Below are 115,343 nucleotides of genomic sequence, written 5' to 3'. Positions count from 1 at the left end.
AACCAGGCTGTTGTAATATATACCCGTCTCGCTTCTCTCAAAGACCGGAACCACCAGTACACTATTAGCAGTTTTTGCCAACCGTGAAAAAAAATCTGTAGTATAGCCTGGAATCGGTTCAGCCAACTCGAAATAACGGGTATCCTCCTGCTGGCAAAAATAGATTGAACAAAAGAGTTCCGGGAGGCAAATCAAACGCGCTCCCTGCTCCGCCGCCTCAACGACTCGCTGCCTGGCACGCTGCATATTTTCTTCTCTTGATCCGCAACATAACATCTGTATAAGCGCTATTGTGTATGGTTCTTCCTTCTGCATCATTTCTAAAATTATACTTAATCTATCTAACAGTTTTGTTACAATATACTATAATATTTATTTTTGTTAAACTGTCAAATTTAAGTTCTTATCAGGCCCTGTCAATATAGTAAAATTAACTTATCTTAAGGAGGTTGATATGACAAATGCAAAATTCGACCTGAACTTACCCTCTAATGAACCAATTAATAGTTATGCCGCCGGAACACAGGAACGTAATGACATTAAGGCTAAACTGCAGGAACTAAAAAATCGGCATGTGGAAATACCTCTTATTATTGGTGGCAAGGAGGTAAATACAGGAAATCTGGGAAAATGTGTGCTTCCTCATGACCACAGCGTTGTTGTAGGCACATACCACAAAGCTGGCGAGAATGAAGTTCAAATGGCCATTGAAGCTGCCCTTAAAGCGCGTAGACAATGGGTGGAAATGGATTGGCAGGAGCGCGCATCGATCTTTCTCAAAGCGGCGAATATCCTTGCCGGACCATGGCGTTCATTGTTAAACGCTTCCACGATGTTATGCCAGAGCAAAAACGTCCTCCAGGCAGAAGGAGATGCCGCTTGTGAACTTATTGATTTTCTTCGTTTTAATGCTTTCTACGCGAAGAGTATCTATGAAAAACAACCACCGATCTCACCCATTGGTTCCTGGAACAGACTGGAATACCGTCCACTTGAAGGTTTTGTTTTTGCCGTAACTCCATTTAATTTTACATCAATTGCCGCAAACCTCGCATCTGCACCGGCAATAATGGGAAATGTAGCGTTGTGGAAACCATCATCAAACTCAATATATTCATCTTATTTCGTAATGAAGCTTTTCCAGGAAGCGGGTGTCCCGGATGGAGTAATCAATTTTATCCCGGGAACCGGCAGCGAGATTGGCCCGGTCATTATGAACTCTCCGGAGCTTACCGGAATTCACTTTACAGGAAGCTCCGCTACATTCAGGAATATGTGGCAGACGATAGGCAACAATATCAAGAATTACAAAAACTATCCACGCATTGTAGGCGAGACAGGAGGTAAGGATTTTGTTTTTGTTCACAAGGACACCGGAATTGAGGAAGTGGGTACCGCCCTGATACGTGGTGCATTTGAATACCAGGGACAGAAATGTTCTGCGGCATCCCGTGCTTATATTCCCCGCAGCCTTTGGAGAGATTTAAAGGAATACATACTTGAAGAGATGAAAACGGTGAATATGGGAGATGTAGAGAACTTCAGTAATTTTATTAATGCGGTGATTGATGAGCCCGCATTTACCAAAATCTCCAGATATATTGAATTCATTAAGGACAGCACTGAGGCAGATATCATATGTGGAGGAAATTGTTACAAAAGCAAAGGCTACTTTATCGAGCCAACGATTGCCGTCACCACAAACCCTCACTTTCGTACAATGGAAGAGGAAATTTTTGGGCCTGTTATAACACTATATGTATATGAAGACGATAAATATCAGGAAACTCTTCACTTGTGTGATGAGACTTCCCCTTACGGCTTGACAGGAGCAGTTTTCTCACGAGACAGGAACGCTATCATAATGGCAGAAAAAATTCTTGTAAATGCGGCAGGTAATTTCTATATTAACGACAAACCGACAGGTGCAGCCGTCGGTCAGCAGCCTTTTGGAGGTAGCCGAGCAAGTGGTACAAACGATAAAGCCGGAAGTTATCTTAATCTGCTTCGCTGGATATCCCCACGAACCATTAAAGAGACATTCTTACCCACAACAGACTACAGATATCCATTTATGTCTGAAGGATAAATTTAGATTGAAATTATAATTTAATTCTGTTAAATTTCTATTCTATATTCTTTTAATAAAACTAAAGTAATTTACGCCCCCATCGTCTAGCCTGGCCCAGGATACATGGTTCTCAGCCATGAGACAGGGGTTCAAATCCCCTTGGGGGTATATTTACTTTGTTAAACAAAGTAACGACACAGATACGCAATATTCATTTATCTGATCATCTTTCCTGCGATTATCATCATTTGGACGGTGAAGTTAGTTCGGTATGAACAGATCGGCAGGTGAAATGCGTCCTGGAATTAAACTAAGTAAGATGAAACGATAGGCAGGCTTGATTGTCAGTTCATCTTTTTTTGCTTTTGTCTTCGCCTTACTACCGCCCAGGCAAAGCCGATTCCCAGAAGCGCTATGGTTGTTGGCTCGGGCACAGGGCTAGAAGCGTCGCTTTCTTCATTCATATCCACATATACTTCAATTTCTCCACTGATTTGCGTATACACCTTGTTTTTTGCTATCTTGTTTGGTGAATTATGCACTACCGCAATTTCCACATCTCCGAAACCGTTTTCGCTGAACACTCTACCATCTACCCGGAGCTCATATACTGATGCAAACACCCAATCTGCCAAATCAGCGTCTTCAACATCATAAGTAGTGTCGCTGCCAGTTAACGGAGATGACGAACCGTCACCAAAGAGTTCAGTATTTGAAGAGCCATAAATATTATAATTATACTCCAGTGATGAAGCAGTCGCCATAACATCGGATGACAAACCCGTATTAACTTTACCATCACCCTCTGTAACACTAGACGCAACTGCACCGCCACTAAATTCATGCGCATAATCCAAAACGATATCAAGGACCGTATTGTCATTCCCATCAGTAAAAACAAACTGTGCTTTGTCACTCTCTGTCAGATCTTCGTAATTGTGATTTTTACCACTCGGAGCATCTGACCCCCAACCTATCGAATTATCACCGTAGCTGTTATCTACAAGAGAAAGTGGTTGAATGAAAGCGAGAGATATATCACCGGATGTGGTATCTTGATTTATCCACAAATCTCCCTCTCCTCCGCTAACAGTAGTTTTACTTTTTCCTTTTCCTCTTTTTTTTCCTTTCCCACTTTCAACATTCAACTTAAGCGTGTAACCGGTAGTATAGCCTTCTGATGTATCAAACTTACCATCAATTATCGGCAAAGCATATATCGATGAAACAATAATAAAATTGAGTAGACTAATCAATGTTATACACAATATTGTTAAATGTCTTTTCACAGCTCCACCTTCCCAATTATCAATTATTACAGAGTTTATATTCAAAAATAACACATATATATCACACTTTATTATTTATCGCATATTTTAAACATAACTTTAATTATTTGATATTATATAAACATTCAGTCCGGAATTACCCACTAACAATGCCTGGCATTACAGAAGAGTTATCGTAACCCAAATTAACCAGACTTTTGCATTTCACCAGTGATTTTGAGAAAACCGGTATACCTCTTATTTTAGAGGATATCACAACGTAAAGAGATTACAATTTGTAGTGGTAGTATGGACTTTCAGGGTATCTTTGTTGATTAATAAGGACTTAACTCGCCAAAACACCTCGAATTGAGAAAGTCGGGAAGATGTTCTAATTATTTAAATGCTCTTTTACAAACCTTCGCATATGATCTTTGTAGCTTGTAAATGAGACATGAAAGTGTTTATTCATCAAAGAAGACCTGACATTAATCTCACCGTTCTCTGTCACATTATCTGATAGAAGCAGTTTAAGGCCGTCAAGAACATCCTTATCATGCTCTGTATCCTCTAAGGTCTCTATTTGTTGTTCAATAAATTCAATAAAAAGTTTGAGAATATCTTGTTCCTTAATCATCTGCAGCCCCCTCTCTCCGGACGCCTTTCTATTGCATCCATTGTTTTAAACACCTGGATGCCATATCTCTGCACCATTACATAACTTTTCCCCTGCTTGCTGCTTATACAACCTGTATTTTTACTAAACACACTCACTCTCCATCAATTTAAATTAACCTTCTAATACTAACTATTAAGCTCGCACAAAGCATGCCAAAAACATCTGCCGCAAACAGTATCTTATTGAATAGTTTTTAAGTATTTAATTTAAAACATGTTATAGATTTAATTTATTTTTTGAAAAAAATATAACTGGATGAAATATGATCTGCTATAGGTGATAATCCCCAATTATGACCCAGGGATTAATAATGTGAATGATTTATGATTAATACATATGATTAAAATAAATGAGTGAAATGTTGACCTGACACAGAAAAGTCCGGTTAGGTTTTTGCAGATACCGCTTTTGTTATACCAGAATTCTTAATCTTGTACCCCATACTGGATTCCCACTTAAGCTTGTCCTGGCATACTTTAACCGGGGAGAATGTGGGAATGCCAGTTTTGGAGCATTATTTTGTAATATGAAAAAATCTAACCGGACTCTTCTGGATCTAACTATAAAAAAAGAGTGCCGCTAACGAACACTTAAACGTTTAGCCAGAGGTGTTTTCCATCTTACGTCAACATATTCCATATTTTCAAGACCTGCTCCTTCTTCCATTGCAACACTCAATAGATTCTGGAGTTTTTCATAATTTGAGAGTTCGTTAACCTGCCCACTTGATGCCGAAAAACCCCATTTTATTTTGGCCCCGTCTTTTGTCCACAACTCTACGCTAATTTTACCATCTTTACGTCTACCCCCTACCTTTGAAACATCTATAGCCGCAATCTTTAAAAGTTTGTCTATTTTGTTCTGTTTCAGATAGTTCAAAAGGTCTATACCATCCTCAATTGATCTATCTTTCCATTTTTCACCATAATCAGGTACCTTTACAGATTTTCTACATATTATATAAACTGGATCATTACCATCTTCAGGATATTTGTAATACTTTTCCGGTAGCCTGACACAATCTTTATCTAACAGATATTTTTTTCGTTTCCTTTTAACAATTGCTACGGGTCTACGCAGTTCGAATTTCACGTTAAGCCTGTCAGGCAGTTCTCTTTCCACATAGTTAACCCTGGAAATAAGCGGGCTACTTTCATACACCTTCGCAATTTCTTTTGTCAAACCTTTTTTAAAGATGTTATATTTACTTTTCAATCCTCTGACATGGCTTATCTCATAAACAAATTCTTCTGTCACCCAATCAGGAGTTTCAAATGAAAATGTTGATGGACTTACTAAGAAAATATCTTGATATGTCATACGCTTCCATACAAATTTACCTAACCATATAACTGAAAGAACCACGATAATAGCCAGAACAGATTTAAGTGAAAGTGATATGAATACCTTACGTATTCTTTCAAAACGTGGTTTTACCATTACAATATTTGCCCTGATCTTATCTATTACTTTATCGTATTGGGACTTGAATATTTTTTTCATTTTACTGTTATTACATTAAAAGCTGCCTGTATATTCCTAATAACATTCACTACAAGCGAAAAACACATGTACCCGGTTCTATATTTTAGCGTTAACTACGTTGTTGTCATGAATACATGCCTGAACAGACCGTTCATACTTACAATCCGCATTAACAATAGAGTTGCATAGTTCAGCAAAACTGATATTTGCCGCTGCTGCTGCTTTTGGCAACAAGCTTCTTTCAGTAAACCCGGGAATCGTATTTACTTCAAGAACGTATATATTGCCATTTTTATCTAATATCATATCTGCCCTGGAAAATGTGCGGCAACCAAGGTGTTTGTGTGCTCGAACTGCCAGATCCTGTACTCTGTCATAAATAGCGTGGGACAGCGTACATTCTGATGTTTTATCACCAGGTTCAAGAATTATGTACTGCGTGTTATCACTCTTGTACTTTGCATCATAGTCATAAACCCCGGTTGCAGTTTTTATTTCTATCACGGGGAGGGCTTTATCACCCAGAACACTAACAGCCAATTCTCTACCCTCGATACACTCTTCAACAAGGATTTCTTTACTATAACTACCCGTATGTTTGATTGCGTCTTTTATTCCGGCATATTCTTTAATTATAGATATCCCGATACTGGAGCCATTACTTACCGGTTTGGTTATCACGGGCAATTTCAGTTTTTTAACACTATCGGTAATTACCGACATGCTTTGTACCATAGAGGCGTTAAAATACTCGGGAGTGGGGATATTGTTTCTTCTGAAAACATTTTTAGACTCTGATTTGTTCATTGCAAGTCTGCTTGCGAAAACCCCGGAACCGGTATACGGTATACCCTTGGATTCCAGAATTCCCTGAATACCGCCATCTTCTCCGAAATATCCATGAAGCGCAATAAAAGCCACATCAATTTTATAATTATCAAGTTCATTCACCATATCATCATTAACAATTATCTTGATAACGTTGTTGTTATTATCCTTAGACAGGGCATTAGCAACCGCTTTACCTGACTGTAACGATATCTCCCTTTCCGGAGATATACCACCCATTAACACTACAATATATATTTCTTCAGACACGGCTAATTTTAATTAAGAGATAGAGAACTGATTTTATTTAAAATCCTGAGAACCTGCAGAAAGCACATATTCTCCAGTACAATCTGCACGGGTACATGAGGTTTGTTTTCTTATTTTTTTCTATGCACGAAAATTACAGAATATACACTGATAGTTTTTTCTGTATTACTGGTGCATTCATATGTTAGCAATCAGCCAAATTTTCCAGTTCTGATTTCATTTTAATTATTTCACTGGAAGCAAAAGCATCTACTACATTCGGGTCGAATTGCTTTCCTGACATTCTTTTGAGCTCTAACATTGCCTTATTTGTGTTCCATGGCTGCCGATAAGTCCTTTCTGATGTCATTGCATCAAAAGAGTCGGCCACCGTCATAATTTTAGTCAACAGAGGCAAATCTTCACCACCTAACCTGTCCGGGTAGCCACTACCATCAAAACTTTCATGATGGCCTCTTATATGGCGTATTGACTCTCCAAGAAAACTTAGTGGTTTTATTATTTTTTCACCTCTGGAAGGATGAGACTTTATTGTATCGTATTCAACGTCATTTAATTTATCAGGCTTGTTGAATATTAATTCTGAAATACCTATTTTACCAATGTCATGTAACAATGAAGCATGTAACAATGTGTTTTTTTCCTTAGCGGAAACCCCCATAACACTTGCAATAGAAGATGAATAATCCGAGACCCTTTGAGAATGACCGCATAAATAACGGTCTTTTGCCTCAAGGCTATCAGCCAGAAACTTGACCATATTGAAACAATTTTCTTCAAGAGCCTTATAAAGCCTTGAATTTTCTACGGCTACACTTACTTGACCAGCAATGGTACTAAGCAAATTAACATCTGTCTCGCAGAAGTTTTCACCTGATATCTTGTCTATAATATTTATTACCCCGAGAACTTTCTGCCCCAGAAAAAGAGGAGCCGAAACAAATGATTTAGTATTGTAGTCCAGCCTTTCGTATCTATTGAACCTGTTATCATTTTGGATATCTTTAACCAGGATTGGTTTCTTCTCCTGTACAACACGCCCAGCTACGCCCTCATCCATCTTTTGTATTTTACCTAAAACCTGCATTCTCCTGTAGCCTTGACTAGCCCTTACTACCAACTCACCCCTTTCCTCATCAACTAACATAATCGAACTATGCTTTACTTTTAATTTGCCGTTGATTTCATTCAAACATAAATTTAATAGTTCATCCATATCGAGAACAGATGTTATCACTTTACTAATCTCATTTATCGTGTCCAGTTCATTAACTCTTTGTACAAGTTTTTTATTAATTGCTTCGAATTGTTCGCTTGTATTATAAACTTTATCGGATAGCTTTTGCTTATGACTTTTTAAGTCAGTACTTGTCTTCTCTAAATCTTTTAAAAGCAGCATATTCTCATGTGCTACCTGATGAACATGCAAGACTTGTTTAACCGTCTCTTTCAACTCAGTAATATTAAATGGTTTTGTTATGTAGTCATCTACTCCATGCCTCAACGATTGGACAGCAGTGTCAACAGTTGTAAAACCGGTAACCATTATGGCCCTGATTTCCGGATTATGTTCTTTGGCCTTTTGTATTAACCCCAGACCGTCTATACCTGGCATTTTCAGATCGGTTATCAACATTTGATAATCGTTTTCTTTTATCTTCTCCAGAGCATCAGTTCCTGAAAAACTTACATCAATCTGATATCCTTCCAGCTTGAGTAACTCTTCAACCAGGTGACATATCCTCGGCTCATCATCTACCACTAATATTCTAATTTGTTTGTCCATATGCTATTTTCTCCCTGATACACCCTGACATTCAAGCTGTATCTATTGGAATGGTAATCTGAAATACGGTGAGCTCCTCCTTCTCACTTTTTACCGTCAAGGAGCCTCCATGTCTTTTAACAATGTCATAAGCGACGCAAAGCCCCAGACCCATTCCCCTTTCCTCCTCGTTAATAACGAAGAAGGGATCAAAAACCCTTTCAACTGAGCCGGATGGAATTCCTCTGCCCGAATCATAAAAAGTAATATTAATGTTATTATCAATTCCCATATTTGTAACAATTTTCAAATAACCTTTTCCATGAATTGCCTTCCTTGAATTACTAATTATGTTTTTGCAAGCCAAAGTCATTTGATCTTTATCTGCCTTAATCGCAGGCAAATTTTTGTCAAGTGATTCAACTATCCGGATATCCCTCTCCTGCCACGTATCCTTAATAGAACATATTATATCTTCAATTATATCGTTAATATTTAAAACTTCCTTATCAGGCTCTCCCAGTTGGGCAAAGGTTATTAAAGATTTTACCGTTTCAGCAATTCGCTGGGCTTCTTCTTCTAGGGTTTCAAAAATATGATAATCAGGATTACTATTTTCCATTTTTGATAAACGTAATTGCAGCTGACCACTGATAGTAGTTAGTGGGTTATTGATTTCCTGCGCAATTCTCAAAGCAAGATGCTCTATTGATTTGTCTGTTTCTGATGATTCCTGTAAACAGTTTCCGTTTTGACTAACCCTTTCTGAAAATTTATGTACAATGGCACATAATTCACTTATATAAAAAGGTTTCAGAATATAACAATCAGCACCTCGTTCTAGATATTTAAGAGCCTTTTCCCTATTAGAATTACAAAAAGAAATCAAAATATATAGATTTGGATTAATCTTTTTTACAACATCAAGAAACTCCAAATCTTTTAAACTTAAATCATCTATATCAAGGATAATGGCATCGACTTTCCTTTCTGTAACTGCCGCAATCGCTTGAAAGATGCATGTTTCCGAAGAAAAATCGTATCCTTGATTTTCAAAGAGTTTGATAGCTGCCCTTAAATTTTCATCATCTCTGAATACAGCTAAAATTTTATAATTGATCGACGTTTCAGTAATGTTCATTTTGTTTAGCAGAACAATTTGGCAACTTAATTGAAACAACCGTCCCTTCGCCTATTTTGCTTTCAAGATCGATTGCCCCACCAAATTCTTCAATAATAGTTTTACACACTGGAAGCCCTAATCCGGACCCATTACCATCGGCTTTAGACGTATAAGATGAACAAAATATCTCGTTTAATTGATCTTTGATTATACCACATCCTGTATCACTAAACTGTACCATGTATAAATCATCCTGAAAAATATTTGTATTTATACATATAGTTCCTCCATCAGGCATAGCGTCCCTTGCATTTTGTATTACATTTATAAAAACCTGTTTCAGTTTGTCACTTTCTCCATAGACTTCTATCTCAGAAGATGCCAAATTTTTTATTATCTCAACATTTTCATTTTTCATTGTGTATCCAACCATAGTAATTACATCTTCAATTACATCGTTTATATCAAAAATTTTCTTTGGCCTTGCTGTTTGCCTTGTAAAATCCAGTAAGCTATTCGCCAAGTTTGCAATACGTTCAAACTCACAGATAAGAGTCTCATAGGTTTTTTTTTGGGGATCAGTATCTTGTGCTTTATCAAGAAACATCTGTAACCATCCTGATACATACGACAGCGGATTATTAATCTCATGGGCAATCCCCGGAACAATCTTTCCCAAACACAATACTTTATTCAAAAACTGTGAGTAGCGCTCTCCTTCACAGTTTTTTTCTACTAAAATATGAAATCCAAAAAAACTTCCTTCTTTATCATAAGAAGGAAATACCGACAACTTTTTCCCGGATTCGCATAATCTGAAAACCTCAGGACTTCTTTTTTCTACAATATTGATTTCTTTATCCGGTATCGGAAAAGCATCATACCACTTCATACCAATCAAGCTGGAAGGTAAGTTTCCATTGCCAGGACTGACAGACTTTATAATTCCATACTTGTCTGCCACAACAATCCCCAATATATTTTCAGTCTCAAACATTATGTAAAAAACCTCCTTATTTTTTATGTGAAGAGAATGATAAATTACCGCCTAATAGTTTTTCCAAGTTTTTTCAGTTTTCTCTAATTTTTTTTATTCATCAGGAAAATCCAATAAACTTAAGTTCAATACTAAATTCGTAAGTATTCACTAATATGCCGCATATCCATACATTTCAGTGAAATTCCCATTAGAAAACAGTAAATGTAAGAGAACCAGCTTGTATATAAGAAATTATCGGTAGTTGTTCACAAAAATTCACTATTTTCAGGTTTTCGAACTAATTATTTTAAAATTTTCAGTCAACAAGGATGATATATCTTCCTTGTATCTTTAACTAAATTCTTAGATTTACTGCGTCTCTCAATTAATTATTATAACATTTAGATAATTACCAAATATGTATTTCTTCTTCCAGAGAAACCTTATATTTATTCTTGACGGTTTCTTTAATAATCCTTATAAGTTCAATCACATCACTACTGGTAGCATTCCCGGTGTTAACAATGAAATTTGCATGTTTTTCAGAAACAATAGCGTTTCCCACCTTCATACCTTTGAGATTTGCCATATCAATAAGTTCTGCCGCCTTATATTCCGATGTATTTTTAAATATACTTCCAGCATTAAACGTTCCCAAAGGTTGTGTTTCCTGTTTTTCATGATAAATCTCATCCATTCTCTCAAGAACTGCTTCTATCTTAGATTCATTTAACAGAAATTCCACTTCAACTACTATTTGTTTTTTTAGATTACACCTACGATATTCAAACCCTACATCTTTACGCTTATACTTTATTATATCGCCGTCAAGGGTCATTGTAGTCAATGCGCTAACAGTATCACTTATGTTACCGTGTTTCCCTCCCGCATTCATCATTACAGCGCCTCCAACAGTACCGGGGATTCCCGCCAGCACCTCCAGCCCTCCAAATCCACTTAAGGCCACCGTGCGAATAAGTTTAGGAAGGTTTACACCTGCCCCGGACAGCACATATCTACCGTCTCTTTCTACATTTTTAAAATTTATGCCTCCTAAATGTATCACTACACCTTTTACACCATTATCGTTAATAAGGAGGTTGGTACCTTTCCCAAAGATATATACCTTTTTCTGCTCATCTTTACAGAACTGGAGTACCTTCTTAAGCTCTGAAGTGCCTAACGGTTCTACAAATATCTCAGCCGTTCCCCCAGTCTTGAAGGAAGTATATTTTCGGAGAGGAACATCGTATCTGAATATTTCGTTAATAATGTCAGGGCTGCTAATCATATTTTACACTCAGGAGTATTTTTCAAACTATTGGTAACTTTCCAGATATCACCAGCACCAAGGACCATGATAATATCATCTCTTTTCACACTTAAACGTAAACTATCGATAATCTCAGAAATATTTTTTATACACACCACATCACCGCCCATTGCCTGCAATTCATGTTTAAGATCCTGTGAGCTGACGGTCTCTCTTGCTATACCCGAATCTCTTGCAGCATAAATATCAGCAATGATTACCTTGTCGGCGAGTGTGAGAGCGGTGGCAAAGTCTCTCAAAAGAAGTTTTGTACGATTATGTTGATGCGGCTGGAACACGCACCAAATACGTTGTAAAGGATAGATCTCCCTTGCAGTTGCCAACGTTGTTTTGATTGCTGTCGGGTGATGAGCAAAATCATCAATAATTGTAATGCCGTTTTTACTACTGCTGGTTTGAAAACGTCGATTTACACCATTAAATGATGCCAACGCTCTTTTTATGGTTTTTCCGTTTAAACCTAAGTAATTACATACCGAGATTGCAGCAAGCGCATTTGAAACATTGTGTAATCCTGGTGTTTTAAGGCAAAAGTCACCAAAATATTCCGATTTCTTAAAAACAATGAAATGATTTACTACCTTATCAGAATAAGTCACTACGGCAAGCCATGTTGCACCTGGCTCACAATTAATTCTTTCACCACTGGAATAAGTCTTTAAATCTCTCTTCCCGGCAATAGTAACCTTATTGAAAAAATCAGATACTGTAGTAATTGAGTAACTTTCAACCTTGCACCTCGCATCCTTTACAACTTTCCTTACATTTATATCATCATGGCTTATAACGAGCAACCCGTCTTCCGGAACCAGAGAGACAAACTCTGTAAAAGCGTCTGTAATCCCATCAATATCTTTATAATAATCCAGATGATCTTCTTCAATATTAGTGATTACACCTATCTGTGGTGTCAGATTTAGAAACGTCCTATCATATTCACATGCCTCAGCTACAAAATAACCTCCTTTGCCATTAGAAGAATTACCCCCGATATCTGTCACATTACCACCGATTACAAAAGAAGGTTCATGCCCGGTCTTTTTTAATATTGTGGAAATCATTGCAGTTGTTGTTGTTTTACCATGGGTACCGCTAATAGCAATCCCATATTTTCTCTTCATTAAAGAGCCCAGGAATTCAGAATATTTAACAACCCTCAAACCCAGCGATCTTGCTTTTTTAAGATCCGGATTGTTTTCGTGGATAGCTGCTGAAGTTATCACCAGATTTGTATCTTGACCAAGGCCTTCTCCATTCTGTTTTGTATTAATCCTGACACCTAATTCCCCAAGCTCATATGTTGCAGGAGAACACTCCATATCTGATCCAGAGACAATATAGCCCTCATTTATTAATATCTTTGCTATGGCGCTCATCCCCGCGCCACCAATACCAATGAAGTAAACAGATTTTCCATTATCACTACCATAATCAATAAGATCGAAATTATTATTATGGCTATCTGTTTCCTGAAAATATTCTTTTGAAATAAGTTTCACTCTTTTCTTTAAAAAACGTGCTTATTTTTTTCTAACCACTAAACATGATGGACAAAGCTAAACAATTTCTTCTTTGCCTTTTTCTCTTCAATCACATGATAAATCTGATCAACAACCCTTTCTGCAGCAAAAAGTTTCCTTAAACCTTTATTTATTTTCTTCATATTATTCAGCTTTTCATCGTTTATTAACAAATCAGACACTAGCTTGATTACTCTTTCAGAGGTTAATTCCTCCTGTTTAATAATTATAGCCCCTCCGGCACTGGACAATTCATAAGCATTCCAGTATTGATGATTGTCTGTAGCATACGGATAAGGTATCAGGATTACCGGAACGCCTACGGCTGTAATCTCTGCAATCGTATTTGCACCTGAACGGCTGATAACCAGGTCTGACAATCTATAGGCAGCACCTATATCATTATAAAACTCAGAAACAAAGGAACTTATCCCCATACCATTATAAGCTTCCTTTGTTTCCTGACACCCATATTTTCCGGTCAAATGTATAACTTGTAAACCCGGAACTAATTCCTGAAGTCTTGGAATACTTTGTAACATTACTTTGTTTATAGCCTGAGCACCCTGGCTGCCACCCATTATCAATAACGTCTTTTTTTGAAAACCAAGCCCAAACGGATTGTCTTCCCCCTGCATCTTGTGCTCTATAATATCGTTCCTTATTGGCACACCGGTAACTATGACGCGTCCCCTTTTAAACCGTTTTTTTGAACTTTCCCAGTGGCACAAAACTGCATCCGCCCACCTTGCCATTTTTATATTGGCCCTTCCCGGTATAACATTTTGTTCAATCAAAACAATTGGAACACCAGTGATATACGCTGCAACCACAGGTAATACGGAACCGTAACCACCCAAACCAATGATTATGTCAGGCCTGATTCTTAATAGATTAACTAACGAGTGTATTATCCCGATTAGAGAGACAAAGAAAAAGAGTGGCAAACGAATAAACGATGTTAGCTTACATGCCGTAATCTGCTTAAACTCATAGCCACTCTTTCCTATATATCCTGCCTCGGTTTTTTTATTTGTACCAAAGAAAATTATTTGCGCACCGGGAAGCCTGGATGAAATTTCCTGTGCTATACTGAGGCCTGCCATTAAATGCCCACCCGTACCTCCGCCAGCAAAGACAACATTCAAATATCAATACTCCTATTACTCCCACCGTTACTTGCCGAAGCATCAGATCTTCCTGATTGTTTGGCAATATTTAAAAGTATTCCTATACCTAACATAGACAATAGTATTGATGAGCCTCCCGTACTGATAAACGGTAATGGAAGTCCCTTTGTCGGTATTGATCCGGTAACAACCGCTATATTTATAGCTGCCTGTAAGGCAAGTGAAACAGTTATGCCTAATGAAAGGAAAAAGCCAAATGGGTCCAGTGTAGATTTACAAATCCTTATACCCTGCCACGTTAATACTGCAAACATAATAACAACACATGCTGTTCCTATAAATCCGAATTCCTCACCTATTATCGAAAAGACAAAATCATTATCACTCATCGGCAGGAAAAACAGTTTCTGCCGACTCTCTCCCAACCCCAGTCCAGCCACCCCCCCGGAACCAAGCGCAATCCAGGATTGAATAATTTGATAACCAATTCCTGCAGGGTCTTGCCAGGGATCAAGAAACGCCAACAGTCTGTTGTGTCGATACTTTGGGATGTTGTGCATAATCTGATAAAGATGAGGAATTGAAGCAATCATTGTAAAGATTACATAAATTATTCTAGTACCTCCCGCCATTATCAAAACGAATGAGATCATTGATATAAACATAGCCGTACCAAAATCCGGCTCTTTTAGAATAAGCAGGGAAACAACACCTATCAATACAATCGGGACCACAAAGCCTCTTGCAAAAGTAGACATTTTTTCCCGGTTTTTCGTAATATACCCAGACATAAAAATTATCATCGCAAGTTTAGCAAATTCTGATGGTTGATAACCAAAATAGCTTCCAAACCTGATCCACCTGCGGGCACCATAAGTTACTGTGCCGAATTTTGGAATAAGCACAACAATCAGCCCAATAAAGGCGATTGCAAAAATCACCATACCGTATTTTTGTAGATAATGATAATCAAGCCTCATCGTGATCAGCATACCTATTACTGCAATAGCTACCCACATAACATGCCTCAGAAAAGTGGTATTCATTGAATGAGCGCTATCAACAATTTTTGCAGAACTTGTACTGTATATCATAATTATTCCTATTACAAGTAAGGTCGTAACAAGGTACATTATGACATTTGCCGGATCTAAACGACGTATAGCATCAAAGCTGAAACCCGCAGCCTGCGCAGGTTGCATCTCTCTTCCGTATGCGTGTTGATTTCTAAATACATTCATAATTTTAATGTTATCAAACTAAACAGCGCCATTATTGCGGCAATTATAAAAAATCTCATTGTGACTTTGGTCTCCTCCCAACCTTTAAATTGAAAGTGGTGATGTATTGGCGCGCACAGAAACAGTCTCTTACCTGAGATTTTATAGACACATACCTGTAATAAGACTGAAACAGATTCGATGATAAATATACTTCCTATGAAAAAGATAAGAAGCTCCTGCTTCACAATAATAGCCACGACTCCAAGTATACCACCCAGCGGCAATGAACCTACATCGCCCATAAATGCCTGAGCCGGAAAGCAATTAAACCACATAAAGCCCAGTCCAGCACCCACCAATGCAGAGCAGAAAATACTTAATTCACCGGCGCCCGCAATATAAGGGACCTGTAAATAGCTACTAAAGTCAATCCTCCCTACAATGTAGGTAATTAAAGTTAAGGCAAGGCCAGCGATTACCGTACATCCAATTGCCAATCCGTCAAGGCCATCAGCAATATTGACAGCATTTGACATACCTACTACGAAAAACATTACCATCAAAACATAAAACGCTCCAAGATCAGGTCTGACTTCTTTGAAGAATGGTATTACAAGTTTTGTACCTTCATCAATATTCTTGAAATGAAAATATAATATTAAACCAATTATCAGCCCCAATCCACATTGAAAGAAGAGTTTGGATGCACTGGTTAAACCGGGAGCATGCTTTTGTGTCAGTTTTATATAATCATCAAAAAAACCAAGAATGCCAAGCCAGACAGCCGTAAACAGGACCAACAAAACATATATATTAAAAATATTACACCAGAGTAAGGTCGAAATAATTATTGCAATCAATATGATAATGCCGCCCATGGTGGGAACATCTTTTTTCTCACTATGAAGGTCTTTTAAGATTTCAGAATCTGTTTTAGAAGTATCCTCCGAAACTTTACCTCTTTTAAGCATTTTTATAACTTGTGATCCTACCAGCAAACTTACTAAAAACGCAGTTAAAGCAGCAAGACCAGCTCTAAATGATATAAATCTTATTATCTCAAGACCCTGAAAATAATCATGAAGAGGATAAATCAGATTATAGAACAATATTTTTCTCCAAAACACATGTTATACTAAGAAAACCTACTTGATAATTCTATGGTCTCAGACCAGGTTCAACAACGCTGAACTTTTTTCATTTTTCTTTGAGAAATAGCTCTCGATCTTACGCGCAACATTCTCAAGCTTCATTCCTCTTGAACCTTTTATCAGTACGGTATCATTTTTTCTTAATTGTGAAGTAACGTAAGAAGATGCATCTTCCGAGGTCTCATGACTTTGAATTCTCTCTTCCGGCATACCATTGGCAATTGCTTCTTCTGCTACAAAGCGGGAAAAAGAGCCGACTGTAAACAGGACATCAATATCAGCGCTGACAATCATCGCACCAATTTCTCTATGCAGACTTTCCGCAAAATCACCCAGCTCCAGCATATCCCCACAAACAAGTACCCTTCTTCCCGGTACAGTTAATTGAGAGAATTCTTCTAATGCCGCAGACATGGACGAAGGGTTTGAATTATATCCATCATTTATTACCACTATATTACCGTAAATCCTTTTCTCCATCCGCATAGGAGGAGGTTCGAAATCAATGAATTTGTCACATATATCTTCCAAACTAATACCAACGGCATTACACATAGCCATGACAGCCAGGGCATTATAGACATTGTGCCTGCCTAAAACAGGCAATTTGACAATATTAGCGCTGTTTACCTTAAAAACAAAACCTGAATTATTACGTTTAACGTTCGACGCTTTTATATCAGCGCTTTGATTAAAACCAAAGCTGATAACCTTTCCGTTAAAACGGTTTGCAATCTGTTTACACCTGTGATCATCTGCATTCGCAATTAAAATCCCATTTTCAGCCATATTTCCGATAAATTCTGCTTTCTCATTTGTAACTCCTTCAATACTGCCAAGACCTTCAAGATGCGAGTGTGATATATTGGTTAGGACAGTAAAATCAGGAAATATGATTTCAGATAACCTTCTAATTTCGCCAGGAGCATTTGTACCCATCTCGACAACACAAAATTCATGGGTAATATCCGTCTCAAAAATTGTTAACGGTACACCAATAAAATTATTGAAACTTTTCCTGGATCTGGTAACGCTGTTAAAATTTCTAAGAACATGATAAATCATATCTTTTGTAGTTGTTTTGCCATTACTGCCTGTCACAGCAATAAAATTTGTCCTCAATCTATTACGATATAACTTTGCAAAGTCGCCTAAGGCTTTTAATGTATCTTCAACTTCTATTAAAATACATTCATTACATTCTTGAAGTAATAAATAAATGGCTTCTTGGTTACTTGATATCACTGCACCGATAGCACCATTAGAAATAGCCTGCTTGATAAATTTGTGGCCATCATAATTATCACCCTTGAGGGCAAAAAATATTTCTCCATTTTTTGTACCCCTTGAGTCAGTTGATACTCCTGTTATGCGTGATTCCGGAATACCCAGTAATAACTTCCCACAGGTTGATTGTAAGATATCAGAAACTTCTATATTATTCACTTTTCTTATTGTCTACAATTTAGATTTTTTAAGCCGGTATTAATTAAACTTCTACCAGGTAGTTTGCAAGTTTGGGTCAAATTCTTCCTTTTGTTTTTGACATCTTAGAAAAAGCTCGTGAAGTTTTCTGAAAATGTTAGATATTTCTTTTTCTTTAGCGGGTGACACGTTGGGTCTGGTTGAATATCTATTGGAAATCGTATCTTTATATGACTTTATTTGTATATCCAGAAGGTATTCAATTAACCCATAATCCGGATTTAAGCACGAATCCATGACTTGCGAAATATTTAAATTTCTGGAATAAGATTCTATAAAATTAGCTGACGTACATAAATCTATTATAGATTGGTATGCCTGCCAACTATCAGGTTTGGAAACCAGACGGGACAATCTACAGAACTCTGAGTGTGTAATTGTAAATATTGTTTTTCTAAATTCGGTTTGTTCAACTATTTCCAACGGTATTATTCCATCCCAGCCTTTAGAGAAACCTTCTACAATATATTGCCGCCCCGCTTTACCAGTGAGTTCAGACCATACATGTGCCCTCCCAAACCTACTGCCTTTGTCGATTACCCACCCCCATTGAACTCTGGCGTTATTATGTATTGAGGAAAAATGTGATAAAAAAAGAAATACGGCATCCTCACAATCACCTTTTTTTGAGTTACCGGTTTCGCATGGAGTCTGCCAGATATCAGTCTTTACCTGTTCCGGAGTATATTTTATATTGAAAGCTATATCCTTGTATGCTTCATATATATCTTTTCCATTGTCAAACGTTTTTTCACACCAATCCTTATACATGAAGTTGTCAAGTAAGTTACCATTATTATCAGGATATGGATACTCATCAGGTACTGGTTTATACGCAGGTTTTGAAAATGTATCTGAACAGAAATATTCCGTTGTATCCGGTATTCCAGGCAAAATATTCCTACCTGCTCGTTCAGGCTCCTCAGAAAGAGTTGGCAGAGGTGATGATTGGCCTGGTCGGTCATTACCAAACGTCAATGATGGATAAAACAAACTCAGCATTATGTAGATGCAATTTAGAATAGTAATTATCTTCAGCCTTTTTGTCATCATTTACTTATCTCTCAAATAAGAACATTAAAAAAGGCACAGGAACCAGAGTACAACAATATTGTTATTTACAACTCTTTTTATCAGATTTCTCAGAAAGTATCTTCATCGCCACCACTCTGTCATCGAAAGGGATTATGGTATCTTTGATTATTTGATATTTTTCATGTCCCTTTCCGGCAATAAGCAGCAGATCATCATCTTTTGCCTCAGAAAGAGCTTCTTCTATTGCTTTATATCTATCTGTTTGAATATGTAACGCTCGGCCTGACTTTATTCCCACAGTGATATCATCTATAATATTTACAGGGTCCTCTGAACGAGGGTTATCATTTGTGATCCAGAAAATATCAGAGTTTTCATCAGCTATTCTTCCCATCTCCGGACGTTTTTCTTTATCCCTATCACCTCCACAACCAAAAACAAGAAGCACTCTACCTTTTACCAGATTCCTTAATGCGTGCAGTACTGTTTCCAGAGCATGAGGAGTATGGGCATAGTCAACAACAACCCTGAAACCAAGGTCACAAGGTACGTTCTCTAACCTCCCTGGGATAACAGGGGCGGTTTCGATACCGGATTTTATGGCATCAAGTTCAAATCCAAGAGAAACTGCACTTGCAGCCGAGGCAAGTACATTGTAAACATTGTGTAAACCCACAAAGGGTATTTTCACATCCATTTCTCTTCCCGCATAATTTAACATAATCATAATATTACTTGTAGATTCTTTACCTATATCCGCTTTAATGTCAGCATTATTCTTAATTCCATACCATAAGATTTTAGCTCTTGTTCTATCGGCAAAATATTCACTATACTTGTCATCTGCATTTAGTACAGCAAAAGAGTCTTTTTTTAAATTCTTAAACAACTCTACCTTGGCATTTAAATAATTTGAGATTGTTTTATGATAATCCATGTGTTCTGCACTTATATTGGTAAAAACAGCAGTTTTAAAATTAACATTCTCAATTCTATACTGCATAGCAGAGTGGGAAGATACTTCCATGACTGCAAATCTCATCTTTGCTGCTGCCATTTCCGCGATGAGCCTTTGTAGCTCAACTGATTCAGGAGTTGTCTCCTGCGCAGGTACTACATTTCTTCCTATTTGATAATTAATAGTACCGATTAATCCTGTCTCGTATCCTGCTTTTTCAATTATAGATTTTGTTAGAAATGTAGTAGTAGTTTTACCATTTGTTCCCGTTACACCAACAACATTAATTTTTTGAGATGGGTTGTTATAGAAACAACAACTCAAAGAGGAGAGCGCTTTTCTAGCGTTACGTACAATTATATGAGGAATCTTTGCATTAAGAGGAAAGACTTCCTCACTAACGATTGCCTGCGCGCCGCATTCAATAGATTCTTTAATGAAATTATGCCCGTCCGTCTTATATCCCTTAATTGCGACATAGAGATAACCAGGCCTTATTTTTCTGGAATCATTGGCAATGCCTGTAATATCTGTATTACAAAAGTTGTATGTTTCCACAGAGTTCAAATGGTGAACCAACGTACTTAATTTCATTAAAAAACCATAGTTACTATATTGAAATTTTTAAAGAGAGATCAAATTTCTGTATACCTAATTCATGTTGTGAGACGGATTCATACATCTGTTTTGTTCTGTTTATCACTTCTATTTCATTTGAACATTCACTATACAATCTTTCCCATACTTCATGGTTTTTCTCTTTTGAATTTCCCAACTCTTTTTTATCAGAATATTTATACCAAGTGAGAAAATTACGTTTCTCTAATTCTTTAGTTGTCATGGGATTCTCCTTTTAAAATAATAGTATAAAAATTAAAAACGATACCCTATACTGTCCCCAAAAAATTGGAGCAGCATAGGGTATCAATACATCACCCACTGATGTACCTACCTTCCAGCATTTTTGACCATATACCACCTCCCTTCGTAATAAGGTTACTCCCCACTAAAATTATTTTTGAGCTAACTGCACATATTGCGGACCAAATTCCATATAATTAAGAGTTTTTTCTATAATTTTACTTACTGCAGGCGCGGCTACAGAACCACCATAGTATATATATTTATCATCTTTCTTTTTGGGTTCATTTAATGACACCAAAACACAGATTTTTGGTTCCTCCGCAGGCGCAAACCCTACAAATGAACCAATGTGGTGTTTTTTAGAATATTCCATTTCATCACCAACCATTATTAATTTCTGAGCCGTTCCTGTCTTACCGGCGACCCTATACATAGAAAGATTTGCTTTTTTACCGGTACCTTCATTTACAACATCCTCAAGGATTGGAGACATTACTTTCCTCGCAATCTCCGGAGAGATTACTCTCCTGATTCGTCGAGGAGTATCATATTTTTTTTTCACCCTTTTACCTGAATAGTCAGTTATCTTACTGATTATTCGCGGTTTCAATAACGTTCCACCATTAGCAATGGAACAGAAGGCGGTCACCATCTGTATTGGAGTTACGGTTGTCTCATACCCGTAGGAAATAGACATTTCTGAATCAACTGACCATCGTTTAACCGGCCACACAATACCTTTGGCTTCACCTGGTAATGATATTCCTGTTTTTTTACCAAAAGCAAAATCATCCAAATATCTATGTAATTTATCCTTCTTTATTCTCTGCCCTAATTGTGCCATCCCTATATTGCTCGAATGAACTATGATCTCAGCTACACTTAAATTACCGTAAGAATGAGAGTCTCTAATTACTCTCCTTCCACCATTTACTGGATATGCACCGTTATAACAGAAAAGTATTTCATCCTCTTTCACCAGACCACTATCCAGTGCGGCACTTACAATTAAGGGTTTAATCAATGAGCCCGGTTCAAAGCAATCAGTTATTGCCCTGTTACGCCTCTCTTCCGCTTTTGAATCACAAACAAAATTTGGATCAAATGTAGGGTAATTAGCCATTGCTAACACCTCTCCTGTAGAAGGGTCCATTGCAATAGCAATAGCGGAGTTCGGGTTCCACTGTTGACATGCTTTCTCAAGCTCCTCCTCAACTATTTTCTGAACCTCACAATCAATAGTTAGATAGACACTATTTCCATATTTTGCGGAGACCGTTTTTTCCTTTAAAGTGGCAAATTGATGCTGGAAACCATCTTTTTCTACTACCTTTGAACCTTTACTTCCGGAAAAAATATGATTAAGGGATTTTTCTATACCTTCAATTCCATTTTCATCTACATCGGTAAAACCTAAGACCTGAGAACAGAGTGTTTCATATGGATAGACCCTTTTGTGTTCTTGCCTTAAGCCAATACCTTTAAGATTAAACTGACTTACCACATCCGCCTGTTCATCCGATATTCTTCTTTTTATCCAGACAAACCTTTTCTTCTTGTTTAACAAATTAACAACATCTGCCTTCTTGAGGCCCAACACATTTGATAAAACCTTAGCAGTTTTACCTGTATCCTCTATCGACAAAGGATCCGCAAAAACAGAGCTTACTTGAATTGATTTTGCCAGAGGCTTTCCTCTTCTGTCAAAAACATTCCCCCTTCTTGTAGGAATACCCTGTTTTTTAAATTGCTGTGAAAACGCTAAAGTAGAATATTTTTTATGATCAAAAAGCTGTATACGAATCAGTTGATAGAGAAGGGCTGCAAAAATTACAAATATACAGATACACAAGATATTTGCCCTTATTTTAAAACTCTTTGGAATCGTTTCTGATTTTTGCATTTTATTTAACTTAACAACTATATGAGTTAGAAATTTGAAAAATTTAAGCCTCTATCTTGTGTTCCAGCTTCTTATCTAAATGCTTATGAGATTCTTTTGCTACGGCAATATCCTCATCCTGTTGAACACTCAGATCAAGTTTCATATTTTTCACCTTCATAGATATCTTCTCTGGTTTTTTTAATTCATTTGATTTGAATTTCAACTTTTTGCTCTCTTCTGACAATCTCGCCAGCTCATATTCCATTCTGGTAATATCGTATCCAATCTGTATTTTTCTCGAACCTTCCGACATAGTAAAGATTGCCATAATTAAAATAACGACGAGTATACAACCGTATCTGCAAACTTTCATAGGTTATGTCCTTTCTGCTGCTCGAAGTTTAGCGCTTCTGGATCTGGGGTTTTCTCTGATCTCAGAATCGAGAGGAACAAGAGGTTTTTTTGTCAGAATTTCCAGGCGCGATATATTTTGCTCTTTACGAAAAGCCATTTTTACTAGCCGATCCTCAAGAGAATGAAACGATATTACAACAATTCTCGACCCACTGGTTAGAAACTCATAGATATTATTTAGAAAATGCTCCAGGCTTTTTAGCTCCTCATTAACAACTATTCGTAATGCCTGAAATACACGAGTGGCAGGATGAATCCTTCTTTGCTTTTGATATTTTCCGGGAATGTACAGAGCTTTTTCAACGATTTTTGCTAATTGTGTCGTTGTCTTTATACCAACACCACGTTTCTTCTCCTGCATAATTGCCCTTGCAATACGCCTGGATCTTCTCTCCTCACCATATCTCCAGAAAATATCTGCCATTTCTCTTTCAGAAAGTCTTTTTAGCAAATCTTCAGCAGTTATACCCTGTGTTCTATCCATTCTCATATCTAAAGGTCCTTCTTTGCTAAAGCTAAAACCACGATCCGGAGAATCCAATTGCAATGAAGAAACTCCCAGGTCAAGCAGAATACCATTGACCTTACTAATCCTTAATTTTTCAAGCACACAGCCTAAATCATCGAAATCAGCTTGATACAGTTCGTAACAATCACTTATCTTTGATAGAAATTTACCTGATATCTTCAGTATCTCAGCATCTTTATCTATTCCAATAAGACGCCCATCAGGTTTGATTTTCTTTAATATTTCACAACTATGCCCTCCTGCACCAATTGTAGCATCAACTATAATGTCGCCATTACCCGGCTTAATAAAACTTATAGCCTCATCAAGCATAACAGGTCTATGCGGCGAAAGGTCAGCATCAAGAGAAATCATTAATTCCAATTTTTTCCATTACTTAAAATCCTACAAAACGGTTTTCTTGTTATAAGCTTGGGAGAGACCCCAGACAAAAGAGATCCTCTGCGTCTTGTTCAAAGCTCTCGCTGTTTTCTGCTTCAACTTCATCCCAACATTTTGAGTCCCATATCTCTATCTTGTCCATTACTCCGACAATAATGACGTCCTTATTAAGACCGGCATAGTTCATGTGCATTGGAGGAATGATAATTCTTCCCTGTTTGTCACAATCAACTTTTTTTGAGTTTGAAAAAAAATGGCGCTGAAAATTCCGGGCTTTTCTATTTGTAGACACTTGTGCATGGTATTTTTCTGAAATTTCTTTGAAATGAAGCGGCGAATAAAGCGCAAGGCATTTATCCAGACCTGGTGTTACGAAAAACCCACTACCCTCTGATTCTTCATCAATACATTTTCGTATCGAAGAAGGTATGGCTAATCGGTTTTTATCGTCAATAGTATGTAGATGTTTTCCAGTAAATATGGCCATTTATTAATTCCCCACTCTTACCCACCTCTCACCATTTATGTGGAAAATACACCATTTTTCACCTTTGTCAAGTCTTTATTTTGAAAATCTTTACATTTAGTTTTTAAATTCCCACCCTTCTTGCCATATATAATGTTTATTTGAAAAAGGCAACAACATATTGTATAACAATACATAATATTTTTTTTGCTAAAAATAACCATTTTTAAGTAATAAGTCAGGTCGCTATTACGACAAGAATTATCCTTCGCCTCCCCGTTCGATCTGGCATGGAAGGAGGAATCGAAAGATTATCAACTTTGAAATTTCTAAATATTAAATTATGAATACGACTCCCTACAAAACCAGCAACTACGATTATGATCTTCCAAAGAATCTTATCGCTCAATACCCAATAACAAAAAGAGATGAATCACGCCTGCTTGTACTTCATAAGAAAAGCTCTAGAATTGAGCACAGAAAATTTCATGAAATTATTGAATATTTAAATTGTGGAGATGTTTTAGTCCTGAATGACACTAAAGTGTCCCCCGCAAGGATTCATGGCACCAGAACAACAGGTGGCAAAGTAGAGGGTCTTATTATAAAAGAGCTTGAAGAGAATACATGGGAAGTTCTTTTACAATCAAATCATAGACTAAAAGAAAATGAAGTCCTCAATTTTGATAACGGCGTAAAAGGACAGATTTTATGGCGAAATGAGACAGGGAGTTGGATAATTAGATCTGAGGACAGAGAAAAATTTATAAAAATGATCGAAAGTTCCGGCCGCATGCCACTACCACCATATATAAAGAGAGATTCAAATAACAAATCGCATGGAATACATGACGAAGAACGCTATCAAACAATTTATGCAAAAACAACAGGAGCAATTGCTGCGCCCACCGCTGGCCTTCACTTCACATCAAAACTACTGGAAGAAATAACTTGCAAAGGAATAAACATAGTTTACATAACTTTACATGTTGGTTTAGGAACATTCAAACCCATACATAAAGAAGATTTCAGACAACATACTATACACAAAGAGTTTTATAATATTCCTGAAGAAGCAATAGATACCATAAATAAAGCAAAGTCACATGGCAAAAGAATTATTGCAACTGGAACAACAACGTGTAGAGCTCTGGAAACAATAGCAAAAAATCAAACAACAGGAAAAAATTCAGGATGGACCAATTTGTTTATATATCCACCATACAAGTTTAAACTTACAGACTCATTGATAACGAACTTCCACCTGCAGAGGTCAACGTTACTTCTACTTGTGTCTGCCTTTGCAGGACGGGAAAACATCGCTACTTCTTACGAAGAAGCTATAAGCCACAGCTATAGGTTCTACAGCTATGGAGATTGCATGCTAATACTATAGAGCGCTTATCAGTTCCCAAAAGCAGACACAGAAAAAATTTCTTAACGGGAATAGGTTTTTTATTTCTATTTATCGATTTCTACAGGTAAGACCATGTTTTGCATCGAAAGCTGAACAAACGCTTCAATATCTATATCATCTCGATCGTGCGCTGGGTTTTTAAGTCTTTCCGCATCTCTCTCGACAAATTCAATGCTTTGCATCTTATAACTTTCCTTTAATGATTCGCACTTCGGACAATCTGGTGCCGTGTAAATATACTTCACAATATCTCCTGATAAATTTAAATATTTTTCGCAATGCTTATCTTTTCTTAGCTGCTATTTTTTTCTTAGCCGCCGGTTTTCTTGTTGCACACTTTTTCTTAGCTGCAGGTTTCCTCTTGGCCACTGCTTTTTTTACTACCATTTTTCACCTTCTCTCACATTCCCAATTATGATTAATTTAAAAAAATTACGTAATTAAAAGTTACTATTGATTTGCTGACACTTTAACCTGTCAGCAAAACTAAATATTTAATTCCGACAAGCAGTCACCTGCGTGCGTAATTTAACAAATCACAATATATTGTCAAGCAAAAAACACTATATTTTGTATATTTTTAAAAAAGCCGTCTCATATCTTGTGTAACAAAACGATACTTTCTTGACCTCCACCAGTAAAATATAGACAAAGGAAGTCCATTTAAAACAATTCCTCCAAACAAAAAAACAGCAGATAGAAAACAATTAAAAAAATAAATAGAGAAGACTTATTTAACCCCGCATACCTGTTGATAGCGACACGCACAACACCGTAGTCATCAGGAATATAGAAAATTATTTCAGGCAATGTATAGTTTTTAAAGATCAACCCAATGTAACCACCAGGCCGAGAGTTTCCTAAGGCTGAAAAAAGACGTTTTGTAAAAACGCAAAGGCAATGCAGTATCAAAAAGAACAACCTCTTTCCAGGACACTACACAATGTGATATGGAGAAGTAGAAATTTTGCAACAATAATTATGGCCATCCATACTAACGGGTGGGTTAATCTGATTATAAATTTTTTACGGATTTAGCACTATTTTTTTAAAACAATTTTTTTGTCAATGCTTGAACCTTTTTACCATCAGCAAAGTCCTTATACCTACCCATAATAAACACCTTATTCGCTATACCTTGCGAACCAGGTGCCCACAGTGCGGACAATAGTTTGGATTGCCGAAATAGTCCTTACTGCAATATACACAGGATGTTGACACTACAGGACGTCTTGCACGTTTTGCTCTTACAATCAAGTAAAAAGGCAAGAACACTATCATAAGCATAAAAACACCCAACATCCATCCTATAGACATTTGCGTACTATAGTTGTTTTTCTTTGCATCCATATACACCCATATAGATACTGCCGCCGCAATAAATAGTGCTATTTGTTGAGGACTCATTTTATTTCAATTTAATTATAAAGAAGTTTTGAAACTTCGGATCTTACTTTTGCCACTACATCCTTCGAAAGCGCCCTGTCTTCTTTCTCTACCTTCGGGAACTTAAGCGGTTTACCAAATCTAAACCCAATATCCCGGTGTTCAGGATTACTGAGAATACTGCTTTTCGGCAAATACCCTCGACTCCCTATAATAGCCGTTGGTATTACCCTCCTGCCCGACTTCAGGATAATCAACGAAATACCTCTCTTAAACTTTCCAAGCTCTCCATTTTCACTTCTTGTACCCTCGGGAAAAAAAATTATTGACTTACCACCATCAAGTTTTTTTATGACTTCATTCAAGGTCCCGTAAGCATTTCTCTCTTCGTCTCTACGAATACCAATATGGCCTGAAGTTTTCATGTATTTTCCAAGTATCGGTATTTTGAAAAGAATGTCCTTAGAAATAAAGCTGAAATTTCTGGGAATAGCGGCTATTGACAGCTTAATGTCCATAAAGCTCTGATGATTCGAAACAAATATTACAGGCTCATCATCCGGAATATTTTCAACACCTTTAACATCAAAATTTATTCCTAAAAGCCTGAATGAAATCTGCGTAAATATGCGTTCTATAGAGTTATATTTAGCCTCTTTTTCTTTAATGCCTAGTGTAGAAATTAATGAAACAGAATAACCGGCAGACCATAATGTAACATTTATAATCCACGCATATATGGTATAAAACACCTTAATAATTATCTTCATTTAACCCCATTTGAAGACTACGCTTATCTGTTTATTTGACATAATTATGGAAAATGGTATCAAAAACACCTATTACATTCAAGGTTTTTGTAATAATCCATCGATACTATCAACCTGATTTATTTCCTTGACTATATACTTTATTTTCAACTAATGATATTTATTCAACATGAATCAGTAAAATCTGTTGGAATATTTTTAAAGTAATAGAGATGTGTTACACAATCACAGTCTGAAGATCCAAACTTCTTCACAATCCGGGTCGCACTTTTTTTTTGCCCTGTCATACTATTTATTCTACACTCATCCTTTTTACCAACATATGTGAGCACATTTATAACCTTCGCATAAGCCAAAAGATAATCAATGTGCCAATGAAATTTCTTATCACTAGAAAGGTGCCTGTTTATCCTTTTCTCAAGACCATTTTGAGCACTCCCCGTATAAACATAATAACCTTTAGGAAAAACAAATGTACCAAGCTTGCCAATCTTGATTTCCTTATTCTTAGAAAGCTCAATAACCAATTTATAAATCCCCCCTTTTTGTATCGACTCTTCAACCATCACACACAAAATATCCCATTTTGCAAAGTAAAATACAATGATAATTTTACCAAAATGCATATTGTCTTGACTTTAAGAAAAAGGCACGTAAAATCACAAAAAGTGTAATATTACATGAAAACTGTTCTACACTTTTTACTAACAATGCTTAAGGCAGACTATACACAACAAGAGCGGTTACCCTCATCACAACAATACATACTGGAGTACAGAATGATAAGAAAGTTTATTTCACAACTTAATGGCGGGACTACAATTGACGATATCTTTTTAGTTCAGAACAAAGATTTAAGGACCACAAAGAACGGTAGCTTATATATCCAGGCCCAGTTATCTGATCGTACAGGAACGATTGATGCGAGGATGTGGGACGCAAGCACACCATTTTTTGAATCTCTTGGTGATGACACATTCTTAAGAATTAAGGGCAGAACAGAGATCTACCAGAATAAAATTCAGTTAATCATAAAACAGATTTTAAAGACCAGCCAGGAAGATATACAACTTGAAGATTATCTACCAAGTACAGAACAGGATGTAAACAAAATGTTTTCTGAGTTAAAACAAATTGTCAGCTCAATCAAACAGCCTCATTTAAAAGACCTTCTCGCTCTTTTCTTTAGCGACAAGGACTTTTGCAAGCGTTTCTGCTCAGCGCCGGCAGCAGTACAATACCACCACGCTTTCCTTGGTGGTTTACTAGAGCATACTTTATCGGTTGCAAAGTTGGGAGATATTATCGCTCCACTATATCCCGGTTTAAACAGAGATTTGTTAATCTGCGGGATAATACTTCACGACATAGGCAAGATCAGTGAACTCTGTTATGAAAGAAACTTTCATTATTCAGACGAAGGCCAACTCATAGGACACCTGATATCAGGCGTACTCATGGTCGAAGAGAGAGCGAAGCAGATAGACGGTTTTCCCAAAACTTTGTTAGATCTATTAAGGCATTTGATCTTGAGTCACCACGGAGAATACGAATGGGGCTCGCCAAAACTTCCGATGACATTAGAGGCCCTTGCACTCCATTACCTGGACAATATAGACGCAAAAATACACGCTTTTAACAAGGCAATTTTAAATGATAAGGATCCCAATGATAATTGGACTAATTACAACAGGATGCTGGAAAGAAAATTATTTAAAAAATCTCATAATTATATTTAATATTATTCATTCTGACTTTTTTTAGATGTCAGTTCCGCTTCTATACACTTATTGACCTTTGTCATTAATTCAACGTAATCAACTTGAACTTTTAAAAAATTTTGTATGGATTGATTAGATGCTGCTTTTTCCTTTAATTGCTGGAGCCTCTTTTTATCCTCAACCTCAACAGGCTTTAACTCCTTCTCAAGCGCATAGACCTTTTTACTGTGTTTTTCCAATTCATCAGATCTTTCGATTGGCTCCTCTTCCTTGTAATCCTGTTTCCCGGGGTCCTCATCATTTACTGGTTTTCGATCTCGTAAATACATTGGCATCTCTTCGAAAACCTTTCGAAGATACCAGTAAGGCTCTAATCCATTAGCCCTTGCAGTTTCAACCAGCGAATACCAAGTTGCAGTTGCCCTTGCACCGGCCTCGCTTTGTGCAAACAACCACACCTTTCTACCCGTCGCAATAGGCCGGATATGACGTTCCGCATTGTTGTTGTCCAGTTGCAGGCGTCCGTCTTCCACGAAAACTGTTAGTTTTGACCATTGGTTGTTAATGTAGGTAAATGCATTCGACAGCAAACCTCCATAGCTAAACGCCTGCACCTGATTTCTATTAATCCAGGAACGGATCTTATCCAAGCAAGACTTAACTACCTCTTGTCTATATCTCTTTCGTTGATCCGGTGGTTTCTCTTTTTCTTGATTGTCAAGGTAGTAGAGTTCTCTGATCAACTCCATGCCTTGCCGGGCAATATTGGCAGCGCCTGGCGAACTGGCTTTTCTTGCAACATCAAACTTACGACGAACATGTGCCCAGCATCCCAACTGGATACATTAGGACGCGAGGCTGATGCCCCATAACCAGCGTAACCATCGGTTTGCAAAAAACCACTGAACCCTTCCCACAGTTTGCTGGCTACAGCTCCTGCACGGCTGGGACTGTAGTGCATAAGTACAATCGGGGTATCGTTACCGCCAGTAACACGACACCAGATATAGGACTTCTGTTTAGCAGTTCGTCTTCTTCGCTCAGAACTGAAGGGTGGTTTCATCAATGTGAAGATAGTCATGTCCATCAAGCGCATTTTCCATGGTAGCTACCAGAGGAGAAATAATTTGCTCTGCACCTTTGATCATCCAGTCTGCCAATGTGGTACTGGTGAACGGTACGCCAAAACGTTTTCCAGCAATAGAAGCTATACGGTTTAGCGGAAGACCATCAGCAAATTTGCTCGAACCAACCCAGGCAAGAACACCTGGTGATGCTTGGGTTCGAGGCAAAGGAGCCGGTGGACTTTGTTGTGCAGTTATTGGCGGTTGCTTGCACTTGGAGTTAGAGCAACTGTACTTGAACTTAATGTTCTCTATTACTTGAAACCTGGCGGGAATCACGTCGTACTGAAATGAAACCTCTTCTCCTATTCGATTCAGGCAAGAACCACAGGAACACTGTTTCTCTTCTTCCAGCAGATCATGCTCCACGCGAACACGCGGAAGATGCTGGGGAGGGACACGTCGACCACCAGTCTTTCTGGTGTGCTCAGGTACCTTAGTTTCGGTTGCAGGTTCAACCTCACAAGCAGCATCCTCGTTACCGAACAGCAATTGCTGGCGCTTATCAAAACGCTCAGACCAACAAGTGAAAGGAAGATAAAGGAGGTAGAAAATCTTTTCTTCGAGTAGCATGATCTGCTGTTCTACAGATTTGAGATGTCAACGCAGCTCATCGTTATGCGCAAGCACATTTCCAATATTCAAATTTGTTAATTCAACCACCGCTTCCATGACTTAAATCATACCATATTTCGTTTCCTTCGATAGGTTGTAGCGCAATTATTACCTCAACCTCAACAGAACTTAATCGGTGTCAAGCGCAGAGACCTTTTTACTCTGTTTTTCCAATTCTTCTGAAATTTCCTTTGCTTCATCGTCGTTTTTTAACTGTTCTTCGGCGTCCTTAAACGTTTTATATCTATTATGGCTTACAATGGCAGCGCCTAATTTTGACGCTATTTCTAAAATTTCTTCCATATACTCCCTTTCTATAAACACTGAATTAGTAGTAATTCACCGCACCAGGTGCAAGGCTCGCAAAGTACTGTTTTTTAAGAAAGGAAATGGTGGAAGTTTTTATAAAACTTCGGAATTTTGTTGCGAAAGATAATTTCTTATTCACTTTTTTCTTTGCGTCCTCAACGCCTTTACGGTAAGTTGAATTGTAATATGGATTATATTCAGAAATTTTCTTTTATCAAGGATTAGTTAATAATGGTTGACGCAAAAAAAATTATACAGTTCATATACAGTAGAAAATACAGCCCTATGGACGCATCAGCACTTGCCGGGCACTTCAAAATAGACGATTCGCAATATCAACAATTTTGTAACCTCTTAAAAGAGCTTGAACTAAAAGGGGAAATTGTTCGGATTAAAAAGGAACAATACGCAAACCCTAAAAAAGCAAACTTGTTAATAGGCATTCTGGATGGTAATCAGAAAGGTTATGGATTTGTTGTTCCCGCAAAGGAAGGTATTTCTGATGATATTTATGTAGATTCAGAAGGCTTGGGAAGCGCCATGCACGGCGACATAGTTGTTGTCAGGTTACCTTCTACAAAAAAGAAAAAAAAGGAAGAAGACAAAGAAAAAAAGAGAGAAATGTCGGCAAGATAGTACGTGTTTTACACCGTGAAAACGAAACGGTTGTCGGAACACTCAAGAAAAGCAGACATTTCAATTATGTAGCGCCGGATAACTCAAAATTACCCAGAGATATTTATGTCTCAATGGAAGAGACAAAAGACGTTGAACATGGTGACAAGGTTATCGCCAGGATCGATCAATGGCCGACTCGCCACCTTAATGCAGAAGGCACAATAGTAGAGATTTTGGGTAAAGACGGCGAACCGGCGGTTGATATCAAGTCCATCATACACCAGTTTAAGCTGCCTTTTGAATTCAACAAAAACACCATTGCTGAAGCACGCGATTTTCAAGAGCCTATCAGCCCTGCCGAAATCGGCACAAGAGTAGACCTCCGTGATGAATTGATCATAACAATAGACCCTGAAGGCGCAAAGGACTTTGACGACGCAATCTCCCTGAAGAAAGATAAAAAAGGGAATTGGCTTCTTGGTGTTCATATCGCAGATGTCTCTTATTATGTAAATGAGGATTCTTCGATCGATAAGGAAGCGCGAAAGAGAGGCACCAGTGTATATCTTCCCGGCACAGTCATACCAATGCTTCCCGAGGTATTATCAAATGGCATTTGCAGCCTGAAAGAGGGTGAAGAGAGGCTGACAAAAAGTATATTTTTTACCTATTCTGAAGATGGCAGACTGGTAAACTCCGAGATCAAACATACCGTTATAAATGTAAAAAAAAGATTTACCTACAATCTTGCGACTAAGATATTAATGGAAAGCGACGAGGATGATACAGACCCTATAACAACCCTGTTACTTGAAGCAGGCAAACTTGCAAAGCTACTCTATAAAATCCGTATGGAGGAGGGCGCACTTGAACTAAACCTGCCGGAGATTAACATAAAAGTTGGCGAAGACGGTAAGATTGATACGATAGAAAAAACTACACGGGATATTTCACACATAATAATTGAAGAGTTTATGATTGCGGCAAATCAGGCTACAGCAATGTTTATGCATCAAAAAAATCTTCCATCAGTAAACCGAAGTCACCCTGAGCCTGAAGAAGATGAGATGCACGATTTTGCTGAATTTATTTTCAATTTTAAAAACAAGAGAGTAGACCCTTTTAACAAAAAAAACTACAGGCCTTCCTGAATGAAATATCCGGCCAACCTGAAAGCTACATAATCAACCTCATGCTGCTCAGATCAATGAGGAAAGCCGAGTACTCTACCACCCAGTCATCTCACTTTGCACTCGGGCTGGAACACTATGCACACTTTACATCCCCCATACGCCGTTATCCTGATCTGATCTTACACAGGCTTTTAGACTTGTTCTTTAAAGGAGAACTGAAATCCGGGAGAGTAAAAGCTGCATGGGACGAAAAAATTACCGGTTGGGCAAAGCATTGTTCAACCACTGAAAAAAGAGCCGAAGATGCCGAACGTGAAATAATAAAACTAAAACTGCTCAGGCACATGGAAGAACATGCTGATAAGGTAATGGAGGGTGTTATTACCGGCATCCAGGAATACGGCCTCTTTGTACAAATAGACGAGTTCCAACTGGACGGTCTTGTACATATCCGTACACTCACAGATGATTTTTACGAACTTGACAAAAAAAAACTCTCACTGATAGGCACAAGGAGAGGTAAAGTTTATAGCTTCGGAGATGTTGTTAACGTAAAGATCACAAAAATTGACCTGTTGAAAAGAGAAGTTGACTTTGTGATTGTCTAAATGAAAATTTTAATTTCCTGGCAATGCCCTAATTTTACAAAGAATAGTATTATATGGAAATTTAATTTTTGACAAGTTGTCTTGATTCAGCAGTTATTTCATTCAACTTTTTTTCTAATTGTACTCGGCATTCTTCAATCTCAGACCTGTTAAGCTTTAATGGTATATGTATTGGTTTACCATATATGATCGTAGCTTTTGAAAACGGTTTTGGAATTCGAAATTTGTCCCAGCTCGGCAATTCCCAGTAGCTTGATAACCCCAGAGAAACAGGGACAATTGGCAAGCCTGTTTTCTGCCCCAAAAAAATCACTCCTGGTTTAACTACAAACCTCGGACCTTTTGGGCCATCCGGAGTAATAATGAATGATGTATCCTTCACTTCTTTAATCATTTTCAACAGCGCCTCCACCCCCCCCCTTGTTGTAGAACCTCTTACTATTTCAAAACCCAACTGTTGGGAAATATGTGCAATGTATTCTCCATCTGTGTGGCGGCTTATCAATACCTTAACCCCCAAACCTCTGACAACATATCCAGGAATAAGCATAAAGGAGTGCCAAAAAGCGTATATTACATTTTTGCCCTCACGTTTAAGTTGTTCAGGATATCCTCTTGGTTTTTCATCAATCGTAACCGTACTAAATAAGATCCTGGCCAGATTAGAACCGAGCAATCCGACTACAGAAAATTTAACTCTTTTAAAAAACCCTTTAAAATCATTTTTTAAGACCGAGATTATGATAGTTTGTACCCAACAAAAATGTCAGCAATTAATTACCATTCAAATCGTAATATAATTATTACCTTACAACAACTAGCCACAGCCAAGAAAAGGAAGAAATAGCAAAAACGTTATGAGAATCTGAAAAAAACAAAATCCTTTTTCAGAATTATTTAAAACTCAAGATACATATGTCGAAATAGTTAATATTGTTTGAATTCTATAAAAAGCCAGTTACAATGCAACAAAAAATAGTACGACTTTTAAATTTTTTACCTTCGTGTCATTTGGAGTATTCGCTATTTAAGTTTTATATATTGCTCCACCAAATTTTTAAATCTACCGTACCAAATAATACCTACTACATTGTCTTTACCTGGATATCAGTGGTGCGTCTTACCTTTCCTCAACTTATCATATATTTTTTCTTCCTTCTCCGCCTTTTCGAATAAACCGGCTTTTTTGTATACTACGCTTAGCTGATAGTGGATTCTGGCGTCTTTAGGCATTAGTTTAATCGCTTTTCTTAATTCGCGCATCGCATCATCAAACACCTTATTACCTTCATAAGCCATTCCAAGTTTGTAATGGACACCGGCCCTCTTTTTCTTATGCCTCTCGGGAAGAAGATTTAACGTTGTCTGGTATTCCTTAATAGCCTTATCGAACATACCCTGTCTGAAATAGGACAAACCAAGATTATAGTGGGCCTCTGACATCTTGGGGTCAATTTCCACTGCCATCCAGTACTCATCCGCAGCATCGCTATACTTTCCTTTCATTGCATACAATGTTCCAAGGCAGTAATGCGCTTGTGCATTGTCCGGTTCCATCTCAATTGACTTTTTGTAGGCATTAATCGCATCGTCGATCATCCCTTTCTCAGCATAAGCGCTTCCCAACTCGCTGTATTTTTGTGTATCGGTAAGGTCCTGATCTATTTTTTCTCTGTATAACTTTACATACTCATTAAATTTGTTCGGATTGAGCCTGCGAGAAATAGAAAATTCGGACTGGGCCTGTATATCCATACCCTTCCTTTTTAATGCCCGTCCCAGATTAAAATGGGCCTCTACACTGGATGGGCTAAGCTTAATCGCCTTTTTAAAAGCATCAATTGCATAATTATGCTGTCCATTTTTAAGGTAGTTAACCCCCAATCTGTTGTAGTGCTCATCATCCCTGCGTGCACAGCCGAGTAACAGACAAAAAACCACCATAAAAACAATGATTCTTTTTAAATAATTTTTAATAATCCACATATTTAAAATTAAAGAGATCTGTAACAAAATTTTGTTTCAAAAATTAAATCCTGAAGTATTATAAAACCATGCCAGAATTGCATCAAGAAAATAAACTGTTTTTGATATCGGCAATACGAGATATACTGTCCGGGCTTTTGGATATTTTGTACCCACGACACTGTTTTGCCTGTGACAAGAGTCTTTATGGAGAACAAAATACCTATATATGTAACCACTGCCTGGAAACAATAAAGAAAACAGAAGTAAAACGCTGTGGTAAATGTGGTTCAAAATCAGGACCAGGTATGACTTTTTCCAGTAAAGGGTGCAATGAGTGTAAAAACACCGATTTAAGGCTAGAAAAGAGTTTTTTTGTATCAGACAACACAGAGCCTGTCAGACCCCTTATACATCAGTTCAAATACAAGAAACATATGTACCTGGCAACTCCTTTAGCATCGTTACTGGTAAACCTCTTACATCAAGAAGTTATTGGAGAAATCGACCTTATTGTACCGGTACCACTTCACTGGAAAAAGAAGCAGGAAAGGGGCTTTAACCAGTCTGAGTTAATGGCGAAAGAAATAAGCAAAAAATTGTCTATACCAATCTCTATAAACAACCTGCATCGCGTCAAAAACACTTTATCTCAAACCCAACTCTCACGTTCACAGCGACAGAAAAATGTTAAAGATGCATTTAAAATTAAAAACCCTGAGATATTTATTAAAAAAAATGTTCTTCTGGTAGACGATGTTTTAACAACGGGAATAACCGCCTCAGAATGTGCAAAAAGCCTGAAAAATACGGGAACAAGCAAAGTATTTCTAATAGCGCTTGCTAGATCAAACATGTAATAAACGACTGTTAGCACAAACATACAATTGGTCCTGCATATCTATATAAGACATTATTAACATAAGCCTTAACAAAATAGCATTAATCGCTTGACTACATTAAACAAAGAAAGTATCATTGCAACTTGGCTTTTTGCTTAAGCAGAACAACTAATTATCAGTCTATATTCTCTAGATAAGAAAGGAAACAGGATTTGGAGATTATCATACACTCAAGGCATCTGGACGCTACAGAAGCAATCAAAAACTACATAAACAAGAAAGCTTCAAAACTCACTAAATATTCAAGCAAAATTAACAAGATACAATATACCCTGAAAATAGAAGGGAATAACAACATAGTGGAAGCAATATGTTCTGCCGCAAGGGCTACGCTTGTTGCAGAGGCGATAGATGCTGATATGTATGCTGCAATAGACCTTGTAATGGACAAACTGGAAAAACAAATTATCAAGCAAAAAGAAAAACTGAAACAACCCAGAAGAAGCAGAAAAGGAGAAGCTCCAATTGAGGAAGAAGAAGATGAGGGGTGAGTAGTTTTACCAACTATTAAGCAGCCTGTTGAAGTAATTACATTTCTTTTTAATGCTTTTTTTTGCATCCAGGTTTTATTTTTTCAATTAATTTTTTTACAAAGAGCGCAAATGAAAATAATCGATTTTATAGAGGAAGAAGCGGTAATAGACGATTTGCAATCCACCGATAAAGAATCTGTCATACGGGAAATGGTCAACATATTAAAAGATCTGAACAAGATTAACGAAGATGAACTAGATGATATAATGAGTGCACTCATAAAGAGAGAAAAAGTGGGAAGCACTGGAATAGGCAAGGGAGTGGCGGTGCCTCATACTAAACATAAAAGTATTTCAAAAATAACAGGCGCGTTTGCCCGTTCGTTGAAAGGTGTTGATTTTGATGCACTTGACGGCGAACCTGTGTACCTGTTCTTTCTGTTACTATCACCAAATGATTCAACAGATGTACATCTCGCCGCTCTCGAAAAAATCTCATCTGTAATTAGAAACTCTGATTTTCGCAATTTCGTAAAAAATGCATCTGATAAACCGGAAATGGTTGATATTTTAAAGGAAGTTGATGAGGCAAACTCTGAATAAAGCAATCCATCTTTTAACCAGACAAACCAATGCTTATAAAACGCAGAACAAAGATAATAAATACAAATGGACTACATGCAAGACCTGCTACACGTTTTGCAGAAATGGCTAGTAAATTTAACTCAGAGATTTTTGTAAAAACAAAAAATAAAGAAGAAGTAAACGGAAAAAGTATTATTGACCTTCTAACGCTGGGCGCAAAGAGGGGAACCGAATTATTAATAACTGCGGACGGGGAAGATAAGGAAATCGCTTTAGACGCATTAGAAGGCCTTGTAAACGACAGATTTAACGAAGACAATATGGAGACGCGAAAAGGCATTGCCGTTTCTCCGGGTGTAGTAATAAAAGATGCGTTCGTTCTGGAAAGTGAAGGCTATCGAATTCCACGCCACCTGATCAAAGAAGACGAAATCGCTAAAGAAATATCCCGACTGGAAGAAGCAACCACAGATGCATGGAAAGAAATTGAAGCACTGGAAAACAGTGTTTCCAAAAATTTAGGTTCGCAAATTGGTTCTATCTTTGCTACCCATAAATTAATGCTTCAAGACAAACTATTGCTGCGGGAGTTTAGTGAAAAAGTAGAACAACATAAATTCAGCGCAGAATATGCTGTGACATTAGTCTTACGTGTATACATAAAAAAGTTTGAAAGCATTGATGATCCTTATCTCTCAGCAAGAGTAGCGGATATATATGATATAGAAAAAAGACTCTTAAGGAATCTTTTAGGAGAGAAAAAGGAAGAGCTTAAAAACCTTACAGAAGAAGTTGTCGTTGTCGCACATGACCTCAGTCCTTCTCAAATAGCATCTTTAGACACCACAAAAGTACGTGGATTTGTAACCGACGTTGGCAGCAGAAACTCTCATGCCGCAATAGTTGCCAGGGCTTTGGGAATTCCCGCTGTAGTTGGCCTGGAAACAGCGACGGTTGATATTTTTGGCGGAGACCGTGTCATTATAGATGGCAATAGGGGAAATGTAATTGTACGACCGGACGAAGAAACCACCAAAGAATACCAACTAATAGAAAAAGACTTCCATGTTTTCGAAAAAAGAATCACCTCCGAGCTTAAAGACTTGCCTGCCGTTACATTAGATGGTAGAGAGATCATGATTTTAGGTAATATCGAATTCCCTCGCGATATTGGCCCAAGTTTAAACCAGGGCGCTACCGGCATAGGTTTGTATAGAACAGAATTTTTGTTTCTCGGCAGCAATCAAACACCAACTGAAGAAGAACATTTTGAAGCGTATTCACAATCAATAAAAGAGTTGGGAGACAAACCGTTAATTATCAGGACCGTTGATCTGGGCGGAGACAAATTCTTCCCCTCAAATAGCAATACCGAACTTAATCCATTCTTGGGTTGTAGATCTATTCGTTACTGCCTGGAACATCCAAACGTTTTTAAGTCACAACTCAGGGCAATCTTAAAGGCCTCCGCATTAGGCAACGCAAAAATAATGTTCCCATTAATTTCTTCTTTACAGGAGTTGCGAAAGGCAAAGGATATTGTGAAAGAGGTGATGGAAGAGCTGGATCAAGAAGGAATAGAATTTAATGAAAAAATAGAAATTGGAGTTATGATCGAAGTACCCTCTGCCGCTATGGTGGCAGATGACCTGGCAAAAGAAGTTGATTTCTTCAGCATAGGAACAAATGATCTTATTCAATACACTATGGCCGTAGACAGAAGCAACGAAAAAGTTGCCCACCTCTATTCCCCGGCACACCCGGCAATTTTAAAATTACTGAAGATTACCATAGATGCTGCTGAGAAAAATAATATAAAAATTGGCATTTGCGGAGAAATGGGCGGAGAAATTGAATACACTATACTATTGTTAGGGCTCGGACTAAGAGAATTTAGCGTTGCTCCGGCAATGATAATACCGGAAGTAAAGAAAATTATCAGGTCAGTTACTTATGAAAGAGCAAAGGAAGCTGCAGAAACTGTTTGCTCCTTCAACGATCCTGCACAAACGTTAGAGTACCTTAAAAATATTGTTCGAGAAATTATTCCGGAGTTAGTCTATTAAGATCAATGTTCGATTTCTGCCAGCTTTTTTTTCATAATTTTGTAAGTTCACCAAATTTGAAAATACTGTTGACATATCACATAATTGATACTAGAATCTTTCTAAGTCTAATAAAATAAATAGGTTGATAAATATTTTCTAAATAAATTGTTTGGCAATATCTTGAGAATTCAAGTTAAATTTTTGAAACAGGGAAGTTTGAGATTTATCTCTCATCATAACTTAATGAAGCTTTTCGAAAGGGCAATTCGTAGAGCAAGTATTTCTGTCAAAATGTCTGAAGGGTTTAATCCAAGACCTAAAATTGCCTACCCTTTAGCTCTGCCGGTTGGAATCAAAGGTATCGACGAGAAACTGGAAATGGAACTCTGTGAGGAGATGGAAGTTTCTGATATAGAAACAAGGCTGAAAAAGCAACTTCCAGAAAATATACAAGTTACTTCGGTCGAACCGGTTCCAAGTCATGTAAAATCTACGGTTAAAGACGTAACTTACGTGGTAAAACCAAAAAATGGAAAAATGCCTGAAGCAGGGAAAACAGACGAACTTTTATCCAAAAATGTACTAAATACACTAAGAAAAGGAAAGAAACAGGCCTTTAACATCCGCCCGTCAATAAACAGAATTACAACTAATTCACAATCTATTGATTTGGACCTTAAGATGACACCTGAAGGAATGGCTCGACCTGACGAAGTATTACTACATTTAGGACTTAAAGCTGGCATAGACTACGAAATTTCAGAAATAGTTAGAAAAAGAGTAAATCTCTTCTCCTGAAGCGACCGTTGGCACAAGCAAAGGAATGCATGTAATGAAGAAGAGAATGTTAATAAATGTTGTAGAGCCCGAGGAAAGCAGAATAGCAATCCTGGAAGACGGGGTTCTAGAAGAATTATATATTGAACGTTTCTCTCGCGAGCAAGTCGCGGGAAATATATATAAAGGTCGTATTGTCAACATAGAACCAAGTATAGAGGCTGCATTTGTAAATATCGGTATTTCCAGGAACGGGTTCCTCCACGTATCAGACGTGAAGAACAGTCGTAACAATAACGGAAATAGCGAAGAACAATCAGAAAATACCGAGAAGACTGAAACAAAAACAAAAGAGAGCAGATCCAGGATCAAGTCTCTAATAAGCCCGGACCAGGAAATACTTGTACAGATAATCAAAGAGGGCATCGGTAACAAAGGACCAAGTTTAACAACAAATATCAGCATTCCCGGAAGGTTTCTGGTACTTACACCGGAATCAACCCGTATTGGTGTTTCGCGAAAAATTATTGATGAAAACGAAAGAGCAAGATTAAAGCAGATTATCGAAGAATTAAAACCACCCCCAAATCTGGGTCTTATCGTAAGAACAGCAGGAGAACATCAAACAAAGCGGGAACTTCTAAGAGATTTTAATTATCTCCGCAGGCTGTGGAAGGTTATTGAGAACAAAGATAAGAAGGCTGAAATACCATCTACAATCTACCAGGAAAGCGATTTGGTAATTCGCACGATTCGTGATATATTTTCGACTGATATTAATGAAATAATCATTGATTCTGAAGCGGTCTTTAAAAAGATAAGATATTTCCTGCGTTTAATAATGCCCAGTTGTGTAAAGAAACTGAAACTATACAATGACCATGAACCACTGTTTCATAAGTATAATATTGAGCGCGAAATAGAAAAAATAAACAAAAGGGAAGTCCGTCTCTCAAGAGGTGGCTCCATTGTAATTGAACAAACCGAAGCATTAGTCGCTATAGATGTAAATAGTGGTAAATACAGAGAGGAAAGTGATCCGGAAAAAACAGCGCTTAAAACAAACCTGAAAGCGGCCAAGGAGATTGCGCGGCAAGTCAGGTTGAGAGATATCGGTGGAGTCATAATAGTTGACTTCATAGATATGAAAGAAGAAAAAAATATGCGGGCGGTTGAAAAAACATTAGAAGCATCTCTAAAAAGAGACCGCGCCAGAAAAAAGATGTTAAAAATATCCAGATTTGGTATCATCGAAATGACTCGTCAGCGTATCAGACCAAGTCTCAAGTCGGTAATTTATGAAAGTTGTAAAAATTGTGGCGGTACAGGGGAAACTGAAACGCTCGAAAGTACCTGCCTGAGCCTGATGCGGCAGATAAAATCACTGGTAAATAATTCTCAAATACAAAAAATAGAAATTACTACAAGCGATATAGTTGCAGGATATTTACTAAACAAGAAAAGAAAAAAACTGACGGAACTTGAAGAAAAATTCTCAAAGAATATTGTCATAACTGGTATAATCGGACATAAAACAGGCGATGCAACAATTTATTGTACAGATGGAGAAGGAAAACGCATTGCAACCAGATAACTTTTTTCAAAGCCGTTCTCAACTATTCACCTGAATAGTATTATAGAATGGTAGAAAATAACTTAAATACTCACTAAATTAAGAAAATGTTGAAAGGAGAAATGAGTAATGTATGCCGTTATAAAAGAACGCGGAAAGCAATACAAGGTTGAACCCGGTGAAAGTATCGAAATCGATCTTAAGGAAGACGCAAAAAAAGGTGACACTCTTGAACACACAGATGTATTAATGGTATCGAATGATGGAGAAACACAAATAGGAGCACCCACTGTTGAAAATGCAAAAGTCATATCTGAAGTCCAGGGACACACTAAAGGAAAAAAACTGACGGTAATGAAATTTCGTCGCCGTAAGGATTCCAGAACAAAACGCGGACATAGACAGAAATATACAAAAATCAAAATAAAGGAAATTGTTACCTGAAAATTAAATTAGTGCCTAAGGGCTGACTTAGCACGCAAGCATGTCATTCTGACTGAGGAACGACTGACGAATCTCTTCATGAGAGTCTCATTAACCTCGCAATGATTATTTATTTTGCTAACAAGTGAGATCTTCGTTCACTCAGAATGACAAGTTTCTATATTTTTTAGACATAGACACTTATCAATGAAAATTATTACACATAAGTAATACTTTAAAAATCTTTATTATATCAAGGAGTAAAAGATGGCTCATAAAAAAGGGCAAAGTTCGACTAGAAATGGAAGAGATAGTAACCCGCAACACAGAGGCATTAAACATTACGGTGGCGAATTGGTCAGATCAGGTTCAATTCTGGTTAGACAATGCGGAACAAAATTCAAACCGGGTACAAATGTTGGATGTGGTAAGGACTATACGTTATTTACCAAGGTAGATGGAAAAGTTGCATTTGAAGCTGGCCGTAGAGTAAGCGTACATCCTGTATAATAAAAAGAATAGCAGTGGTCCACTTTTTTATTCCAATAATTTTATTGGTAATTACTGCTCTTTGGCTCTCTCGAAGAATAGAATACGAAGCTATACCTTTGCGCCTATCTATTGAAACTAAAATAGATTGTTTCATACAAACCAGAGTGTTGTGTGGAATCAGGGTAGAGAAGCTTTTGTCTTGAAAAGCGGAGTTAATACACTTTTTATTGCCGAACTGGTCTTGGAAATTAATTCCTGACAGCATGCCTCTGTACAACGGTTACTAAGCCCCACAGGAAGCAACCATGCCATATGTCTCAATGTTTTTTGGAATAATAATCAGGTTGTTTCACAAAGAACATAATCCACATCATTTTCATGTTGAACACAAAGGGCAGAGAGGCACATTGTATTTTACTGAAAACTCTCAATGAAGAGAACTATATAATCTAACAAGTTATGTTTATAGATGAAGTAAAGATTTATGTAAAAGGCGGTGATGGCGGTGATGGTTGCGTTAGCTTTCGTCGTGAAAGGTTTATTCCTCGTGGTGGGCCGAATGGCGGCGATGGCGGCAATGGTGGTGACGTTATCATACGTGCCAATAAAAAAATCGATACATTATTGGACATAACATCAAAAGTTAAGTTCATTGCTGAAGATGGCGGTAAAGGACAAAACCGCAACAAAAATGGCAAGAACGGAAGAGATCTGGTTATTAACGTACCTAAAGGGACACTTATAAAGGACCTGAAATCAGGACGGATTATCAAGGATTTAAAAGAAAATGATGAGGCTATAATAATTGCAAGAGGAGGGAGAAGAGGCAGGGGGAATGCCTATTTTAAATCTCCAACCAACCAGACGCCTCGTTTTGCAGAAGAAGGTAGAAACGGGCGGGACCGATGGCTCAGCCTTGAACTAAAACTTATTGCAGATGTTGGAATAATTGGCTTACCAAATGCCGGAAAGTCTACATTCCTTTCCAGAATCTCATCTGCAAGGCCTAAAATTGCGGATTATCCGTTCACTACTTTACAACCACAATTAGGAATCGTGGATCTGGAAAATTACAAAAGATTAGTGTTTGCGGATATTCCCGGGCTTATAGAAGGAGCACATAGCGGTTCGGGCCTGGGCAACACATTTTTAAAGCATATAGAACGAACCAGAGTCGTTGTTCACCTAATCGATATCTCCGCAGCAGATCTTCTGGAGACATACAATCTGGTCAGGAATGAACTGGCTCTTTTCAGCTCAAAATTGAGCAAAAAATCAGAAATAGTAGCTATAAACAAATCGGACATATTAGATACTGAGACAAGTCAAATAATTGCGGAAGAGCTGAGTAAGAAAATATCCAAACCCGTACACCTTGTTTCGGCAGTATCAGGCAATAATGTTAAAGACCTGATTAAGGCTGCAGCAGATTTAATTAATAAGGAAAGCGAAGAGGATCTTTTACGCCTTTCATTACCTGATGATTACGACGCAATCTCCAACAAGGGATTAACATTTTAATACTCTTATCTCATCAAAATTCTAAATCCTTATGATTCTGGCAGTTGATATTGGCAACACAAATATTAGTGTAGGCAGCTTTTCAGACAAAAAGCTTATTTCACATTTTCGCATAGACAATAAAGTTTTGATTAATCAAAAAGCTACTACACTCCCTATCAAACCATCCTTACTGAATGAAAGCAAAAACATAATAATAGCCTCAGTAAACCCTGATATAGAATCAGTTTTCTACAAATCTCTGGCAGAAATACATATAAAGAAAATACTAAAGATAGGCAGGGAAATAGAACTTAAGATACCGATACTTGTTGAAAATCCTCAAACAGTTGGTATCGACAGGGTGTTAAATGCACTTGCTGCATATAGAAACACTGGAACATCTACAATAGTTATTGATTTTGGCACTGCAATAACCATTGACGTAGTATCACAAAAAGGTGAATTTATGGGTGGTTTGATACTTCCCGGAATAAGGACAAGCGCTTATGCTCTGAATAAACAAACTGCACTTTTACCAGAAGTAAACATAAAAAGACCTGCAAAAATAATTGGGAAAAATGTGGAGGATGCGATCAAGGGGGGAATCTATTTTGGTACTGTAGGCTCCATAATCCACATAGTAAAAGAGTTAAATAGAAGTTACGGATATTTGGAATATACTATTGCAACAGGTGGAGATGCAAAGACGTTTAAAAAAGATATTCCGGAAATTGACAAATTTATTCCCTATTTAACATTGGAGGGGATAAAATTAGCTTTTGAAGAAAATCTTAAAAATCTTAATTCATAGGGTTACACTAAACAAATTTTTTCGATGATTTTTTCATCTTATCAATTAATGCTTTATAGCCCTCCTCATCTCTCAAGCTGTCCAGATCGCCGTCATTGACCAGATGCATCAAATCGTCATAACCCAGACCAACCGCTCTCTCTAAAGATTCTAACGATTCATCAAGCCTTCCCAACAATGAAAAACTACAGGCGAGATTGTAGTGTACAAGGGGATCTTTGGGCCTAAGCCTCGCAAGTTTCAAATCAACCTTTAATCCTTTCTCATACATCCCGGTAGCGGTATACGCATTGCCAAGGTACATCAGGCATTCGACATAGGCCGGATATTTTTGAAGAACACCTTCAAGAAACCAGATGTCAAACTCATCATCGGTCTTTTGAAATTCTGGTGTTTTTAATTCAAACCTGTATTCTGGAATTTCTGATCTCATTTTGAAAATAGGGATTTACCTCTTTTTACCTGTTACGCATTAACAGACTAGCTTTAGTCTATTGCAAATTGATATATTGTCAAGCATCATTTTAAAAACTTGTTTTCGACAGTTATTATTATTTAAATCTCTGCAATATGAATAAACCAAGCCACTATCACAAAAAGTTATCCTTCGACACAATGTTGTAATGGCAATGAGATCATTTATTAGTTCGGTTAACCTCTGGCCCTCTGATATTATCGTCTTAAGACCATTTTTTACTTTTCCGGTTGACACATCGACCTTACTATTCTGAGATTTGACATTCGGAAAGATAACTTCATTAAGCCTTTTGTTTAAAATCTTCGCATAACCTAATATTGCGGCAAGTGGTGTTTTTAATTCGTGTGAGACTACTGACAAAAAATCAAGTTTTGTTCTGTCCGCTTCCAGGAGTTTTTTATTTGCTTCTCTTAATTCTAAGGCCATCTCCTCTACTTTTTGCTCCAGCGTTCTACGGTATTCTTCTAATTTTTTGCATGAGCTTCCTGGTTCTCTGGACATGATAAATGATACTATCCTTATCTACTCTATAGTCAAGGCAAAAAAACATACTAATAAACAGCGAGTCCTTATCCTGCCTTTCACCTTGACTTACTTCTATATGAAAAGTAGAATTTACTCAGTCTTTTTTTCCAAACCTTTTATAACTCAAAATACCAGGACTACTCTTGAAACTCTACGAATACCAGGCAAAAGAAATCCTTCATAAATATAATGTAAATATTCCTGAAGGTAGAGCGGCTTCCAATGTTACGGATGCAATAACGATATACAATCAATTGGGAGCTGAAAGGTGTGTTATAAAAGCACAAGTCCTTGCCGGTGGCAGAGGAAAAGGCGGCGGGGTAAGGATAGTAGATACATTAGAAAAAGCAAAGGAGTATACTTCTCAAATCATTGGCTCTTACCTGGTGACTGCGCAGACAGGAGAGAAAGGAGTGCTGGTAAACAAAGTCCTCATTTCAGAAGCGATTGACATAAAGAAAGAACTATACCTGGCTGTCTCTATAGACAGGAGCACCTCCAAAATCACAATAATACAGAGTACAGATGGCGGGACTGAAATAGAGGAGGTTTCTAAAAAAACACCTCATAAAATATTCAAAACTCAAATAAACCCTTTATTGGGTATACACGATTTCCAGGCACGACAGATTGCAATTAACCTGCACTTGACCGGCGCACTGCTAACAAAAGCATCCAATCTGGTTAAAATACTGTTCAAGATATTCATTGAATATGATTGCTCTCTTCTTGAAATAAACCCGCTGGTCCTGACACCGGATGGTGAGATAGTTGTTCTGGACACAAAAATGGAAATTGACGACAATGCCCTCTACCGCCAAAAAGAGCTTCTGAAAAAAAAGGACGACTCAGAGTTTAGCAACGCCGAAAGTAAGGCCACCGAAGCAGGACTTAGTTACATTGGACTTAATGGCAATATAGGATGTTTAGTCAATGGGGCAGGTATGGCAATGGCCACGATGGATATTATCAAATTGTATGGCGGTTCACCCGCAAATTTTCTCGATGTGGGCGGCGATGCCACGGTTGAAAGAGTTACAACCGGCTTTGAAATAATCTTTACAGACCCCCATGTCGCGGGAGTACTGGTAAATATTTTCGGCGGTATCATGAAGTGTGATATTGTCGCCAGAGGAATTATTCATGCCATTAAGAAAGTTGACATTAAAGTACCGCTGGTAGTCAGATTGGAAGGCACAAATGTTAAAACAGCAAGACAAATCCTGGATGATTCCAAGCTGAATATTATCTTTGCCGATAGCATGAAAGACGCATCTGAAAAAATAATTAAAGCAGTAAATAAGAATAAATGAGCAGCAAAAGTTATCAGAGTGGCATGGACAAACCTGTTTGTCCGTGCTTTAAAGATTATCATTTAGATAATTAAAAAGTTACTAAAATGAGCATCTTAATAGATAAAGACACTAAAATAATCTGCCAGGGAATTACCGGACATTCCGGAAAATTCCATACCGAACATATGCTGGAATACGGTACAAAAATCATGGCGGGTGTCACGCCTGGAAAAGGAGGCTCTCAGGTTTGTGGTATACCGGTCTATAATTCTATGATAGAGGCTGTTAAGAAAACAGAATGTGACACTTCCATAATTTATGTACCGCCACCCTCGGCCGCAGATGCTATCTTTGAAGCAATAGAAGCAGACATTAAATTAATCATCTGTATAACGGAAGGAATTCCAACTATTGACATGTTGAAAATCAAAGCGTATCTTAATACTAAAACAGCTCGATTAATAGGACCTAACTGCCCGGGAATTATCACTCCGGGAGAATCAAAGATTGGAATCATGCCGGGTTACATTCATAAACCGGGTAGGATTGGTGTCGTTTCGAGAAGCGGCACGCTGACTTACGAAGCTGTCTGGCAGTTAACACAAAGGGGTATCGGACAGTCAACCTGTATTGGAATAGGCGGCGATCCCGTCATTGGAACAACATTCATAGATATTCTGAAACTGTTCCAGGAAGATAGCAACACAGAAGCAATAGTTTTGATTGGCGAAATTGGAGGTAATGCCGAGGAAAAAGCTGCTGAATTTATTACACAGGAAGTAACTAAACCTGTAATAAGCTTTATTGCGGGATTAACAGCTCCGAAAGGTAGAAGGATGGGTCATGCCGGAGCAATTATTGCCGGAGGCAAAGGTACTGTTGCTGAAAAAGTATCCTGCTTACGAAGGGCCGGTGTAACTGTAGTAGATAGCCCCGCAGATATAGGAGAAGCGGTTGAAAGAGTATCAAGTTGATTACATCAGCCATAGCACGCTTCGCATCATTTAATAAACATTGTCCATATTAAATAAAATTATGAATAAATCAATTGTACTGATAATCAGAGATGGCTGGGGCATAAACCCGGACCATGACCATAACGCTGTAGCAAATGCGCATACACCAAATACAGACTCTCTTCTGCAAAAATATCCAAATACTATACTTGATGCGTCAGGCACCGCAGTGGGTCTTCCGGAAGGCTATCAGGGTTCTTCCGAAGTAGGACACCTTAATATTGGCGCAGGAAGAGTTGTTGAACAGGAAATTACCAAGATAACAAACAATATTAAGGACGGCTCTTTCTTTAAAAGTGCTATCTTGCGGAAGGCCATCAAGAACGTTCTTGAGAATAATTCGTCACTCCACCTGATGGGCCTCGTACAGGATGAAGGTGTACATGCGCACCAGGACCATCTCTTCGCAATTATGAAATACGCGAAGCAGCAAGGCATTATAAGGCTATACATCCATTTCTTCGCGGACGGAAGAGATACCCCCCCAAAAAGCACCATAGGCTATATCCGCACCCTGAAAGAAAAGATAAAAGAGTACGGTATCGGCAAAATCTCCACATTTATGGGAAGATACTACGCTATGGACCGAGGCAGAGAGTGGAGACTCACAACAACCGCATACGATGCAATCACAAAAGGACAGGGAGAAAAAGTAGAGAGTGTGGAAAATCTGGAAGATACGATACAGGAAATTTACAAAACAAAAACTCCAAATGGCAAGGACATGTTTGATGAATATATTCCGCCTCTGATAATTGGAGATTATAAAGGGGTAAAAGATGGAGACTCTATCATACACTTCAACTACAGACAGGACAGGGCTACCCAATTAACAAAAGCATTTGTAGAAGATGATTATCCAGGCGAAAGGTGGAAAAAATTCGACATTGTCTACTGTGGTCTCACAAGGTATTACGACACATTCCCCTATAATATTCTGGAACCGATGGATGACAGCGGAGAGATGGACAATCTGCTCAGTCAAATTCTTAGCCAAAAAGGATTGAAGCAGATACGCATTTCTGAGACCCAGAAATACAGCCATGTAACATCTTTTGTTAACGGTAAACGTACTAAACCATTTCCAGGAGAAGAACAGATAGAGATCAAAGGAACTTTCGACCCTGCCACATTCGCCGATCACCCTGAAATGAATGCCTATGAAGTCACAAATGAGGCTGTTAAGAGAATAAATTCAAACGAATTCAGCCTTATGATCATTAACCTGGCAAACTGTGATATGGTGGGTCATACCGGCAACTATGACGCAGCAACGAAAGCAGTAGAGGTGGTAGACGAATGTGTAGGAAAACTCGTTGAAACTATTTTATCAAAGAACAAAATAGCCCTGATAACAGCAGACCACGGAAACGCGGAAGAGATGATAGACTACAAAACTGGCATACCAAAGACATCACACACTACAAACCCTGTAGAATTCATCTACGTTGCCGAAGACCACCAAAATATAAAACTAATTGAAAAAGGCACTCTCTCAGATATAGCTCCTACGATCCTATACCTGCTAGACATAGAAAAACCCGTAGAAATGACTAGTAATAATTTGATAAGCCCAGATAAAGCATAATCCTTCATCTTTTGTGGAAAGCAATTGGAATAAAATTTGAAAAAAATAGTTGATATTTTATGGTGTTTTGTTTTATTCTCCACACTGACTAGCTATTTAAATCAATGCCTACCAACTTAAAAATAAAAATTATGAATGATATACATATCAGAAAGACTCTAAGGAACATTTTATTGAAAAAATTCTCAAAATCAAAAAATACAGTGATCATTGAGGAATTAGGTTTGGGACATGGTTCCACAAGGATTGATCTTGCCGTTGTCAATGGCTGCTTACATGGTTTTGAGTTTAAAAGTGATAAAGACAACTTAAAAAGACTTCCACATCAAGCAGACACTTATAGTAAGGTTTTTGATAAGATTACTCTAATTGTTGGATATCGTCATGCTTTTAAGGCTATAAAAACTGTTCCAGAATGGTGGGGAGTTAAAATTGCGGAAAAGAAAACAAATGATGAAGTCAGATTTCTTACTGTTCGTCGTGAAAAGAAAAATCTTTCACAAGACAAACTGCTTTTGGCTAAATTGCTTTGGAAAGAAGAAGCCATAGTCCTTCTCGAAGAATTTGGATTAAAAAAAGGGCTCCGATCTAAAACTAGGAATTCAATTTACAATATGCTAATTGACGTCGCAGACATTGAAACAATACAAAACAGAGTAAGAGAGAGACTTATCAATCGGACAGATTGGAGAGTTGGTAAATAACGAGAGTGATATGATGATTAATACCCGCCTTTAACCAAGACATTGGATTGCCATATTTTTTATTTTGCTGTCCCATTTCATAAATATATTTATCTCCAAAACTAAATTTCTCCCCACAAAACTCGTCTCTAACGGATAGTAATAATGCATTTGCAGGATACTGAGCGTGACCAGGACTATTATCATGAAACAGCCCCTCTCCCCGCATAATTACCCAAGCACTATCAGAAGCATACCTAATACTGGCACTGACATTCGCCCTTTCTGGTGGTTCTGAATAAATAGGATATTGGATTGTATAATCCCCAAAAGCCGGAAGTCGATCTAAAAGAGAACTAGACGCTACTTCTTTTAACCAACATTGCCAATCTTGCCTTGGATGAAGATGTTCTCCTAGTTCAAAACCAGAAAGATCTTTAGGAAATGCCCCTCTGATCACCGTTAGAGTCCTCCACTCTCTTAAACTAGGAATGATTTGAATTAAATAATTAAATTTTGGTTGGCTTTCATTTATTAACTTATAATCCACAATCAAATCTATATTGTGGTGCTTTATCCCTACAATATCAATTAATATTTCCACTTTATCAATCAAGCTAACATCTGACACTTCTTCTATATTCAACCTTAGACATGCCCCACCTTGATTCTTATTTGGTAAATTTGAAACCATATCTAGGTACTCTTTTGAGTAATTTAAATGAATCACTGGAATAAGATGCAAGTTCAAATTATTTCCAGCTACAATGATTTCCTTCATAACAAAGGTTCTTATTGTTACATCTAGAAGATGAACATCTATAAAAGCTCTAGCCTCCCCCCAATTCTTTCTTATTCCATTTACTATTTTATTTAACTCTTCTTTAATGCAATTCTCCTTCTTAATTTCTTTAGTTTCCTTATCCACAAATTTAACTGGAACTATTTCAATTAATGGTGTAATTTCTTTTCTCTGCACATCAGTTAACTCTCTTAATGCAAGCCACTCTGATTGTTTCCAACGTAATACCGGAACATAATGTTTATAATCAAACATATTTAACTCCAATTAATTTCTGAAAAACAAATCCTTGCTTGTTTATTGCCTATTAATTGATTTAGAATTCGATAATTTCTAAAATAATGTCTCATTTTTCCTGCAACAATTGCCGGATGAATATTTAATTCTTTTGCTAAATGGATTGCAGCACCTGGTGTTTTCAAATTTGAAGCAGGACTATTTTCCCACTTTACTTCAGGAATTAGACATTCAGAAGCAAATCCATCTGCTTCTTTCTCCATAGGATCATCTGAATCAGTTTCCAAATTATAATCGTAAAATCCCATATTATATTTATCCAGATGCAAAGAAATATGTGATAATTCATGAGCAAGGTTAAACCAAAAATTATCTAATCTATCGTATCTAATGGTTAGACCAATTACAGGCCCCTGTTCAGTCATAATTGCCGCTCCATCTAAATGAGTTCTAGGCAAGTGAGGTTCAATTACTAACGGAATAGCATTTTCCATAAGAAACGCCCTTGCTTTCTGTGGGCCATCATCATATTTACTTAATTGTATTACATTTTTTATAAACTCCTTAGAAACGCTACCTTTCTTATATTTTTTCGAATTTCTATACTCATTAGCAAGTATTATCACTCGTGCATTCCACATCATTAAAGAACCTCTATCTATCTTTCTTGCGGAACGAACATTTTCTGTCATTCTGTAAAGAGCAGGTACCAGATTTTCTGAATCTAAAGGTTGTAAAAATTCTAAAATTATATCTTTAGAATGTGCCTTAATATCACTAAACCTTGACTTTACCCACCCACGGTTAATAATTTCTCTAACAGGAAAGCAGTTCCAATCAATTTCGTCTGACTTGAATAATTTGGGTTTATCTTCTTTTATTAAAGACTTTATAGGTATTCCCAGACTTTCATGCAATGCCCTAATCATTGTAAGAGTAAGTGGGCGTTTTTTTGACAAAATTTCCGAGACTTTACTACGACTGCCTATATAAGGAATTAAATCTCTAGGCTGTAATCCCTCCTGTTCCATTCTAAATAATATTGCTTCTATTGGATCAGGTGCTTGCATAGGAAAACGCTTGTCTTCATAATCCTTAATAAGTAATATTAGCAATTCAAGTTTATTTGCATCGGATGACCCCACCTTTGGGTTACGATCCATTAAAAATTCGACATTTTTTAATGCCTCATTATAGTCTTTTTGTGATTTTATTATTTTAATCATGGAGTTTTCTCCTTATAATCTCCATTTCGAATATTCGGAATGTGTACCTATCCTTTTAATTAGGACACTCTTGCTTGGATAATTAATTTTTGCAACAATCCGGTAGTCATTACCTTTAATGTTAAACACAACAATATTGTCGGCTAAAAAACTGGCACTTGCATACCTTTGTTTTATATCTTGAGAACACTTCCAATCTGCTTCTTCTGCTTCATTAAGCACAGATTTTCATACAGATTTAATACCCTAATATTATAACTCAATTCTGGTTCATGCAGAAAGCTAAAATGCCTTATAAGCCTATCAAATCCACAAGACACACAAGTAGGTTGAATTTTAAATATAATTCAAATTAGGTATTAATGCCTGAATAGTAGGTTGCAATTACTGAACTTAAAGCAGGAAGTAATTTGTCATGACGTATTTGAAAATACGGTTGAAGCGCTATAAATACCGCTAAGTCAAGAAGTAGCATACCGGCAGTCATTGAAAATATGCAAGAATGACTTTATTATATTTACTTATTATTCATACAATGTATACTAATTATATGAATAAGGACATAAAGGAGTTCTTTTTAAATTCTACTCATATAACTCACAGGAAATACGAAGCAATGAGAGCTTTGTGTGTTGAAAAGATCAAGGCAAAGGATGTTGCAAAAAGATTCGGCTATTCGCCTTTTAGTATCAATGCGATGAAACGGGATTTTGTAAATGCTATAAAAAATAACCAAATTGATTCCAGGCATTTCTTTGTAACAAAAAATCCCGGACGAAATCCGGATGCAGATAAAGCACAATTGAAGGTTAAAATAATTCGATTGCGTAAACAAAATTATTCCATACTTGATATAAAAAGTGCTCTTCAGGCAGAAGGAAACAGAGTTTCCCATGATTATATTGATCGCGTACTCTCAGCAGAAGGATTTGCTCGTTTACCCAAGCGGACACAAATTGAGAGAAAACTCCAATTCTCCAAAATAATTAAAGCTCCGCGAAGCCATTCTATTGACTGGAACATTGATAAAGGTCAGTTATTTCATTCTGAAAGAGGAATAGGTATTCTTCCCTTTCTTCCGCTTTTAGCACGACTATGTGTTGATCAGTGGATTGAGTTTGCGGAGTATCCTGGAACTTCTGAACTCTCCAGTGTTCAAAACGTGTTGTCTTTTATTGCCCTGAAGCTTGCTGGTCATAATCGTTATAGCCAAGACGACCTGTGGGCTATGGACAGAGGATTTGGGCTTTTCAGCGGTCTTAATGTGTTACCTAAAGATGGAACATTATCCAGCTATTCGTATCGAACGGATCGTCACATGAACCGAAGATTTTTAAAAGCTATGTTTGAACAACTAAAAAAATTGAGGCTGTTAAGCAGTCAAGTGAACATGGACTTTACTGCTATTCCTCATTGGGGTGACGCCAGTGTTCTGGAAAATAATTGGTCAGGAAAATATGGCAAAAGACTAAAGAGCGTTTTATCCGTACTTTGCCAAGATCCGGATACCGGCATCTTTTGTTACTCTAATGCGGAGATAAGGCATCGTAATGAAGCAGAGTGCGTGTTGGAGTTTGTTGATTTTTGGAAAGACGGAGGCAGGAAACCGTCTTGTTTGATTTTTGATTCTAAATTTACAACCTACGAAAATTTAGAAAAACTTGATAAGGATAAGATAAAATTTATTACCCTTCGCAGAAGAAGCAAAAAGCTTTTGGCAGAATTACATAAAATACCGGATGAGGAGTGGAGTAGTACCAAAGTCGAAGGTCCAAGCCGTAAGCATATGAGATTAAAGATTCATGAATCAGAAATACTGCTCAACAAAACAACAAGATATTTCAGGCAAATTGCCGTGTCAGGCAATGGTCATGAAAAAGAGGCATTTATCTTAACCAATGATAGAAAGCGTACTGCCTCACAAATAATCAGACAATATGGAAAACGTTGGAATGTAGAAAAAGGAATTTCAGAGCAAATAGAGTTTTTTCACCTTAACAAACTCTCATCGTCCATAGTGGTAAAGGTGGATTTTGATTTAACGATGACTATAGCGGCACATAATTTCTACCGCGTAATTGCTATGGATCTTGCTGGGTTTGAGAATGAAACATCAGGAAGTTTAAGCAGTAAGTTTTTTGACAATGGAGGTCAATTCAAAATTGAGAACGATTCCATAATAGTGGAGATGAAAAAGAAAAGGCATCTTCAAATTTTAATGGAAGCTATCAAGAAATATAAAAATCCCTTGGCTGGAAAAAAGAAAAATTAAATACCGTCTATGGACAACATCATAAAATTAGGGTATTAAATCTGTATGAAAATCTGTGTTAAGCCAAGAACTTAATTGTCCCCTAACATCTGCATGATGAGCACTAAACCCTGTAAGAATTTTTTTCCCAATGACATTCATTTATTTTTTTATTGACCATAATCATGTTGATACAAATGTTCCCTTTATGGGAATATTTGTATCACTAAATCTACCAACTGTCAATAGAAAAAATCTGCGAGTATTTAAATAGCGTCTATAACTAACAACTTATCCATTATGTTCAAACTGCTTTCTTAATAGCTAAACTAGACAAGCATATTTCTTTCTGATATAGTTTGTTCGTTAAACAAAAAAGACAATGTTGTTACAGAAAGATATATTTCTTTATTTCCGACCATCCGTCATCCTGTCTAATAATGAAAATTAAACTCATACACTGTGCCGACCTGCACCTGGACAGCCCTTTTCAGGGACTGACCACAAAAGAACCCTCTCTGGCAGACAGGTTCAAACATTCCACTAATGAAGCGTTCGTTAAAATTATAGACCTGTGCCTGGCAGAGAAAGTTGATTTCCTTACTATTGGCGGTGATACTTTTGACGGAGCGGACAGGAGTCTGAGCGCGCAAATCCTTCTGAGAGATCAGTTTGAGAGACTGTATAAAGCTGACATTCCCGTTATCATCGTAGCAGGTAATCACGACCCCATGCCAGACTGGTTGACAGAAATAAAATACCCGAACAACGTACACCTCCTTGGTGGCGATAAAGTTGAAAGTATCCCAATCGAAAAGAATGGTAAGGTGATTACTAGAATATATGGGACCAGTTACAAGGTAAGTGAAGTGACAGAAAACCTCTCACTGAAACTTCAAGCCAAGGAAAAAGATACTGTTTCTATTGGTCTGCTCCATGCAAACGTTGGTTCAAGAAAAGGCCATGCCCCTTATGCTCCCTGTTCATTAAATGATCTGAAGGAAAACAACATGGACATATGGTTACTCGGCCACATCCACACAACTGAGGTCCTTTGCAAAGACCCTCTTATACTCTATCCCGGAAATATTCAGGGCAGACACATAAACGAAGATGGACCAAGAGGTTGTTATATTATAAAGATAGATTCAAACCGTAAAATATCATATGAATTCAAACCTGTTCACAATATTCTGTGGAAACAGGAAGAGATGAATATAAAGGATATTATGACAACAGTTGAGTTGACAGAGCTATTGTTGGACAAATGTGAGGAAGAACTTTCAAAACTTAATAATGATGAAAAAGGGATTGTTGTGAGATGGAGACTTACCGGGCCATCACCACTTTATCACGAATTAACCATGACAGATAAGATAGAAGAGACAAAAGAGATACTGGTTGCACGTTTTTTTAACCAGGCCCCCTTTATCTTTCCAGAATCAATACGATTAAAAATCAGGCCTGAGAGGCAAAAGAAGGATTATATTAATCAGGAAAATTTTATTGGTGATTTCCTGAGACTTGCCGGGAAAGTAGAAAATGATGATCAAATGAAGAACGAGTTACTTAAGATACTTAATCAGCCATTATCAAACAGGACTATAAGAAAATATCTTGAAGAGATTGATGAAAATGAGCTGTTAACTATCCTGGAAGATTCGGTAAATCTGGGCATTGATCTGTTATCGGGAGATAAGTCGAGCTAATGAAATTCATAAGAGTATACATTGACGGATACGGAAAGTTTCATAACCTGGACTTTTCTTTTGCACCGGGATTTAACCTCATATTTGGTCCCAATGAGGCAGGAAAGACAACGATGATGTCATTTCTAAGGACAGTGTTCTTTGGGTTTCCTGGAAAGAAGAATGCCTCTGACCGCTACGAACCTCTGGCAGGCGGAACCCATGGAGGAAGACTGGAACTGGAGACAACAGATAAAAAGAGGTTCTCTGTATCTATAAAACCCGGCAGGACACTTGCCGGTGAAATAAATATCCTCAATGGAGACGGTACTGAATTGTCAGGTGAAAGCGCAAGGAAGAGTTTACAAGCAGCTCTGCATGGTGTCAGCGAGAGTATATACAAGAATGTATTTGCCTTCAGCCTGACGGAACTGCAGCAATTAGATTCATTAGAAAATGAAGAGATAAACGCGCATATTTATTCAGCAGGCACAGGAATCGGAGATGTTACCCTGCCGGATATACTAAAGAGTGTTAATGCACAGAAAAACAAGATATACAAGCATGGCGGAGCCGCTCAAATAGTACCCAGAATTACAAAAGAACTTGAAAGAGTCCGGGCTGAAATATCAGATATTAAAAAAGATCTGGAAAGATATAAAACGACAATCTCGAAAATTGAGAAACTGAGAAAAGAACAGACAAATCTATCCAATATTATTGATAACAAAAGAAGAGAAAAAGAGAAAGCGTCAAGACTGAAGACTGGCAGAGACAATGTCAAGGAACTCAAAGAGATAGAAAAACAGACTGCCACTTTACCGTTTGTAGTCGAAAAATTCCCTCTGGATGGAGCCGAAAGGCTGGAGAAGCTGGAAGACAAATTAACAGAAAGAAGAGAAGAACTACAGCAACAGAACAATGAGATTAAAAAGCTCAGTACTCAGGCAGATTCAATACATATAGACAATAAAATTTTAGAGTCTGAATCCATGATTAGCTCTCTGGTCGAAGATTACTCAGCCGAAGCAGAAAACATAAAAAGAAAAGATCGAATCATATCAAACACAAACTCACTTAAAACGGAAGTAGAAAACGCAATCACTGACATAGGCACAGATTGGAATGAAGATAGGGTGACAGCAATAGATGTAGGTAACGAAACTCTTCAGAACATAAGGGTTTTGTCTGAAGGAATTTCAAATAGCCAAATGAGTGTTGAGAAATCGGCAAACAACCTTGTCCAGGAGAAAAAAAACAGAGACGAATCCACTAGAGAATTTGAAACATTCTCTCGTCAACTGGAGAGGGTCAGACCGGCAACACAATTCAAGTTTATACTGATCTTTGGAATTCCAATAGCATTAGGACTGGGAGCATTCTGCTGGATAACCTTTAAACCAATTTCCGGGATCATGGCTGCGGTTTTGGGAATCACAGCCATTGCCGCCCTCTATTATGTTTACTATAAATCAGCAGCAGTCACACTAGAAGAATCAAAAGAGCAACTGTCGAATATTATGGAGTCGAAGAAACAATCTATCGAGAAAGCAGAGATAGCTCTTTCTGGAGCAAAGGATGAATATCAGCAAACAGTTGCTAAATGGCAGGATTGGCTTAGAAACCGTGGATTTAGCATCGAACTGGACAGGAACGGAATCTTCGCGCTTATTGAATCTGTCAGGAGGATCAAGGAACTGATAAGAAAAAAAGAAGAGGCGGAAAACGAGCTGCAACAGGTCAACAAGAGGGCCCACAAATACCTTGACCGTATCAATACAATCTTAAAACAGTGTAACCTGAAAACCGCATCGCCCGACAACATTACTCAATCAGTCCACTTATTAAACAATACATTAAAAGAACAGAAGAGACTTAAGGAAAAGAAGGGGCAGCTTGAAGAACACACAGAGGGACTTAAAGTCCGGGAAAAGACAACCCGTGATATCATTACTGAAATAGAAAAGAAGATTGAAAATCTGATACTCGAAGGCTGCGCTGGAAATGTAGGAGAATTCAGGAAACACTCAAATATTGTGCACAAAAGAGAGAAATTACGGGAGCGAAAGAACATCCTTGAAATACAACTCGCAAGATTGATTGGCAGCACACCTGAAGTTGAAAAATTTAAGAAAGAAGTTGCCTCTGAATCTGATCCTGTAATAACTGACCAATCTATAGACAGACTGCAGAAAGAGATAACCCAACAGGAACTGGAATTTTCTGACATCATGCAGGAGATGGGAGCAAAGACAAATCAAATTTCTGAACTGGAAAAAAATGAAAGACTGGGAGAGCTGAGGCTGGAAGAAGAGAACCTCAAGGCAAGGCTAAGGGAAGCCCTTTCAGAATGGTCTGTAAATGCACTGTGTCATACATTATTAAAAAGGGCAATGACTATTTATGAAAGAGAACGGCAGCCATTTGTCCTTAAGCACGCGGGACGCTATCTAAATAAGATTACGAGGAGACGATATATTCGCATAATCAGGAAAGCTGACGGCAACAACCTGGTAGTCGAAACACCGGAAGGTCTGCAAAAAAACGTATCTGCACTCAGCAGAGGAACGGCGGAACAGCTTTACCTTTCAATGAGATTGGCCTTTATAAAGGAGTACGCCGGTAGAGTGGGGACTCTGCCTCTGATAGTTGATGATATCCTTGTAAACTTCGACCCTCAGAGGGCAAAAACAACTATCCGGTTATTGAACGAGGTATCAAAAGAGAACCAGATCGTAATGTTCACCTGCCACCCCAACACTGTAGAACTGTGCAGGAAAGAGATAAATGATTTTAAAAGACCTGTTATTATGGATACATAGAGTAATGAGTACAACCAGAGGCAGATTTACTTTATGTGAAGCGAACCAGGCAACTTCCTGCTTTCACAACTCAGTCCTCGTTTATTTACTATTAGAAATTTTTTAATTAGATATGAACCTTTTTACAGAAATCTTTGTTATATACTATAATTCAATATTTTTTTATTAATTTAACAGGGAGAAAATAAATGGTGAGTAAGCTTAAGTTATTGCTTATGTTTGTTACGGTAGTAGGTGTTTCAGGTATGGTACTGAATATTACAGGGATTAGCTCACAGGCGTATGCGCAGGATGCTACAACTGCCAAGTCAAAAGAGTGCCCTTTAGACAAACCCGGAAGGTGTTCCAGCAACATCGACTGCAATAAAAAAACTAAATGTAACAAGGAAGGAGGCTGCAATATTGATAAAATGATGGACCTCACCCGTTGCGCGAAAAAGGAACTATTAAAAGAGAAGATCAAAGCAAATCTGGAGAAAAAAATGGGAGCTAAAATGGATAAAGTCGCGGATCTCCTGGTGAACGCCATGCTTGAAGAATATAAATCTTCAATGGAAAACAAAGCACAGAGAACCGCACTTGAAAAGAATATAAGGGAAGTATTAAGTGGAACAGATAAGCAGTAAAATCGGGTTTACAAACATTAGCAACAAACCTGTTTTTTTGAATACAATTTTGCATTAACAAAATAGATTCCACATGAGGCAGACCCGGACACCCTTTATCACAAAGAACAGTTTGCGGGTTATATCCAACTGAACCAGCTAACCTGCTCGTATGTATTGTACGGTACGAGCAGGTTAGCATTCAGACCTGATCATTCTTTCTCAGTATCGACAAAACATTCTCAATTCATTAAGCACGCATAAAAAAACCCCCGATACCCCTTTATGGAAATTGAGTTCTTTATTATAACGATTATACTATAGCCTTATAATTTGACAACGTTTGATGCCTTACTACCCTTTTCGTCTTGTTCAATGTCGAACTCTACTTTGTCTCCTTCTGAAAGGCTCTTAAAGCCCTCAGCCTGGATTGCGGTATGGTGTACAAAGACGTCATCGCCTTCCTCTGGCGTAATAAAACCATAACCCTTAGAATCGTTAAACCACTTTACTGTTCCGGTCGCCATATTGAAAACCACTCCCTTCAAAAATAGAAAAAATTAAAATAAAAAAAAGGCGGTAAGATTGGAAAACCTTACCGCCTAATAATATATATTACATTACATATAATCTGACGCTACAGTACAACCAACTTTCGCGGATGTAAAAGTATCAAACATTAATTATAAAAAACATTAATTATAAAATCAAGAGAAAATAATATATATTACAGCGACAGATGGTTTGATAAATTGATAATTACTTTTTGACACTCATGACTGACAGATATTTTTCCTGTTGATTTTATTAAACAACCACACTATTATTAACCTCAGTATATCTACATTATTCAAGAACACCCTCTCATCTAGACATATTGAAGGTCAGATGTCTAGCAAAATTCATACGTATGAATTTATGTGCACAGCACATTAGTTTTCTATTATAATTATATGGTTCTGCCCAACATAATTTTTGGCAAATAGTTATAATTACTTTTGAATTAGAGAAACCAATTATGCCAACACGGTATACCTGACCCGTAATTTAAAGGAGGATAAAAATGAAAAAGAATTATTGGTGGTTGATGGTAGTAATGGTATTTGTGGTTAGTTTTATGATTTCCAGTGCATTCGTACACGCACAGACGGATAATACCGAAACACAATGGGAATATAAAATTGTATACGCAAAAGATAAAGGATCTATGAAACAACAAGTCAAACAAGACCTGCCGGCTCTTAATGAACTTGGCAGGAAAGGATGGGAGCTTGTTACTGTACAATATAGCAATTATTATTTTAAAAGAAAAATCAGGAAAAAATAAAAAAATTTATCGTCTCCCTTTTTAATGCTGATGAAAGGATTATAAGATGAACATTTTGGTTGCAATCGACTTGTCCAGTGCCTCTGAAAAAATATTAGATAAAGCAAAAACTCTGGCATTGGCCTTGCCTGCCAAAGTATGCTTACTCCACGTTGTTGAAGAGGACCCCGATTTCCTGGACGAGGAACTCAACCCTCAAGACACAAATAACCAGGGCCAACAGAAGTTTCCTCAGGAACATAATGGACTACAACAAGAGGTTGAGAAACTCAGGAAATCAGGAGCAGACACAAAAGGGCTCCTCGCGCAAGGTACTGTTGTCGATGTTATTCTTCAGAAATCAAAACAGTTGAACACTGACATTATTATTATTGGTACACACGGACATGGGGGCGTCCATCACATGATTTTTGGCAGCGTCAGTGAAGGAGTGCTGCGAAGTACTTCCTGCCCCGTCCTTGTAATACCAACGCATAACAGGAAATAATTATTCACCGAAAAGTCGCGAAAAGTAAAGACTGGCCCTGGTTCAATCTAAAGGATTGAACCAGTAATACCAAATGCCCATTCTTTCCCCCTGGTCCAACTGAGCAGTAAGAGATGAGACTGCTTGTAGTTGTACATGTACTGTTGATTGCTTCTAAATTTTTATTTTATTTGATTTTCTTTGCGTTCTCTGCGACTTTGCGGTGAATCATTTTTTATACTGGATAAACCTATGAAAATAACCCCCTTTGAAAAATTCATACTGATAAGCCTTTACAACCTCTGGAAAGAGTACGGCACCAGCAAAGTAAAAACCTTTGAAGCATTGATAGAAGAGTACGAGTTTAAAGAGACAAATATCAGAAAGCCTATGAAAACACTCATTACAGCAGGACTTGTTGACGGTGATTCATACAGTGCGTGGATAACGCCAAAAGGCGTCCGTCAGATGGAAGCTGCCATGCCTTCCGATAAAAACACCACTGCCAGGGAAGGCAGTGCACAAACCAGTATCACAATGGTTTTTCTCAAAAACTTCGAACAGGCAATCGGCAAATCTGAACTCCAGTCACCCGAAAGAGAGATATGGCTGCACGGTATAACACAAATCAGCCAGAACCCGATACTCCTTAAAACTTTGGAAACCGCGCTTAAAAATACAATAGAGTAATTTGTCTACGCAAATAACACATAGGGGCCGTTCAGGGAAACGGGCCCTACGATATTGAAGCTTTAAAAACAGGACTTGTGACCTGAATGAATACTCAATCTCTGTCGTTTCCTTCAATAACCTACTTAATGACGGAGGAAGCATAGGTGGAGATAAGGTTATACATACACTTTAAGCTATAGCCCTTTTACCCTTTGTTTTTATTTTTTACTTACCGCCGAAGTCGGTCGGATTAGAAATTCTAAAATCGCAGACACGAATTATATTAATTTGCACAAATTTATTATCGGCTAGTCCAGGCTTGTCAGTTCGAAATGTCTTTCTGGAGGGTAGCCTGGATCTAAACATTCAGATCCAATCAACATGATTTGACCTGCGACTGATATCATATTTGGCTGGTCATTTTTGATTTTCCTTCCTGAGTACATCTACCGCTTGTCCTCCAGTCTGTTGAGCGGGTGTCGATGCTATAAAAAATACAGTAACACGATTACTGCACTTCATAGCTTTGTTTTCACGGTTTCATTGTTTCAATATTTCCACCGCAGTATACGTTGTTTGCAATAGCGGCCTCTATAGCCAACCTGGCTATCTCCTCAGAACTCTTTTCCTGATCATACAGTACGTGCATTGCTCCAATTGCGTAATCACGACCGGCACCGATAGCATAAAATTTCTGAAACTCTGTTACACACATATTTGAAGAAACAAAAAATATTCTTTTTTTTGTGGCTATCAGGAATGATGAATCGAGTTCACCAAATGGAGAGTCAGCATCATCACATTGGTTATTAACAAATGAGTATTTCTGATGTAAGACAGGCCAGAAATTTTTAAAAAAAAGAAAAACCTGCTGTTTTGTTGCTAACCTGACTGTTTTTTTACCTTTCAGATAGTCATCCAGGATGTTGTCATACAGTCCCCAACCGGCACCGGCAAGTATCGCAGATCCTATCTGCCTCAGTTTAGACTCATATAGATTATCAATATCCGCCATATTAGCATCGAAGCACTGTAATGTATCCGCACCAATAACAACTTTATTGTCTTTCTTAACTACTACTGCAATAGACATTATCTTCTCCCGGAAAACCTGCAATATTTATGAGGACCAACTTGATAAGTACTTATCCGCATACCGTCTCAGTATAGAAAAAAACAGTTATAAATAGTACTAAAAAAAATTTATTCCAGATTGTTAACGATCCAAGTCCAATCATAATGAGCGGACATGCCAATCTTAAAGTGCCGGTTTCCCTACACGGGCCTTTTGACAAAGGCCATACCATTAATAGGAATTCCAGCAAAGTCCTTTGGCCTGATCGACTTGTCATTTCCGCCAAAAGGCCCGTCGGACAAGCAGGCGGGGAAAGGGGACCTACGGGATTGGTCACATGCCCCATATCATTCCGTTATCCTTTTAAAATATTTTTCTTATACCCCTCAGAATATGATAGAATGCTACCTATTATATCAATGAAACAGGGGCAATTCATGAATTGCCTCTACATAAATTTAATAAAATAAATAAGACCATGAAAACATATTTCAATACATGCCCAAGGGACTGTTACGATACCTGTGCCATGATTACCACAGTAGAAGGTGACAAAGCGGTCAAGCTTCAAGGCAATCCTAAACACCCTGTAACACAGGGGTTTCTCTGCTGGAAGATACAGAACGGTTTAAAATTTGTATATTCACCCGAACGGCTGAAACGACCTCTTAAAAGAGTGGGCAAAAAAGGATCAGATAATTTCAGGGAAATTACATGGGAAGAAGCTTACAAAGAGATTGCGTATCAGATGGAGAACACCCTGACCAGACACGGGGCCGAAGCGATATTGCCGTTCCACTATTATGGCCATATGGGACTGCTTAATAAGCAACTTCCCCAGCGGATTTTCACTACACTTGGCACCAGCAATTGCTCACCTACAGTATGTTCAAACGCGGGAAGAACAGCCATGCAGTATGTATACGGAGGGTTTTGGGGCCTTGATCCGGAAGAGATAAATTCATCTAAACTAATTATCTTCTGGGGGCTGAACGGGCCATGGAGCAATCTGCACGGATATAACATGGTAAAGGAAGCTGTTCGTAACGGTGCGAAGTTCTATGTAATCGACCCATTGAAAACAGGCAAGCTCGGCAAACACCTTGCCATTAAGCCAAACACCGATGGTGCACTTGCACTTGGAATCGCAAATTATCTGATAACTAAAAACATGTACGACAAAGAGCATGTAGAGAAATATACACATGGTTTTGAACAGTTCAAAGATGTGGCAAAAGATTTTAACCTTGAAAGGGTGTCAAAAATAACGGACTTAGCGGTAGATGACATAAGAGAATTGGCAGACGATCTATATCGAATAAGGCCAAACTTTATTCACCTGGGATTCGGTATTCAAAAACATCTTTACGGCGGTGAGGCTGCAAGGACTATCGCCCTGCTTCCACCCCTGGTTGGAGGATACAGAGTTCATTATAGCAATACTGACAGAGAAATAGACCTTGCCTTTCTCCAGGGAAAACACCTTATCAGACCGGAAGGAGCTAAAACCCAGAAAATGCGTAACATGGCACAATTGGGAAAATTACTTGATGCCGAGGAGTTAAAATTTCTTTTTGTCTTCAATACCAACCCCCTGGTAAATCTACCAAACCAGGCGCTGGTAAGGAAGGGTATGGAGAGTGAAGACCTCTTTACGGTTGTACACGACATCTTTTTAAATGATACCTGCAGCTACGCTGACATTGTCCTGCCTGCCCCTAGTTTCCTGGAATCATTTGATATCCATGTGTGTTATTATCATAACTATCTCTCCGTAAACCAGAAGGCAATTGAACCACTTGGCGAGTCAAAACCAAACTACCAGGTCTTTAAGGAACTCTCTGAAGCTCTCGGCATGAATACAAAAGAATTGTTCCCTCCAGAACGTGAAGTGGCCGAAGAGTTCCTGTGCAGAAGTAAGGGTGTTGATTTTACTCTGAAGGATCTTGAACAGGATGGTTTCTGTAAGATGCAACCCAGACCTCAGGATGAATATCTCACTCCATCAGGCAAAATCGAGATGTACTCTCAACTTGCCGAAAAAGCCAAACTTCCACCTTTACCCGGTTATTACAAAGAGAACAAGAGTCCATTCCCTTTCCAATTCCTGACGGTAAACCATAAGCGTATCACACGTTCTCAATTTCATAATATCTGGAAAAAAGAGATAGAACCCATTGTCCTGATTAATGATAAAGACGCGAGAGACAAAGATATAAAGGAAGGAGATTGGGTGATATTAAAGAACGACCAGGATACTTTGAACATGAAAGCACGTCTGACAAAGGATATAAAAAGGGGAGTTACCTTAGCATATGGTGGTCTGTGGTCTAAGCTATGCGAAGGTAAAGGCGCTAATACTCTGACCCCGGATGTTGTTCAGGATTTTGGAGGCAATGCAACATATAATTCTACTTACGTTGAAATAGAAAAGTTGTGAAAGAACAGGAAAGGGGCTGATTCGTTTCCGTACAGAAACGAATCAGTGTGAATTTGTGCCTCTCTTCCCCCTGGCCATATCTTCAAACTGAGTAAAGTGGTCCGGTTCTCCTATCACCGCTACCTTGTCACCTACCTCTATCAGTGTATGAGCACGAGGGTTAAAGAACATTTTTCCATTATTTTTTCTCAGCGCCACGATTACGACCCAGTTTTTTGCCCTGATATCCGCTTCCTTGATGGTTTTACCCGCCAATGCCGACGCATCTTCCACTACCACCTCTTCTATTTGAATTTCCATATTACCGGTCTTTGCCGTTAACTCCAGGAAGTCTACCACCGTTGGTTTAAGTATGGTATGGGCCATTCTGAGGCCTCCAATATGATATGGAGAAACGACCTTATCCGCACCAGCCCTTGTCAGCTTATAATCCGCACCCTCATCATTTGCCCTTGCAACTATAAACAGGTCTTTATTAAGACCCCTTGCACTGAGCACAACGTAAAGGTTCTGGGGATCTGAATCAAGAACTGATATGAGACCCTTTGCTCTCTCTATACCAACATCTTTAAGTAACTCGTCTCTTGTCGCATCTCCATAGACAACGATAACATCTCCATCTATATCTAGCCCTTGTCCTTCTTTTTCTACAACAACAAATGGAATCCCCTTTATCTCAAATTCCTTGCTGATTACCTTCCCCATGCGGCCGTAACCGCAGATAATGTAGTGGTTTTCCAACGACCCTAATGCCTTCTTCAATTTTCTCCTCCCGAATACATCCCGAAATTCACCTTCAAATATAGCCTTTAATCCATAATTTACTGCAAATGCGACAACTCCGAGGCTAAAAAATATCAAGCCGATAGTAAAGGCCTTTCCAGCTTTTGAAAGTGGTTCTATTTCATGAAACCCTACCGTTGAAAGAGTAATAACTGTCATGTACAGCGAGTCAAAAACTCGCCATCCCTCAATAAAATAGTAACCCGCAGTACCAGACGATAAAACAATAATAAAAAGGACCAGGGTCAGAATCAGCTTGTTTCTAAATGTGTTTGCACTATCTTTCATTAAGGATGGGAAATTATGAAATTAGATTTTGTATCAAAAAATGATTCATGCAGTTGATGTTATTTACGATCTGTTCGATCAAAAACTACTATAATCCGGATCATAAGTCAAGGATTTCCCCTGTAACATTACCCCTCTAGATCTCTAGCAATTTTATTTAATGCGGAACCTGTACGGAACCATTCTATCTGCTGATCTGACATGGTATGTTTAGTTTCTATACTATCTTCTGTTCCGTCACTGTGTTTGATTTTAACGGAAACATTTTTGCCTGGAGCCAGGCCCTCCAGACCTGTGATTGACACCTTGTCATCCTCACAGAACTTTTCATAGTCCGCCGGGTTAACAAATGTCAGGGGAAGGACGCCCTGCTTCTTTAAATTAGTTTCGTGGATCCGGGCGAATGAGCGGACGATTACCGCGGCAGCGCCAAGGAACCTTGGAGACATGGCAGCATGCTCACGTGAAGAGCCCTCTCCATAGTTTTCATCACCTGCAACAACCCATGAAACTCCACGCTCCTTGTAATCACGAGCAATATCTGAGAACCTTATACCGCGTTTTCCTGTGAACTGATTCTTACCTGTACCAACCGAACCATCAAACGCGTTCACAGTGCCAGAAAATGCATTGTCAGAGATACGATCCAGATGTCCTCTGAACTTTAACCATGGCCCAGCTGGAGAAATATGATCGGTTGTACATTTCCCTGAAGCTTTTAATAATAAAGGAACATCGACAAAATCATTACCATCCCATGGCAAAAAAGGAGCCAATACCTGAAGACGTTCTGACTCCGGATTTATAACAATTTCCACTTTTGACCCATCATCCTCAGGCGGAACATATCCTTTGCCGCAGCCGGTAAATCCGGCAGACGGCAACTCTTCTGCAGATGGTTCTTCCAACATTACTTCCTGCCCGGATACTGTTTTCAGCTTATCTTTTAATGGATTGAAAGAGAGAGAACCTGAGAAGGCATATGCAGTTACGAGTTCAGGAGAGCAGATAAATGAGAGTGTCTCCTTATTTCCATCATTACGGGCGCGAAAATTTCTATTATAAGAGTTAACAATGGTGTTTCTCTCACCTTCTCCAATATCCGTCCGTTTCCACTGACCTATACACGGACCACAGGCATTGGCCAGTTCGGTTGCACCGGCATCAGTCAGGGCTTTCATCTGCCCATCACGTTTAATAGTATCTTCAATCAGGTTTGATCCCGGTGTCACTAATAGCGGAGCAGACAACTTCAGTCCTTTGACAACAGCATCCTTTGCCACGGCAGCCGCGCGCCCCATGTCCTCATAAGAGGAGTTTGTACATGAACCGATAAGTGCGTATTTAACATTATCCGGATAATCTTCCTTTACTATTTCATCTCTGAACTCTGATACAGAACGCACCTTATCAGGTGTATGAGGGCCGCAGACCAATGGCTCAAGCTCTGTTAAGTTTATTTCTACAATCTTATCATAATATTTTGCAGGATCCGCGTATACCTCTTCATCTGCTCTGAAATACTCTGAATATTCTTCTGCTAAAATAGCTATGTCAGATCTGTCAGTTGCTCTCAGATACTCCAACATCTTTGAATCCAGAGGAAACGTAGATGTTGTGGCGCCGTGCTCCGCTCCCATATTACATATAGTGGCCTTACCCGTACATGAAATCGAAGATGCGCCATCTCCGAAATATTCTACGACAGAACCGGTCCCTCCTTTAACAGTAAGCTCTTTCATTACTCTCAAAATAACGTCCTTGGGAGATGACCATCCTGACAATTTACCGGTTAATTTAATTCCTATAACACCTGGCCACTTTATACCAAATGGCAACCCTACCATAACATCTACAGCATCCGCCCCACCCACACCGATTGCCAGCATACCCAGGCCACCTCCATTTGGAGTGTGTGAGTCGGTACCAATAAGCAGAGCGCCGGGAAAAGCATAATTCTCTAAAACTACCTGATGAATGATCCCTGCCCCCGGATCCCAAAACCCCATACCATATTTTTTAGCGGCTGAAGCAAGAAAGTCATAAACCTCCTTATTTGTCATCTTTGCGGCAGGCAGATCGTCTGAGACACCATGATGCGCCAATATCAGGTGATCACAATGGACGGTAGTCGGTACGTGCACAGACGGCACTCCTGACGATATAAATTGTAATATCGCCATCTGTGCAGTCGCGTCCTGCATAGCAATCCTGTCCGGATATAGATCTACATTAGATTCCTTTCTGGTATATGGCTTTATCTCCTCCAGTTTCATATGCGAATAAAGGGTTTTCTCCGTGAGGGTCAAGCCCCTCCTCAGAACGTCTCGTGCTCTCTGATGTTTTTCTCCTATATCCTTATATAATTTTCTGCATATTTCAATTGTCATATTTTCCCCCTTGTAATGCGCATTTCTTATCTATATATTATAGCAGCAAATGATAATGATACCATAATATGGCATAAGTGCAAGCCTGACAGACGAAAGGAACGGATTTATGAAAATAGGAAATTATGAACTGCATTCGTTAGAGACCGGAAGGTTTGCCCTTGACGGCGGTGCAATGTTTGGGATAGTTCCAAAGGTAATATGGAGCAAGCTACACCCTCCAGATGATCAAAACAGGGTAGAAATGGCCCTCAGATCGCTACTTATTATAGATGATAAACGGAAAATTCTCGTTGATACCGGTATCGGTACTAAGTTATCAGAAAATGATAAGGAAATCTATAAATTAGACCAGACAGAATACAACCTTGAAGCATCCCTGGAAAAATACGATCTGGAGACTAAGGATATAACTGACGTAGTCCTGACCCATCTACATCTGGACCATGTTGGCGGAGCTACTTATTTAAATGGGAACAAACATAAGCTTACGTTTCCAAATGCGTCACATTATGTTCAAAAAACACATCACGAATGGGCATCAAAACCGAGTGAAAAGGACAAAGGCAGTTTTATCACGGAAGATTTCAAGACAATAGAAGGAGAAGGCAAACTACGACTTGTAGATGGATACGCAATGATATTACCAAACATAGATGTCATAATCTACGATGGCCATACTACAGGTCAACAAGTTATAAAAATATCAGACGGAATAAATACACTTGTCTGCTGTGGAGATGTAATACCTTTCACATCTCACATCAGGATACCTTATATAGCGAGTTACGATATCAACCCGATAACGTCAAGTGAAGATAAGGAAAAATTATTGTCAAGGGCCAGTAACGGTGACTGGACTCTGTTCTTTGTACACGACCCTGTTACAGAAGCTGTCAAAGTGGAAAAATCAAAAAAAGGATATACTATAAAAGAAACAATATCTTTATAGTGTTTTTTATTAAAACCCGGCCTCTTGAAAGAGAGGCGTGAAATGCTTACAACCAAAGTTAATTTAATTAGTGTAAATTTGTGAAATTCATATCTATATTTTCCCTAAACAAAAGAGGTTACTTTGAAACTGCAAGGTAAAGTCGCGATAGTTACAGCAGCAAGCAGTGACAGAGGGAGTGCTATCGCCGAACTCCTGGCGTCTGAAGGTGCAGCTGTTACTATTAATTACCTTAAAAACAGGAAGAGAGCAGAATCCGCTTTGAAGAGGATAGAAAGTTGTGGGGGTAAGGCAATGGTGATACAGGCAGACGTAACTGTCAAGGCAAGTGTTAACAAAATGGTTACAGACACCATTAAAAAATTTGGCAGTATAGACATCCTTGTAAACAATGCTCATGGTACCATACAACGAAGAAACTTTAAAGAAACTAAATGGAAAGAGTTCATTGAAAACCTGAACGGCACAATAAAAGGGGCACACAATTGTTGCCAGGCGGTAATTAGTGGGATGCAGAAGAAACAATGGGGAAGGATCATTAATATAATGGACAATATAGTTAATGATCCCGTAAAAGGGTATACCAGCCATACAACAGCCCAGTCAGCACTGGTTGGATTGACGAGGATCCTTGCACTTGAGCTGGGTCATTTTGGTATAACCGTTAACCTGATAAATGCGGGGTTTACTCTAGCGGAAAAGACACCTCATGTACCACCTCGAATACAGAAGGTAATGGCGGAGCAGACACCGCTTAAACGACTTGCAGTGCCAATAGATATTGCCAAAGCTGTCCTCTTCTACACTACTGATTTTTCTGACTTTATAACAGGCAACTGTTTAACAGTTGACGGCGGCAAGACGATGCGTTGATTTAGCATGTTGCATTTGCTCTAATCAATAACAGATACGGATAATCTACATACCTGTACATTATAATCCAGAGCCTTTAAATTATATTTTTCACTTACATTCCTTTCAATCATTTTGTATAAGAAAAGGTTCGTCTCGGAAATAAATCCTACATATTTAATACAATTCAATAAGGAGGTATTAAATGCTGCAAAAATATATTAGATACTGCACAAAAAAGGTATTAGATGCCATAAACATCGGAACTATGGAACTGGTAAACATGAGGCATACTGTTTTTACATCAGAATTTGTGCTTTTAGGATTACTGGTCCAGAATGATTCATCTATCTTTGCAATTATGGAACACCTTAAACTGGATACAGAAGGAATAAGAAAACGTCTTATGGATGACATATTTGCATCTTTAGATAGTCAAACGGCTAATATAGTAACTACTGGTGATGTTCAATTATTAATATCAGGTGAAGTTGAAAAAGTGTTTGAGATTGCTTTGCAGGAAGCAAAAAAGATGGAAGACAAGCTTATCAGTACAGAAGCGTTATTTCTTGCGCTCTTTAATCCACAGTCAGGAAAGACCTCTGAAATTCTCAAAAAAGTCGGCCTGGGACAGGAAAATGTCAGAACGGCTATTCAAGAGATCAGAGGGGGGAGAAAGGTTGTAAATCAGGACGATGAAAGCAAGCTCGATGTATTAAAAGAATATACACTGGATCTGTTAGAACTTGCAAGACAGGGCGAACTGGATCCGGTAATAGGTAGAGAAAAGGAGATAGAGAGGGTGATCCAGATTCTATCGAGACGCAAAAAAAATAATCCCGTCTTAATAGGAGAAGCAGGGGTAGGTAAAACGGTTATTGTTGAAGGCCTTGCCCAGCAGATTGTTGCCGCGGAGGTGCCACAATCGTTACTGTCGAAGAAAATTCTTTCACTTGACATGGCCGCCCTTATTGCGGGAGCCGGTGTCAGAGGCGAATTTGAAGGCAGGCTTAAATCTATCAGGGACTCAATAATAGATGCCGGAGGACGCATTATACTTTTCATCGATGAATTACATACTGTAGTAGGTGTAGGCGGAGGAGCCGGCGGAGGATTGGGCGCTCCGGACATATTAAAGCCGGCATTGGCAAGAGGACAACTACAGTTGATTGGCGCAACTACGTATGATGACTATCGAAAACATATAGAATCGGACAGAGCGCTTGCGAGACGATTTCAGACAGTACAGGTGAATGCTCCCGGAATCGATGATACAAAAAAAATCCTTAATGGACTTAAGCCCTACTACGAAAAACACCATAATATAGATTATACTCCGGAATCATTGGATGCTGCGGCACGCCTTTCCGAACGCTACATTGCAGACAGGGCACAACCTGACAAGGCAATAGACCTCCTGGATGAAGCAGGGTCAAAGAAACATCTTGAAATGCATTACACACCACCTGATATAAAGAAACTGGAAAATGAAAAAAGAACGCAAGAAGCCATTAAAATGGAAGCTTTTGAAAGACAGGACTTTGAGGAGGCGACAAAACATCATGCAGAATTGCAAGACATAGAAAAGCGGCTTATCGCTGAAAAGGAAAAGTGGCAAAGAGAACTAAGCGAGAAGGACTCCTCTGTAACTTCTGAAGATATAGCCGGTGTCGTCTCAAATTGGACTGGTATTCCGGTTTCAAGAATGCTGGAAAGCGAGGCAGACAAGTTATCACACATGGAAGAAAAAATACATGAACGCATAGTCGCCCAGGAAGCCGCCGTAGGAGCAATTGCCGATGCGATAAGGAGGAACAGAGCGGGGATGAGAGAATCTTCAAAACCAATAGGCACCTTCCTGTTTCTAGGCCCAACGGGAGTGGGAAAAACAGAACTGGCAAAAACACTAGCAGAGTTTCTTTTTGATGACGAAACCCGTATTATCAGACTGGACATGTCAGAGTATATGGAACGTCATGAAGTCGCGAAACTTATTGGCGCACCACCAGGTTATGTAGGTTATGGAGAGGGAGGACAGCTTACTGAAAAAATCAAACGTATGCCTTATTCGGTAGTATTGCTTGATGAAGTAGAAAAGGCCCATCCGGATGTATTTAATATGCTCCTCCAGGTACTTGACGAAGGAAGGCTTACTGATGCACAGGGCCACATCATTAGCTTCCGGAATACTATAATCATAGGGACCTCAAACATAGGAAGCGAAAAGCTTGCAGAAAGACATGAAATAGGATTTAAGTCCGGTTCTGGTATAATCAGCCACGATGAAGCAAAGGATATGGTCCTGTCAGAAGTAAAAAAATATTTTAAACCTGAGTTTCTGAATAGATTAGATGATATGATTGTTTTTCACTCTTTAACGAAAAAGCATATGTCACGTATTTTGGACATTCTCCTGAATAAGCTTATAAAGAGGCTGGAGGATGAAGAAATATTCCTTGAAGTAGATTCAAAAACTAAGGAAAAACTGGTAACAGATGGCTTTGAACCACAGTATGGCGCCCGTCCGTTGAAGAGGGCGATTGAACGAGAAATAGAAAACAAATTATCATTATGTTTAGTAAACCGGGAATTTAAATCCGGAGACAAAGTCAAAGCAATAATAAAAGATAAAGAGATAGTTTTTGAAAAGATTTCTATATGAACAATATAAGAAAACCACTAAGAACAACTATCAGACTGTTGTAACCATCTGTTCGGAAAAGACCTGAAGAAAGTATTACAGGAAGAGTGTAATATCGGAGATGAGAGTATCATTACCGTCAGTACAAATCCCGGAGAAATAACCAGGGAAGACAATAATTTATTGATCACTGATTACCTTCTTCCTCTTACCTCAAATGCAACTAAAGTTGCGCCCAAAAAGAATCCAAAGACTTAGCAAAATACCACTTTTGATCAATATCTTTGTTCCTCTCATGCGAGTATAATTATAGTTGGAGGAGGAGAATGAACTTCTTCTTTAAGAGATTTTCAATTTAACAATGTTATTTCAGGAAGGAGGAAAGAAAATGAAGATTCTGATATTAATAATGTTAATGATTACGGTATTTGTTTCAGCAAATGAATCCTTTGCACAGAGAGGCATGGGAAGAGGCTCTGAAGTCTGGGGACTTGAAAATCAATATTGTCTGTCTTATATACCGGATACTGTAGAAACTATAGGTGGTGAAGTTATCAGAGTTGAGAAAGTATCACCGGAAAAAGGGATGTTCTATGGAGTACATCTAATAGTAAAAACCGGTGAAGAGACTATATCCGTGCATCTGGGTCCTGGATGGTACCTTCAAGGTCAGGGTGTCATGTTCGAACCGGGGGATAAAGTGGAAATTACCGGTTCAAAAGTCGCCTTTGATGAAGAAGAGGCCATTATTGCCGCAGAGATAACAAAAGGTGATAAGATCCTCAAACTCAGAGATAAAAACGGGCTTCCATTCTGGAGAGATCGAATGGGTCGAAGGGTTCGCTAGTTGATTTACGCCTCCAGGAACACCGAGCTTTATAATACATCAGGTGTTCTTGAGACGGTATTATTCGACAAATATTAACAAAAGACATGAGCATCAAAAAGGAAAAAGTAAGTAAGGACAGCGATCAAATCGATGTCCTTCGAAAGGCGGTGAAATGTCATGAAATATACTTTACACTATATTAGCAAAACAATGATATTATCAGCTTATACGATTCTCATATTGTTGTACGCTACGTCTGTCATCTGGGCTTCAGGTGGTGGTAGAAGAGGAATGGGATTTCTGGATGTTATACTTTTACCACGTGTATGGGTAGGTGCTATCTTTTGCCTGACAGGAATGGGACTGATGATAAATTCGTGGGTGCATCGTAATCTGAGGTCAGTAATACTTGGTGCAGTGTTCTTTCTGTTTGGAATACTTCCAGCATTACCTCTGGGGGAATTTGCTCTGGGAATGGGCATCCATCCCAGTCCGGTTTGTGCAATCACCAAACCATTTCTGTTTCTGAGTACCGGAAGGGGAGTGCCTGTGATATTCATTACAATCCTCGCATTTATTGCCGTGTTCAGTATAATCGGAAACAAGCTTTTCTGTGGCTGGGCTTGCCCTATTGGAGCTATCCAGGAACTCTTTAACCGGATACCTCTGTCAAAGAAGTCCAAGATCATACTTCCTTTCAAGGTAACCAATCCTGTACGGATAATAATATTCCTTGCATTTTTAACCCTTGTTTTTGTTGCAGGCATAGGTATTTACGGTTATTTTAATCCGTTCCATTTCCTGCACTGGGGATTTGAGCCGTATGCAATTATGGTTATGCTATTTGTTGTGACTGCATCTCTTTTTATCTTTAGACCATTTTGTTATCTGGTTTGCCCAGTTGAGCGTACAAGAGTTATAAAAAGAGTTAGAGGCAATATTTTGGAAAAGGAGCGACAAGAATAATGTGCCAACGAGCCAGTAAGCCGTATTTTAAAGGGTTTTGTGAAATAATTTACAAAATCCAATAGTAGAATTACAAAATACGGTGCCCAACTTGTATAATAGAAGTCACACAATAACACAAACTACTATACAAGAAAGGACACGCTAGAATGCTACCAATATCACAAATTCAAATCAACCAAAAACCGCTACTAATTCACACTGTTCACGAAGATGACAAAGTACTGCTTAATACACCAGATGCGGAATGGTTTCGGGCTTTATATTATTTTCCCTGGGAGAAACACCGTAATTTCGGTGCTGAGTACTACGATGCACTTTATGAATTTAATAAACGAGAAGAGAGAAAGAGGCTGAAAAATCAACCCCAAAAGCAAGTAGTATTATCTCAGAGCAAAGAAGATGCAAGACAGGAGCTTTTGTTTAATAGAGCAACAATGCAAGTTGACAAGGAGAAGAGAGGTGATGTGCTTTATGAAGTAGCGGCTGAATCAAAGCAGCGGATGGTAAGTCCCGTGAGTATATCTCCCGGGGTAGTGCCATTTCGATTGGGAGGTAAGAGGCCAAAATGTTTTTGTGCGTTGTTAAAAAGTTTTTTGGGTACAGCTCTAATGGGATTTCCGTGCGAGCCGGAAAAAGTGTCCATGTTATTGAAGAGTAATCCGAGTTTTGTGCGAGTATGTGGATTTGCACCGAAGGGGGAAAGGGATGAGTATTGTAGCAGGCATATACCAAGTGAGCGTAAACTGCAGCAATTTGACCAGATCATGAGTGAGTGGGGGCTATGGGATAAGATGAAGATTGCGCTGGTAACTGAGAACATAGAGACAGGTGCGATTAAAATAGAAAAGGAAGTAGTAGGAGATACAACTCACTATTATGCATATTCAGGGTTTGAGACAGTAAAGTATAAGGACGAAGATGGTAAGGAGCAGAAGAAGTCGCAATCAAAGCTGACTAAGAGGTGTCGCTGTCAGGACAGAGACAAGTGTGAACATGACTGGGTATTGGCAGATGAAGGAGCGGGGACAATCGTGAAATCCATAACAAAGATGTATTGGGGGCACAAAGCAAGTATTGTAGGTTTTCCACGTCAAGGCGTGCCTCTGGATGCAAGAGCAGTGTTGGATGGACCGACACATGATGGAGAGACATATTTTCCACATGTAGAAAAGGTATTTGATACATATCCGGTGATTGAAGAATCGGTTAAAAGAGCGTTGTATGATAGCGCGTGTGATAGCAGAGATTTGAAAGATAAGTTTATGGACAAACTCGGCTTAGAATTAAAGGCATCTTTAAATCCAAGGCGCAAGAATGGAATAACAGATGGTTTGCCGCGTGGCATGGAGAAGATAACGCCGTATGGTGTGGTAATATGCAATGGTGGCCATGAGATGGATTACAAAGGAATGCGTTATGAAAAAGAAAAATTCATTTACCATGCGCCAACGGATACAGATGGTGAACCGGTGTGTTCAACATGCTTGCATCAGGTAGAGTGTTGTCCCAATTCGTTAACTGGCAGGATGATTAATATATCATTTGGGTTATTACCCCACATAGACACGGAAGATCCTCCAATGGCAAAGAGATTCAAGGCAATAATGACACGTCGTCCTTCAGTTGAGCGGATGATAAAGCGCTTGAAGTGTGATATTGGTGATGATCGTTTAAGCAAGAGAGGGAATCTTGCGTTTCAGGCATACCTGGACAAGACGATGATTGCTTTTCATCTGTTGTTACAGAATTAAATTGGTGATTTTTAAAGTAAAAAACAAAAAACCGTAGGAGAGGTGTTTTCAAATTTGCAAATTATCTCCATTGTTGGTGCTGTGCAGTTTTATACTGTCTTCTTTTAACGTAATTTTGAAGTACGATTGAAAAAAATTTTTGCATCAAGCGCTTTTCGTGCGAGTTTATGCGGAGGCTCTTTAGACCATTTTGTTATCTGGTTTGCCCAGTTGGCCTTTTTACATGGATTCTTGAACATTTCTCACTGGTAAAAGTGAAGGTTAACAGTCACAATTGCAAAGGGTGTAATATCTGTATTAAAAAAAGCCACTGTCCTGCAGTAAGATCTATACTCGACGAGAAAAGGACACGTCCCGACTGTTTTGCCTGTGGTAGATGTATCAGCAGCTGCCCGGAAAAGGCGTTAAAGTTTGCAAGGTAAGACAAGTAGGGTGCATTCCATGCACCGCTAACAACGTTGGATACGGCAATGGTGTTATATAATAAACAAATACTTGATTATGCTGGCATGTTTCTGGTGCGTAAAACGCACCCTACAATTTTTGTTTCCGGATGTAGAATGTTTTTGGTGGGCAGTGCCCACCCTACAGCGACTATGATTATCTTTTGTTTTATTTTTAACAATTTTATTTTTCGTATTTTTTCTATCCGTTCTTCTTGCCCGGCCAGCCCGACAATATCAGTCTGGCGAGTGTCATTCTGGCGGGTGCTGTTCTGGCAGGGACGGGAACCTATTCAGGCAGGCATGCTCCCCGCTTAAACCATGCGAGGACAAGTTTAAGCGGGAATTCAGATTGAACCAGTCACATAGATACCCGATAAAGGAATTCCTGCCCGAATAGGTACAGGCGGGCGGGTATGACAAAAGCGGTATACGCAAAAGCCTAACCGGATGCTTCTGGAAGGAAATGAAGCTTGACCAACATCGAAACAAGATTAGATCAGGACAGTGTAAATCTGTGAAATGAGTGTTTCTATTTCTTATAGCGCTCTAATATCTGCCTGACAACAGAAGCAAGTTTAATCAGCCCCGCTCTTTCTCCGATCAAGAGCGCTTCTTCTACCTCCTTTTCATCAATGTGAAATGCTTTTAGCGCAAACATAGCTCCAACACGTTCCCCACTTTTGCAGTGAACAATTAACGGATAGTTTTCCGGTTTTGATAGTACATCCGCAAATATCTTTGCATTCTGCGGAGTAAATCCCTCTGTTACTGCAATGGGAATGTGAATATATTTCATTCCGACCCCTTCAACCCAGGCCTTCTCCTGGTCAGGGTCAGGTAATTCCTTGTCAGTCCTCAGATTAACAGCTGTTTTAAACCCTGTTTCAGCAGCCTGTTTTAATTGGTCTAGAGTCGGTTGACCTCCGGTTAGAACACTATCAAACGGTACATGACGATTTGGCAGATTAATAAGTGGTGAATTAACCAGTTTTATATATGATCTATTTATGTTATCTGCAAATACACTAGACACAATAAACAGGTTTAAACATACAAGAAATAAAATTCTGATACGAGAGCTCATTTTCAACTCCTTACTGTATAAAATAGAAATTTTTGTTTTTTGGTTTAGCAGAACGATTTATCGTACCTCACAAACACGGGTCTGACAAATCAAACCGCTACAAATAGCCAGGTGTTTTTCCCATAAACGGTTATCATGTTTTTTCACAGCATTGTCTTACTTCCAACCTTTTGTTTTACATGATTTACACGGAGAACAATATTTGCACCCTGCGTATGTACAGACCTTTTTACTGTTTTTATGAACGTGCCCCAGTCCCTTACAATCTTCACAACGTTCTACCGAATCTGAGATTTGTCCCGAGCCGCGACAGCCATCACATTTTACACAATAACTACAACTTTTGCCGCTGCAGGGCATGTTGTTGTCTACATGCCATATTCCACTTCCACAACACTTAAAGCACGGCTGGTTTGCAAAAGAGTCAGATATACAGAACAAACCGATCACCAAGCTGAGTGCAACAATCGAAACAGTAATCCTTGTAGAAAATCTTCTATTCCACATTTAATCCCTCACTTGTATCCAAAGCGTGTTAATGCCGCCTCATCTTTACGCCAGTTTTTGCTGACCTTGACCCAGAGATCCAGATAAACTTTTTTACCGAAAAGCCCCTCGATACCTTCCCGAGACTTCCTTCCTATCTCTTTAAGCATTCGCCCATTCCCACCGACAACAATCAATTTATGGCCCTGCTTTTCGACGTATATATTCGCCGATATATAATCAAGTTCATCATTTCTTGACTCGAACTCCTTTACCACTACAGCCACTCCATGTGGTATCTCCTGTCTAACGGACAATAGTACCTGTTCCCGGATAAGCTCGGCAATTGCAAGTTTATCCTGCTGGTCTGTGACAGTACCTTCCGGATAGTAGGCAGAGTTCTCCGGCATTAATTCAAATATTTTTTTTATCAGTATAGGAATATTGATCTGCGTAACAGCAGAAACAGCAACACCTCCCTTAAAATTTCCGAGTTTTTTATACTCCGCTATAATAGCGTCGAGGTTTGGAATGTCCGCAATATCTATCTTATTGACAACCAGCAGAACGTCTTTATCAATATTACGTATCAGTTTTGCGGCGCGCTTATCATCACTATGCGGGGTTGTGGTGCCATCTACAACAAATAAGACCACATCAGCATCTCTAAGGCAGGAACGCGCTGACTTCACCAGATATTCGTCCAGCTTCTGTTTTGGCTTCAAAATTCCCGGCGTATCAAGGAAGACAATCTGCCCCTCTTCCGTCTCACATATCCCGGAAATTCTATTACGTGTTGTCTGCGGCCGCGGCGTAACAATAGCCACCTTTTCCCCGATAAGCATATTAAGAAGTGTAGACTTACCTACATTTGGCCGTCCCCATATCGTTACAAACCCGGATTTGTAATTTCCCTTTGTTTCGACTGTCATTAAACTATTACCTAACATAATTGCAATTCTTTATTGATTTTGGCAAGAAGCGATCTGAGCAATTAATGGCAATTTGCAGTGATCTTTGGAAACCTTATTTAAAAGTTGTCAAAAGCTCCGAAGGACATCCAGATTCTACTGAGGAGGCAAATAAATAAGCCGAATATGCCTTGTTTGAAGAGTTCACAACTGGCAAGTTTTTCATTAATTCGAAAATCTGCCAACTACAGAATATATTTCGTTAAGTCTTCATCTTTTACAATATCTTTCATCTTATCCTGTACGTATTCTGCATCAACAACAATATTCTTATCATCCAGGTCCGGAGCATCAAAAGAGGCGTCTTCCAGTAATTTTTCCATTACCGTATGCAGTCTCCTGGCACCGATACTTTGACTTCGCTTATTTATTTTAACTGCCACATCGGTTATCTCTTCAATCGCATCTTTGTTAAATTGGAGATTTACTTTCTCCGTTTTCAGAAGTTCGGTATATTGTTTTATCAATGCGTTTTTAGGCTCTGTAAGAATCCTGATAAACTCCTCTTTTCCTAAATCTTTCAGCTCAACTCTTATTGGAAATCTACCTTGAAGCTCAGGAATCAGATCTGAGGGCTTTGAAACATGAAACGCACCGGCAGCTATAAACAGAATCCTGTCAGTCTTAACCATGCCGTATCTGGTTACAACAGTAGAACCCTCTACAATGGGCAAGATATCTCTCTGTACTCCCTCGCGTGATATATCGGGGCCGTGACCTGATTCACGACTTGCGACCTTGTCCAACTCGTCTATGAATACTATCCCCATATTTTCAGCACGATGCAACGCATCCTTTGTAACTTTTTCCTTATCTATCAGTTTCTCGGCTTCTTCCTGTTTAATAATTTTTCGGGCATCACTTATCGGCGTCTTTTTTACCTGTGTCTTTGGTGGAATCATCTTTTCAATTACATTCTGAAAATCGACTCCTATCTCCTCTATTCCTGCAACAATCCCCTGCATAACAACAGGTTTCTCCTGTGTTTTAATCTCCACCATACGATCTTCAAGTTTACCCTGTCTCAACTTATTCCTGAATTTTTCGCGAGTTGTTTCCCTCTTTTCGACGACCGTACCCCCCTTATCGACATCCCGGTCTTCACCTTCCCCTCTAACGACAGCTACCTCTTCTTTAGCTTCAGGTAATGGGAGCAGCAGATCCAGCAATCTCTCCTCTGTATTCATATCTGCCTTCACGCTTACTTTTTCCATCTGTTCTGTCCGCACCATATTAACAGCAATTTCTACGATATCTCTTATCATCGACTCTACATCACGTCCGTGATAACCAACCTCTGTATATTTAGAAGCCTCCACCTTCAGAAAAGGCGCTTTGACTAAATTTGCTATTCTGCGTGCAATCTCAGTCTTTCCCACACCGGTAGGACCTATCATTATAATATTTTTGGGCATAACCTCCTCACGTAGTTCATCAGAAAGCTGCAATCTCCTCCACCGGTTCCTTATTGCTATCGCAACTGCTCTCTTTGCCTCCTTCTGACCAACTATATATTTATCTAATTCCTCAACTATCTTCCTAGGTGTCAACTCCCTCACTTAATCTCCTCCACACGTATATTTGCATTTGTATATACACATATATCTGCTGTTATCTTTAGTGCCTCCTCTACTATCTGTTTTGCACTAAGTTCAGAATGTTTTACAAGCGCCCTTGCCGCAGCGGTAGCAAACTGTCCACCGGAACCTATACCCAGAATCCCATCATCCGGTTCAATTATCTCTCCACTACCGGAAACAAGGAGAGAGCAATCTTTATCAACAGCTATTAACAGTGACTCCAGCTTTCTTAAAACCTTATCAGTACGCCAGTCTTTAGCAAGTTCATGTGCACTCCGAAGCACATTACCCTGATATTTCTCTAATTTAGATTCAAACCTTTCCATCAGAGCAAATGCATCTGCCGCCGACCCGGCAAACCCGACAAAAACCTTTTCATGGTATAATTTCCGGATCTTACAGGCCTCTTTTTTAACTATAAAGGAGCTCATAGTAACCTGTCCGTCACCACCTATAGCTATAGAGTCTTTATGTCTTACCGATAATATGGTTGTAGATTTAAACATTTAAATTAAGTCCTTTGTGACAAGAGATTATCCTTCGACTCCGATCAGGATGACTTCACACGGAGAGAAGTCGAAGTGTTATCAGCTTTGAAATACTAAATAGAATATGCATTAAGCAATCATACCAGTAAATATTAGCAAGGCAAGAAACTTTTACCTAAAAAGGCGATTTCTACGAGAGTAACATGCGTGAGAATAGCAATGAACTGTTTTACTTAGTTGAAATGGTACGGCAGTTTTTAGAACAATTATCAAAAGCAAAGTTATTAAAGTTATTTGTAAACATCTATCGCAAAGTCCGGACACATCAAACCGCAAAATTTACACGCAGTACATTTTTGACCATTACCGTTAACAAATTGTGCGGTGTGATAGCCATAATGATTAACCTCAACAGACATCTTCAAAAGCCCATAAGGACAAACATCGATGCAAAGCTCACAACCCTTGCATCTCTCTTCCTTAATTTCAATTTTTCCCATTACATCTATATTAAAAAGATTTTAACTGGTATATATCACTTAATTCTAAATCAACCGTACCTACGAATCAACAAGAAAAATTATTGCCTCACGACAGACAAATATAATCAAAAAATAATTTTACATAATTTTGTATTACACGATATAATAATCTATTGTGTATTTTTCCAAAGGGCATGAGAATGATTTGCAAGGGTAATGTTAACAGCGCCAGGGTACCACGTTTTTACAGTTTCATATTACTTCTCATAATAACCCCGTCAGGCCTTGCCAGTAAATTTTATACTGGACCATGCTCGTGGTGGTTTAATTATTATGCAGGTGGTATCCTTTACGAAATGTTCTGGTGTTTTGTTGTAATTTTGTTTTTTCCTTATGCTACTGCATTTTGGGTAACATGCTCAGTTTTTGGGGCCACCTGCCTTCTTGAATGTCTGCAATTATGGCACCCTATATTTCTTGAATATATACGCTCTACATTTACAGGCCGTACTTTAATCGGGACAACCTTTGTATGGTGGGACTTCCCTCACTATATTATCGGCTGCTTTGCAAGCTGGCTGATTATTAAATTGAAAACCCAAAAAACAGAAAAACAAATATGGCTGAAGTGATCTCAATTCATATTGTTCGAAAGCGAAATGCTGCCGCTGAAATCTGTAATCACGTTGCTGTTCGTTCAAATTTTGGAATAGTAGGTGATTACCGTTCAGATACATTTCAGATTGGACAAATCACTTTAGTGGAAACCGAAGTTATAGATGAAATGTCCCGTGAACTTGGCTATGAAGTTCCTGCTGGTGCGAGCAGGCGACAGATTGTGGTTAAAGGTATCAAACTGAACGAATTGATCACTAAAAATTTACGTATAGGCCAAATACTTGTTTACGTAGAAGAAAAATGCAATCCATGCAATAACATGGAAAAGAAGATTGGCCTCGGCGCCAGAGACGCAATGAATGATAAGGGCGGAATACGCTGCAGAGTCATTAAGGGAGGACAACTCTGTGTTGGCGACAAAATAACAGTAGAAAAACCGAGTTGTTATTATTACACAAAACTGACAAGCTTTTGCTTCAAGCTTATCAGTTATCTCAAACGACTTTCAAACATGGCCTAATACTACATACAGCAAAACCGCAATCAGGTACCGAAGCCCTGGAACGAATACTGATTGAACGGTTTAAACGATTTAAACCGTTATTTACAGGCACGTCATATTTCCTTTATCCTATCTTAGCCGTAATTTCTTCAATCATTTTTTCTTTGGTAAATGGTTTTTCAAGAAAGACAAGATTCGGATCCATATCCTTTAAATTTTTGTATGCCTTTTGTGAAAAACTGCTGCATATAATAACCGGAATATCAGAATATTCAGGCATACCCTTTATATAAAGAAAGAATGTATCTCCGGTTACCAGGTCCAGAAGTATATCGAGGATAATTAAATCGGGTTTCTTCTCTTCCAGTTTTGCCAAAGCCTCATCTCCGTCGTATGCACGCACTATCTCATAACCCGTGTCTTCCAGCATCATGGAATAAAGATCATGAAATGCCTGTTCATCCTCAACTATCATTATTGTCTTACCCATTCTCTGTTCTCCTTTCTTTCATTTATGTATTTACGTACCGTAATTATTGAAGAGACAAATACCTTACCCTCAAGTGGTATACTATACAAATCGTAATGGAAATTTCCATAGTTAAAATCACGACACTTCTTCAGGATTTGAACTTGAGGTATCCCGTTTTGTTTTCTCATCTGTAATTACCGGCAATGTAAACTTGAATGTTGTACCTTTTCCCTTGCCTTCACTTTCAACCCAGATCTTCCCACCATGAGCGTTTACAATCTTTTTACAGATAGCAAGACCCACTCCTGAACCGTCAGCACTTGCTCTTTCCTGGTAGAATCTACTAAATAGCTTATCAAAACTTCCCTTTGGCGTAATCAAGCCAATCCCCTGATCTTTAACTGCTATTTCTACCTCCCTGGGCCTTCTCACAGCAGAGACTATTATTTCTCCAGTTTCAGAGTATTTTATAGCATTATCTATTAAATTTGAGACAACCCTTGTAATCTCTGTTCTATCTCCAAACACGTTCGGAAGTTTGTCAGGAATCCTCGTTGTTAATATCAACTTTTTCTTCTCGGCTATTAATTTTAACCCTTCTGCTGTTTGATGTACCAACACCTCCAGGTCCAAAGCCTCCTTTTGATATGCGACACGACCAGACTCTAATACTGACAAATCCAAAATGCTTTGAATTGTTTTCTTCAGTCTCTGAATATTGTCATAGATTATTTTACTTAGCTTTTTCCCCTTCTCTTTATCTACTTTTTCCTTAGTTGCCTCATTAGTCCAGAGATCTATGGCCATTTGAACCTGTGCTACCGGTGATTTTAATTCATGAGTCACATCTCGGATCATTACGTCTTTCATCTTATCAAGGCTACGCAACTCCTCATTGGCTTTTTCGATCTCAACACTTCGTTGCTTCAGCTCTTCATTTGTAGATTTTAAATCTCTTGTTCTTTCCTCAACGGTCTTCTCCAGATTCGCGGTATAATCCTGGAGTTCCTTTTCAAGCTTCTTCTGTTCCGTTATATCTCTAACAAGTTTTATTATTGATTCTAGTTTTCCATCTTTATTTAAGATAGGATAAGAAGAAATAAGTACGTATTTTTTGTCCCTTTCCACATAGTGCTCCGCCGTAGCAGGCTCCAATGTTTCAATTGACTTCATTGTAGGACAATGGCCACAAATAGATTCCCGGCCTTTATAAACAGAAAAGCATTTCTTCCCGATAATATCCTCACCATAGGTATCAATTGCGACCTTATTAACCTGTTTAATAGTCCCATCTTTATCCAGGACTGTCATGGGATCTCTTATGGCATCAAACATTGATTCCATAAAAATATTAGATGACTGAAGCTCCTCGTTTCTGTTTTTTAAGGTCCTGGTCATCATATTGAAAGAAACTGCAAGCTCACCAATTTCATCTCTGGTATGAATATCTACCTCTTGAGTAAGATCACCAGCATTCATTTTTCTTGTCGCGTCTGTTAGATAAAGGATGGGGGCCACCATTCTTTGTCCCATAAAAACAGCAAGTAACACTACTCCTAAAGAGACTATAATCATAATCGTATTAACATTCTTGCGAAGCCTGTTAACCTCTATATAACCTTCTTTGTAATCAATCTCAGCAATTACACCCCAATCCAACTCCGGGACCCATTGCCAGAAACCTATAACCTTCACACCACGATAATCCACATAGCCCTCTCCATCAGAACCTGTGTGCCCTTTCAGACACTCCGCAACAGACTTTGTCAATTTTCCTGTTTCAGGGTTAATTAGTTTAGATTCAAGAGTTGTGCCATATTCTATCAAACCCCTATTCCTTAAATCAGTTGCGAATCGAGATTCTGTTATCATATATCCCTGCTTGTTAACAAGATATGTTTCGCCACTCTCACCCAATTTTATACTTTGCATTAATTCACTTATTTTTTGCACGTCAACCCTGAGGCATGCAACACCCATTATTTTATTCTGATCAGTAATCGGAGTTGCAACCACCATAGTCGGAACACCTGTTTCCATCCTGCCGAATTTATTTTCAACGAGTTCCTTTGAAGGGAATATCTGTGACGCGAATGTCTCTCCGTTCATCGCCTTTTTAAAATATTCCAGACCAGATACATCTGCACCTATTCTTCCCTTTTGTGTGGAGACATGGACTATACCCTCTGTATCACTTATAAGAACCTCCTTATAACCATACTCGTATCTTATGTAGTGAGTATATCTCAAAAGACGCCAGAACCGCTTATCATTCGTTTCTATCCTGGATGCAAGCAGTGTAAAAGGGTTCTCAGCAATAACCCTCACATCACCCTTTCTTTCTTCAATCCAACCTTTGATAAGTTCTGCCTGCTTATGCCCAACACTTTGCAGATTCTGTACTAAAGACATTTGCAACGCATCCTGTGCTTTAGGATAAACCCACAGCCTCATTGCCAACAGAGGAATGAGGGCCAGGATTAAAAACACAAGAATCATTTTCTTTTTTATTGATTTGATTTCAATAGCCTTCAACAAGGAACTCAGGTGTTCAAGGATTATAGTTAAAGGCTTTTTTTTCTTAAAGATCTCTAAAATGTAAATTTCTTTTTTTTTCATTTTTTACCATCATGTTCGTTTATTAGTTAAAACCTTACTTATAGGTTTTATAACCCATGACATAAAAGAGAGCCTTCCCAGAAGCCATGCTACAAGAATTCTCACAACTTTCCATGATAATTGCAAGCTAATAGTTTCAAATATTATATCTTTAAACATTTTACTCCCCGCAACGGAATTGAAAAAGGCCGTCCTGAATTTCTTATCTTCCTTTGCCAATCGAATCATTGGGCTAAAAAGCCCGTAATGTGCGCTGAAACCCGCGAGCATTCTAATGACTTTTCCATAAGGAAGATCGTGGGTTATATCAGAAAAACTATTGTAATAATCCTTAAAAGCTTCTTTTGATATACCCACGTCCATCATCACCTCTGCCGCCCTTATCCCAGTCAGACAAGCAGTATTCACACCTTTCCCCTTAAATGCTCGAATAATACCTGCCGCATCTCCAACAGTAACATATCTATCTCCAAAGAGATTTTTTGCAGGGGATGTTGGAAACTGCCATCGACTATAAAACAATTCGTGTCTCTGCATGGCAAAATTAGAGGGTAAAACCCTGGTAACCTGAGGCATCAAAAGAAAATTATCCATCATACGCCAGTTGACTTTTGAACCGGCAATATTAATATCAAGATGGTCAATCTTGGGAGTTATGGCGCCAAACTCTATACCTCTCAGCAAGGGAATAAAAGCGTGTATACAGTTTCCAAACTTCTCCATCTCTTCTTTTTCAGGAAAAAATTTGGTTAAAATAGTGCTCATATAACGACCTGTTCGATAATGTGTAGCCGTTTCAAAAACCTTACACGCCCCTTCATCCAAACCAAACGCCCCAACAACTACATCTGCCCGTCTATTGTCCCTTTCACTGTAGACCATTGTCCCACTAGGCTCAACGTCAATATTTGTCACTCTACCATGAATTATTTTTACCCCAGCATCTTTCGCGCAGTGTAAAAGGTAATTATCAAATAATATTCTATGTACCGCACATGACATTTCACCATCGCTTTCTAACTTTATATCTTCGTCATCAGAATGCAGATAATATGCGGGAATCTTTTCCAATACAAGTTCGTGTGGAAATGGAATTCCTAATTTACTCTGTAATATTTCTTCTATGGGTGGAGACAGCACTCCTACACATGGATTAAACTGTTCATCCTTCTCAAAATCCTTACCTTCATACAACACTATATTTAAATTAATGTTGCGTCTCTTTGCCAATTTGCTAAGCGTAATTGCACAACTCGTCCCACCGGGACCTCCACCAATGACAACCACTGTCTGACCATCTTCAAGCGGGCCAAGTCCCTTATTTGCAAGGATATTTAATCTCTTTTCATGTCTTAACTTCCCGCCGCTGAAAAGAGACTCAAACGCCTGTTTATTCCAGACTATCACAGTCACAGGGAGTAATCTGAGCTGTAACATTGGATCGAACACCTTGATAAACAACTTCTTAAATGGAATGCTCCCCGTAAACATATTCCACAAAAACTGCATCTGTATTTTGGAAACAGGCAATTTTTTGTCTGACTTAAGGAATGAAAAATAACCGGCAGAAATACGTTTTCTAGAAGTGATATAATCATTAAGACCAAAAACCCACCTTCCATACAAACTGTCAGATCCAAAAACCTTTATTACAGGTTTATAATAACCTTTTCTGAAAGCGCCCTCAGAGACACCGGATTCAAACACACTTTTTGCCGCTATCCTGGAGCTAATAAAAGCAGACTCAATACCATGCTTATAATATCTTGAAATACCCGCACTGCCAATAGCAACAAATCTATCGGAAAATGGATGCCTGGCTTGTGTAATATTTATCTTGGGAAAACAGATACAATAGTTTTTTGGCATCTTCCAGCCTTCTTCCGGGAAGGTACGGCGGACAACTGGGTGATTAAGAAATTCTATCAAATGCTCTTTATTCAAATCAGTTTTACCAACGAGCGTAACAGTTATATAGTCTCCTCTTGGTGTAAAAGAGGCATACGTAATTGGTTTTATACCTAATGAAAATATACGGATTCTACTATCAATGTTTTTGCTATCATTTCTATTCCCAACATAAATCTCGGCCTGGCAAGCTCTAACAGTTTTAGGCGGAATATAGCCAATCCCCAGTCCTTTCACTTTTTCCAGCATACCGGTATTCAATCCGAACGCACCCACTACAAGATCAGCATTCATTATTCTCCAGGAACTTTTCTTCCCAAAATATACTTTTACCTGTTCTTTCTTATCTGATGGAAATATTATATTGCTTACAATATCAGAACTAACGTTAGCTCCCATACTTTCTGCTCGCCGCAAAAGAAAGTTGTCAAAACTCTTACTTTCAGATAGTTGTGAAAACATGGGGCCATCGCCTCTGAAAACCGTTAATATTTTTTTTTCGACGGATGGCGCTGGATTCTGAACTTCTACACATCCATCATGAGTATGGAAATAGTAACCTTTGACCACCTTCTGCACACATCTGTCCGGCGGAAGTAAATCATTTTTTTTCAGTTCTCCATAAAGTTTTTCCGATAAAACTCCCGGACACATATTGCACCCACGTGGCCCTTTTTGAGAAAAGTTCTTTCCTTCGAAAATAGTAATGTCCACAGCTATGCCTTTTTGCTTAGCAATTTTTAACGCAAAATATGCAAAAAAACTTCCTGCTGGCCCACCACCAACTACAACAATCTTTGAGCCATCTTTTATGAAATAGTCATTATCATTCATATAACAATCAATCCCTTATTTATCGCTGCTTTAAACATTTCTCTTTTTTCTTTTCCAGCAGAGAGGATTTAACGGCAACGTTTTTGATATTAGACGTAAGCTCATTGCTTTAAAAAATATTTCTTTATAAGGCACATTTCCTGTAAGCATATTCCAGAGTATTTCATTAATTTGACTTGCTGTTTTTTTATCATTGTCGCATTTTACTAACTGTACTTGTCTGTTTGCGAGTCGCCTGTTCGAAGAAATATAATCATTAATTTTGAGCATCAATATTCCATAAAAATTGTCTCTGGCCAGAAGTTTTTTAGCCGGTTTAAAATAACCATTCATGAAAGACTTTGCCGACACTCCATTCTTAAATGCTGTATGAGCAGACATTTTCGCCATATTAAACGCGGATTCTATTCCACTTTTATAGGTTCTTGAAATACTTGCATCACCTAGAACGACTATCCTGTCTGCAAAAGGGTGCTTTGCATAAGTGACGGGAATCTTAGAAATACACATACAAAAATTATTAGGAATTCTCCATTTTGCAGGCATCAAATTTCTTACTGTCGGGTGGTCAAGAAAGTCAATCAGGTTGTTTCTTGTTAAATCTTTTCTGCCTACCAGATTAACCGTAACATAATCTGCTTTTGGTGTGATAGAAGCAAATTTTAGTTCCCTTTTACCTAAAGCAAAAACAAAAACATTGTTGCCAAACGTTTTTTCTATATGCTCACGACTTAGCATTATTTCACATTGACACGTTCGAACAGTCTTTGGTGGTTTGTATCCAAAACCCATATTACTAACCTTTTCCATCATTCCGGTGTTTACGCCAAAAGCTCCTACTACAAGATCAGCAGCAAATTCTTTTTTAGAGTGTCGCTCACCACATATTATTTTTACCGGCTCTCCTTTCCTGGACGGCAACCTGAAATCCTTAACCATATCAGAAATTATCTCTACTCCCTGCTCCTTTACATGATTTAACAGATAGTCATCAAAGCTGATATTGCCTTCGTGTACTGACTGCAGCGGCCCATTGCCTCGAAACACGGTAACAATCTTAGAAGAGTGACCAGGAACAGGATGGTGAAGCGCGACACTCTCATCCTGTGTTTGAAAACAATAACCTTCTATTTTTCTTTGTACGCATAAATCGGTAATATGTATGTTCTCTTTTTCCAGGTTATTAAAGAGATTCTCAGAAATAACCCCAGCACACATATTACAGCCACGTGGACCTCTCTGGCAGAAACTTTTTCTATCAAAAATTTTTATAGATACATTAAGGCCAGCATCTTTTGCATACCGAGATGCAAAATGCGCAAAGAAACTCCCCCCAGGTCCGCCACCTATTATCGCAATTATAGAACCATTCTTAAGTAACAAATCACTATCATTCATCTACCGACCGTTTCTAAATAACCTATAAAACCTCTCATTTGGATTCTATTAGCATTTATTCTATAAATCAAGGTTAATAAAGCTATTGTCTAAACGCTTATACTTAAATAATTTTATATGTGTTTAGTAATAAATACTATTTTAATAATCTTAATTTACTGCAAAAAAAAAGGCGCTCGATATCGAGCGCCTCTTTTTTTATACTAAACAACAAGTAATACTGCATATTTACTCTATGTTCTTAATCTTTTTTTCTCATTCTAACGGCAACAACCATCCCTACGAGTAAAAGTCCGGCAAAAACAATAATACCGCCAATCAATCCTGCAGATCTTTTCCTTTCTTTTTTACCTAGCAAATTGTCAGTTTCCATAGCACGATAAAGCTTCTGTGCCTCACTTTCCATTTCATTTACTCTCTGGAAAACTTTTGATGCACCGTACCACCAGGATATATCCTGTTGAACGTGAGCGGTACCTTTATAAGCGTGAGCCTTATCCCCAAACCAAAGATTGGTATAGATATTCTCAATGTGAGAAGGATTATTTCTTCCCGCCATAAAGACAGTGTATACTCCAAGTATTGGACCATATACCGGCACCTTGCCTCCAGTGGTTTTAAATGCGTTATAAATACCTTCTCCCAGCAATCCAGGGCCCAGTGCATCCGCAAGGACTTCGCCCATCGGGAATGGGTCTCGTTCTGATACCGGAGGGTCAAATGCATTGGCCGCGGCCAAACCATCCATAATCAGATGTGCCCTGTCCTGCATTTTCCACATCTCAAACATCATATCATCCAGATTCTCAAGATAGAGTCTACCCCATCGTGGACTATGACAATTTGAACACATCTCTATCCATTGTTCTCTCTTTTTTCTATTTGCTTCTGAATATATATCAAGCTTGTGATCAAGAGGCGGCAGCTTTACCCCATAAGGATATGCCTTCAGAGAAGATTCAAATTCTACACTTTTCGGCGGAACAGTACCCATTCGCCATATACCCTTTGCAGCAAGTGTATGGGTAAATTTCCCTTCTGACTGATACATATGGCAGTATTGACAGGTAGGTGCTCTATAGTCCTTACCTGGTATAATTTCACCAAGCGGTTTGCCCCAGTCCCACTCCTCGCCTTCCATATGATAAATCATTCCCATCTTCGATTCACCATAAGACTCAGCATCCGGATGGTCAAAGCCCATATGACAGCTCATGCATGCTTCAGGCCTTCTACCCTCCTCCGCAGTAAACTTATGTCTTGTGTGGCAAATATCGCACTTCTCTGTTGTTCCGTGGCAGTAGTCACAACCAAACATAGATGTCAGATAACCCTGCCTGGCTAATTCCGGATACCACGGTGGTACAACATTAGCGGTAAAAGTATCAACATGGTTAGGACGTCCGTACTCCATTTCATCTAAATATTCATTCACCTGTTTAGGATGACAATTACCACAGATATCCGGTGTAGGCATATGAAGCTCGTTATGGTCTTTACCGTGACACTCGCTGCAATCAACTTTATCCAGATCTCTCTCAATAAGCTCTTCAATCTGCCTTGTTCTTATAGCAAAATAATCGCTCTTTTTCGGATCAGCATGTGTTGATGCCCTCCAGTCATGAACGATACCAGGTGTGACCTTTTCATGACACTCAATACACTGGTCAGCCTTGTACTTTTCAAGAAGTTGATCATAATAAGTTCCTTCCGGCTTTACATAATGCCTTGAAGGGAACCAGTACATATGTAATGGCTTAGGCTTATAGAAATCCTGCCATGGCCCAGCACCTTTTTCCAATCCTACGTTATCGCTATACAGCGCCCTGGCCGCAGCAGATGGGTAGACTGTACTATAAAAGTTTTTAGCCCTTTCATGCTGCTTCTTAGTGATAGGCTCTAAACCAGGACCTCCAACACCATCTGCAGAGGCTCCTTTGCCAGCTTCAGCACCCACATAGTCTAATTCGCCCATATAATCCGGTTCAGTTGACGCATTTGCAAAGTGCAATGTGCAACAAACTGAAAAGAAAACCACAACCGCACACGTTTTCAGAAGATCCATTATGAAAATCCTCCCTTTCTTTTATCAAAAATTACAACGAAACATAAAACATCCATAAATATATATCAGAACAAAAAATTTAATCTCTTAAGGCTGCTTACTGTTATTTTTACAATAAACTCTTATGACTTTACCTGACGAACTTTATATTATGCTTAGGAAGCTTTGAACCACTGTCCTCGACAGCAACACTTTTCTTTTTCTCTGAGACTTCACTCATGATACGTTTATACTTCGGATTAAACCACTCGTAAGGATCATGTTCCTTACTATCTCTGAAGAATTTAACCCTCATCTCATGCCTTCTACTTCTATGGCAGCCTTCTGTACCGCCACATTTGTTATAGGCAGGAGTGATTTTAGCTATTTTCTGACCCTCAGTTGCCTTGCCTCTATCCATAAAAAACGCATATACCTCACCGGGACCATGACATGCTTCACAGGTTATACCCTCCTCCTCATATGTTCCCGTCTCTTTGTTGTAGCCTGTAGTATGACATTCATAACATTTCTTCCTATACTCCTCATCTCCTTTGATGTAATCAGGAGCTTCTTTGATTACATTAAAGCTTTCGAATTTTACCCTCTTCCATCTTTCCACATGCGGAGCGGTAAGCCCTGTGTGACACCGCATGCATTTCCCGCTACCCATATAAATCGCTTTTTCGCCTGTGATTGTACGATCTTTAAAACTACTCCATTCCGTATCATCTTCAAGGGAAAGGGTAGCAAATTCATTCCACATATCGAAAAGCACTTCTGCATGTTCCACTCTTTGACGCATCGCCCTCTTATGTTTGAAAATACCATGATGCGCATGTTCTTCTTCAAGCGAACGACCATTTCCCCCATGACATACAGTACAACCATAAATATCAAATGGAAAATCCTTAACTACCGTTTCATGAGATGCTGTCAATTTAGATTCATCAATATGGCAGGTCATACATCTATCCGTTTTTTGTCCGTTAGTTTGTTGAGCCCAACCATAATCACCTTTAAGAAGTATCTGTTTAACTTGATATTTAGGCTTTCGCAGCTTAGCGAGCTTTTCTTCTAATTCCGCAATTTCTTCTTCTTTCTTTGCATTTTGCAGCTTTTTCTCTACTTCATTTCGCTTCTGCTCATAGTACTCTACCTGATATTGCTTCCACTCTGGTTCTCGCAATTTCTGTATCCACAAAAAAGAGCTAACCAGCAGCAATATACTGGACAACAAAAATAATTTCTTTTTCATTTGTTTACTTCTCTCGAAAAAATAGAAAAAAATAAATCAATCATCGTCTTCGGAATCCCTAAATGTTAAACCAGGGTGTTTGTAATATATACTTAATATTAAACATAAGCCTCAAGGCAATCTTTACAATTACTCCCATCATAAGCAAAAACAGACTCATAGTAATGTTGTACCTGATAAAACCGAGCTGTTTTGCAAACTTCCAGAAGGCAACTGCCGGAATCAGCATTCCGAATCCGAAATATACTAAAAGAGCAAAAACACCCAACCAGTTAGGCAGATTTATTAACGGTGGAGGAGTTGGAAAATCAAAACTCCAAGTTTCCCAGGGCCAGAAGAACGACCAGAACGGCCCCCTCATGTATGTACCAACTATTATAAGCACATACCAGAAAATAAACCCGAACATAAAAACAGTTACTGCAAATTTTCTATCCCTGAAGCAGTATCCGCCATTCCCTTTTGGATTTACGTCTACATATGGAATTACCATCAACCCAACAATTATAATGCTGGGGACCACAACTCCCGCAATCCAGGGATCAAAATAGACAAGTATTTCCTGTAAACCCAGAAAATACCAAGGCGCCTTTGCCGGATTCTCAGGTTCCCCGGGATTGGCGAGCTCCCTTAATGGAGCATCAACATAATAAGAATAAACAAGCAAGACAACAGTTACCAAAATTGCTGCTATAAATTCCTTTGCAACCAGATCCGGCCAAGAAAATACCTTCTCCGTTTTTTTATTGCTTGCAGCTTGTGCATCTGCATGATTTGACATAAATAAATTCTCCCAACTATTTATAGAGGCCCTGAAATACCACCGTCTTTTCTAACACGCCAAAAATGTAGGATCATCAACGCTCCCGCTATTATTGGTATTCCTATGCAATGCCACACGTATGCCCGCAGTAATGACGGAGCATCAATTTGCGTACCACCCAGGAGAGCAAAACGAACATCGTTATTAATCTTCACACCTAATAGATCAGCAAAAGGACCCTGATAACCCATAACCGGGGTTGCAGCGCCCATATTTGTTCCAACCATTATTGCCCAGTATCCAAGCTGATCCCATGGCAACAGGTATCCGGTAAAACTAAGCAGAAAGGTCAAAACCAATAACAGTACACCTAATACCCAGTTAAATTGTCGCGGGGCCTTATAAGAACCTGTAAGAAACACCCTCAACATATGAAAGCAAACTGTTATGACCATAGCATGTCCTGCCCATCGATGTGATGTTCTCAAGAGCCTCCCCAGAGGGACAACATACATCAGATCAATCATATCTGCATATGCCCGATTAACATCCGGAACATAATAAAACATTAACAGGACACCCGTCACTGTTAAATAAAGGAAAATAAAGAATGTCAGCCCGCCAAGACACCATGTATACCGAATCTTAACAGCGTGCTTTGGAACCTTTACAGGATGCAAATGCAACCATACATTACTTATAGTCTGAAGCGCCCTGTTCCTGGGGGTATCCTTATAACCATGGCGAAATACAGATTTCCATACCTCAGTTTCTGTAAGCTTCCTGATCAAAAATAAGATTAAATTCATTTAAGCGTCCCCTTCTAAATATCACTTATAAACAAACCCACATCACTATCCTAACGCCCTAATCACTACTCACTACTTGTGCTTTATGCGATTTATTAATTTCTTCATTAGGCTCCCAGAATACACGCTTCATATTAATTGCATCCACCGGACAATCTTTGCAATTTCCACATCTGATACACATATCTGTATGCCTTATCACAACCCCGTCTTTACTAACATGTGGCTTATGATCACCTCCCGTATCTGCATCAACCTGTTCCAGTGCATCAACAGGACAAACACTACTGCACCTGCCACAAAGTATGCAATCATCAGCCACAACGTTGATACTCAGATCACACTTCAAGCACCGATCAGCCTCTAACCTGGCTTGCGATTCCATGAAGCCAAGCTCAACCAGGTCAAATGAACCTCTTCTGGACTTAGGTATGGTCGCCATTTCTTCGCGAGGCGTACTATCAAAATTACTTTCCCTCTCCTGGATATAATCTCCTTCTATAAGAGTAACCCAGGCTTTATCTTTGGTCTCCTCAAAGCCCTCTCCTCTTATGTAACAATCGATTGATTTAGACGCCAGATGCCCCTGAGCAATACATTCGATAATAGTACTTGGCCCCATAGCTACATCACCACCCGCAAATACACCTTCTATACCGGTCTTCAGACCATCATCCACTACAAGGGTTCCCCATTTGGTCGCCTCTAACCCACTGTCATCACCTAGAAATTCGAGATCTGCCTCTTGACTAAGCGCCGTTATTATACAATCTGTATCAATTACAAATTCTGAATCAGGAATAGGTTGAGGCCTTCGCCTCCCACTACTGTCAGGCTCTCCCAATTCCATTTTTACACATTCAAGCCCCTTAGCCTTTCCATTTTCAACAAGAACTTTCACAGGAGCCACCAGATAATGAAAGCTGATGCCTTCAAGCTCCGCTTCTTCAATCTCATGTTTAAGAGCCGGCATCTCATTTCTAGTCCTTCTGTAAACGATGTGAACATCAGGCGTTATCCTTTTAGCCGTTCTCGCAGCATCCACCGCTGAGTTACCACCCCCAATCACTGCTACTGTTTTACCCGGGCTTTTCAAATCACCAGCACTCACATCCTTTAGAAAATCAAGACAATCCATGACCCCCTCTGTACCCTCTTCTCCGGAAACCTCAAGCTTCCGCCCTCTCTGTGCACCAACAGCTATAAAAACAGCTTTATATCCACCTTCCAGAAGACCTGATATCGTCATATCGGGACTTGCAAAATGCGTATTTAACTTAATCTCAACTCCCCTGGCCTCTATATTGCTCACATCAAACATTATCTGCTCACGCGGAAGCCTGTAAGATGGTATTGCCCACATCATCATCCCCCCAACCCTGGACTCTTTTTCAAAAACAGTCACCTGATAACCCATCCCGGCAAGGTCATTTGCTGCTGTTAATCCGGCAGGACCCGCACCGATAACAGCAATTTTTTCAGCTCTCTTTTCTATCCTGGGGGCAGGAACTTTAATCCTGTTTTTATATATATAATCCGTAACAAACCTTTTCAGGTTATCTATTGATACCGGTTTGTCAAAATCACCACGTTTACACTTAGACTCACAGGGGCGCGGACAAACATATCCACAAACGGTGGGAAAGGGGTTAGTTTCCAGCATTAATTTGTAGGAGTCCTCGTACTTACCCTGACTTATCAGGCGTATGTAACCAGGAATATCCATATGTGCCGGACAGCGATGTTGACAACGTATATTTTCTTTTAACCAATCTAATTCAAGGGAAACTCGTGTCCCCTGCCCAGAATCTTCTGTCTGACTCATCTACATGCCTTTCGCAAAAATTTACATTAGCACGAACTTTAGACAATTAAACAACCAACTCAGTATTTATAGGTACTATTTTCTCTGTATTTACAACCAACTTGCCTTCATCAGAAAGGCTAACCTCATAATGGAATAACGGCCTGGGTGCCGGTCCGGCAAAATTTACTCCGTTTTTATAGTATTTACTTCCGTGACACGGACATTCGAATATATTCTTATCCTTTGTCCAATGCACCGCACAACCAAGGTGCTGACATATTACCGATATCGCCTTAAAACTGTTGCCTTCTCGAATGATAAAAACCTTCCTTGCCTTCAGCGTTGTTACCGTACCTGGTGCATAGTCCATCGGTAACCCGACAGAAAAGACAGGAGAAGGCTCAAAAAGAACCGTGGGAAAGAAAAACCCACCGATGTTTTTTGGCCCAAACAATTTCAAAGTGTAAACAAGCCCGGTTACCAGAAACGCTGCCCAGCCTGCCAAGGTAAAAAAATCTCTCTTGGACGTATACAAATTACCACGGGAAGCTTCTTTTTCTTTTACATCACTAGCCATGTTTCAGACCCCCATTATTGATGATACAATTCAACTACTTTAATTTTCCTCAGATTCACATGACAATAACAACTAGTCAGTAATTCAGGGAACTATAAAATATAAGTACAATCTTTCAGAAAAAACCAACCGACTTTCAAACGCGAACATACTAACAATAATTCGTCATAAACGCAACATTTAATTTTAAACAAAAGGTCTTAAAAGCTCAACGAATCTCAACTTTCAGGCAGATTATTTTATGTTACAGACAAAGAGACAAAGCACCCAACTCTTTTTTTTAAAGATACATATAATGATCGTAAATTCTCTGGTGACAAACAAACCATGTTTAATTAACTTATAAAAAAAAGATGAATTAATAAGCGCAACTGATTTTCACCTGTCGACAAAATCAGCATAAAAAAATTAAGTGCTTTTTTCTACAAATATCTTGTATCCGTCATCGACCTTCTCAACCTTCACAACCTTGTGTCCCTCCTCTTTTACACTTCGCGGGACGTTTCTCATCGGCTCTCCATCATCCAGGGCTATTTCCAGAATTTGTCCACCTTCCATCATCTCCAGCTTTAATTTTGTCTTAACAAAATTAATCGGGCAAAGAACCCCTCTTAAATCAATTTTTTCATCTGCATCGGTTTCACTCATTTTTCTTTTTTACCTATCATTTTTCTAAAAAAACCTTTTAAAAATTTTTCCATCAAAAGCGCATAGCCTTCTTTACCTGCAAAAAACACACCTATCCCGGTCAAACACCAGTTAAACAGATAGCCTATAGTTGCGGCGCCTACCATTGATTTCTTTGATAAAGGAAAAAGCGGAATGAGGAACAAACTGAAATAAACGACAAAGCTGAATGCGATAAACGACATGCCTATGATAAAGTCGCGCCTGTTTATCTTCACCTCTACCTCTTCAATATCCTGCTTTACGGAATCAAAGCGCCAACACCTCAATTCGTCATCCACACCGTCCTTAACGGATATGATAATATATGAATACTCAGTCCATACACACGCACATTCTTTATCAAACGCAGAAGGCTCAGCCGGGTGATCAGGATGCGAATGATAGATACCCGTTATATTCCATCCTTTTTTTGTAGCTTCCCGATCTATTCTATCAAACTCTATAGGGTCTATTTCATACCGATCAGCGGCCCTTACCTTATTCTTATTTTCAACCGGATAAACCTCATGTACTGTTTTCTCGGAATCTCTAATTGTACCAACAAGCAAACCGCAACATTCATGAGGGTAGGCAGTTTTTGCCTCTTTTAGCATCCTGTTGACTAAATGCTGATTAATATGAATCACAATTACCTTTAAAATATCAGCCTACTGACAACGTTAAATAAACAACTGAGTTTCAGCGCCTTCAGTCATTTTCAGCATCGTCGGTAATCCTAAAATATCATCGACCTTGCTTTTTACCAGCTCTTCGTCCAATCCCATTAATTTTACTGCACCGCTGCATGCATAAATTTCCAGATTCCCCATCTGGCCAACTTCACTCAATAACCCTTTCAGCATATCTGACTGTCCCTGCGGTACAGACGCTAACAGATGCCTGTCTTCATCACTCATCCCTTCAGGAAAATCGATAACATCTATCTTATCTGTCGCAAATTTCTTTAAAGCCCAGAAGAATAAAAAGATGTAAACTTTACTCCCCATAGAAGCGGCAGTTATAGCGAGCATCACCGCCTGATATAGCTTTTCATAATTGCCAGTATGCAGAAATAGTATAAATTTTTTCTCTTTCATTTAGTTTTCGATAAAAGAATGCGCAACTTCTTCTTTGTATTTTTCTACCCCGACACGGTCAAAAGTTGTCCCGATCCTCTCCCCTCTTTTACCATTCGCGTTATACCACTCTACCGTCTTGCTGATAAAATCCAACACCTTTTCATCCGGCAGGAACAGCATAATATTATCTGCCTTTCTTGGATGCCTTCCATGTTTTCCTCCTGCGCGAACGGCCCATCCTTTTCGTTTTGGAGTCCACGCATCAGTAGGACACGCCTTTATGCAATCGCCACAAAATACACATTTTTCTCTATCAAAAACCGGCTTTCCATCTTCATCCGAAATTATCGCTCCTTCCAGACACGCCTTTTCACATAGAGTACAACCCGTACACGGATCATCCTCATAATTCGGATCTACAACGCCTTGAAACCCTAAATCCATTCCTCTTGTTCTGGCACAGTCGATCGGACATGCCGAAAATGAGATTTTGAATTTATGGGGGCAGTTTGTACCAAAAAGCTTTTCATCTACCTCAAGTGCCTTTTTCTGTGCATCCATAACACCGTTAGGGTTATATTCGTTGCCGCCACAAGCTGTCGGAACACGGATCCTGGGACCACAAGATGCTATTGGCTGGCCGAATGCGGCCAGCTCTTTTACCGCGGCATCAAAATCATCTATATGCACACCAATTATTTCAACCGACTGCCTGAAGCTAAGGTGACAGTAACCCATTTTGCTATATTTTTTAGCAACTGCCGCAATCTTGGCCATCTTATCGACATCCAGTCTTCCTCCCGGAACTCTTAAACGGACGGTAAACAGGTCTTTCTGGTTCTGCTTAATAAAGCCACCGGTTTTCAATTCATTTAAATCAACTCTTCCCGCACTCTTCTTCTCAGACATCAAATGCTCCTTAAGCCTTACAAATAGTATAGTTTATAAAAAAATCTTAATTTTTTGCGAGGTTTCATGTTATCACTGATAAAGAATTGTTTCAAGCAGAAAAATTCTCGTATACAGAGAAACGATTGTATCGTAAAAACCAGAAAGCGTGTTTTGTTATAGTGGGCGAAACAACCTCCCAGAACGAAACAAAAAAAGACGCTAACTAAACACGGCAAACCGTAGAACCTGATTCTAAAAATCCTTTTACAATAATCCAAGCTTTATTTTACCCAGAAATAATTCCTCTCATTTTTACCTCAACACTTTCAACTCCCTGATCTTTCACCATATCAAAAATATCTTTTTTAGCCAGACGCTGGAGTATTTTTCTGCGTTTTGCACCATCTTCTACAGTGGACATAGCTAAGCTTCGCATTTTAGTCAACAAATCCAGGTATTCCTCGTACTCTTTTCCAAAGACCGCCTCCAGTTCTTCTCTAATCCTCTTAGCAACAGCAGGGCTTGCACCTCCGGTTGAAATACTTATACAGAGATCTCCCCTTTCTATTGTTGAAGGAACAACAAAAGAGCAGCGTTCAGGATAATCAACCACATTTATCATTATGCCCCTCTTCTCTGCATCCAGCGTTACTTTTTTATTAACTGCCTCATTATCCGTTGCGGCAATAACCAGCAAAGCACCATCTATAATACCCTTTTCATACTCTTTCTTAATCAGAATAAGCCCTTCTTCGCCAGCCATTTCAGAACAGACTTCGGGACTGATCACTACAACGTCAGCACCAGACTCTTTTAATTTACACGCTTTACGGTACGCGACCTTCCCGCCACCGATAATTACGCATTTTTTACCTCTAACATCCAGATGTATTGGATAATATTTTGACATGCATAAAACCTTCTATTTTAAAATCCCTGCTTGAATTGTTCTGTATATTATATATAACTGTAGTATGACAGAATCGCAACCAAATAAAAAAAGAGATAAAGGTTGTCTAAAAAACAGCCCCGCATATTCTGGTTAAGAATTGTTCAACTCAGGCAATAATGTAATAATCAGAAAATTCGGAAGGAGAAAAGATGGCTACTGAAAACAGCAACAAATACCCTTCATTTATCTATGGTACCGCATGGAAAGAAGACGCCACAGCAGATCTTGTCGAAAGGGCGGTTACTGCAGGGTTTTCTGCCATTGATACCGCTAATCAACCCAGACATTATCAGGAACAACTTGTGGGTGATGCATTATTGAAATTAGCTGATAAAGGGATTAACCGTAAGGGTTTGTTTCTCCAGTCAAAATTTACCCCGGTTGGCGGACATGACCACAGAATCCCTTATGACCCTTCTGCAAACCTTACCATACAAGTGAAACAATCTATTGAAAGCACATTCAAAAACCTGCATACCGATTATCTGGATTCTTATCTCCTGCATGGCCCATACTCTCAAACAATCCTGGGAAATGAGGACTGGGAGGTTTGGAGTGCCATTGAAGATTTCTACAAAACCGGAAAAGTAAAATACATTGGTATCAGTAATGTAAATATTGTACAGTTGGAGCTCTTGACTGAAAAAGCGGAAGTCAAACCTATGGTAGTTCAGAACAGATGCTTTGCGAATCGGGGATGGGACTCGGAAGTCAGGGAATTTTGCAAAACAAACCGAATTCTGTATGAAGGCTTTTCGCTATTAACTGCAAACCCCTTTGTTCTTCGGAATCCTGAAGTTCAGTCAATTTCCAGAAAATTGGGGAAAACCCCGGAACAGGTAGTCTTCCGATTTTCCATACAGGCAGGAATAACGCCCCTTACAGGCACAAGCAGTGAGCAACACATGAAAGAAGACCTTCAGACAATGGACTTTGAACTCAAGGAAGAGGATGTAAAATTAATAGAAACTATTACCGGCTAGAAGAAGAAACATTTAAATTGAATGCATAAGCCGGAAACAGAAAAAAATATGCAGAAAAATTCAAAAAGAAAAGTACTCATCCACGAGACTCTTCCCGGCAGGGATTTGAAAAGGGAAGATATGTCCGGCAGGTGCCTGATCGACAGCACTGTTCAGTCAATTAAGCTACTGGATGGACGTAGCCGTTTTATCAGAGCCCGGAATACCCGCTTTCAGAATATAGCAATCGATCAAACCCTTTGTGATAGAGGCTATTACCAGGAGTGTAATTGGGGAAATTTACAGATCCAGGATTCCTTTATTACTGAGAACCATTTTTCAGGATGCAGGTTTGAGAAATCCGCAGGAAAATTAAGCACCTTCGGTTTATCTACATTCCACGACTGCAGGCTCAGAGAATCCAGTTTTAGTGAAATTTCCTTTAGCGGTACCTGGTGGCAAGCCTGCCGGTTTGAACAGGAAGACTACTTCTTTGTCCGCTTTCCATCTGCCGTTTTCATTGATACTCAGTTTACAAAGTGCCGTTTGCAAAAAGCTATTTTCAGGGCGGCAACTTTTATTCGCTGTACTTTTGAGGACTGCAACCTTGCCGACGCGGTATTTCATAAGGCCCGGTTTATTGAAACCCTGTGGATTAAAAGCGACATCCATCAGGCAGCCAATCTGGAAGAGGTCCGTTATGATTAAGTATATTTTTATTATAGTTACGTTGTACTGTCAGCTTTTTGCATGTATTCCATTTTTTACCCAAAAACTGTCAATCTCGTCCGCCTGCCGGGCGGACAGGTATTCTTTCAACTGGAACCCAGTGAAAAAAATATAATATTTTTGCAGGGAGGGCTTCCTACCCTCCACAATTGCGAGTAACTTAGAAACCTTTAACAAATATAAACAAAAAAACCAGCACAATGATGACCAACTTCATATTCAAAAGATTTACCGTGGGGAGTTACGGAATCAACGGCTTTCTCATAGCTGATCCTGAAACCAGAACCGGAGTATTTATTGATCCGGGCGGTTTCTGTACCGAAATCGATGATTTTATGCAGGATCAGAAAATACAGCTCAAATTTCTTTTTTTTACACACGGTCATTGGGATCATACCGAAGGGCTGCCGGATTTCAACAGCCGTTATAAAACCCAGAGCTATGCTGGCCATGGAGAAGTCCAGGGCGCAGAACACCAGTTACAGGGAGCCGAAATAATCAAAGTCGGCAACTTAAAATTCCAGGCTATCTCCATACAGGGTCATACCCCGCATGGAATTGCATTTTATGGACACGGATGCGTATTTACGGGAGACGCTCTCATGTGCGGTTCGATTGGTGGAACCGGTTCTACCAAAGCGGCAAAATGCCAGATCAAGCATGTCCGAGAACGTATCTTTACGCTGCCGGATGAGACTCTTGTATTTCCTGCCCACGGCCCTATGACTACGGTCGGGATCGAAAAAAACAGCAATCCCTTCTTTTAACAATCATTTTTATTTTCCGGTTAGTATAGGTGGATTTGTCGGAAATTGCACAATCTTATGGATGCGGCTACCAGTCCGAACATTCTGTTCGATAAAGATGGACAAAAGCCTTCCTGTTTATCAAAACTTCCTTTCTGATTAATTTCCATGAAATCTAAAGAAAATAAGATACCAGAATCAACATTCGCAACATCTTTTTTAAGACATAATAACGGTTTCCACATATACGAATTCAAGGAGTGGGTCTTTTATCCCGGAATGCTATTCCAGGATACCGAAGCATGGTGGAAGAATAATGGGCTTAGACCTGCACCTCATGAAGGAATAGACTTCTGCTATTACAGAGACAAGACAGGACAGGTCCGTCATGTTGGCAATGGGACAAAAATCCCGGTAATGTATACCGGAGATATAGTCTACATCCACGATGATTTTCTGGGAAAATCAATATATATAAAACATAGCTTTAAAGACAAAAGCGGAAAGACACTGCACACTGTTTACGGGCATACTAAACCAGGAAATAACCAGGATTTGGGAAAAAGAGTATATGAAGGAGATATCATTGCAGAGGTTGCGGCAACATCAGAAAATAGCAGGATCCATCCACACATCCACATCACAATGGCATGGATCCCGGAATCTTTACCCTGTAATCAACTCAATTGGGAATCAATAGGGAACTCCCGATATATAACTCTTTGTAATCCTCTGAAGTATATCTAATACCCGGTGGGAAGCTATCTTCAATGAACAACCACCCAGGTTGTTCGGGAAACAGGAGCCTGAAGATGGGAAGAAATCTGTTTACACCGTATCTGTTCGATAACCTTATGCACTTTTATCTATTACAGAACAATAGTCCGCCTTATCTTATATGAGGCGTAACGGTGATCAGGGTCTCTTTCATCTCACCCTCCTTACGGTAACCCAACAGAGCATTGGCTACATTTTCACCTGAAGAAGTATCACCGCCTATCACCACTACCTGACCAGGCCGTGCAGTTACTGTTGTTGTGAGTTCAGTCATTTCAAGGTCTCCGCCATCACTTAAAAACCTGGAGAAGACGGGAGTCAACTCCATTTCAATCAGACCGGAAGGAAGCTTTCTGGCAGTCACTTGCAGCGACCTGCCAGCCTTCCTGAATTCGTAATTTATACCACTATACCATCTGTTAAAGTAGTAAAACCGAGGCACAGTAATTTCCTTCCCGATGTTTATTGAACCGGTCGCACCATCGGCAAGTACCAGGAAAAGTTCGGAATCTTGAGAGGACTTAAGCTTCTGCTTTGCAATGTCAAGTTGAGCGCTAAAATCTTCTCCTGCTACACTTATCTGTAAGCCTGATTGAGCAAAGGCTTCAGAGCGGCTAGTTACAGTGACATCTCCATATACTCGCTGCATAAGTCCACCGACAGCAAAAGAATCTGTCACACTTGTGGTCAGAAGATTTACTGTTACCCTGATGTTCTCTCCGATAGAAGCGTCCTGTTCCGCCTTAGCGAGTATTTCTGCTATATCACGGGAGACCCGTTCATGGTGGCTTCCTGTTGAAGTCTGTGACGTTATACATCCCGCAAAGAGGAGACAGGAGCAGAGAATAGTGATTAATAATTTAGACATGGCATTATTATAACCGGAACAAATATGTCTGAGCAAGTTTAAACCTTTAAAGCAGCTGCCTCCACTTACCGATTGAAAACAAAACTGACCTGTCTCAGCATCTTATAATTGACACATAAACACTAATGCATATAATTGATGGGAAATAACATGAATACAATTCCACGTAAAATACATTTTCCCAGGACCCGCTCCCTGTGGTTCGGGCTTAGCCTTCCCTACCGGGCCCTCAAGCTGATATTCAGGAACAAATCGCTGCTGTTCTGGAGTGCTCTTCCGCTTGCATTGACATTTATACTTTTTATCTATGGAATAAGCCAACTGCAGGACTGGGCAATTTCGCTCCTGCAAGAGTATATTGCAAGGCTCGGCTTCGACCCCGCCAGTCTGATCGGCAGGTTTTTTTTGTTGTCCGGAAAAATGATATTATGGATGGTCGCGGCTTTAACATTTATTTTTACCAGTAGTATTGTGGCCTCTCCCTTTAACGATATATTAGCAGAAAGGTCCGAAAGGGTTACGGAAATCCCATTGCCGACGGTTACAAAAAAAACGCTGAAAACTCACGTTAAACTTATCGGAATAGACCTGTTTAAGACAGCAACTGCCTTCATTGCCGCGGTCTTTGCTATAATGTTCTGCTGGGTACCGATTGTAAATATATTTGCGTTTATACTCGCTTTTTTACTTGTCACTTTCCAATATATCAGTTACCCGCAAACCAGAAGGAGTATTGGCCTCCGGCAGGGCGCTAAATTTCTGTGGCGTCACATTTATGCCTGTACCGGGTTTGGAGCAATATTTACATTCCTTTTTGCAATTCCGTTTTTGTCTAGTTTTATACTACCGCTGGCAGTAGTTGGAGGTACGCTCCTGGCGGCAAGAGCGCCGGGATCATCGCAGCTATCACCGCTTAAATAAAGAGGCAGTAGAATGCAACGATAGTAATTACTCTCGGGCTGCCTTCCTTGATTTTTAATACTGAGTTAAGGATAATCCGTTATCCGGTATTATATCGTCTTTTAGCAGCTCCTTAAGGAGCTGCTTCCCCCTTCCGTTATTCGGGTTAATAGTTAAAACAAAATCAAGTCTCTGCCTGACTTCTTCTTTTTTAACCCCATTTAACTTTGAACGATATTGAAAATATTGTGTTTCCGCAAGTTCCATATGTGTTTCTTCCTGAAATGGATCAAGAGAAAGTAATCTTTTGTAAGCTTCTGCAGCTTCAGCGTAATTTTCAACACTCTTATAAACTGCGCCCAGACGGTCACAGGCATCTGTATTATCGGGTTCCAATGTCATCACCCTTTTAAGCAGTTTTATTGCCTGGCCATAATCACCTAGCTGTACATACAGGTTCCCCATATTCAAAAGAGCCTTTAAATGATCAGGATCTCTTTCAAGGACACCCTTGTACTCCTCCAGCGCTTCGTCAAACATATCATAACTGTCATATAGCACTGCAAGACAGAAGCGCGGTGAGATATTATCAGGGTCCTGTTTAATTGCTTTATTATATTGCTTGACAGCACCGTGATAATTCCCCTCCAGTTCCTGTACTTTCGCAATATTAAGCATGGTCTCAACATTTCCAGGGTCAAGACCGGATGCCTTCTTGTACGCCTGCCTTGCACAGCCGAACCGTTCCATTTTTTCGTACGAATATCCCAGATTATTGAATGCCTCAGGATTTTCAGGTTCGAGTTCCGCTACGTCCTGAAAGCATTTTGCAGCCTTCTCATAATCGTTTCCCGCAAGATAAATAAATCCCAAATTCACATAAGCATCAGTATGTTTGTCATCATATTTTATGCTTTTCTTATAGGCATCTATCGATTTTTCACGTCTCGAACCAACACGATCATACATACACCCTTTCATAAACCATCTTCGAGACAGGTTCTTTTTATTCATTAATCAACTCTTTAATAATTGGTAAAAAGCAAAAGTTCATTTATCTTTACGCTTATCTGCCAATCTTGCAGAGCACAAACTTTTTTATTTCATTCCAAATGGGAACTGGATCTGCGGAAGCAGCCTTGGTTAACTCCCTGTTGTTTGTTAACGCCTGGGCCGCTATCGTGCCGGCGAGTTTGTTACGCTGGTCCTGGTTGGAACCCCTTGCCTGCTCAATAAGGCTGGAGGACAGATCTATCTGAAACCTGTTGCCTCCAATATCTACCTCATCCCGCTCGTCTTCATCAGCAGCAACATCTTCAAAAAGTGCCTTTTCATCCCCAAAACCAACTTCTACGGGAAATGTTCTGGTTTGCTCTGTACTCTCACAAACAACATCCTCGGTTTGTACATCACCATTATGGATAGCAAACTCCTCTTTTGTTATTCCTTCTGCACAGACTGGCTCATCTTCTGTTATTCCTTCTGCACAGACTGACCCATCTTCTGTTATTCCTCCTGTACAGACCGGCTCATCTTTACTCTCTGAGTCTGTTTCGGAAGACAGCGCTATGGCATCTCCATCATCCTGTAAGCACAATACGGGTTCCAGAGGAGTCTCTTCTTCGGCAACTGCCTCAACTAATTTTTCACCCTGATCTTCCGGTTTAGTTTCTAAATTATCCCGGGGATCTTTAACAGGCCGTGGAGCTTTTTCATTCTCTAACCGTTTCCTTGGCTTTCTTTTTGGCGAGGCGGGACGAGTTATTTTACGGAAGCGGTCCCCGATCTGACGGATTATTTCACTGTTTATCTCAGCCAATTCATTGGTTTCTCCCGCTTTCAATGACAGCTTACATATTTTATTGATGAGACGAGGAACACCATGTTCCGAACATTCCCAGATTTCAGGAAAAGAGTCATCTGTAAAAATTTTCCCTGATCCACCTGTGCGCTGCAGACGGGTCTCGACATAGTTTCTTAACTGCTCCTCGTCAGGCATATTCTCTATCTGGCAATAAGTACCAATTCTTTGGAAAAAGTTTGCTTTCTTCGGATGTTCCAGCCGCTTTGCCAGCTCCATCTGGCCTACGAGTATCATAGTAAACAAATTTCTACTATCTTGCTGCATATTAGTTAAAAGCCTTAAATCCTCAAGTTTCTTTGGCGACATAACATTCGCTTCATCAATAAAAATGAGAATCTTTTTGCCCTCATCACTTGTATCAAACAGAAGCCTGTTAAATATCTCCAGTAAGTCGTCTTTTTTTCTCTCTTCACACGGCTTTCCTGTTATCTGGCCTATGATCTCCCTCAATATCTGAACAAAAGTAGTGCTGGGGTTGGTTATTAACGCAATTTTGTACTTTTCACTCTCAAGTGAATCGATAATAATACGTATGGACATTGTCTTACCTAATCCCACATCACCAACTATCACAGACAGGCAATCTTCTCCCTCTTCTATGGCAAACAGGGTCTCTGCTATCGCATTCTCCATAGAAGCATGGCATGCCGCATACATTGTCGGATCAGGAACATTATCAAAAGGTGATTTTTTTAAATTCCAATATTCATAATACATAAGATTTCCCTCATAAAAAAATGTTTTTACTTTTCAATATTTTCGGTTAGATAATTAAGGATGTCATGAAATGAAAAACGCCTGAGCCTGCCGAGTTTATAACTTTTAATTTTTTTCTCTCTTACGAGCTTCAATAAAAAACTGGCGCTCACATGCAGCATGCTGCATGCCTCTTTCGTCTTTAGAAGCTTCATGTTGTCGACTTCACCAAAATGAAAGTTAAGAAAGGTATGACCTCCTAATTTTTTCATGTTTAAAACAATATTTTTTGTCTCACCGTCTGTTACGGACTCGATATATTCGTTTGACTGTATTAACGCAGATTGCTCAGGTGTAAGGTCCAGTGAGAGCTTATCGCCTTCGCCATCGCCATCTGCCAGATTTTTAAACTCATAATCGGCACTACCATAATCCTCACGATTATTTACCGGCATGAAAGCCCTGCCATCCCTCAGTCCGTTAGACATACTACTACTACTTCTTCTTTTCACAATGCATATCTTTTCCATAAATCACCTGATTGATAAATTTCAATAATATTAAATAAGCTTCGTCAGTAGAATCCGGATTTTTAATATGAAGGCCGAACAGCTTTTTTCAAACTTATGTACAATTGCATCTATTGAGTATCACAAAAACGATACCAATTGCAGAAACAAAACATATACTTTCCTAGCTGCCTGTGAAATTTACATTTACAAAAACCATGACTACGGCACCATGATAAACGAAAACAGGCCCTATTGTGTTAAATTGGAACAATTTATAATATATTTGAATCATTATATGCTTTTTCAGAAACTATAAAGCAAGTGACAGCGCTAAACCCTGTTTACTGACATCCTACTCTGCGGCTTTATCTTCTGAACAACTCTGTGTTCAATAATACTTGTTGTATTTATAAAAAATTATTTAATGTGGTATAATCAAATTGTGAAAAAAAATGACAAGGAGTTGGAAAGCATCAAATCATGTGAAGAAAAGCATGTTTGGAAAAAATTACTCGCTACACCGGAAGGTCACATTCTGGAGATAGGATTGATAATAGCCCTTCTGTTTATCACCGTATTAGGGCTGGGCTATCTCCGCTTTCCGGAGAGAGCACATGTCTTTATGGGAATGAGCGCGACAAATATTCTTTTCGGAAGGGCCGCAGGGATCTCTTTCGGTTACTCTTTTGAACCAGGCAACACATTGGTTATAATCACCAATGTAATAATTGAAACCATTCTGGTACTTATCTTTTATCCGCTTTTTGTATTCAGCTGGCGCAGTGTCCTGGTAATCAAACCACTCAGAAGAGTCATGAAACGCACCAGTGCTGCAGCGCAAACCCACCAGGAAACCATACATAAATATGGAATAGCCGGGCTCTTTATGTTTGTATGGCTGCCGTTCTGGATGACAGGACCGGTTGTTGGCTGTGCGGCAGGATACCTTTTGGGACTTAGTCCCTGGAAAAACCTGGCCATTGTGCTATCCGGCACTTACCTTGCGATAATCTGCTGGGCATTGCTGCTTCGAAAGGTACACGACAAAGTTGCGGAATATGGCCCCTATGCTTCCATTGCATTTGTGATAGTAATAATTCTTATCATATCCGTAATCTATCTTTTACGACACTTGCGGCACAAACATTAAAATGCAGAGAGGAGAAAAGGATTTATGGTGCGGATTGCAGTTATAGGCAGCTTAAATATGGATTTAGTAATACGGGCACCTCGAATTCCAAAACCCGGCGAAACCGTCCTCGGTGCGGATAATTTACTTATGATACCCGGTGGCAAAGGAGCAAATCAGGCTTACGCCTCGGCCAGGCTTGGAGCTGAGGTTGCCATGATAGGCCGTGTGGGCGGTGACACGTTTGGTGAGCAGATGATAAACAGTCTCAAAAAGGCGGGGGTCGATACTCAACATATTATTCACGAAACTGACGCTTCAACCGGCGTTGCGCTTATTGTAGTAGAAGAGGGAGGACAAAACAGCATCGTCGTATCATCAGGAGCAAACAGTCGTATTACTCCATCGGATATATCGCAGGCTGAGGCTGTGATACGGTCAGCGAATCTGATCTTACTTCAGTTAGAGATACCGCTGCCAGCTGTTGTCAAGGCGGCACAATGTGCCAGGCACCATGGAGTAAAGGTCATATTAAACCCGGCACCAGCACAGCATCTGCCCACAGAGCTGCTCTCACTGACAGATATTCTGATTCCCAATGAAACAGAAACTGCTATACTGTCCGGATATGATGTTGGTACAGAGGACGAGATTCGACATGCTGCTTCCGGACTGCGGCAATCCGGAATCAAGACAATCATCATGACACAAGGATGCCGGGGAGCTTTGCTGATAACAGAAAACGGAATCGAACATTTCCCTGCCATTCCGGTTAAACCGGTTGATACAACCGCAGCAGGTGACGCATTTGTTGGAAGCTTTGCAGTTGCACTTGCTGAAGGGAGGTCATTGAGGGAAGCGGTCAGGCATGGAAACGCGGCAGGTGCCCTGACCTCAACAAAACAGGGAGCACAGCCTTCAATACCGAGCCGTGACGATCTGGATAAAATGCTGAAAACCATGTAAAGAATGTAAAGAAGAATAACTATGCGCCACTTTTTAATTGATACTGATACTGCCTCGGACGATGCCGTTGCACTGGTGATGGCCCTTACCTATCCTGATGTTCAAACTGAGGCAATTACGGTTGTAAGCGGTAATGTTCACGTTGATCAGGCAGTACAGAATGCACTTTATACTGTTGAACTTTGCGGCAGGCCTATACCTGTTTACCGTGGCGCGGAAAAACCGGTTCTTCGTTCACTGGAGACGGCGGAATACGTGCACGGCAGAGACGGGATGGGTGATATAGGGCTGCCCCTTTGTGGCAGAATACCTGCCGAAGGCCATGGTGTAACGAAAATCATAGAGACAATTAATCGTTTTCCAGGCAACATCACTTTAGTAACACTCGGCCCTTTAACTAATATTGCACTGGCAATCCTGCAGGACTCATCAATAGCAGGTAAAGTTAAAGAGTGTATTATAATGGGTGGAACCGGTCAGGGCCGGGGCAACGTAACACCTGTCGCTGAATATAACATCTGGGTAGACCCTGAAGCGGCCAGGATTGTCTTTGAATCTTCCCTACCAATCACGATGGTAGGCTGGGACGCCTCGCTGGCATACGCCATGTTCAACACACATGAGATGGAGAAATTGCGCAGTGTCGAAACTCCTCTTGCAGAGTTCTGTGTGGATATCCAAAAGGCCCTTAGAAAGTTTTCTGTTAAAGAGATGAATCTGGAAGGATTCGATCTGCCGGACCCTCTTGCTATGGCAGTCGCCCTCGACCCTACAGTTGCAACCGAAACAAAGCCGCTGTTTGTCGCAATAGAAACAGAGAGTCAACTCTGCCGGGAACAAACCGTTGTCGATCATCTGGCGGTTACAAAACAGGAGCCTAATGTTAATGTAGTACTCAAGGCCTCACGTGAAAAATTCCTGCGCATCCTCTATGATGCTGTACGATAGCAGTACCAAACCCGCGCGTGCCTTGTTTTCTCCTTTACTTTTGACCTCAGTGCTAATCCGTGCTTTTCCGTAGTTAAATTTTGTCTTTATTCTTTTGCTTTTCTCTGTTAGTGTCAATTCGTGCCCGCCTGACCTGTCTTTCGGGCAAGCAATTAGTGTCTAATCTTTTATATTGCAAAACAACCCCGCTCTTTTATAATATTGATGTTTTACAGCAATTTTATTATCTTTTTTTGTAAAAACCTGACACTGTAAAATTAATGAAATTTAGCGAATTGGTAAGGCTTCTTGAGAAAGAGGGATTCAAAATTGTTAAAGAAAAAGGTTCAATCAGGTACTATGGAAAAACTGGATGGAATAAATTAGTTCGTGTAGATTATCATGGTTCAAAGGAAGTTCCAAAAGGAACATGCCATGCAATACTAAAGTCAGCAGGAATAAAAAAGAAATAAGAGGAGTAAAGACATCATGATTGAATTAGAGTATTCATTGATTATTGAAGCAACAGAAGAACCAGATTATTTCGGGTTTTATTCAACAGAGTTAGAAGGTTTCAGCGGAATAGGCCACTCTATTGAGGATTGCATTTACAAGGCAAAATGGGGGATGCAAGAGCACATAAAACTGCTGAAAGAGGAAGGCCTTCCAATCCCTCCAAAAAGCCAAAAACCCAAAATAGTTATTCAAAACGAAGACAAAATGGTTGTTGCTTAAATATACTAATTATTGATCACATTATGGCATACGGAAATACCTAATATAC

110 protein-coding genes, 1 tRNA gene and 1 pseudogene (1 of these 112 cut by a window edge) are annotated in these 115,343 nt (G+C 39.1%); 47 read left to right on the top strand and 65 right to left on the bottom strand.

Annotated elements, in window-relative coordinates:
* Window positions 1–318, bottom strand: the 5' portion of a protein-coding gene (locus tag SCALIN_RS16100; RefSeq protein WP_203415526.1) for a carbon-nitrogen hydrolase. It extends 564 nt beyond the left edge of the window; 318 of the gene's 882 nt are visible here — the first part of the coding sequence; the start codon lies at window positions 316–318; the stop codon falls past the left edge of the window.
* Between the two features lie 136 nt (window positions 319–454).
* Here SCALIN_RS16100 and pruA point away from each other — a divergent pair, with 136 nt between their 5' ends.
* Both pruA and SCALIN_RS16090 read left to right on the top strand, forming a co-directional pair.
* A complete protein-coding gene (gene pruA / locus SCALIN_RS16095; protein ID WP_096895474.1) occupies window positions 455–2,089 on the top strand; it encodes an L-glutamate gamma-semialdehyde dehydrogenase in 1,635 nt (544 codons plus the stop codon).
* A 75-nt stretch (window positions 2,090–2,164) separates the two neighbouring features.
* A tRNA-Glu gene (locus SCALIN_RS16090) sits at window positions 2,165–2,239 on the top strand.
* Between the two features lie 176 nt (window positions 2,240–2,415).
* Here SCALIN_RS16090 and SCALIN_RS16085 read toward each other — a convergent pair.
* The 21 genes from SCALIN_RS16085 to mraZ all read right to left on the bottom strand — a co-directional run bounded on the left by SCALIN_RS16085 (window position 2,416) and on the right by mraZ (window position 24,863).
* Complete coding sequence (locus SCALIN_RS16085; protein WP_133111970.1) at window positions 2,416–3,360, bottom strand: PEP-CTERM sorting domain-containing protein; 945 nt, start codon at window positions 3,358–3,360, stop codon at window positions 2,416–2,418.
* Window positions 3,361–3,730: 370 nt separating this feature from the next.
* Complete coding sequence (locus SCALIN_RS16080) at window positions 3,731–3,976, bottom strand: hypothetical protein (protein WP_096895472.1); 246 nt, start codon at window positions 3,974–3,976, stop codon at window positions 3,731–3,733.
* Window positions 3,973–4,107, bottom strand: a complete 135-nt coding sequence (locus tag SCALIN_RS23485; protein WP_261341037.1) for a hypothetical protein — start codon at window positions 4,105–4,107, stop codon at window positions 3,973–3,975. Before SCALIN_RS23485 ends, SCALIN_RS16080 begins: the two co-directional genes overlap by 4 nt.
* 490 nt (window positions 4,108–4,597) lie before the next feature.
* Window positions 4,598–5,521 carry a cell division protein FtsQ/DivIB gene (locus tag SCALIN_RS16075; RefSeq protein WP_096895471.1) on the bottom strand — a complete coding sequence of 308 codons (924 nt, stop codon included), beginning with the start codon at window positions 5,519–5,521 and terminating at the stop codon, window positions 4,598–4,600.
* A 78-nt stretch (window positions 5,522–5,599) separates the two neighbouring features.
* Window positions 5,600–6,601, bottom strand: a complete 1,002-nt coding sequence (locus SCALIN_RS16070; RefSeq protein ID WP_133111968.1) for a D-alanine--D-alanine ligase — start codon at window positions 6,599–6,601, stop codon at window positions 5,600–5,602.
* 184 nt (window positions 6,602–6,785) lie between these two features.
* The gene (locus SCALIN_RS16065; protein WP_096895469.1) at window positions 6,786–8,387 is read right to left on the bottom strand and encodes an HD domain-containing phosphohydrolase; all 1,602 of its coding nucleotides are present in this window, start codon (window positions 8,385–8,387) and stop codon (window positions 6,786–6,788) included.
* A gap of 31 nt (window positions 8,388–8,418) precedes the next feature.
* Window positions 8,419–9,507 carry a hybrid sensor histidine kinase/response regulator gene (locus SCALIN_RS16060; protein WP_096895468.1) on the bottom strand — a complete coding sequence of 363 codons (1,089 nt, stop codon included), beginning with the start codon at window positions 9,505–9,507 and terminating at the stop codon, window positions 8,419–8,421.
* The gene (locus SCALIN_RS16055) at window positions 9,494–10,486 is read right to left on the bottom strand and encodes a sensor histidine kinase (protein WP_096895467.1); all 993 of its coding nucleotides are present in this window, start codon (window positions 10,484–10,486) and stop codon (window positions 9,494–9,496) included. The genes SCALIN_RS16060 and SCALIN_RS16055 overlap by 14 nt, the downstream gene beginning before the upstream one ends.
* A gap of 391 nt (window positions 10,487–10,877) precedes the next feature.
* A complete protein-coding gene (gene murB / locus SCALIN_RS16050) occupies window positions 10,878–11,759 on the bottom strand; it encodes a UDP-N-acetylmuramate dehydrogenase (RefSeq protein WP_096895466.1) in 882 nt (293 codons plus the stop codon).
* A complete protein-coding gene (gene murC / locus SCALIN_RS16045; protein ID WP_230406636.1) occupies window positions 11,756–13,300 on the bottom strand; it encodes a UDP-N-acetylmuramate--L-alanine ligase in 1,545 nt (514 codons plus the stop codon). Before murC ends, murB begins: the two co-directional genes overlap by 4 nt.
* Before the next feature lie 38 nt (window positions 13,301–13,338).
* Window positions 13,339–14,469, bottom strand: a complete 1,131-nt coding sequence (gene murG, locus SCALIN_RS16040; RefSeq protein WP_096895465.1) for an undecaprenyldiphospho-muramoylpentapeptide beta-N-acetylglucosaminyltransferase — start codon at window positions 14,467–14,469, stop codon at window positions 13,339–13,341.
* Window positions 14,466–15,692, bottom strand: coding sequence for a putative lipid II flippase FtsW (ftsW, locus tag SCALIN_RS16035; protein ID WP_096895464.1), 1,227 nt, complete (start codon window positions 15,690–15,692; stop codon window positions 14,466–14,468). The genes murG and ftsW overlap by 4 nt, the downstream gene beginning before the upstream one ends.
* Window positions 15,689–16,783 carry a phospho-N-acetylmuramoyl-pentapeptide-transferase gene (gene mraY, locus SCALIN_RS16030; RefSeq protein ID WP_096895463.1) on the bottom strand — a complete coding sequence of 365 codons (1,095 nt, stop codon included), beginning with the start codon at window positions 16,781–16,783 and terminating at the stop codon, window positions 15,689–15,691. The genes ftsW and mraY overlap by 4 nt, the downstream gene beginning before the upstream one ends.
* Window positions 16,784–16,840: 57 nt before the next feature.
* A complete protein-coding gene (locus SCALIN_RS16025) occupies window positions 16,841–18,271 on the bottom strand; it encodes a UDP-N-acetylmuramoyl-tripeptide--D-alanyl-D-alanine ligase (RefSeq protein ID WP_162532367.1) in 1,431 nt (476 codons plus the stop codon).
* Between the two features lie 51 nt (window positions 18,272–18,322).
* The gene (locus SCALIN_RS16020; RefSeq protein ID WP_096895461.1) at window positions 18,323–19,363 is read right to left on the bottom strand and encodes a transglutaminase-like domain-containing protein; all 1,041 of its coding nucleotides are present in this window, start codon (window positions 19,361–19,363) and stop codon (window positions 18,323–18,325) included.
* 61 nt (window positions 19,364–19,424) lie between these two features.
* Window positions 19,425–20,897 (bottom strand): UDP-N-acetylmuramoyl-L-alanyl-D-glutamate--2,6-diaminopimelate ligase, encoded by a 1,473-nt coding sequence (locus SCALIN_RS16015; protein ID WP_096895460.1) that lies wholly within the window; start codon window positions 20,895–20,897, stop codon window positions 19,425–19,427.
* Window positions 20,898–20,913: 16 nt separating this feature from the next.
* Complete coding sequence (locus tag SCALIN_RS16010) at window positions 20,914–21,144, bottom strand: hypothetical protein (protein WP_096895459.1); 231 nt, start codon at window positions 21,142–21,144, stop codon at window positions 20,914–20,916.
* A 171-nt stretch (window positions 21,145–21,315) separates the two neighbouring features.
* On the bottom strand, window positions 21,316–23,070 hold the full coding sequence (locus SCALIN_RS16005; RefSeq protein WP_096895458.1) for a peptidoglycan D,D-transpeptidase FtsI family protein: 1,755 nt from the start codon (window positions 23,068–23,070) through the stop codon (window positions 21,316–21,318).
* Window positions 23,071–23,113: 43 nt separating this feature from the next.
* Window positions 23,114–23,425 carry a hypothetical protein gene (locus tag SCALIN_RS16000; protein WP_096895457.1) on the bottom strand — a complete coding sequence of 104 codons (312 nt, stop codon included), beginning with the start codon at window positions 23,423–23,425 and terminating at the stop codon, window positions 23,114–23,116.
* Between the two features lie 3 nt (window positions 23,426–23,428).
* Window positions 23,429–24,349: a 16S rRNA (cytosine(1402)-N(4))-methyltransferase RsmH gene (gene rsmH, locus SCALIN_RS15995; protein ID WP_096895456.1), complete on the bottom strand. Its 921-nt coding sequence runs from the start codon at window positions 24,347–24,349 to the stop codon at window positions 23,429–23,431.
* A 49-nt stretch (window positions 24,350–24,398) separates the two neighbouring features.
* Entirely contained in the window at window positions 24,399–24,863 is a 465-nt protein-coding gene (gene mraZ / locus SCALIN_RS15990; protein ID WP_096895455.1) for a division/cell wall cluster transcriptional repressor MraZ, read from the bottom strand.
* A 322-nt stretch (window positions 24,864–25,185) separates the two neighbouring features.
* On the opposite strand from mraZ, the gene queA reads away from it, so the two are divergent.
* Window positions 25,186–26,238: a tRNA preQ1(34) S-adenosylmethionine ribosyltransferase-isomerase QueA gene (gene queA / locus SCALIN_RS15985; protein ID WP_096895454.1), complete on the top strand. Its 1,053-nt coding sequence runs from the start codon at window positions 25,186–25,188 to the stop codon at window positions 26,236–26,238.
* 65 nt (window positions 26,239–26,303) lie between these two features.
* Here the strand turns inward: queA and SCALIN_RS22370 are convergent, their stop codons facing one another.
* The 4 genes from SCALIN_RS22370 to SCALIN_RS15970 form a co-directional block, all read right to left on the bottom strand.
* The gene (locus SCALIN_RS22370; protein ID WP_162532366.1) at window positions 26,304–26,504 is read right to left on the bottom strand and encodes a thioredoxin domain-containing protein; all 201 of its coding nucleotides are present in this window, start codon (window positions 26,502–26,504) and stop codon (window positions 26,304–26,306) included.
* Window positions 26,505–27,390: 886 nt separating this feature from the next.
* Window positions 27,391–27,666 carry a hypothetical protein gene (locus SCALIN_RS21765; RefSeq protein ID WP_133111966.1) on the bottom strand — a complete coding sequence of 92 codons (276 nt, stop codon included), beginning with the start codon at window positions 27,664–27,666 and terminating at the stop codon, window positions 27,391–27,393.
* Between the two features lie 11 nt (window positions 27,667–27,677).
* The gene (locus SCALIN_RS15975) at window positions 27,678–28,415 is read right to left on the bottom strand and encodes a lysophospholipid acyltransferase family protein (RefSeq protein ID WP_096895452.1); all 738 of its coding nucleotides are present in this window, start codon (window positions 28,413–28,415) and stop codon (window positions 27,678–27,680) included.
* A gap of 164 nt (window positions 28,416–28,579) precedes the next feature.
* A complete protein-coding gene (locus SCALIN_RS15970; protein WP_096895603.1) occupies window positions 28,580–28,981 on the bottom strand; it encodes a GIY-YIG nuclease family protein in 402 nt (133 codons plus the stop codon).
* Between the two features lie 213 nt (window positions 28,982–29,194).
* On the opposite strand from SCALIN_RS15970, the gene SCALIN_RS15965 reads away from it, so the two are divergent.
* Complete coding sequence (locus SCALIN_RS15965; protein ID WP_162532365.1) at window positions 29,195–30,154, top strand: 3'-5' exoribonuclease YhaM family protein; 960 nt, start codon at window positions 29,195–29,197, stop codon at window positions 30,152–30,154.
* A 2-nt stretch (window positions 30,155–30,156) separates the two neighbouring features.
* Here the strand turns inward: SCALIN_RS15965 and SCALIN_RS24115 are convergent, their stop codons facing one another.
* The 4 genes and pseudogenes from SCALIN_RS24115 to SCALIN_RS15945 all read right to left on the bottom strand — a co-directional run bounded on the left by SCALIN_RS24115 (window position 30,157) and on the right by SCALIN_RS15945 (window position 32,178).
* Window positions 30,157–30,594: a transposase domain-containing protein gene (locus SCALIN_RS24115; RefSeq protein WP_230406643.1), complete on the bottom strand. Its 438-nt coding sequence runs from the start codon at window positions 30,592–30,594 to the stop codon at window positions 30,157–30,159.
* 24 nt (window positions 30,595–30,618) lie between these two features.
* A pseudogene (locus SCALIN_RS24110) lies at window positions 30,619–31,199 on the bottom strand (IS66 family transposase); the annotation flags it as partial.
* Window positions 31,177–31,752: an IS66 family transposase gene (locus tag SCALIN_RS23475; RefSeq protein WP_162532363.1), complete on the bottom strand. Its 576-nt coding sequence runs from the start codon at window positions 31,750–31,752 to the stop codon at window positions 31,177–31,179. The gene SCALIN_RS23475 and the pseudogene SCALIN_RS24110, both read right to left, overlap by 23 nt.
* A gap of 252 nt (window positions 31,753–32,004) precedes the next feature.
* On the bottom strand, window positions 32,005–32,178 hold the full coding sequence (locus tag SCALIN_RS15945; RefSeq protein ID WP_096895448.1) for a YlbF family regulator: 174 nt from the start codon (window positions 32,176–32,178) through the stop codon (window positions 32,005–32,007).
* A 237-nt stretch (window positions 32,179–32,415) separates the two neighbouring features.
* Here SCALIN_RS15945 and SCALIN_RS15940 point away from each other — a divergent pair, with 237 nt between their 5' ends.
* Genes SCALIN_RS15940 through SCALIN_RS23470 form a run of 3 tightly spaced genes read left to right on the top strand, consistent with a single transcriptional unit; the run spans window position 32,416 to window position 34,543 of the window.
* On the top strand, window positions 32,416–32,820 hold the full coding sequence (locus SCALIN_RS15940; protein ID WP_096895447.1) for a hypothetical protein: 405 nt from the start codon (window positions 32,416–32,418) through the stop codon (window positions 32,818–32,820).
* Window positions 32,817–33,953 (top strand): ribonuclease R family protein, encoded by a 1,137-nt coding sequence (locus SCALIN_RS15935; RefSeq protein ID WP_261341038.1) that lies wholly within the window; start codon window positions 32,817–32,819, stop codon window positions 33,951–33,953. Before SCALIN_RS15940 ends, SCALIN_RS15935 begins: the two co-directional genes overlap by 4 nt.
* A 41-nt stretch (window positions 33,954–33,994) precedes the next feature.
* Complete coding sequence (locus tag SCALIN_RS23470; RefSeq protein ID WP_096895445.1) at window positions 33,995–34,543, top strand: RNB domain-containing ribonuclease; 549 nt, start codon at window positions 33,995–33,997, stop codon at window positions 34,541–34,543.
* Between the two features lie 61 nt (window positions 34,544–34,604).
* On the opposite strand, the gene SCALIN_RS15925 is transcribed toward SCALIN_RS23470, so the two are convergent.
* Complete coding sequence (locus SCALIN_RS15925) at window positions 34,605–35,219, bottom strand: lysophospholipid acyltransferase family protein (protein WP_096895444.1); 615 nt, start codon at window positions 35,217–35,219, stop codon at window positions 34,605–34,607.
* Between the two features lie 431 nt (window positions 35,220–35,650).
* Window positions 35,651–36,487, bottom strand: a complete 837-nt coding sequence (locus SCALIN_RS15920; RefSeq protein WP_162532362.1) for a tetratricopeptide repeat protein — start codon at window positions 36,485–36,487, stop codon at window positions 35,651–35,653.
* Window positions 36,488–36,597: 110 nt separating this feature from the next.
* On the opposite strand from SCALIN_RS15920, the gene SCALIN_RS15915 reads away from it, so the two are divergent.
* From SCALIN_RS15915 to SCALIN_RS15865, 10 genes are all read left to right on the top strand, one after another.
* Complete coding sequence (locus SCALIN_RS15915; protein WP_096895442.1) at window positions 36,598–37,368, top strand: ComF family protein; 771 nt, start codon at window positions 36,598–36,600, stop codon at window positions 37,366–37,368.
* Between the two features lie 194 nt (window positions 37,369–37,562).
* On the top strand, window positions 37,563–37,901 hold the full coding sequence (hpf, locus tag SCALIN_RS15910; RefSeq protein WP_096895441.1) for a ribosome hibernation-promoting factor, HPF/YfiA family: 339 nt from the start codon (window positions 37,563–37,565) through the stop codon (window positions 37,899–37,901).
* A 111-nt stretch (window positions 37,902–38,012) separates the two neighbouring features.
* Entirely contained in the window at window positions 38,013–38,486 is a 474-nt protein-coding gene (locus SCALIN_RS15905) for a PTS sugar transporter subunit IIA (protein WP_096895440.1), read from the top strand.
* Between the two features lie 29 nt (window positions 38,487–38,515).
* The gene (gene ptsP / locus SCALIN_RS15900) at window positions 38,516–40,534 is read left to right on the top strand and encodes a phosphoenolpyruvate--protein phosphotransferase (RefSeq protein ID WP_096895439.1); all 2,019 of its coding nucleotides are present in this window, start codon (window positions 38,516–38,518) and stop codon (window positions 40,532–40,534) included.
* A gap of 147 nt (window positions 40,535–40,681) precedes the next feature.
* Window positions 40,682–41,314: a TIGR03936 family radical SAM-associated protein gene (locus SCALIN_RS15895; RefSeq protein WP_096895438.1), complete on the top strand. Its 633-nt coding sequence runs from the start codon at window positions 40,682–40,684 to the stop codon at window positions 41,312–41,314.
* Between the two features lie 34 nt (window positions 41,315–41,348).
* Entirely contained in the window at window positions 41,349–42,887 is a 1,539-nt protein-coding gene (locus tag SCALIN_RS15890; protein ID WP_096895437.1) for an Rne/Rng family ribonuclease, read from the top strand.
* Between the two features lie 108 nt (window positions 42,888–42,995).
* Window positions 42,996–43,310, top strand: coding sequence for a 50S ribosomal protein L21 (gene rplU, locus SCALIN_RS15885; RefSeq protein ID WP_096895436.1), 315 nt, complete (start codon window positions 42,996–42,998; stop codon window positions 43,308–43,310).
* A 246-nt stretch (window positions 43,311–43,556) separates the two neighbouring features.
* Window positions 43,557–43,799 (top strand): 50S ribosomal protein L27, encoded by a 243-nt coding sequence (gene rpmA / locus SCALIN_RS15880; RefSeq protein WP_096895435.1) that lies wholly within the window; start codon window positions 43,557–43,559, stop codon window positions 43,797–43,799.
* Window positions 43,800–44,240: 441 nt separating this feature from the next.
* Window positions 44,241–45,302: a GTPase ObgE gene (obgE, locus tag SCALIN_RS15870; RefSeq protein WP_096895434.1), complete on the top strand. Its 1,062-nt coding sequence runs from the start codon at window positions 44,241–44,243 to the stop codon at window positions 45,300–45,302.
* Window positions 45,303–45,333: 31 nt separating this feature from the next.
* Entirely contained in the window at window positions 45,334–46,095 is a 762-nt protein-coding gene (locus SCALIN_RS15865; RefSeq protein WP_096895433.1) for a type III pantothenate kinase, read from the top strand.
* A 7-nt stretch (window positions 46,096–46,102) separates the two neighbouring features.
* On the opposite strand, the gene SCALIN_RS15860 is transcribed toward SCALIN_RS15865, so the two are convergent.
* The gene (locus SCALIN_RS15860; RefSeq protein ID WP_096895432.1) at window positions 46,103–46,528 is read right to left on the bottom strand and encodes a TPR end-of-group domain-containing protein; all 426 of its coding nucleotides are present in this window, start codon (window positions 46,526–46,528) and stop codon (window positions 46,103–46,105) included.
* A gap of 39 nt (window positions 46,529–46,567) precedes the next feature.
* Window positions 46,568–47,074: a sensor histidine kinase gene (locus SCALIN_RS15855; RefSeq protein ID WP_096895431.1), complete on the bottom strand. Its 507-nt coding sequence runs from the start codon at window positions 47,072–47,074 to the stop codon at window positions 46,568–46,570.
* Window positions 47,075–47,241: 167 nt separating this feature from the next.
* On the opposite strand from SCALIN_RS15855, the gene sucC reads away from it, so the two are divergent.
* From sucC to SCALIN_RS15835, 4 genes are all read left to right on the top strand, one after another.
* Window positions 47,242–48,411: an ADP-forming succinate--CoA ligase subunit beta gene (sucC, locus tag SCALIN_RS15850; protein ID WP_096895430.1), complete on the top strand. Its 1,170-nt coding sequence runs from the start codon at window positions 47,242–47,244 to the stop codon at window positions 48,409–48,411.
* A gap of 86 nt (window positions 48,412–48,497) precedes the next feature.
* Window positions 48,498–49,367, top strand: coding sequence for a succinate--CoA ligase subunit alpha (sucD, locus tag SCALIN_RS15845; RefSeq protein WP_096895429.1), 870 nt, complete (start codon window positions 48,498–48,500; stop codon window positions 49,365–49,367).
* 61 nt (window positions 49,368–49,428) lie between these two features.
* On the top strand, window positions 49,429–50,997 hold the full coding sequence (gene gpmI, locus SCALIN_RS15840; protein ID WP_096895428.1) for a 2,3-bisphosphoglycerate-independent phosphoglycerate mutase: 1,569 nt from the start codon (window positions 49,429–49,431) through the stop codon (window positions 50,995–50,997).
* A gap of 173 nt (window positions 50,998–51,170) precedes the next feature.
* Window positions 51,171–51,701, top strand: a complete 531-nt coding sequence (locus SCALIN_RS15835) for a sce7726 family protein (protein WP_133111961.1) — start codon at window positions 51,171–51,173, stop codon at window positions 51,699–51,701.
* On the opposite strand, the gene SCALIN_RS15830 is transcribed toward SCALIN_RS15835, so the two are convergent.
* The 3 genes from SCALIN_RS15830 to SCALIN_RS24105 are packed head-to-tail and all read right to left on the bottom strand — an operon-like array spanning window position 51,670 to window position 54,167.
* Window positions 51,670–52,737 carry a beta family protein gene (locus tag SCALIN_RS15830; RefSeq protein WP_096895426.1) on the bottom strand — a complete coding sequence of 356 codons (1,068 nt, stop codon included), beginning with the start codon at window positions 52,735–52,737 and terminating at the stop codon, window positions 51,670–51,672. The genes SCALIN_RS15835 and SCALIN_RS15830 overlap by 32 nt on opposite strands.
* Before the next feature lie 2 nt (window positions 52,738–52,739).
* Entirely contained in the window at window positions 52,740–53,945 is a 1,206-nt protein-coding gene (locus tag SCALIN_RS15825; protein ID WP_096895425.1) for an ImmA/IrrE family metallo-endopeptidase, read from the bottom strand.
* A 12-nt stretch (window positions 53,946–53,957) separates the two neighbouring features.
* Complete coding sequence (locus SCALIN_RS24105) at window positions 53,958–54,167, bottom strand: type II toxin-antitoxin system HigB family toxin (RefSeq protein ID WP_096895424.1); 210 nt, start codon at window positions 54,165–54,167, stop codon at window positions 53,958–53,960.
* Window positions 54,168–54,495: 328 nt separating this feature from the next.
* Between SCALIN_RS24105 and SCALIN_RS15815 the strand changes: the two genes are divergently transcribed.
* The 4 genes from SCALIN_RS15815 (at window position 54,496) to SCALIN_RS15800 (ending at window position 61,332) form a co-directional block, all read left to right on the top strand.
* The gene (locus SCALIN_RS15815) at window positions 54,496–56,217 is read left to right on the top strand and encodes a transposase (protein WP_162532359.1); all 1,722 of its coding nucleotides are present in this window, start codon (window positions 54,496–54,498) and stop codon (window positions 56,215–56,217) included.
* A 419-nt stretch (window positions 56,218–56,636) separates the two neighbouring features.
* The gene (locus SCALIN_RS15810; protein WP_096895422.1) at window positions 56,637–57,905 is read left to right on the top strand and encodes a metallophosphoesterase family protein; all 1,269 of its coding nucleotides are present in this window, start codon (window positions 56,637–56,639) and stop codon (window positions 57,903–57,905) included.
* Entirely contained in the window at window positions 57,905–60,706 is a 2,802-nt protein-coding gene (locus tag SCALIN_RS15805) for an ATP-binding protein (protein WP_096895421.1), read from the top strand. The genes SCALIN_RS15810 and SCALIN_RS15805 overlap by 1 nt, the downstream gene beginning before the upstream one ends.
* A gap of 188 nt (window positions 60,707–60,894) precedes the next feature.
* A complete protein-coding gene (locus SCALIN_RS15800; protein WP_096895420.1) occupies window positions 60,895–61,332 on the top strand; it encodes a hypothetical protein in 438 nt (145 codons plus the stop codon).
* Between the two features lie 305 nt (window positions 61,333–61,637).
* On the opposite strand, the gene SCALIN_RS15795 is transcribed toward SCALIN_RS15800, so the two are convergent.
* Window positions 61,638–61,838: a cold-shock protein gene (locus SCALIN_RS15795; RefSeq protein ID WP_096895419.1), complete on the bottom strand. Its 201-nt coding sequence runs from the start codon at window positions 61,836–61,838 to the stop codon at window positions 61,638–61,640.
* A gap of 536 nt (window positions 61,839–62,374) precedes the next feature.
* Here SCALIN_RS15795 and SCALIN_RS15790 point away from each other — a divergent pair.
* The 3 genes from SCALIN_RS15790 to SCALIN_RS15780 all read left to right on the top strand — a co-directional run bounded on the left by SCALIN_RS15790 (window position 62,375) and on the right by SCALIN_RS15780 (window position 63,794).
* Complete coding sequence (locus SCALIN_RS15790; RefSeq protein WP_096895418.1) at window positions 62,375–62,638, top strand: DUF4177 domain-containing protein; 264 nt, start codon at window positions 62,375–62,377, stop codon at window positions 62,636–62,638.
* A gap of 46 nt (window positions 62,639–62,684) precedes the next feature.
* Window positions 62,685–63,125 (top strand): universal stress protein, encoded by a 441-nt coding sequence (locus SCALIN_RS15785; RefSeq protein WP_096895417.1) that lies wholly within the window; start codon window positions 62,685–62,687, stop codon window positions 63,123–63,125.
* A 231-nt stretch (window positions 63,126–63,356) separates the two neighbouring features.
* Window positions 63,357–63,794 carry a hypothetical protein gene (locus tag SCALIN_RS15780; protein WP_096895416.1) on the top strand — a complete coding sequence of 146 codons (438 nt, stop codon included), beginning with the start codon at window positions 63,357–63,359 and terminating at the stop codon, window positions 63,792–63,794.
* Window positions 63,795–64,308: 514 nt separating this feature from the next.
* Here SCALIN_RS15780 and SCALIN_RS15775 read toward each other — a convergent pair.
* Window positions 64,309–64,869: a hypothetical protein gene (locus SCALIN_RS15775; protein ID WP_096895415.1), complete on the bottom strand. Its 561-nt coding sequence runs from the start codon at window positions 64,867–64,869 to the stop codon at window positions 64,309–64,311.
* A 460-nt stretch (window positions 64,870–65,329) separates the two neighbouring features.
* On the opposite strand from SCALIN_RS15775, the gene SCALIN_RS15765 reads away from it, so the two are divergent.
* Window positions 65,330–67,291: a molybdopterin-containing oxidoreductase family protein gene (locus tag SCALIN_RS15765; protein WP_133111959.1), complete on the top strand. Its 1,962-nt coding sequence runs from the start codon at window positions 65,330–65,332 to the stop codon at window positions 67,289–67,291.
* 42 nt (window positions 67,292–67,333) lie between these two features.
* Here the strand turns inward: SCALIN_RS15765 and SCALIN_RS15760 are convergent, their stop codons facing one another.
* Together SCALIN_RS15760 and SCALIN_RS15755 are read right to left on the bottom strand one after the other, a co-directional pair.
* On the bottom strand, window positions 67,334–68,362 hold the full coding sequence (locus tag SCALIN_RS15760; protein WP_096895412.1) for a potassium channel family protein: 1,029 nt from the start codon (window positions 68,360–68,362) through the stop codon (window positions 67,334–67,336).
* A gap of 128 nt (window positions 68,363–68,490) precedes the next feature.
* On the bottom strand, window positions 68,491–70,752 hold the full coding sequence (locus SCALIN_RS15755) for an aconitate hydratase (protein ID WP_096895411.1): 2,262 nt from the start codon (window positions 70,750–70,752) through the stop codon (window positions 68,491–68,493).
* Between the two features lie 109 nt (window positions 70,753–70,861).
* Here SCALIN_RS15755 and SCALIN_RS15750 point away from each other — a divergent pair, with 109 nt between their 5' ends.
* The 6 genes from SCALIN_RS15750 to SCALIN_RS15725 all read left to right on the top strand — a co-directional run bounded on the left by SCALIN_RS15750 (window position 70,862) and on the right by SCALIN_RS15725 (window position 78,746).
* Entirely contained in the window at window positions 70,862–71,704 is an 843-nt protein-coding gene (locus SCALIN_RS15750) for an MBL fold metallo-hydrolase (RefSeq protein WP_096895410.1), read from the top strand.
* 123 nt (window positions 71,705–71,827) lie between these two features.
* Window positions 71,828–72,577, top strand: coding sequence for an SDR family oxidoreductase (locus tag SCALIN_RS15745; RefSeq protein WP_096895409.1), 750 nt, complete (start codon window positions 71,828–71,830; stop codon window positions 72,575–72,577).
* Window positions 72,578–72,761: 184 nt separating this feature from the next.
* Window positions 72,762–75,218 (top strand): ATP-dependent Clp protease ATP-binding subunit, encoded by a 2,457-nt coding sequence (locus SCALIN_RS15740; RefSeq protein ID WP_096895408.1) that lies wholly within the window; start codon window positions 72,762–72,764, stop codon window positions 75,216–75,218.
* A gap of 367 nt (window positions 75,219–75,585) precedes the next feature.
* Entirely contained in the window at window positions 75,586–76,044 is a 459-nt protein-coding gene (locus SCALIN_RS15735; RefSeq protein ID WP_096895601.1) for a MamS/MamX family magnetosome protein, read from the top strand.
* A 159-nt stretch (window positions 76,045–76,203) separates the two neighbouring features.
* Entirely contained in the window at window positions 76,204–76,992 is a 789-nt protein-coding gene (locus SCALIN_RS15730) for a 4Fe-4S binding protein (protein WP_096895407.1), read from the top strand.
* Between the two features lie 149 nt (window positions 76,993–77,141).
* Window positions 77,142–78,746 carry a hypothetical protein gene (locus SCALIN_RS15725; protein WP_096895406.1) on the top strand — a complete coding sequence of 535 codons (1,605 nt, stop codon included), beginning with the start codon at window positions 77,142–77,144 and terminating at the stop codon, window positions 78,744–78,746.
* A 975-nt stretch (window positions 78,747–79,721) separates the two neighbouring features.
* Here SCALIN_RS15725 and SCALIN_RS15720 read toward each other — a convergent pair.
* The 5 genes from SCALIN_RS15720 to SCALIN_RS15695 all read right to left on the bottom strand — a co-directional run bounded on the left by SCALIN_RS15720 (window position 79,722) and on the right by SCALIN_RS15695 (window position 84,301).
* Complete coding sequence (locus SCALIN_RS15720) at window positions 79,722–80,276, bottom strand: protein tyrosine phosphatase family protein (RefSeq protein WP_096895405.1); 555 nt, start codon at window positions 80,274–80,276, stop codon at window positions 79,722–79,724.
* Window positions 80,277–80,791: 515 nt separating this feature from the next.
* Window positions 80,792–81,694: a GTPase Era gene (gene era / locus SCALIN_RS15710; RefSeq protein ID WP_162532358.1), complete on the bottom strand. Its 903-nt coding sequence runs from the start codon at window positions 81,692–81,694 to the stop codon at window positions 80,792–80,794.
* Between the two features lie 224 nt (window positions 81,695–81,918).
* Window positions 81,919–83,292, bottom strand: a complete 1,374-nt coding sequence (gene hslU / locus SCALIN_RS15705; RefSeq protein WP_096895402.1) for an ATP-dependent protease ATPase subunit HslU — start codon at window positions 83,290–83,292, stop codon at window positions 81,919–81,921.
* A complete protein-coding gene (hslV, locus tag SCALIN_RS15700; RefSeq protein ID WP_096895401.1) occupies window positions 83,289–83,819 on the bottom strand; it encodes an ATP-dependent protease subunit HslV in 531 nt (176 codons plus the stop codon). The genes hslU and hslV overlap by 4 nt, the downstream gene beginning before the upstream one ends.
* Before the next feature lie 272 nt (window positions 83,820–84,091).
* Window positions 84,092–84,301, bottom strand: a complete 210-nt coding sequence (locus SCALIN_RS15695; RefSeq protein WP_096895400.1) for a 4Fe-4S dicluster domain-containing protein — start codon at window positions 84,299–84,301, stop codon at window positions 84,092–84,094.
* Between the two features lie 176 nt (window positions 84,302–84,477).
* Between SCALIN_RS15695 and SCALIN_RS24100 the strand changes: the two genes are divergently transcribed.
* Both SCALIN_RS24100 and SCALIN_RS15685 read left to right on the top strand, forming a co-directional pair.
* Entirely contained in the window at window positions 84,478–84,915 is a 438-nt protein-coding gene (locus tag SCALIN_RS24100) for a ribosomal maturation YjgA family protein (protein ID WP_420885439.1), read from the top strand.
* On the top strand, window positions 84,903–85,421 hold the full coding sequence (locus SCALIN_RS15685; protein WP_096895398.1) for an MOSC domain-containing protein: 519 nt from the start codon (window positions 84,903–84,905) through the stop codon (window positions 85,419–85,421). The genes SCALIN_RS24100 and SCALIN_RS15685 overlap by 13 nt, the downstream gene beginning before the upstream one ends.
* 106 nt (window positions 85,422–85,527) lie before the next feature.
* On the opposite strand, the gene SCALIN_RS15680 is transcribed toward SCALIN_RS15685, so the two are convergent.
* The 15 genes from SCALIN_RS15680 to SCALIN_RS15610 form a co-directional block, all read right to left on the bottom strand.
* Complete coding sequence (locus SCALIN_RS15680; RefSeq protein ID WP_096895397.1) at window positions 85,528–85,893, bottom strand: response regulator; 366 nt, start codon at window positions 85,891–85,893, stop codon at window positions 85,528–85,530.
* A gap of 117 nt (window positions 85,894–86,010) precedes the next feature.
* Window positions 86,011–88,494, bottom strand: coding sequence for a sensor histidine kinase (locus tag SCALIN_RS15675; RefSeq protein ID WP_096895396.1), 2,484 nt, complete (start codon window positions 88,492–88,494; stop codon window positions 86,011–86,013).
* Window positions 88,495–88,503: 9 nt separating this feature from the next.
* Window positions 88,504–91,236, bottom strand: coding sequence for an NAD(P)/FAD-dependent oxidoreductase (locus tag SCALIN_RS15670; protein WP_096895395.1), 2,733 nt, complete (start codon window positions 91,234–91,236; stop codon window positions 88,504–88,506).
* A gap of 30 nt (window positions 91,237–91,266) precedes the next feature.
* A complete protein-coding gene (locus SCALIN_RS15665; protein ID WP_096895394.1) occupies window positions 91,267–92,634 on the bottom strand; it encodes an NAD(P)/FAD-dependent oxidoreductase in 1,368 nt (455 codons plus the stop codon).
* 241 nt (window positions 92,635–92,875) lie between these two features.
* The gene (locus tag SCALIN_RS15660) at window positions 92,876–94,699 is read right to left on the bottom strand and encodes a multiheme c-type cytochrome (RefSeq protein WP_230406634.1); all 1,824 of its coding nucleotides are present in this window, start codon (window positions 94,697–94,699) and stop codon (window positions 92,876–92,878) included.
* 130 nt (window positions 94,700–94,829) lie between these two features.
* Window positions 94,830–95,936 carry a multiheme c-type cytochrome gene (locus SCALIN_RS15655; RefSeq protein ID WP_096895393.1) on the bottom strand — a complete coding sequence of 369 codons (1,107 nt, stop codon included), beginning with the start codon at window positions 95,934–95,936 and terminating at the stop codon, window positions 94,830–94,832.
* A gap of 58 nt (window positions 95,937–95,994) precedes the next feature.
* Window positions 95,995–96,717, bottom strand: a complete 723-nt coding sequence (locus tag SCALIN_RS15650; protein ID WP_096895392.1) for a cytochrome b family protein — start codon at window positions 96,715–96,717, stop codon at window positions 95,995–95,997.
* Between the two features lie 20 nt (window positions 96,718–96,737).
* The gene (locus SCALIN_RS15645) at window positions 96,738–97,508 is read right to left on the bottom strand and encodes a cytochrome b N-terminal domain-containing protein (protein ID WP_096895391.1); all 771 of its coding nucleotides are present in this window, start codon (window positions 97,506–97,508) and stop codon (window positions 96,738–96,740) included.
* Window positions 97,509–97,566: 58 nt separating this feature from the next.
* Window positions 97,567–99,333, bottom strand: coding sequence for an FAD-dependent oxidoreductase (locus SCALIN_RS15640; protein WP_096895390.1), 1,767 nt, complete (start codon window positions 99,331–99,333; stop codon window positions 97,567–97,569).
* Between the two features lie 46 nt (window positions 99,334–99,379).
* Window positions 99,380–99,892 carry a QcrA and Rieske domain-containing protein gene (locus SCALIN_RS15635; protein WP_096895389.1) on the bottom strand — a complete coding sequence of 171 codons (513 nt, stop codon included), beginning with the start codon at window positions 99,890–99,892 and terminating at the stop codon, window positions 99,380–99,382.
* A gap of 408 nt (window positions 99,893–100,300) precedes the next feature.
* Entirely contained in the window at window positions 100,301–100,540 is a 240-nt protein-coding gene (locus SCALIN_RS15630) for a sulfurtransferase TusA family protein (RefSeq protein WP_096895388.1), read from the bottom strand.
* Window positions 100,537–101,208, bottom strand: coding sequence for a M67 family metallopeptidase (locus tag SCALIN_RS15625; protein WP_096895387.1), 672 nt, complete (start codon window positions 101,206–101,208; stop codon window positions 100,537–100,539). Before SCALIN_RS15625 ends, SCALIN_RS15630 begins: the two co-directional genes overlap by 4 nt.
* 33 nt (window positions 101,209–101,241) lie before the next feature.
* A complete protein-coding gene (locus SCALIN_RS15620; RefSeq protein WP_096895386.1) occupies window positions 101,242–101,658 on the bottom strand; it encodes a DsrE/DsrF/DrsH-like family protein in 417 nt (138 codons plus the stop codon).
* Window positions 101,659–102,549: a 4Fe-4S dicluster domain-containing protein gene (locus SCALIN_RS15615; RefSeq protein ID WP_096895385.1), complete on the bottom strand. Its 891-nt coding sequence runs from the start codon at window positions 102,547–102,549 to the stop codon at window positions 101,659–101,661.
* Between the two features lie 268 nt (window positions 102,550–102,817).
* Window positions 102,818–103,441 (bottom strand): precorrin-2 dehydrogenase/sirohydrochlorin ferrochelatase family protein, encoded by a 624-nt coding sequence (locus tag SCALIN_RS15610; RefSeq protein ID WP_096895384.1) that lies wholly within the window; start codon window positions 103,439–103,441, stop codon window positions 102,818–102,820.
* Window positions 103,442–103,632: 191 nt separating this feature from the next.
* Between SCALIN_RS15610 and SCALIN_RS15605 the strand changes: the two genes are divergently transcribed.
* From SCALIN_RS15605 to SCALIN_RS15585, 4 genes are all read left to right on the top strand, one after another.
* Entirely contained in the window at window positions 103,633–104,466 is an 834-nt protein-coding gene (locus SCALIN_RS15605; protein ID WP_096895383.1) for an aldo/keto reductase family protein, read from the top strand.
* 48 nt (window positions 104,467–104,514) lie between these two features.
* Complete coding sequence (locus tag SCALIN_RS15600) at window positions 104,515–105,153, top strand: pentapeptide repeat-containing protein (RefSeq protein WP_162532357.1); 639 nt, start codon at window positions 104,515–104,517, stop codon at window positions 105,151–105,153.
* 221 nt (window positions 105,154–105,374) lie between these two features.
* Window positions 105,375–105,941 carry an MBL fold metallo-hydrolase gene (locus SCALIN_RS15590; RefSeq protein WP_096895380.1) on the top strand — a complete coding sequence of 189 codons (567 nt, stop codon included), beginning with the start codon at window positions 105,375–105,377 and terminating at the stop codon, window positions 105,939–105,941.
* Window positions 105,942–106,088: 147 nt separating this feature from the next.
* Window positions 106,089–106,667 (top strand): M23 family metallopeptidase, encoded by a 579-nt coding sequence (locus SCALIN_RS15585; protein WP_096895379.1) that lies wholly within the window; start codon window positions 106,089–106,091, stop codon window positions 106,665–106,667.
* 142 nt (window positions 106,668–106,809) lie between these two features.
* On the opposite strand, the gene SCALIN_RS15580 is transcribed toward SCALIN_RS15585, so the two are convergent.
* Window positions 106,810–107,565, bottom strand: coding sequence for a hypothetical protein (locus SCALIN_RS15580; RefSeq protein WP_133111955.1), 756 nt, complete (start codon window positions 107,563–107,565; stop codon window positions 106,810–106,812).
* 150 nt (window positions 107,566–107,715) lie between these two features.
* On the opposite strand from SCALIN_RS15580, the gene SCALIN_RS15575 reads away from it, so the two are divergent.
* Entirely contained in the window at window positions 107,716–108,486 is a 771-nt protein-coding gene (locus tag SCALIN_RS15575) for an EI24 domain-containing protein (protein ID WP_162532356.1), read from the top strand.
* A gap of 54 nt (window positions 108,487–108,540) precedes the next feature.
* Here the strand turns inward: SCALIN_RS15575 and SCALIN_RS15570 are convergent, their stop codons facing one another.
* The 3 genes from SCALIN_RS15570 to SCALIN_RS15560 are packed head-to-tail and all read right to left on the bottom strand — an operon-like array spanning window position 108,541 to window position 111,555.
* Window positions 108,541–109,479 carry a tetratricopeptide repeat protein gene (locus tag SCALIN_RS15570; RefSeq protein WP_096895376.1) on the bottom strand — a complete coding sequence of 313 codons (939 nt, stop codon included), beginning with the start codon at window positions 109,477–109,479 and terminating at the stop codon, window positions 108,541–108,543.
* Window positions 109,480–109,531: 52 nt separating this feature from the next.
* Window positions 109,532–111,046 (bottom strand): ExeA family protein, encoded by a 1,515-nt coding sequence (locus SCALIN_RS15565; protein ID WP_096895375.1) that lies wholly within the window; start codon window positions 111,044–111,046, stop codon window positions 109,532–109,534.
* A 26-nt stretch (window positions 111,047–111,072) separates the two neighbouring features.
* The gene (locus tag SCALIN_RS15560; RefSeq protein ID WP_096895374.1) at window positions 111,073–111,555 is read right to left on the bottom strand and encodes a helix-turn-helix domain-containing protein; all 483 of its coding nucleotides are present in this window, start codon (window positions 111,553–111,555) and stop codon (window positions 111,073–111,075) included.
* Between the two features lie 424 nt (window positions 111,556–111,979).
* Here SCALIN_RS15560 and SCALIN_RS15555 point away from each other — a divergent pair, with 424 nt between their 5' ends.
* The 5 genes from SCALIN_RS15555 (at window position 111,980) to SCALIN_RS15535 (ending at window position 115,294) form a co-directional block, all read left to right on the top strand.
* Window positions 111,980–112,687, top strand: a complete 708-nt coding sequence (locus SCALIN_RS15555) for a small multi-drug export protein (RefSeq protein ID WP_162532355.1) — start codon at window positions 111,980–111,982, stop codon at window positions 112,685–112,687.
* Between the two features lie 24 nt (window positions 112,688–112,711).
* A complete protein-coding gene (gene rbsK / locus SCALIN_RS15550; RefSeq protein WP_096895372.1) occupies window positions 112,712–113,632 on the top strand; it encodes a ribokinase in 921 nt (306 codons plus the stop codon).
* Between the two features lie 21 nt (window positions 113,633–113,653).
* Entirely contained in the window at window positions 113,654–114,580 is a 927-nt protein-coding gene (locus SCALIN_RS15545) for a nucleoside hydrolase (RefSeq protein WP_096895371.1), read from the top strand.
* 260 nt (window positions 114,581–114,840) lie between these two features.
* On the top strand, window positions 114,841–115,032 hold the full coding sequence (locus SCALIN_RS15540) for a type II toxin-antitoxin system HicA family toxin (RefSeq protein WP_096895370.1): 192 nt from the start codon (window positions 114,841–114,843) through the stop codon (window positions 115,030–115,032).
* Between the two features lie 16 nt (window positions 115,033–115,048).
* Window positions 115,049–115,294 carry a type II toxin-antitoxin system HicB family antitoxin gene (locus SCALIN_RS15535; protein ID WP_096895369.1) on the top strand — a complete coding sequence of 82 codons (246 nt, stop codon included), beginning with the start codon at window positions 115,049–115,051 and terminating at the stop codon, window positions 115,292–115,294.
* The last annotated feature ends 49 nt before the right edge of the window (window positions 115,295–115,343 follow it).

The organism is Candidatus Scalindua japonica, from assembly GCF_002443295.1.
In the GTDB taxonomy this organism is placed as follows: domain Bacteria; phylum Planctomycetota; class Brocadiia; order Brocadiales; family Scalinduaceae; genus Scalindua; species Scalindua japonica.
This window is presented reverse-complemented; position numbering and strand designations above follow the sequence as displayed.

What these genes read in the sequence shown, in the direction of transcription:
- SCALIN_RS15815 (WP_162532359.1), top strand. Translation starts at nt 54,496, where the DNA reads ATGAATAAGGACATAAAGGAGTTCTTTTTAAATTCTACTCATATAACT.
- SCALIN_RS15940 (WP_096895447.1), top strand. Translation starts at nt 32,416, where the DNA reads ATGGTTGACGCAAAAAAAATTATACAGTTCATATACAGTAGAAAATAC.
- SCALIN_RS15785 (WP_096895417.1), top strand. Translation starts at nt 62,685, where the DNA reads ATGAACATTTTGGTTGCAATCGACTTGTCCAGTGCCTCTGAAAAAATA.
- SCALIN_RS15965 (WP_162532365.1), top strand. Translation starts at nt 29,195, where the DNA reads ATGATAAGAAAGTTTATTTCACAACTTAATGGCGGGACTACAATTGAC.
- pruA (WP_096895474.1), top strand. Translation starts at nt 455, where the DNA reads ATGACAAATGCAAAATTCGACCTGAACTTACCCTCTAATGAACCAATT.
- SCALIN_RS15620 (WP_096895386.1), bottom strand. Translation starts at nt 101,658, where the DNA reads ATGAAAGAGAAAAAATTTATACTATTTCTGCATACTGGCAATTATGAA.
- SCALIN_RS15650 (WP_096895392.1), bottom strand. Translation starts at nt 96,717, where the DNA reads ATGTCAAATCATGCAGATGCACAAGCTGCAAGCAATAAAAAAACGGAG.
- SCALIN_RS15790 (WP_096895418.1), top strand. Translation starts at nt 62,375, where the DNA reads ATGAAAAAGAATTATTGGTGGTTGATGGTAGTAATGGTATTTGTGGTT.
- SCALIN_RS15615 (WP_096895385.1), bottom strand. Translation starts at nt 102,549, where the DNA reads ATGTCTGAGAAGAAGAGTGCGGGAAGAGTTGATTTAAATGAATTGAAA.
- SCALIN_RS16005 (WP_096895458.1), bottom strand. Translation starts at nt 23,070, where the DNA reads ATGCAAAAATCAGAAACGATTCCAAAGAGTTTTAAAATAAGGGCAAAT.
- SCALIN_RS15665 (WP_096895394.1), bottom strand. Translation starts at nt 92,634, where the DNA reads ATGAATGATAGTGATTTGTTACTTAAGAATGGTTCTATAATTGCGATA.
- SCALIN_RS21765 (WP_133111966.1), bottom strand. Translation starts at nt 27,666, where the DNA reads ATGAGTCCTCAACAAATAGCACTATTTATTGCGGCGGCAGTATCTATA.
- SCALIN_RS15720 (WP_096895405.1), bottom strand. Translation starts at nt 80,276, where the DNA reads ATGAGCTCTCGTATCAGAATTTTATTTCTTGTATGTTTAAACCTGTTT.
- SCALIN_RS16060 (WP_096895468.1), bottom strand. Translation starts at nt 9,507, where the DNA reads ATGAACATTACTGAAACGTCGATCAATTATAAAATTTTAGCTGTATTC.
- SCALIN_RS15795 (WP_096895419.1), bottom strand. Translation starts at nt 61,838, where the DNA reads ATGGCGACCGGAACAGTAAAGTGGTTTAACGATTCTAAGGGTTATGGT.
- SCALIN_RS15975 (WP_096895452.1), bottom strand. Translation starts at nt 28,415, where the DNA reads ATGAAGATAATTATTAAGGTGTTTTATACCATATATGCGTGGATTATA.
- SCALIN_RS15600 (WP_162532357.1), top strand. Translation starts at nt 104,515, where the DNA reads ATGCAGAAAAATTCAAAAAGAAAAGTACTCATCCACGAGACTCTTCCC.
- SCALIN_RS16075 (WP_096895471.1), bottom strand. Translation starts at nt 5,521, where the DNA reads ATGAAAAAAATATTCAAGTCCCAATACGATAAAGTAATAGATAAGATC.
- SCALIN_RS15640 (WP_096895390.1), bottom strand. Translation starts at nt 99,333, where the DNA reads ATGAGTCAGACAGAAGATTCTGGGCAGGGGACACGAGTTTCCCTTGAA.
- SCALIN_RS15680 (WP_096895397.1), bottom strand. Translation starts at nt 85,893, where the DNA reads ATGGGTAAGACAATAATGATAGTTGAGGATGAACAGGCATTTCATGAT.
- gpmI (WP_096895428.1), top strand. Translation starts at nt 49,429, where the DNA reads ATGAATAAATCAATTGTACTGATAATCAGAGATGGCTGGGGCATAAAC.
- rpmA (WP_096895435.1), top strand. Translation starts at nt 43,557, where the DNA reads ATGGCTCATAAAAAAGGGCAAAGTTCGACTAGAAATGGAAGAGATAGT.
- SCALIN_RS16065 (WP_096895469.1), bottom strand. Translation starts at nt 8,387, where the DNA reads ATGGACAAACAAATTAGAATATTAGTGGTAGATGATGAGCCGAGGATA.
- rbsK (WP_096895372.1), top strand. Translation starts at nt 112,712, where the DNA reads ATGGTGCGGATTGCAGTTATAGGCAGCTTAAATATGGATTTAGTAATA.
- SCALIN_RS15635 (WP_096895389.1), bottom strand. Translation starts at nt 99,892, where the DNA reads ATGGCTAGTGATGTAAAAGAAAAAGAAGCTTCCCGTGGTAATTTGTAT.
- mraZ (WP_096895455.1), bottom strand. Translation starts at nt 24,863, where the DNA reads ATGGCCATATTTACTGGAAAACATCTACATACTATTGACGATAAAAAC.
- SCALIN_RS15575 (WP_162532356.1), top strand. Translation starts at nt 107,716, where the DNA reads ATGAATACAATTCCACGTAAAATACATTTTCCCAGGACCCGCTCCCTG.
- SCALIN_RS16080 (WP_096895472.1), bottom strand. Translation starts at nt 3,976, where the DNA reads ATGATTAAGGAACAAGATATTCTCAAACTTTTTATTGAATTTATTGAA.
- SCALIN_RS15695 (WP_096895400.1), bottom strand. Translation starts at nt 84,301, where the DNA reads ATGGGAAAAATTGAAATTAAGGAAGAGAGATGCAAGGGTTGTGAGCTT.
- SCALIN_RS15545 (WP_096895371.1), top strand. Translation starts at nt 113,654, where the DNA reads ATGCGCCACTTTTTAATTGATACTGATACTGCCTCGGACGATGCCGTT.
- SCALIN_RS15920 (WP_162532362.1), bottom strand. Translation starts at nt 36,487, where the DNA reads ATGGTGGTTTTTTGTCTGTTACTCGGCTGTGCACGCAGGGATGATGAG.
- SCALIN_RS15645 (WP_096895391.1), bottom strand. Translation starts at nt 97,508, where the DNA reads ATGAATTTAATCTTATTTTTGATCAGGAAGCTTACAGAAACTGAGGTA.
- SCALIN_RS15860 (WP_096895432.1), bottom strand. Translation starts at nt 46,528, where the DNA reads ATGAGATCAGAAATTCCAGAATACAGGTTTGAATTAAAAACACCAGAA.
- SCALIN_RS15810 (WP_096895422.1), top strand. Translation starts at nt 56,637, where the DNA reads ATGAAAATTAAACTCATACACTGTGCCGACCTGCACCTGGACAGCCCT.
- SCALIN_RS15540 (WP_096895370.1), top strand. Translation starts at nt 114,841, where the DNA reads ATGAAATTTAGCGAATTGGTAAGGCTTCTTGAGAAAGAGGGATTCAAA.
- SCALIN_RS23470 (WP_096895445.1), top strand. Translation starts at nt 33,995, where the DNA reads ATGCTGCTCAGATCAATGAGGAAAGCCGAGTACTCTACCACCCAGTCA.
- SCALIN_RS15565 (WP_096895375.1), bottom strand. Translation starts at nt 111,046, where the DNA reads ATGTATTATGAATATTGGAATTTAAAAAAATCACCTTTTGATAATGTT.
- SCALIN_RS15660 (WP_230406634.1), bottom strand. Translation starts at nt 94,699, where the DNA reads ATGGATCTTCTGAAAACGTGTGCGGTTGTGGTTTTCTTTTCAGTTTGT.
- SCALIN_RS15830 (WP_096895426.1), bottom strand. Translation starts at nt 52,737, where the DNA reads ATGTTTGATTATAAACATTATGTTCCGGTATTACGTTGGAAACAATCA.
- SCALIN_RS15890 (WP_096895437.1), top strand. Translation starts at nt 41,349, where the DNA reads ATGAAGAAGAGAATGTTAATAAATGTTGTAGAGCCCGAGGAAAGCAGA.
- SCALIN_RS15855 (WP_096895431.1), bottom strand. Translation starts at nt 47,074, where the DNA reads ATGTCCAGAGAACCAGGAAGCTCATGCAAAAAATTAGAAGAATACCGT.
- SCALIN_RS15655 (WP_096895393.1), bottom strand. Translation starts at nt 95,936, where the DNA reads ATGAAAAAGAAATTATTTTTGTTGTCCAGTATATTGCTGCTGGTTAGC.
- SCALIN_RS15760 (WP_096895412.1), bottom strand. Translation starts at nt 68,362, where the DNA reads ATGAAAGATAGTGCAAACACATTTAGAAACAAGCTGATTCTGACCCTG.
- SCALIN_RS15580 (WP_133111955.1), bottom strand. Translation starts at nt 107,565, where the DNA reads ATGTCTAAATTATTAATCACTATTCTCTGCTCCTGTCTCCTCTTTGCG.
- SCALIN_RS16000 (WP_096895457.1), bottom strand. Translation starts at nt 23,425, where the DNA reads ATGAAAGTTTGCAGATACGGTTGTATACTCGTCGTTATTTTAATTATG.
- SCALIN_RS15915 (WP_096895442.1), top strand. Translation starts at nt 36,598, where the DNA reads ATGCCAGAATTGCATCAAGAAAATAAACTGTTTTTGATATCGGCAATA.
- SCALIN_RS15905 (WP_096895440.1), top strand. Translation starts at nt 38,013, where the DNA reads ATGAAAATAATCGATTTTATAGAGGAAGAAGCGGTAATAGACGATTTG.
- SCALIN_RS15755 (WP_096895411.1), bottom strand. Translation starts at nt 70,752, where the DNA reads ATGACAATTGAAATATGCAGAAAATTATATAAGGATATAGGAGAAAAA.
- SCALIN_RS15775 (WP_096895415.1), bottom strand. Translation starts at nt 64,869, where the DNA reads ATGTCTATTGCAGTAGTAGTTAAGAAAGACAATAAAGTTGTTATTGGT.
- SCALIN_RS15780 (WP_096895416.1), top strand. Translation starts at nt 63,357, where the DNA reads ATGAAAATAACCCCCTTTGAAAAATTCATACTGATAAGCCTTTACAAC.
- SCALIN_RS15750 (WP_096895410.1), top strand. Translation starts at nt 70,862, where the DNA reads ATGAAAATAGGAAATTATGAACTGCATTCGTTAGAGACCGGAAGGTTT.
- SCALIN_RS15685 (WP_096895398.1), top strand. Translation starts at nt 84,903, where the DNA reads ATGGCTGAAGTGATCTCAATTCATATTGTTCGAAAGCGAAATGCTGCC.
- rplU (WP_096895436.1), top strand. Translation starts at nt 42,996, where the DNA reads ATGTATGCCGTTATAAAAGAACGCGGAAAGCAATACAAGGTTGAACCC.
- SCALIN_RS15945 (WP_096895448.1), bottom strand. Translation starts at nt 32,178, where the DNA reads ATGGAAGAAATTTTAGAAATAGCGTCAAAATTAGGCGCTGCCATTGTA.
- SCALIN_RS15610 (WP_096895384.1), bottom strand. Translation starts at nt 103,441, where the DNA reads ATGTCAAAATATTATCCAATACATCTGGATGTTAGAGGTAAAAAATGC.
- SCALIN_RS24100 (WP_420885439.1), top strand. Translation starts at nt 84,478, where the DNA reads ATGAGAATGATTTGCAAGGGTAATGTTAACAGCGCCAGGGTACCACGT.
- obgE (WP_096895434.1), top strand. Translation starts at nt 44,241, where the DNA reads ATGTTTATAGATGAAGTAAAGATTTATGTAAAAGGCGGTGATGGCGGT.
- SCALIN_RS15725 (WP_096895406.1), top strand. Translation starts at nt 77,142, where the DNA reads ATGCTACCAATATCACAAATTCAAATCAACCAAAAACCGCTACTAATT.
- SCALIN_RS15740 (WP_096895408.1), top strand. Translation starts at nt 72,762, where the DNA reads ATGCTGCAAAAATATATTAGATACTGCACAAAAAAGGTATTAGATGCC.
- SCALIN_RS15570 (WP_096895376.1), bottom strand. Translation starts at nt 109,479, where the DNA reads ATGAATAAAAAGAACCTGTCTCGAAGATGGTTTATGAAAGGGTGTATG.
- hslV (WP_096895401.1), bottom strand. Translation starts at nt 83,819, where the DNA reads ATGTTTAAATCTACAACCATATTATCGGTAAGACATAAAGACTCTATA.
- SCALIN_RS15560 (WP_096895374.1), bottom strand. Translation starts at nt 111,555, where the DNA reads ATGGAAAAGATATGCATTGTGAAAAGAAGAAGTAGTAGTAGTATGTCT.
- SCALIN_RS15805 (WP_096895421.1), top strand. Translation starts at nt 57,905, where the DNA reads ATGAAATTCATAAGAGTATACATTGACGGATACGGAAAGTTTCATAAC.
- sucD (WP_096895429.1), top strand. Translation starts at nt 48,498, where the DNA reads ATGAGCATCTTAATAGATAAAGACACTAAAATAATCTGCCAGGGAATT.
- era (WP_162532358.1), bottom strand. Translation starts at nt 81,694, where the DNA reads ATGACAGTCGAAACAAAGGGAAATTACAAATCCGGGTTTGTAACGATA.
- SCALIN_RS15730 (WP_096895407.1), top strand. Translation starts at nt 76,204, where the DNA reads ATGAAATATACTTTACACTATATTAGCAAAACAATGATATTATCAGCT.
- SCALIN_RS15585 (WP_096895379.1), top strand. Translation starts at nt 106,089, where the DNA reads ATGAAATCTAAAGAAAATAAGATACCAGAATCAACATTCGCAACATCT.
- SCALIN_RS15800 (WP_096895420.1), top strand. Translation starts at nt 60,895, where the DNA reads ATGGTGAGTAAGCTTAAGTTATTGCTTATGTTTGTTACGGTAGTAGGT.
- SCALIN_RS16010 (WP_096895459.1), bottom strand. Translation starts at nt 21,144, where the DNA reads ATGACAACTAAAGAATTAGAGAAACGTAATTTTCTCACTTGGTATAAA.
- queA (WP_096895454.1), top strand. Translation starts at nt 25,186, where the DNA reads ATGAATACGACTCCCTACAAAACCAGCAACTACGATTATGATCTTCCA.
- SCALIN_RS15630 (WP_096895388.1), bottom strand. Translation starts at nt 100,540, where the DNA reads ATGAGTGAAACCGATGCAGATGAAAAAATTGATTTAAGAGGGGTTCTT.
- SCALIN_RS16020 (WP_096895461.1), bottom strand. Translation starts at nt 19,363, where the DNA reads ATGATGACAAAAAGGCTGAAGATAATTACTATTCTAAATTGCATCTAC.
- SCALIN_RS16015 (WP_096895460.1), bottom strand. Translation starts at nt 20,897, where the DNA reads ATGAAATTAAGTACGTTGGTTCACCATTTGAACTCTGTGGAAACATAC.
- SCALIN_RS15670 (WP_096895395.1), bottom strand. Translation starts at nt 91,236, where the DNA reads ATGAATGATAATGACTATTTCATAAAAGATGGCTCAAAGATTGTTGTA.
- SCALIN_RS15535 (WP_096895369.1), top strand. Translation starts at nt 115,049, where the DNA reads ATGATTGAATTAGAGTATTCATTGATTATTGAAGCAACAGAAGAACCA.
- SCALIN_RS16055 (WP_096895467.1), bottom strand. Translation starts at nt 10,486, where the DNA reads ATGTTTGAGACTGAAAATATATTGGGGATTGTTGTGGCAGACAAGTAT.
- SCALIN_RS15865 (WP_096895433.1), top strand. Translation starts at nt 45,334, where the DNA reads ATGATTCTGGCAGTTGATATTGGCAACACAAATATTAGTGTAGGCAGC.
- SCALIN_RS15735 (WP_096895601.1), top strand. Translation starts at nt 75,586, where the DNA reads ATGAAGATTCTGATATTAATAATGTTAATGATTACGGTATTTGTTTCA.
- SCALIN_RS15590 (WP_096895380.1), top strand. Translation starts at nt 105,375, where the DNA reads ATGATGACCAACTTCATATTCAAAAGATTTACCGTGGGGAGTTACGGA.
- SCALIN_RS15675 (WP_096895396.1), bottom strand. Translation starts at nt 88,494, where the DNA reads ATGAAAAAAAAAGAAATTTACATTTTAGAGATCTTTAAGAAAAAAAAG.
- SCALIN_RS15765 (WP_133111959.1), top strand. Translation starts at nt 65,330, where the DNA reads ATGAAAACATATTTCAATACATGCCCAAGGGACTGTTACGATACCTGT.
- murB (WP_096895466.1), bottom strand. Translation starts at nt 11,759, where the DNA reads ATGATTAGCAGCCCTGACATTATTAACGAAATATTCAGATACGATGTT.
- SCALIN_RS15970 (WP_096895603.1), bottom strand. Translation starts at nt 28,981, where the DNA reads ATGGTTGAAGAGTCGATACAAAAAGGGGGGATTTATAAATTGGTTATT.
- SCALIN_RS15825 (WP_096895425.1), bottom strand. Translation starts at nt 53,945, where the DNA reads ATGATTAAAATAATAAAATCACAAAAAGACTATAATGAGGCATTAAAA.
- ftsW (WP_096895464.1), bottom strand. Translation starts at nt 15,692, where the DNA reads ATGAATGTATTTAGAAATCAACACGCATACGGAAGAGAGATGCAACCT.
- SCALIN_RS15605 (WP_096895383.1), top strand. Translation starts at nt 103,633, where the DNA reads ATGGCTACTGAAAACAGCAACAAATACCCTTCATTTATCTATGGTACC.
- rsmH (WP_096895456.1), bottom strand. Translation starts at nt 24,349, where the DNA reads ATGATTTCTCTTGATGCTGACCTTTCGCCGCATAGACCTGTTATGCTT.
- ptsP (WP_096895439.1), top strand. Translation starts at nt 38,516, where the DNA reads ATGCTTATAAAACGCAGAACAAAGATAATAAATACAAATGGACTACAT.